The sequence below is a fragment of the Brevundimonas sp. genome, assembly GCF_035998205.1.
Classification (GTDB): domain Bacteria; phylum Pseudomonadota; class Alphaproteobacteria; order Caulobacterales; family Caulobacteraceae; genus Brevundimonas.
In genome coordinates, this window is the sequence record NZ_DASYHT010000005.1 from 217945 (window position 1) to 328146 (window position 110202).

Genomic DNA, 110202 nt, shown 5'->3' on the forward strand with positions numbered 1-110202 from the left:
TCATCATGAAGGAATCGGACGTGCTGGGGGTGCTGAGCTAACGCTCAGCCGTGGCGAGTGACGAGTGGCGAGTGGCGAGGATGTCCTGCGTGACCCCGCCCGCAGCGCCGAAACTCCGACCACTCGCCACACGCCACTCACCACTCGTCACTCAAACGGAAGGAGCAGCCTGATGGCCGCCAAGATCGTACAGTTCAACACCGACGCCCGGGACAAGATGCTCCGCGGCGTCAACGTCCTCGCCAATGCGGTGAAGGTCACGCTGGGCCCCAAGGGCCGCAACGTCGTCATCCAGAAGTCCTTCGGCGCCCCGCGCTCGACCAAGGACGGCGTCTCGGTCGCGAAGGAGATCGAGCTGGAGGACGCCTTCGAGAACATGGGCGCCCAGATGATCCGCGAGGTGGCGTCCAAGACCAATGACAAGGCCGGCGACGGCACCACCACCGCGACCGTGCTGGCCCAGGCCATCGTCCAGGAAGGCCTGAAGGCCGTGGCCGCCGGCATGAACCCGATGGACCTGAAGCGCGGCATCGACAAGGCCGTCGGCGTGGTCATCGAGGAGGTCAAGTCGAACGCCCGCAAGGTCTCGGCCAACTCGGAAATCGCCCAGGTCGGCACCATCTCGGCCAACGGCGACCTCGAGGTCGGCGAGATGATCGCCAAGGCCATGGAAAAGGTCGGCAACGAGGGCGTGATCACGGTCGAGGAAGCCAAGACCGCCGAGACCGAGCTGGACGTCGTCGAGGGCATGCAGTTCGACCGCGGCTACCTGTCGCCCTACTTCATCACCAACGCCGACAAGATGGAGGCCGTCCTCGAGGAGCCGCTGATCCTGCTCCACGAGAAGAAGCTGTCCTCGCTGCAGACCATGCTGCCGGTGCTGGAAGCGGTGGTGCAGTCGGGCCGTCCGCTGCTGATCATCGCCGAGGACATCGAGGGCGAGGCCCTGGCCACCCTGGTGGTCAACAAGCTGCGCGGCGGCCTGCGCGTCGCCGCCGTCAAGGCCCCGGGCTTCGGAGACCGCCGCAAGGCCATGCTGGAGGACATCGCCGTCCTGACCGGCGGCCAGGTGATCTCGGAAGACCTCGGCATCAAGCTCGAGAACGTCACCCTCGACATGCTCGGCCGCGCCAAGAAGGTCTCGATCACCAAGGACGACACCACCATCGTGGACGGCGTCGGTGAGAAGGACGCGATCGAGGCCCGCATCGGCCAGATCAAGAAGCAGATCGAGGACACCACCTCGGACTACGACAAGGAGAAGCTGCAGGAGCGTCTGGCCAAGCTGGCCGGCGGCGTCGCGGTGATCCGCGTCGGCGGCTCGACCGAGGTCGAGGTCAAGGAGAAGAAGGACCGCGTCGACGACGCCCTCAACGCCACCCGCGCGGCGGTCGAGGAAGGCATCGTCCCGGGCGGCGGCATCGCCCTGCTGAAGGCCTCCAGGGCCCTTGAAGGCGTCACCGGCGCCAACGCCGACCAGAACGCCGGCGTGGCCATCATCCGCCGCGCCCTGCAGGCCCCGATCCGTCAGATCTCGGAGAACGCCGGGGTCGAGGGTTCGATCGTGGTCGGCAAGGTGCTGGAGAACAAGGACGCCAACTTCGGCTTCAACGCCCAGACCGAAGAGTATGGCGACCTGGTGAAGATGGGCGTGATCGACCCGGCCAAGGTCGTGCGCACCGCCCTGCAGGACGCCGCCTCCGTGGCCGGCATCCTGATCACCACCGAAGCGGCCGTGGCCGACGCCCCGAAGAAGGCTTCGGCCGGCGGCGCCGGCGGCATGCCGGGCGGCGGCATGGGCGGCATGGGCGATATGGACTTCTGAGGAAGTCCGTAGGGCTTAGGCCTTAGGGCTTGGGGTTAGGGAAGGGCGGGTCCGGCGACGGGCCCGCCCTTTTCGTTTGCGCTTTCCTCCCCATGCCAATGGGGAGGTGGCTCGACGCGGCGCGTCGAGACGGAGGGGCGGTCCAGCGGGGCGCGGCGTCGGGCCCCTCCACCGCCCCCCGGTCGCTTCGCGACCGGACCCCTCCACCGCCTTCGGCGGTCCCCCTCCCCACGGCGTGGGGAGGAAAGGCGGTCTCCTCCCCATGCCAATGGGGAGGTGGCTCGCCGCGCAGCGGCGAGACGGAGGGGCCGTCCCCTTAACCCTCCTCGCCCGCCCCCCGGCATGGACCGCGGGGCGGGGGGCGGGTAAGGCTCGGGCCTGATGTTCGAGGCGACGGCCGGATGATCTTCAAGCGCGGCGACGAGCGGCGGCGCGAGCCGCGGCGGCCGGTCAATCTGGACGGCGTGGTGCACGGGCCCGGCTATGAGGTGGCGTGCCGCATCCTCGACCTGTCCGAGCACGGCATGCGCGTGCGGCTGGACCGGCAGGCCCCGCCGCCGCCGCAGGTGGTGGTGATCGAGGTCGCCGGCGGGGTCGCCCACGAGGTGGAGACGCGCTGGCGCGAGGGCATGGAGGCGGGCTTCCGCATCCTGTCGAGCACCTCGCTGCGCGGCCTGACCCCGGCCCGGCTGACCGCCGCGCGCGAGGCCTGGCGGCGCGCCGGCGGGCGCTGAGACGCCCCGGAGACGGGTCAGCCGCCCTCGGGCATGACCCCGGCGTTGACGGCGATGCGGCCGATCAGGCCCTTGACGATCAGGTCCAGCGGCGAGCCTTCGCGATAGTCGGCGGCGGCGACGAAATTGACCCGGTCCTCGGAGATCAGGGAGTAGATCTTGTCCTGGTCGCGCTGGCTGTTGCGCGGGTCATAGACGGCGATCGAGAAGCCGCCCTTGGTATGCATCATCTTCATGGTCGGCACGTCGGTGTCGCCGTCGCCGAGGAAGATCATCCGCTCGAACGGGATCGGCCGCGCCTCGTCGGCGATGAAGCGGTTGATCTTCTCGTGCTCCCAGTGGTTCAGCACCCCCTTGTTGATGCGGAACAGATACTGGGTCTTGGTGGTGTAGTTGACGCCCACGGCGGGCCAGACGGCGACGCCGTGGTCGTCATAGGCGTAGTGGCTGGCGAAGACGTGGCGGAAGGCCTCGCGGATCGGGCAGCCGTCGATCATCTCCTCCAGCCCGGCGGAGACGATGTAGTGCTCGATGTCGAGGCCGTAGCGGGCGCCGAAGGCGTCGATGCGCTCGAACCAGCCCGGGCCGGTCAGGTCGCTCTTCAGCCCGTCGAACAGCTTCACGTCCTGGCCGTGCTCGCGCAGCTCCTGACGGGTGATGGGGCGGCCGTTCTCGCGCGCCCGGCGCAGCATCAGCTGCATGTACATCAGGATGTTGTCGCCGTCGGCCGCGCGGGTCAGGCGGTCAGCCTCGGCCCAGAAGTCGGCGATGTCCATGCCCACGGAGGGGATGAAGGTCACCTCCTGCATGTTGCCCCGGGCCAGGGTGCCGTCGAAGTCGTAGATCAGGGCGGTCTTGAGCGGGGGCTGCTGGGCCAAGGCGCGGCGTCTCCGGTGGCGTGACGCGGCGCTTATGTCCCCGCGGCGCGCCGGAGTCGATCCGTGGCGAAATCCCCCGCTTCGTCTCCGGCCTCGTCCTCGTCCGCGAGACGGACCTGGGGCGCGGAAGCGTCGGGGGCCGGCGCCCCGCGGGCGGCCGGAGGTTCCGGCGGCAGGGTCAGGGTAAAGGCCGCGCCGCGGCCCGGCTCGGAACGGACCTCGGCGACGCCGCCGTGCAGTTCGGCGATGGCCTTGACCAGGGCGAGGCCGACGCCGGGGCCGCCGCGGTCGCGGCGGGCGAACCGGTCAAAGACGTTGGGCTGCAGATGATAGGGGATGCCGCGGCCGGTGTCGGACACGGTCAGGGCCACGCCCTCGCCGCGCTTCTCGAGGGTGACGGTGATGGCCCCGCCCTCGCTGACCGCGCCGATGGCGTTCTCCAGCAGGTGGTCGATGGCCTGGGACAGGCGGTGCGGGTCGGCGACCAGTTCGCCGAGGCCGCGCTCGGCCCGCACCTTGAGCGAGGCGCCGCGGCCCTCGGTGCGCGGCCGGGCCCATTCCACCGCCGCCTTGACCAGGGCCGGCAGGGACACGGGCTCGAGGTTCAGCTCCATTTCGCCGGCGTCGATCTGGGCCATGTCGAGCACGTCGTCGATCGAGCGGGCCAGCTGGGCGGCGGCGATGCGGATGGCCCCGGCGTGCTGGCGGCTGCGCTCGGGCAGGTCGGGGCTGTGCTCCAGCAGCTCGGAATAGCCGACGATGGTCGTCAGGGGGGTGCGCAGCTCGTAGGAGACGCTGCCGACGAACTCGCGCTTGAGGGCCTGGGTCTCGGCCAGGGCGGTTTCGCGCTGGACCAGGGCGCGCTCCAGCTCGTGGCGGGCGGTGACGTCGGAGAAGGCGACCAGGGTGGCGCCGTCGGGCAGGGGCCGGGTCAGCCAGGCGGCGAGGCGGCCGTCGCGGGTGCGGCTCTCGCCGGCGATCGGCACCCGGCTCTCCGGATCCGGATCGGCGACGCGCGCCTTCAGGCCCAGCCACAGCGCCGGGTCCGGCAGGGCTTCGGTGCACAGGGCGGCCACGGCATCGAAGTCGGCGGCGTCCTGCAGGGCCTCGCCGGTCAGGCCCCAGAAGCGTTCGAAGGCCTCGTTATGCAGGCGCAGGCGGCCGTCCGAGCCGAACACGGCGACCGCGTCGTTGAGCTTGTCGAGCGTGGCGCGCTGCACCTGGATCTGGGCGTTGTAGCGGCTGCGCAGGTTCAGCTCGTCGGTCATGTCGCTGAAGATCAGCAGCAGGCCGCCCAGCGGGTGGGGCTGGCGCACCACGCGCAGGGTGCGGCCGTCGGGCAGGGACCAGCTGTCGTCGGGCGAGGCCTCGGCGGCGCCGTAGAACTCCAGCTCGGCCCCCTTGAAGGCGGCGTAGTCGGAGGTCTCCGGCAGCAGGCGGCGCTGGCGCAGCCGGTCCAGCAGCTCGGCGTGGGTCGGGCGCTCGTCCAGCCAGGCCGGGTCGAGTTTGAACAGCTGCTGGAAGGCGGTGTTGTGGAAGGCGAGCCGCTTGGACGGGCCGAAGATGGCGACGGCGTCGGCGAGGTGGTTGAGGGTCTCGTCGTGGGCCTCGACGTGGCGACGCAGGGTGTCGCGGGTCTCCTCCGCCTCGGTCGCCTCCAGCGCCCAGGCCAGGGCGCCGCCGCCGGCCTCCAGCGGCAGGGGCTCGGCGACGATGCGCCAGGCGCGACGGCGGCCGTCGCCGGCGGTCCAGCGGAAGCCGTCCTGGCGCACCCCGGTGCGGGCGGCCTCGGCGGCGAGGGCGTCGACGCCGCGGTCCAGCCCCTCGCCGCGGGCGCGGGCCTCGGCCAGGGAGGTCTGGCGCGTCTCGGCCAGCCAGGCGGCGTTGGCCCAGACCAGGCCGCCGGCGGAATCCACCGCCCACACGGGCAGGGGCGCGGCTTCGGCGGCGCGGCCGGCCACCGTGGGGGCGCCGGCGGCCGCGACGTCGGCGGGGGCCTCGGCGGCGGGTGCAGGGGCCAGCCGCAGCCAGGCGGCCCCGCCCTCGACCCGGCCCTCGACCAGAACCGCGCCGCCGGGGCCGGCGAGCCGGGCCTCGAACGGGGTTCCGGTGTCCGCCAGCTGGTCCAGACGCGGCCGGACGGCGCCGAGCCGGGCCAGCACCTCGGGCAGGTCAGCGTCGTCCGGGGCGCCCATGCGGCGGGCGATCAGGGCCAGGCCGAGGTCGCGCGCGGCGTTGGCCGGCAGGGCCTCGCCACGCTCCAGCGCCTCCAGTTCGGACAGGCGGACGCGCACCTCGGGGAAGGCGACGAGGGCGCCGCGGGTCTCGGCCAGGGCCAGTTCGGCGGCGTCGGCGCGGGCCTTCAGCCGGGCGAGGGACGCCGCCCCGCCGCGTTCCAGCCGCCAGGCCCAGGCGGCCACGGCCACGGCGAGGCCGCTCGCGCCCGCCGCCGCCACCCAGGCCAGCTCCGCTTCCGCCATCATGCTTCGTTCCGCCGAATCGCTTCTTTACCATACCGCAAACGCGGGTGATTGCGGCGAGGGGCCCCGCCGCCGATATGCCACCCCATGACCGACCGTCTCGCCGACAACGCCCCCGCCCCCTCGCTGGAGGATTTCGCGCGCCTGGCCCGCGCCGCCTTCGAGGCCCTGCCGGCCCCGTTCCGGGCGGCGGCCGGGGAGGTGGTGATCCGCATCGACGACTTCCCTGACGCGGAGACCCTGGCCGAGATGGGCATGGAGGATCCGTTCGAGCTGACCGGCCTCTACAGCGGCGTCGATCTGGCGCGGCGCGAGGGACTGGGGCCGGCGCCGGAGCCCTCCCGGGTGTTCCTGTACCGGCGGCCGATCCTCGACGAATGGGCCGAGCGCGGCGACGTCGGCCTGTCCGACCTGATCGCCCATGTGCTGATCCACGAGATCGGCCACCACCTCGGCCTGTCCGACGACGACATCGACCGCATCGAGGCCGACGACGACTGACCGGCGCGGCCGCTGGCGCTTCGTGAACGGTCGGGGGGCGCCGTTCACGAAGGGGCGGCGGCGGCCGGCGAAAGCGCGCTGGCGAGGGCCGGGCGGGGCGGCGAGGGTCGGGACATCGGAGCCCGGCGGTCGGGCTGCCGCCCTGTCCCGGAGCCCACGCCATGCGCCCCTTCCCCCGTTCCTCCGCCGCCGCCCTCGCCGCCGTTGCGGCCGGCCTGATGCTGACGGCCCCCGCCCTGTCGGCCTGCGCCGCCGTCGTCGAGACGGCGACCGCGGCGGCCGCCTCGGGGCGGCTGACCCTGACCCTCGATCTCGGCGCCGACACCGGCCGGGTGATGATCGCCCTGTTCGATTCCGAAGCGGCCTATGGCGGCGGCGACCCGGTGCGCCAGCTGATGGTCGAGGCCTCGGGGCCGCGCGTGGCGGTGTTCGACGACCTGCCGCCCGGCCGCTACGCCGCGCGCCTGTTTCATGACGTCAACGGCGACGGCCGGATGAACACCAACCCCTTCGGCCTGCCGGTCGAGCCCTACGCCTTCAGCAACAACGCCGTCGGCAACATGGGCCCGGCCAGCTGGGACCGCGCGGTCGTCGAGGTCGACGGCGAGGTCGAGCAGACCATCCGGCTGCGTTGATCTCTTTTTTGTTGGCCCTACCGCTCGCGACGCGGTCGCTCGCTGTTTGAGGGCCTGTCGCCACCTTTCTTGATGGAGTGTTCCTGATGACCCCGTCCCGTCGCGCCTTCCTGTCCGGCTGCGCCGCCCTGTCGGCGGCGGTGGCCACGCCCGAGATCGCCCGCGCCGCCCTGGCCCGGGAACTGGCAGGGCGTCAGCCCTGGGCCCTCGCCGTCGCCGACCTGCCGGGCGATGTGGGGGAGCACGCCCTGACCCGCCTTCACGGCCGCGCCCCGGCCGGGCTGGAGGGCGCCCTCTACCGCAACGGGCCGGGCCAGTTCCGGCGACCGGGCGGCTCGGCCACCCACTGGTTCGACGGCGACGGGCTGATGCGCCGCTTCCGCCTGGCGGACGGGCAGGCGACCCTGGCGGCGCGCTTCGCCGACACGCCCAAGCGCCGCCACGAGGCGGCGCTGGACGCGGTGGTGACGCCCGGGTTCGGCACCCGCGGCGACGCCCGGGCGCAGGTCGGCTCGCCCGACGACGCCAACAGCGCCAACACCGCCGTCATGGCCGCGGGCGGGGCGATCTGGGCCCTGTGGGAAGGCGGCTCGCCGCTGGCCATGGACCCGGAGACCCTGGCCACGCGCGACTTTGTCACCCTCCGCCCGGACCTGAAGGGCATGCCCTTCCAGGCCCATCCGCGGATCGATCCGAACGGCGATATCTGGAACATCGGCCTGGCCGGCGGGCGGGCCCTGGTCTGGCGGCTGGGGCCGGACGGGACGCTGGTCTCGGCCGAGGTCCTCGACCTGCCGCGGGCCAGCTACATGCACGACTTCACCGCCACCCGGCGGCATCTGGTTTTCGTGCTGCAGCCGTGGATCTTCGTCGGCGGCGGCCTGCCCTATGTGACGGCGCTGGACTGGCGGCCGGCGCTGGGGACGCAGGTGCTGGTGGTCGACAAGGACGACCTCAGCCGCCGGCGCATCTTCGAGCTGCCCGCCTTCGCCCATTTCCACCTCGGCGACGCGTGGGAGGAGGCGGACGGCACGATCCGCTTCGACACCGCGGCGATGGACGATGTGCGCTTCGCCACCGAGGGGGCGGTCGATCTGCTGCGCGGGGTGGCGCGGCCGGACATCGCCCCGGGACGGCTGGCGCACATCACCCTGCGGCCCGACGGTCGGGCGGAGCTGCTGGACACCGGCGTCGCCGCCGAGTTTCCGGAGGGCGATCCGCGCCGGGCCGGATCGCGCCGCGACCTGACCGCCCACGTCGCCGGGGAGCGGGGCGACCGGCCCCTGCCGACCGGGGTGGCGGTGCGCGACTGGTCGAGCGGCCGCGAGGACGTCTTCACCTTCGGCGACGACCAGGTGGTCGAGGAGATGGTGGTCGTGCCGAAGCCGGGAGCGACCGCCGAGCGCGACGCCTGGCTGGTAGGGCCGTCGATCAACCTGCGCGAGGGGAAGACCGAGCTGCATGTGTTCGACATCGCCCGGGTGGCCGACGGGCCGGTGGTCAGCTGGCGCGCCGATGTGGCCCTGCCGGCCGGCTTCCACGGGGCGTGGGCGGGCTGAGCGGGCTCAGTACCAGCCGGCCTCCCGCAGCACCCGCCCGTGGCGGCGGCTGACCGGGGCCTGCAGGTCGCCGTCGAGGGTCAGGGTGGCGCGGCCGTCGCCGCGCGCCACGTCGCGGACCGCGTCGCGGGCGACCCACCAGCTGCGGTGGGTCTGGGCCCCCTCCAGCCCCTCCAGCTCGCGCAGGGCGTCGGACAGGCGCATCAGGATCAGGTCCGAGCCGCGGTCGGTGTGCAGGCGCAGATAGTGGTCCTCGGCCTCGACGGCGATCAGCCGCGCCCCGCGCAGCCGCGGCGGCAGGCGGGCGAGGAAGGCGGCCGGGGCCGGGGTCGCGCCCGGGCCGGCGGGGGCGACATGGGTCTGCACCACCCGGCCGAGGAAGACGTTGATGGCGGACAGGGCCAGGGTGATGACGACGACGGGCCCGAGCAGCACCTCCAGGGCCCGCAGCGGATAGAGCTGGCCGGTGAAGACCAGGCCGGTGACGGCCCAGACGATCCCGGTCAGGGGGCCGGAGATGGCGGCGGTCAGCGCCGCCACCGCCAGCCACGGCCGGTCGTCCGGGTCGATGTGTCGCGCCAGCGCCAGCGAACAGACATGGGCCCACGCTGCGCCGGCCAGCATCAGGCCGACCCAGTAGCCGAGCCTCAGGCCGAAAGGGGCCTCGCCGGTCTCGAAGGCCCCGGTGTAGGCGAGGAACACCCCGGCGGCGGCGGCGACGGCGAGGCCGCGCACCGGCGCGTCCCCGAGCCTGAAGGACGGGCGGGGGCGGGCGGCTGGACCGACGGGCGGGGGCGTGGCACGGCTGGACATGCGGACAGGTATCGCCGGAACGGAGACGCAGATGAAGAGCCCGGGACATCGGATGGCGCTGGCCGTCGCGGTCATGGGTCTGGCGGCGGGCGTGGCCGGGGCGGCGTCCCCGCCGGCGTCGGCCGCGTCGGGCCCGGAGCTGACGGTGGAGCTGCGCTGCGCCGAGGCGCCGCGCTGCGCCAGCGGGCGCTTCGCCGTGGCCGTGTTCCGCGAGGGCGGCGGCTTTCCCCGTCAGGACGAGGCCATCGCCAGCCGCCTGGTAAGGTCGCAGGGGGCGGTGACGCAGACGGTGTTCGCCGACCTGCCGCCCGGCCGCTACGCCATCGCCGCCTATCATGACGCCGACGACGACGGTCGCCTGACGACCTGGGCGATGGGTCTGCCGCGCGAGGCCTACGGCTTTTCCAACAACGCCCGGGGGCGGTTCGGGCCGCCGTCGTTCGAGAGCGCCGCCTTCACCCTCGGGGCCGGGGGCGCGCGGCAGACGCTGACGTTGCGGTAGATGACCTCTTGGACCCGTCACCCCCGGGCTTGTCCCGGGGGCCCATGGCGGGGTCATGCGCAGCCGCGGGCGGCTTTTACGTTCCGCCAGCGACCTCCAGCGATCGCGCCCGGCGGATCGATGGGCCCCCGGGACAAGCCCGGGGGTGACGATTTGAAATCAGACGCGATTTCCCGGCGCGGTCAGGGGGTCGCGCCCTGACGGACGCGCTCGCCGCCGCAGACGGCGCGGAAGCCGGCGGCGGCGAAGCGCACCATGTAGTCGCCCGCCGCCTCCAGATCGCCGGAGCGGCACAGGCCGCCGGACAGGCGGTCGAGGCGGCCCGTCTCGCCCAGCGTCAGGGTCAGGGCCCCCGACAGGTTGTGCCAGGCCCAGTACAGGTCCTGGTCGCGGGCGTCGGGCAGGACCTGCCTGAGCAGCTCGATCAGCCGGCGGATGGCCGGGTCGAAGTAGCGGGCCATGGTCTCGCCGCCGAACACCGGCTGGGCGTTGGTCTGGGCCACCAGGGCGGCGTAGTGCTTCCAGCCCGGACCGCCCTTGAGCGACCATTCGAACGGCGGGCGCAGGAAGGCTTCCAGCAGGCCCTCGACAGTCATGGCCGGGCCGGCCTCGCGGGCGTAGCGCTCGATGGCGGCGACGCGCTCGCTGTTCCAGATCTCGGCGCGGCGCAGGAAGACCGCGTCGAACAGGCCGCGCTTGGCCCCGAAATAATAGTGCACCAGGGCGGTATCGACCCCGGCCTCGCGGGCCACCTCGCGGATCGTCACCCCATAGAAGCCGTGCTTGGAGAACAGGTCCTCGGCGGCGTCGAGGATGCTCTCGCGCGTCTCCACCGGGGCCGGGCCGCTGCCGGCGCGCGCCTTCGGGGGGCGGCCGCGGCGGGGCGGCGCCGGGACAGCCGGCGCGACAGGGGGGCGGGACGCAGGACTCATGGCCCCACTGCTAGACCCGGGGCCGTCCCCTTGCAAAGGCGCCACATCGGCGGCGGGAATGGGGTGACGCGGCGTCATCCGTTTGACAGGCCCCGAAAAGCGCGTAGCTTCCGGCAAAATCATTGAACGCTGAATAAATCGGCGTCCACCCCGAGGAATCGCTGGAGGAGAGGCTTGAACCCCATGCTGAAGACCGTCGTGAAGTCCGCGCTGCTGGCCGGCGCCGCCTGGGGCGCGTTCGCCGCCCCGACCAGTGCCCATGCGGCCGCCCAGGATCCGGCGGTGACCACGGTGGACGAGATCGTCGTCACCGCCCGTCGCCGCGAGGAAAACCTGCAGGACGTGCCGGTGGCCGTCTCGGCCTTTTCTTCCGAGCGCCTCGAGAACACCGGGGCCCAGGACATCACCGAGCTGACCCGCTACACCCCCAGCCTGACGCTGCAGGCGGCCCGCGGCTCCAACTCGACCCTGATCTCCTTCATCCGCGGCGTCGGCCAGCAGGACCCGCTGTGGGGCTTCGAGCCGGGCGTCGGCCTGTATGTCGATGACGTCTACATCGCCCGCCCGCAGGCGGCGGTGCTGGACATCTTCGACATCGAGCGCATCGAGGTGCTGCGCGGGCCGCAGGGCACGCTCTACGGCCGCAACACCATCGGCGGCGCGATCAAGTACGTCACCCGCCGCATCGGCGACGAGCCGGCGGGCCGCGTGCGCGCGTCGGTCGGCACCGACAACCAGCGTGACCTGGTGGTCTCGGGCGAGGTCCCGATGGGCGACCAGTGGGGCTTCTCGGTGGCCTACGCCCGCTATCTGCGCGACGGCTACGGCACCAACCTGAACACCGGCAACGACCACTACAACAAGGACGTCACCGCGGCCCGGGCCAGCCTCGAGTTCGCCCCGTCGGACAATGTCTTCTTCCGCCTGGCCGGCGATCTGGTGATCGACGACTCCAACGCCCGCCACGGCTACCGTGAGCTGGCTCCGCAGCCGGGCTCGATCTACGACACCAACGCCGGCGCCGGCGACGCCAACCGGGTCGAGACCGGCGGCCTGTCGCTGACCGGCGAGTGGAACGTCAACGACAGCCTGACGCTGAAGTCGATCACCGCCTACCGCAGCGGCCAGACCCGCGGGAACATCGACTTCGACAACCTGCCGCAGCCGATCCTCGACATCCCGGCGGCCTATGACGACAACCAGTTCAGCCAGGAATTCCAGGCCCTGATCGAGGGCGCGCGCTGGTCGGGCGTGTTCGGCGTCTACTACCTCGACGCCACCGCCTCGGGGGCGTTCGACACCGTCGTCGGCGCGGTCAACCTGACCACCCTGACGTCCGGTTCGGTGGACACCGAGAGCTTCGCCGTGTTCGGCGACGTCAGCTTCGACGTCACCGACGCCCTGTCGGTGTCGGTCGGCGGCCGCTGGACCCAGGACGAGAAGACCGGGAGCGTGTTCCGGCAGCAGTACCTCGGCATCCGCAGCCCGCGCTTCCTGAACAACGCCGCCATCCCGCTGGGCGCGCCGCGCACCAACTACACGGCGACGGAGGAGTTCGAGCAGTTCACCCCGCGCGTCAGCGTCGCCTATGAGTTCAGCCCGACGCTGAACGCCTATGCCTCGTGGAGCGAGGGCTTCAAGTCGGGCGGCTTCGACATGCGCGGCGACGCCGTGCTGTTCCCCGGCACGGTGGACGGCTACGACCCGGAGACGGTCGAGACCTTCGAGATCGGCCTGAAGGGTTCGCTGTTCGACCGTCGCCTGAACTTCGCCACGGCGATCTTCGACTCCTCCTACCAGGACCAGCAGATCACCACCCAGTACCCGGCCGGCGCGACGGTCGCCTCGGTGGTCGACAACGTCGGCTCCTCCTCGATCCGCGGCTGGGAGTTCGAGGGCACCCTGCGCGTCTCGGACTCGCTCGTGTTCAACACGGCGCTGAGCTACATCGACGCCAGCTTCGACGAGTTCCTCGCCTACATCCCGACCGGCCCGCTGAACCAGACCTGCACCACCCAGCCGGGCTGCTTCGTCGACGTCTCCTCGGCCCGCGCCTTCCAGAACACGCCGGAGTGGCAGGGCACCTTCGGGGCCAGCTACACCCACCTGTTCGGCGACGGCTCCAGCCTGGTGGTGACCCCCAGCGCCAGCTACCGCGGCGACTACCAGCTGTTCGAGACCCCCTCGCCGCTGCTCGACCAGGAGGCCTACTGGCTGGTCGACCTGAGCCTGGTGTGGACCTCGGCCAGCGACCGCTGGACCGTCGGGGTCTACGGCAAGAACCTGACCGACGAGGAATACCGCGTCGGCGGCTACTCCTTCCCGGGGGCGCTGCTGGGCGACTCGATCATCGGCTTCTACGGCCCGCCGCAGACGGTCACGGCCACGGTCGGCGTCAAGTTCTGACGTCAGCAGACACTTCGAAGGGCGGCGGCTTCCGGGTCGCCGCCCTTTTGTCTTGCCACGCTTCCCGGCCGGGATAGGGTCGGGAAAACACAATACGAGGAAATGCCATGAGCCAAGGCGAGGCCGCCCGGATCGAGCGCCCCGGATACCGCTACTATGTGCTGGCGGTCCTGATCCTCGTCTACATGCTGAACTTCCTGGACCGGCAGATCATCGGCATCCTCGCCGCGCCGCTGAAGGAAGAGTTCGGCATGTCCGACAGCCAGTTCGGGCTGCTGGGCGGCATCGCCTTCGCCTCGGTCTATTCGACCCTGGCCATTCCCCTGGCCTGGCTGGCCGACCGCATGAGCCGGGTGTGGATCATCACCGGGGCGCTGGCGGTCTGGTCCGGCTTCACCGCCCTGTGCGGCGTGGCCCAGTCCTATACCCAGCTGTTCCTGTTCCGGATGGGCGTCGGTGTCGGCGAGGCGGGCGGCGTCGCCCCGGCCTATTCGCTGATCGCCGACTATTTCCCGCCCGAGCAGCGGGCCCGGGCGCTGGCGGCCTTCGCCTTCGGCATTCCGTTGGGCACCGCCGCCGGCACCCTGGTCGGCGGGCTTCTGGCCGCCACCTACGGCTGGCGCACCGCCTTCATCGTCGTCGGCCTGATCGGCGTGCTGATCGCCCCGCTGCTGCGGCTGACGGTGCGCGACCCGAAGCGCGGCGGCACCGATGCGCCCAAGTCGGCCGAGGTGCTGGCGGCCCAGGCCGCGGCCGCCCCGGTCAGCGACCGGCTGGGCAAGACCATCGCCCTGGGCCTGATCGGCCTCGGCGCCGGCCTGTTCGTGCTGGCCGCGCTGGGCCAGTTCGCCGGCCTCGCCATCGGCCAGCCGCTGGTGCTGGTGTTCGCCGGCCTGCTGGCGCTGGTGGTCGGGGTCTCGGTGCTGATCGCCAAGGCGACCGCGTCGGTCGTCGCCCGCAAGAAGAGCTTCTGGCTGCTGGCCCTCGGCGCCGCCTCCTCGTCGGTCTGCGGCTATGGCGTGGCCGGCTGGCTGCCGCTGTTCTTCATGCGCAGCTTCGACCTGACCCTGACCCAGGTCAGCTGGTACTACGCCGGCATCGCCCTGATCGGCGGGGTGCTGGGCATCTGGCTGGGCGGCGTGATCGCCGACAAGACGGCCAAGCGCGGCAAGGGCGCCTATCCGCTGGTGCCGGCGGTGGCCTTCCTGATCTCGGCGCCCCTGTTCATTGCGGCGATGAACGCCCCGTGGCTGATCGGCCTGGTCCTGCCGGGCGGCGGCAGCCACATGCAGCAGCTGGTGCTGGCCTTCCTCATCTTCCTGATCCCGACCGGGCTGAACCTGGCCTGGCTGGGGCCGATCACCGCCTCGATCCAGCATCTGGTGCCGGCGCCGATGCGCTCGACCGCCTCGGCCCTGTTCCTGCTGATCAACAACCTGCTCGGGATCGCCGTCGGCTTCTACTACTTCGGCTGGATGAGCGACGTGCTGGCGCCGCAGTTCGGCGCGGAGAGCCTGCGCTGGGCCATCTACACCGGCATGGGCTTCTATGTGCTGGCGGCGCTGCTGCTGATCGGGGCCTCGCGCACCCTGAAGCGCGACTGGATCGACTGATGAGCAGGAGCGCTCCGTCTCCACGAACACTCTGACGTGAGGCCTAGATGAGACGCTGGGGGCTCGTCTTGCTGGTTCTGGGGGGCATGATGTTGGCCTTGCCTCTCATCCTGCTGATATGGGTCTCGTCGATGTACACGGTCGGGATCAGCGTCCATTCGGTCGCGTGGCTGGCGGCGTGGCTCATTTTCAGCCTCGCCACCATCACCTCGGGCATTTTGATCCTGGGCCGCGCTCGCAAGCCCGCTCGCGTCCCCTCGCTCCGATCCGAGGCGTGACCAGAGCCGCGCCCGGTTGCGCCGTTCGGCGACGCCCGCCTATAAGCGCGGCGATCCTTTCCTCCCCACGACCGGGCGACATCCATGAACATCCATGAATACCAGGCCAAGCAGGTCCTGAAGGGCTTCGGCGCGCCGGTGGCCGCGGGCGTGGCCATCACCGCCGTCGACCAGGCCGAGGCGGCCGCGCGGCAGCTGCCGGGCCCGCTCTATGTGGTGAAGTCGCAGATCCACGCCGGCGGCCGGGGCAAGGGCCACTTCAAGGAGCTGACCCCCGAGGCCAAGGGCGGCGTGCGCCTGGCCCGCTCGATCGAGGAGGTCGTGCACCACGCCCGCGAGATGCTGGGCAACACCCTGGTGACGGCCCAGACCGGCGAGGCCGGCAAGCAGGTCAACCGCCTGTACATCGAGGACGGCGCCGACATCGCCCGGGAACTGTACTGCTCGCTGCTGGTGGACCGCTCGGTCGGCCGCGTCGCCTTCGTCATCTCGACCGAGGGCGGCATGGACATCGAGGCCGTGGCCCACGACACGCCGGAGAAGATCATCACCCTGGCGATCGACCCGGAGACCGGCGTCACCGCCGCCGATGTGGCGAAGATCGTCGCCACCTACGGCCTGACCGGCCCGGCCGCCGAGGACGCCAACACCCTGTTCCCGGCGCTCTACCAGGCCTTCGTCGAGAAGGACATGAGCCTGCTCGAGGTCAATCCGCTGATCGTCATGACCGACGGCCACCTGCGGGTGCTGGACGCCAAGGTCAGCTTCGACGGCAACGCCCTGTTCCGCCACGACGACATGCGCGCCCTGCGTGACGAGACCGAAGAGGACGCCAAGGAGATCGAGGCCTCCAAGTGGGACCTCGCCTATGTGGCGCTGGACGGCAACATCGGCTGCATGGTCAACGGCGCCGGCCTGGCCATGGCGACGATGGACATCATCAAGCTGTACGGCAAGGAGCCGGCCAACTTCTGCGACGTCGGCGGCGGCGCCAGCAAGGAGAAGGTCGCCGCGGCCTTCAAGATCATCACCGCCGACCCGCGCGTCGAGGGCATCCTGGTCAACATCTTCGGCGGCATCATGCGCTGCGACGTGATCGCCGAGGGCGTGGTCGCCGCGGTCAAGGAAGTGGGCCTGAAGGTGCCGCTGGTGGTCCGCCTCGAGGGCACCAACGCCGAGCTGGGCAAGAAGATTCTCAACGAATCCGGCCTGCGCATCACCGCCGCCGACGACCTCGACGACGCCGCCCAGAAGATCGTCAAGGCGGTGGCCTGAGACTTATGGCCCAGAGCCTCAAAGCGATAGTTGTGGAGGTGACGGGCGGGAACGTCCGGAACTCGCACATCTATCTCAAGGAGGCGCTCGGCTTTTTCCCGGCAGACTCAGTGGGCGGTTCGAACGCCGCCGAATCCGGAAAGCCCATAGTCTTCAGAATGGGCGGAGAAGAAGTCGAAACGGACCTTGATGGGGCGAAGGCCATCATTCGCGACCGCGGTGCAATGAAACGCTTCTTCGAAAGAGAGCACGTCGCTGCTGGCGACCTGATCCTGATCGAGCGCCTCGGGAAGCGGCTCTACGAAATCTCCAAGGCGTCGAAGCGCGCCTTCAAATACCATCTTTAAGCGAGCGACCGCATGTCCATTCTCGTCGACAAGAACACCAAGGTCCTGGTCCAGGGCCTGACCGGCAAGACCGGCACCTTCCACACCGAACAGGCGCTGGCCTACTACGGCACCCAGATGGTCGGGGGCATCCACCCGGCCAAGGGCGGCGAGAGCTGGAGCTCGGGCGTCGACGGCACGGCGCTGCCGATCTTCGCCTCGGTGGCCGAGGGCCGCGAGAAGACCGGCGCCGACGCGACGGTCATCTATGTGCCGCCGGCGGGCGCCGCGGCGGCCATCATCGAGGCCATCGACGCCGAGATCCCCTTCATCGTCTGCATCACCGAGGGCATCCCGGTGCTGGACATGGTGCGGGTCAAGGCCCGGCTGGACCGCTCGAAGTCGCGCCTGCTCGGCCCGAACTGCCCGGGCATCCTGACCCCGGAAGAGTGCAAGATCGGCATCATGCCGGGCAGCATCTTCCGCAAGGGTTCGGTCGGCATCGTCTCGCGTTCGGGCACCCTGACCTATGAGGCCGTGTTCCAGACCTCGAACGAGGGCCTGGGCCAGACCACCGCGGTCGGCATCGGCGGCGACCCGGTCAAGGGCACCGAGTTCATCGACGTGCTGGAGATGTTCCTCGCCGACGAGGCCACCCAGTCGATCATCATGATCGGCGAGATCGGCGGCTCGGCCGAGGAAGAGGCCGCCCAGTTCCTGATCGACGAGGCCAAGAAGGGCCGCAGCAAGCCGATGGCCGGCTTCATCGCCGGGCGCACCGCGCCGAAGGGCCGCACCATGGGTCACGCCGGGGCGGTGGTCTCTGGCGGCAAGGGCGACGCGGAGTCCAAGATCGCGGCGATGGAGTCGGCCGGCATCAAGGTCTCGCCCTCGCCGGCGCGCCTGGGCAAGACCCTGGTCGAGGTCCTGAAGGGCTGATCCGCCGCCCGGGCGGGCTGGCCAGACAGGGTCATCACGGAGACCACGGAGGGATCACAGAGGGCACGGAGGGGGTGGCGGCGCGGCGGCGCGCAGCGCCTTTCGATCCGGGGGAAAAGAACCGCGGCCTGCGGCCGTGGACCCTCGCCCTCCGTGCCCTCCGTGGAATCTTCGTGCCCGCCGTGACGAAACGGGCGCCGGACGCGGCGATTTTCCGCGTTTTTCGCCCTTGTTCGGTCATGACCCATAAGGAAACAGCCCTTATATGAGCCGGTCGCCTCCGCGCGGACGGGCGCGCGCGACCCCAAGGGACTGACGAACGAGATGGCTGACGACGCCGGCCGGCTGAACCAGGTCTTCGCCGAGACCTCCTTCCTCTATGGCGCGAACGCCGCCTTCATCGAGGAGCTGCACGCCAAATGGGCCGATAACCCGGCCTCCGTGTCCGCGGAGTGGCGCGCCTTCTTCGACCAGCTGCGCGACCAGGCCGATGTGGTGCGCCAGAACGCCCGCGCCGGGGCCTGGGGCCGCTCCACCGCCACCGAGCCGACCGAGGCCACCGCCGTGTTCGACGGCCGCTGGCCGGAGCCGGCGCCGGCCCCCGCCTCTGGCAAGGGGGCCAGGGCCCCGGCCGGCAAGCCCGCCGCCGCGCCGGCTGCGGCCGCGCCGGCCGCCAGCGCGGTCGATGTCCGCGCCGCCGCCCACGACTCCATTCGCGCCCTGATGCTGATCCGGGCCTACCGCATCCGCGGCCACCTGCAGGCCAACCTCGACCCGCTGGGCATCGAGCCGCCGGTGCAGAACGCCGAGCTGACCCCGGAGCACTGGGGCTTCACCGCCGCCGACATGGACCGTCCGATCTATCTGGACGGCGTGCTGGGTCTGGAAACCGGCACCCTGCGCGAGGTGCTGGAGATCCTGCGCCGCACCTACTGCGGCAACCTCGGCATCCAGTACATGCATATCGCCGAGCCCGAGGAGAAGTCGTGGCTGCAGCAGCGGGTCGAGGGCCCGGACAAGCTGCAGGAGAACGCCTTCACCCGCGAGGGCAAGCTGGCGATCCTGAACAAGCTGATCGAGGCCGAGACCTTCGAGCGCTTCCTGCACAAGCGCTTCCCCGGCACCAAGCGCTTCGGCCTGGACGGCGGCGAGGCCATGGTCCCGGCGCTGGAGCAGGTGATCAAGCGCGGCGGCGCCCTGGGCGTCGACGAGGTGGTGCTGGGCATGGCCCACCGCGGCCGCCTGAACGTGCTGGCGGCGGTGATGGGCAAGCCCTACCGCGCCATCTTCCACGAGTTCCAGGGCGGCTCGACCGTGCCGAGCGACATCGAGGGCTCGGGCGACGTCAAGTATCACATGGGCGCCAGCTCGGACCGCACCTTCGACGACAACAAGGTGCACCTGTCGCTGACCGCCAACCCGTCCCACCTGGAGATCGTCAACCCGGTGGTGCTGGGCAAGGCGCGCGCCAAGCAGGCCTTCGACATCCGCGAGGCCAACGCCGGCAAGCCGGAGGCCGAGTGGGCGCTGGACCGTTCGCACGTGCTGCCGCTGCTGATCCACGGCGACGCGGCGTTCGCCGGCCAGGGCGTGGTGGCGGAGTGCTTCGCCCTGATGGGGCTGAAGGGCTACCGTACCGGCGGCACCCTGCACTTCGTCATCAACAACCAGATCGGCTTCACCACCAGCCCGCGCAACTCGCGCTCGTCGCCCTATCCGTCGGACGTGGCCCTGATGGTCCAGGCGCCGATCTTCCACGTCAACGGCGATGACCCGGAGGCCGTGGTGTTCGCCGCCAAGGTGGCCACCGAGTACCGCCAGAAGTTCAACAAGGACGCGGTGGTGGACATGTTCTGCTACCGCCGCTTCGGCCACAACGAGGGCGACGACCCCACGTTCACCCAGCCGATCATGTACGCCAGGATCAAGGCGCAGCCGTCGACGCGCGAGATCTACGCCCAACGTCTGATCGCCGAGGGGGTGATCACGGCCGAGGAGGTCGAGGCCGAGGTGGCGCGCTTCGAGGCTTTCCTCGACGCCGAGTTCGACGGCGGCAAGAGCTTCAAGGCCGACAAGGCCGACTGGCTGGACGGCAAGTGGCAGGGCCTCGGCCTGCCGGACAGCGACGAGCGCCGGGGCGAGACCGCCGTGCCGCTGGCGAAGCTCAAGGACTACGGCCAGCGCCTGACCACGGTCCCCAACGACATCGACATCCACAAGACCCTGAAGCGCGTGCTCGAGGGCCGTCGCGAGGCGATCGAGACCGGCGAGGGGCTGGACTGGGCCACGGCAGAGAGCCTGGCCTTCGCCAGCCTCGTCGACGAGGGCTTCCCGGTGCGCCTGTCGGGCCAGGACTCGGTGCGCGGCACCTTCAGCCAGCGCCACTCGGCCATCGTCGACCAGACGACCGAGGCCCGCTACATGCCCCTCAACAACCTGCGCGAGGGGCAGGCCCAGTTCGAGGTGATCGACTCGGCCCTGTCGGAAGAGGCGGTGCTCGGCTTCGAGTACGGCTACGCCCTGGCCGACCCCAACAGCCTGGTGCTGTGGGAGGCCCAGTTCGGCGACTTCGTGAACGGCGCCCAGGTGGTGATCGACCAGTTCATCAGCTCGGGCGAGCGCAAGTGGCTGCGCATGTGCGGCCTGACCATGCTGCTGCCGCACGGCTACGAGGGGCAGGGGCCGGAGCACTCCTCGGCCCGCCTCGAGCGGTTCCTGCAGGCCTGCGCCGAGGACAACATGCAGGTCGCCAACTGCACCACCCCGGCCAACTACTTCCACATCCTGCGCCGCCAGGTGCACCGGCCGTTCCGCAAGCCGCTGATCCTGATGACGCCCAAGTCGCTGCTGCGGCACAAGAAGGCGGTGTCCAGCCTGGCCGACCTGGCCGAGGGCAGCTCGTTCCACCGCGTGCTGCACGACGACGCCCAGACGCGGCCGGCGCTGGCGGGGATCAAGATCCGCGCCGACAAGGACATCCGCCGGGTCATCCTGTGCTCGGGCAAGGTCTATTACGACCTGCTGGAAGCGCGCGAGAAGGCGGGCGTGGACGACATCTACATCCTGCGCCTCGAGCAGTTCTATCCGTGGCCGATGAAGTCGCTGATGACCGAGCTGGCCCGCTTCCCCAAGGCCGAGCTGGTGTGGTGCCAGGAAGAGCCGAAGAACATGGGCGGCTGGACCTTCGTCGACCCTTGGCTGGAGCTGACGCTGGAGAAGCTCGACGTGAAGGCCAAGCGCGCCCGCTACGTCGGCCGCCCGGCCTCGGCCTCGACCGCCGCCGGCCTGATGAGCCGCCACCTCAAGGAACTCGAGACCTTCCTCGGCGAGGCCCTGGCTCCCGCGTGAGCCAGGCCCGCCTCCCGGGCTTGACGTAACCGACACACCCGCCGACTAGACCTGCCGAACACCAGAGCTGAACCGGACCGCGACATGGCCGACATCCTGACCCCCACCCTGGGCGAATCCGTCACCGAGGCGACCATCGCCAAGTGGACCAAGAAGGTGGGCGATCCGGTCCGCAAGGACGAGATCCTGGTCGAGCTGGAGACCGACAAGGTGTCGCTGGAGGTGGCCGCGCCCGCCGACGGCGTCCTGTCCGCCATCCACGCCGAGGCCGGCGCCACGGTGACCCCGGGCACGGTGCTGGGCGCTGTGGCCGAGGGCGCCGCCGCCGCCCCGGCCGCCGCTGCGCCAGCCCCGAAGGCTGCGGCTCCGGCCCCCGCCGCCGGCGGCGGCAGCGTCACCCTGACCGTGCCGACCATGGGCGAGAGCGTCGCCGAGGGCACGATCGGCAAGTGGCTCAAGACGGCCGGCGAGGCGGTGAAGAAGGACGAACTGCTGGTCGAGATCGAGACCGACAAGGTGGCCGTCGAGGTCGCCTCGCCCGCCGACGGCGTGCTGAGCGAGATCCTCGCCGACGCCGGCGCCACCGTGACCCCGGGCCAGGAGATCGGCCGCGTCAGCGCCTCGGGCGCCGCCGCTGCGGCTCCGGCTGCGGCCCCGGCCCCCGCCCCCGCCGCCGCGCCGGCCAACACCGGCTCGGCCCAAGTTTCTGGCCAGATTCCGCTGTCGCCGTCGGTGCAGCGCATCGTCGCCGAGAACAACCTCGACCCGGCCGCCATCCAGGGCTCGGGCAAGGACGGCCGCATCCTCAAGGGCGACGCCCTGGCCGCCGCCGCCGCTCCGCCGGCCCCGCGCGCCGCTGCGGCTCCGGCCCCCGCCGCGGCCTCGGCTGCGCCGCGTGAGGTCGGTCCGCGCGAGGAACGGGTGAAGATGACCCGCCTGCGCCAGACCATCGCGCGCCGGCTGAAGGAGTCGCAGAACACCGCGGCCCAGCTGACCACCTTCAACGAGGCCGACATGACGGCCGTGATGGCGGTGCGGGCCCAGTACAAGGACCTGTTCGAGAAGCGCCACGGGGTGAAGCTGGGCTTCATGTCCTTCTTCGTGAAGGCCGTGGTCTCGGCCCTGAAGGAGATCCCGGCGGTCAATGCCGAGATCGACGGCACCGACATCATCTACAAGAACCACTACGACATCGGCGTGGCCGTCGGCACCGACAAGGGGCTGGTCGTGCCGGTGCTGCGCGACGCCGACACCCTGTCGCTGGCCCAGATCGAGAAGGGCATCGCCGACCTCGGCAAGGCCGCGCGCGACGGGGCCCTGACGCTGGAGCAGCTGCAGGGCGGCACCTTCACCATCACCAATGGCGGCATCTACGGTTCGCTGATGTCGACGCCGATCCTGAACATGCCGCAGTCCGGCATCCTGGGCATGCACAACATCGTGCAGCGCCCGGTGGCGGTGAACGGCCAGGTGGTGATCCGGCCGATGATGTATCTGGCGCTGAGCTACGATCACCGCATCGTCGACGGCAAGGAAGCGGTGACCTTCCTCGTCCGCATCAAGGAATTCCTCGAGGACCCGCAACGGGCCCTGCTGGACCTGTAAGCGGCCGGGACGGTGCGCGGCGAGCTGGAGGTCGCGCGCTTCTCCACCCTGCCCGAGGGCGAGCTGGCGGTGGCGCTGTTGCGCCGGCACGGGATCGCCGCCCGCCTGCCTGACCGGGACATGGCGACCATGTATCCGGGCCTGATCATCGCCCTAGGCGGCGTGCGCGTGGTCGCGCCGGCCGACCAGATCGCGGCGGCGCGCGCGCTGGTGGCGCAGGCGCGGGCCGGCGACTTCATCGACGACAGCGACGACTGGGCCATCGACGCGGTCCCCGGCAAGGTCGGGGAGCTGGACGAGGCCCAGGTCAGCGGCGTCATGGCCGGGGCCAAGCGCGCCGGCGTGGTCGTGATCGTGCTGGCCTGCGTGGTCTTTCCGGTGGCCAGTTGCGTGTTCGACCTGGCGCGGTACTGAGGGTGCCGGCGCGCGCGATTGCCGCCCGCCGGGCCCGGGTGTAGGCTTGCAACCGTCAGGCATGTTGCGGAGGCCCGAGATGGCCGATCCCCGCCCCGGCGTTTCCGACACCGCGAGGGTGTTCACCCACGGCGACGGCCAGGCCGTGCGCCTGCCGGACGGCTACCGCTTCGACACCGACGAGGTGTTGATCTGGCGAGATGGCGAACGCGTTGTGCTCGAACCACTCCCCCAGCGGGTGCGGTCCCGCGAGGACCTTGAAGCCATGTGGGCCCGGATCGATGCACTTGGCGACCCTGACGATCCGTTTCCCGAGCCGCCGCCGCAGACCATCTCGCCCATCAAGACATGGGACGACTGACCAGGTGTCCAGTCAACGCGATGCCCGGCCCACGCGCGTTGCCGGTGCCCAATCAGTCGGCGCCTGAGCCGCCCAGCACCTCGTCCGTATCCGCCCCCAGCGCCGGCGGGGGGCGGTGGTAGGCGACGGGGGTGCGGGACAGGCGGATGGGGCTGGCGACGGTGCGGACCGGGGCGGCGAGGTCGGGGCGGGTCTGTTCCACCTCCAGCCCGCGGGCCCGGGCCTGGGGCTCGGCGAACACCTGATCGACCGTATTGACCGGGCCGCAGGGCACGCCGGCGGCCTCCAGCAGGGCCATCAGCCCGGCCATGTCGTGGCCGGCGGTCAGCGCCGACAGTTCGGCGGTGAGGACCGCGCGATGGGCGATGCGGTCGGCGTTGCGGGCGAAGCGCGGGTCGGTCCCCATGTCGGCCGCGCCCAGCGCCGCGCACAGCTGGCGGAACTGGCCGTCGTTGCCCACGGCGATGACCACGGCGCCATCCGTGCACGGGAAGGGCTGGTAGGGGGCGAGGTTGGGGTGGGCGTTGCCCATGCGCGTGGGGGCGACGCCGGAGACGAAGAAGTTGGTCGCCTGGTTGGCCAGCATGGCGGCCTGGACGTCGAACAGGGCGATGTCGATGTGCTGGCCTTCCCCCGTGGCCCGGGCGTGCAGCAGGGCGGCGAGGATGGCGTTCGCGGCGTACAGGCCGGTGAACAGGTCGACCACGGCGACCCCGACCTTCATCGGCTCGGCCCCGGGGGCGCCGTCCGGCTGGCCGGTGATCGACATCAGCCCGCCCATGGCCTGGATCATGTAGTCATAGCCGGCCTGGGGCGCGCGCGGGCCGTCCTGGCCGAAGCCGGTGATCGAGCAGTAGACCAGCCGCGGATTGACGGCCGACAGGCTGGCATGGTCGAGGCCGTACTTCTTCAGCCCGCCGACCTTGAAGTTCTCGACCACGACGTCGCAGTCGGCCGCCAGCCGGCGCACGGCGGCGGCGCCCTCGGGGCTGGCGATGTCGAGTTCGACCGACTTCTTGCCGCGGTTGGCGCAGAGGAAATAGGCGGCGTCGCCCGGTCCGCCGTCGGCGCGGACGGTGAAGGGCGGGCCCCACTGGCGGGTGTCGTCGCCGACGCCGGGCCGCTCGATCTTGATCACCTCGGCGCCCAGGTCGGCGAGGGTCTGGGTCGCCCACGGCCCGGCGAGGACGCGGGACAGGTCGAGCACGCGTACGCCGGCGAGAGGGCCCTGGGTCATGCGCCTCGCCTAGCGCGGCCGGACGAGCTCGGGAAGGGGCGCGCGCCGACGCCGCTTTGACATCGCCTGTCCGGCGAGTCAGCGTGCGACCGGGAGGTGGTGATGAACTCGGACGTCGAGCACGATCTCACCGGTGCGCGGCTGCTGGAGTCCATCCTCGGCAGCCCGATCGCCTCGGTGATCAGCGACCCGCGCCTGCCCGACAACCCCCTGGTGGCGGTGAACGACGCCTTCTGCGCCCTGACCGGCTATGACCGGGACGAGATCATCGGCCGCAACTGCCGCTTCCTGGCGGGGCCGGCGACCGAGCCGTGGCTGACCGACCGCATCCGCGAGGGCACCCGGGCGCACCGGCCGGTGCTGGTGGAGATCCTCAACTACAAGAAGGACGGCACACCGTTCCGCAACGCCGTGCTGGTGGCCCCGCTGTTCGATGCGGAGGGCGATCTGGAGTTCTTCGTCGGCACCCAGGTGGAGCTGATGGACGGCGATCCGGCCCCGGACTCGAACCGCCGCCACGAGGCGGTGGAGCTGGTCAAGCAGTTGTCACCGCGGCAGCGCGAGGTGCTGCAACAGATCGCCGCAGGTCTTCGCAGCAAGCAGATCTCGTATCGCCTGAATCTGAGCGAGAAGACGGTCAAGATGCACCGCTCGCTGATCCTCAGCAAACTGGGCACATCCAACGTCGCCGACGCCATCCGCGTGGCGGTGCAGGCCGGACTCTGAGCCGATACGTGCGGCGTCCGACCACGGCCTAAAGGCCGTATGGTGAACACTCGGTGACGGGTCCTTAATCCGCGCCCCGGCGACGACCGCCGCCGGGCCAAAGCTTGAGGAGCCCAGGACATGACCATTGCCAGCGAGGCCGTCTCGGGGGCGGCCGCCGCCGTCGTCGAGTCAGGCCAGGAAGCGACGCTCAGCGTCTTCCAGTACCTGCTCGTCTACAACGCCTTCTCGTTCACCTTCGCCACCATGGCGGCTGCGACCCTGTTCCTGTGGTTCGGCCGCTCGCAGGTGGCCCCGGCCTACAGGACGGCCCTGACCATCTCGGGTCTGGTGACCTTCATCGCCGCCTACCACTACTGGCGCATCTTCGAGAGCTGGGAGAACGCCTACTCCCTGCAGGACGGGGTGCTGACCGTCACCGGCTACGCCTTCAACAACGCCTATCGCTACGTCGACTGGCTGCTGACCGTGCCCCTGCTGCTGATCGAGCTGGTGCTGGTGATGCGGCTGTCGCAGAAGGAGACCACGTCCAAGGCCCTGACGCTGGGCTTCGCCGCGGCCCTGATGATCGTGCTCGGCTATCCGGGCGAGATCGCCGAGGACAACGCCACCCGCGCCCTGTGGGGCACCCTGTCGACGATCCCGTTCCTGTACATCGTCTGGCAGCTGTTCGTCGGTCTGGGCAAGTCGATCGAGAGCCAGCCGGAGAATGTGCGCGGTCTGATCAAGCAGGCGCGCCTGCTGACCTTCGCCTCCTGGGGCTTCTACCCGATCGTCTACATGATCCCGTACACCAACCTGAGCGGCGGCGCCGTCCAGACCGGGATCGAGGTCGGCTACACCATCGCCGACATCGTGGCCAAGGCGGGCCTCGGCATCCTGATCTACCTGATCGCGGTGCGGAAGTCGCAGGCCGAGTACGGCGAGCCGGCGCGGGCCTGACCCTCCCGTGCGCGCGCGGATGACGCCACCCCCCGCTTCGTCCGCCCCGGCGGCCGCCCTGGTCCTCGCGACCGGGGCGGCCTTCGCCGCGTCCGCCGCCGGCCTGCCGCTGGACGGCGGGGCGGCGACCCTGGCGGCCTGCGCCGCCATCCTGCTGTTCGGCCTGCCGCACGGGGCGCTGGACCTGCGCCTGCTGATGGCGAAGGCCCCGGTGGCGCGACTGGCCCTCTACCTCGGCCTCGCCGCCGCCATGCTGGCCCTGTGGCGGGCGGCGCCGGTGGCGGCCCTCGTCGCCTTCCTCGTCATGGCCGTGATCCATTTCGCCGAGGACTGGGCAACGCTGGACGAGCCCTTCCTCGCCCATGGCGCGGCCGCCGGGCTGCTGGCGGCCCCGGGCCTGCTGCACATGGAGACCCTGCACGGCCTGTTCACCGCCCTGACCGGCGAGGCCGGGGCGGCGGTGCTGGGCGATGTGCTGCGGCTGGGCGCGCCGGTGGGGGTGATGCTGGCGCTCGTGACCATCCTCGCCCTGATCCGCAAGGGCCAGACCGCGCTGGGCGTGGCCACGGCGGCGGCGCTGGCGGGGCTGGTGCTGCTGCCCCCGGCGGTCGGCTTCGCCCTCTATTTCGCCCTGCTGCACTCGCCGCAGCATCTGGCGGCCGAGCTGCCCGACGACGCGGCGGCGCGGCGGCGGCTGTGGTCGCGGGTGATCCTGCCGATGACCGGGCTGTCGCTGGCGATCGCGGCCGGGCTGGCGCTGCTGGAGAGCCGGCCGACGCCCGCCGCGACGGCGGTGGCGGCGACCTTCATGGTGCTGTCGATCCTGACCACGCCGCACATGCTGGCCCCGCGCCTGATCGGCTGGCTGGAGACGCCGCGCGGCCTGAAGTCGCCGGCCTGACCCCCTCGCCTGACCGACCGGCCATGAAAAACCCCCGGAGCGTCGCCGCCCCGGGGGTCTCTCAACTCAGCCGATGATCCGCGGATCAGTCGCGGCGACGACGGCCGCGGTCGCGGCCCCCGCCGTCGCCGTCCCGCTTCGGACGGCCGCCGGTGTCGTCCGACAGGGGCGGCTCGCCCCGCTCGGCGCGCTCGGCGTTGATCTTGTCGGTCAGGTCCTCGCCGGTGGCCTGGTCCACGACCTTCATCGACAGCTTGGTCTTGCCGCGGTCGTCGAGGCCGAGGAACTTGACCTTCACTTCCTGGCCTTCGGAGACGACGTCGGCCGGGTTGGCGACGCGCTCGAGGGCCATCTGCGACACGTGCACGAGGCCGTCACGCGCGCCGAAGAAGTTCACGAAGGCGCCGAAGTCGACCACCTTCACCACCTTGCCGGTGTAGATCGTGCCCACTTCCGGCTCGGCGGCGATGGAGTTGATCCAGTTCTTCGCGGCGTCGATCTTCTCCTGGTCGTTGGCGGCGATCTTGATCGTGCCGTCGTCCTGGATGTCGATCTTGGCGCCGGTCTTCTCGACGATCTCGCGGATCACCTTGCCGCCCGAGCCGATCACTTCGCGGATCTTGTCGACCGGGATCTTGATGGCCTCGATCTTCGGCGCGAACTCGCCCAGCTCGGTGCGCGGGGCGTCCATGGCCTTCGACATTTCGCCGAGGATGTGCAGGCGACCGGCGCTGGCCTGGGTCAGGGCCTTGCGCATGATCTCCTCGGTGATGCCGGGGACCTTGATGTCCATCTGCAGCGAGGTGATGCCCAGCTCGGTGCCGGCCACCTTGAAGTCCATGTCGCCGAGGTGGTCCTCGTCGCCGAGGATGTCCGACAGGATGGCGAACTCGCCCGAGGGCTCGAGGATCAGGCCCATGGCGATGCCCGAGACCGGACGGGCCAGCGGCACGCCGGCGTCCATCAGGGCCAGCGACGAACCGCACACGGTGGCCATCGACGACGAGCCGTTGGACTCGGTGATCTCCGACACCAGACGGATGGTGTAGGGGAACTCTTCCTTCGACGGCAGCATCGGACGGATGGCGCGCCAGGCCAGCTTGCCGTGGCCGATCTCGCGACGGCCCGGGCTGCCCATGCGGCCGGCTTCACCCACCGAATAGGGGGGGAAGTTGTAGTGCAGCAGGAAGCTTTCCTTGTACGTCCCTTGCAGGGCGTCGACGTACTGCTCGTCCTCGCCGGTGCCCAGCGTGGCCACGACCAGGGCCTGGGTCTCGCCGCGGGTGAACAGGGCCGAGCCGTGGGTGCGCGGCAGGACGCCGACTTCCGAGACGATCTGGCGGACCTTGTCGAGGGCGCGGCCGTCGACGCGGTGGCTGTTCTCGATGATGTCGCGACGCAGGACGTCGGCCTCGCACTCCTTGAAGGCGGTGCCGAACTTGGTGGCGTCGAAGCCGGTCGGGTTGGCCTCGGAAGCGACCAGCTTCTCGGCGGCCTTCTTCTTGGCGGCCGAGACGGCGTCACGACGGTCGTGCTTGCCGGTCAGGGCGTAGGCGGCCTTGATGTCCTCGCCGACGAGGGCCTTGATGGCGGCCACGGCGTCCGAGACGTCTTCCGGCTGGAAGTCGAACGGCTCCTTGGCGGCGTGCTCGGCCAGCTCGACGATGGCGTCGATGACCGGCTGCATGCCCTTGTGGGCGAACATCAGGGCGCCGAGCATCTTCTCTTCCGAGAGCTCCTTCGCCTCGGACTCGACCATCATCAGGGCGTCCTGGGTGCCGGCGACCACGAGGTCGAGCTCGGACTCCTCCATCTGCGCCACGGTCGGGTTCAGGACGTACTCGCCGTCGATCAGGGCGACGCGGGCGCCGCCGATCGGACCCATGAAGGGCACGCCCGACAGGGTCAGGGCGGCCGAGGCGCCGACCATGGCGACCACGTCCGGGTCGTTCTCCATGTCGTGCTGCAGCACGGTGCAGACGACCTGGACCTCGTTCTTGAAGCCCTTGACGAACAGCGGGCGGATCGGACGGTCGATCAGGCGGCTGACCAGCGTCTCCTTCTCGGAGGGGCGGCCTTCACGCTTGAAGTAGCCGCCCGGGATCTTGCCGGCGGCGAAGGTCTTTTCCTGGTAGTTGACCGTCAGCGGGAAGAAGTCCTGACCCGGCTTCGGCTGACGGGCGTAGACGACGGTGGCCAGCACCACGGTCTCGCCGTAGGTGGCGACGACGGAGCCGTCGGCCTGGCGGGCCATGCGGCCGGTCTCGAGCGTCAGCGGCCGTCCGGCCCACTCGATCGTCTTTCTCTTGATGTCGAACATGATGTCTCTCTCTCGTCCCGCGGCCGGATTGCCTGCGGGGGTGGGCGGTCAGGGGGTCTTACGTCCTTCGGTCCCGGATAGGCGGCGCGTCCGGATGACGGCCGCCGGCGTGTGAGGACCGGTTTCGGCCCCCGTGTGGTCGCGTCGTGAAAGGCCCGGACGCGGACGGGTCGATAGAGGAAAGGGCCCCCTCTCGGAGGCCCCTTCCGGAAGCTTGCGGCGCTTAGCGGCGCAGGCCCAGCTTTTCGATGAGCGCGGCGTAGCGCGGCTCGTCGGACTTCTTCAGGTGATCCAGAAGGCTCCGGCGCTGCGACACCAGCTTGAGCAGGCCGCGGCGGGAGTGGTTGTCCTTCTTGTGGGTCTTGAAGTGCTCGGTGAGGTTGGAGATGCGTTCCGACAGGATCGCGACCTGGACCTCGGCCGAACCGGTGTCGCCCTCGGAACGGGCGTTGTCGGCGATGACCTGAGCCTTGCGCTCGGCAGTGATCGACATCGTAAGTCCTTTCTTGCCCTATCGCTCGCCTCGCGGAGGCTCGCTGTTTGAGGGCGCCAGGTACTCCCTTGACGGCCCTTGGACCGGGTCAGGAGAGGTTGAAAACGCGGTCGGGTTCGAGTCGACCGGCCCGCAACTGACAGAGGGCGACCAGCGTCCCGTCCTGAAAGACCGAAACGGTTCGCGAGCCCTCCCGAAGGCGGGCCTTGAGCGTTTCGACCTGTCGGGGAAGCAGAACGATCGGCCGTCCCTGCCGAAGCGAGAGGGCGTCCTGGTCCGTCACGGCCTGGTCCGGGATGTCGTCCAGAGCGGTCGCGACGGGCAGCAAGCCCTCCGAGGCGCGGTCGCTATGCACCAGATCGGCCAGAAAATCCAGTGTCACCGCCGTATCGAGGCTGAACGGGCCCACCCGCTCGCGGCGCAAGGCCGAAACATGCCCCTCGGCCCCGAGGTCGGCGGCGAGGTCGCGGGCCAGCGAGCGGATATAGACGCCCTTGCCGGTGCGCACGGTGATCTCGACGTGATCGGGGTCGGGCGCGGCGGTCACCGCCGCCTCGTGGATCATCACCGGCCGGGCCTTGAGCTCCACGGCCTCGCCGTCGCGGGCCAGGTCATAGGCGCGGCGGCCGTCGACGCGGATGGCCGAGAAGATCGGCGGGACCTGCGCGATCCGGCCGGTGAAGGCGGTCAGGGCCCGGGCCACGGCCTCGGGCGACGGGCGCACGTCGGAGCGGGCGACAACCTCGCCCTCGGCGTCCTGGGTGGTGGTCGACACGCCCCAGCGGATGGAGAAGCGGTAGACCTTTTCCGCATCCATCATGAAGGGGACCGTCTTGGTGGCCTCGCCCAGGGCGATGGGCAGGATGCCGGTGGCGAGCGGGTCGAGCGTGCCGGCGTGGCCGGCCTTGGCGGCGTCGAACAGCCGGCGGACCTTGCTGACCGCTTCGGTCGAGCCGACCTCATAGCCCTTGTCGAGACAGACCCAGCCGTGAACCGGCTGGCCGCGACGGCGGCGGGTCATGCGAAACGCCTCCCTTCCCCTTCGAGGGGGGAAGGGTCGGGGATGGGGGTGCTCGCGCGGCGCTCGACGGCCGAGACGCGGGCGGCGGACCGCCTCTCGCGCGTCTCCGGATGGGGCGGCGGGTTCACCCCCACCCAACCCTCCCCTCTCGAGGGGGAGGGCTTCGCGTCAGTTCTCCTCATCATCCCGCTCCAGGTCGGCGCGGACGCGGGGGTCGTTGAACAGCCGGTCCATGCGGGTGGCGGCGTCGAAGCTCTCGTCGTGGCGGAAGCGCAGGTCCGGGGTGAACTTCATGTCGATGTGCCGGCCCAGCTGGCCGCGCAGGAAGCGGGCGTGCTCGTTCAGGGCGCGGACGATCTCGCCCTCGTGGCCGGCGGTAGGGGCCGCGGCGACGCCGGCGCCGAGCGGTTCGACGAAGCAGGTGGCGTGCTTGAGATCGGGGCTGAGGCGGACCTCGGTGATCGTCACCGAGACGCCCTGCAGCGCGGGATCGTGGATCTCCTCCTCGCGCAGGATCTCCACCAGGGCGTGGCGGATCAGCTCGCCCGCGCGCAGCTGGCGCTGGGACGGGCCCTGACCGGAGGGACGGGACGGTTTGCGGGAGCTCATGGCGGCGGCCTCTGTCTGGCGGACCGGCGGGCGGCGGCGGGGCCCCGACAGCGCCTCGGTCCGGCGCGCCGGGATCGGACCGGCGTTACGGCGAAGGGCGGGCGGTCTAGTCCCTGCGGGCCCGGCTGTCCAGTGCGGCGGCGGCCATGACCTGGCCGGAGAAGGCCGAGGCGGCGGGGCGGGTGGTCACCCCGGCGGCGTTCAGCACCGCCGCGGTCCAGTGGTTGCACAGGCGCAGGATGGAGAAGGTCTCGCGCCCGGCGAGGAAGCGGGCGTCGTCTCCGGCGCGGACCAGGACGGTGCGGGCGGCCCCCGCCTCCAGCGCCAGGGCGGCCTCGATGCGGGCGGCGAGGGCGGCGGCGGCCGGGGCCCCGAGGTCCAGCACCACGGTACGGCCGCCGCGCGGCGGGGCCGGCTCCGGGTCGAGCATGACGACCGAGGCGTTGCCGGGGGCGAAGAAGGCGCGGGCCCCGTCCGGCAGGCGCTGCTGGATGGGGCGCAGGTCGGGGAAGAAGCGGGCGTCGCCCCAGCCGACGCGGACCCAGTCGCCGGGGGGCAGGGCGGCGACCGCGTCGGCCAGCGGCCCGGGCCGGGCGCTCAGGGCGGCGCGGGGCACGATCAGGTCGGTGTGGAAGCCGTTGTCGACGAGGTGGACGGGGACGCTGGCAGGGCCGTCGGCCATCGGAGCCTCAGCGATCGGGGCGCCGGGCCTGGTCCAGCTCCACAGGCCGGCGACGAGGCCGAGCGCGGCGGCGGCCAGCAGGACGATCAGCCCCCGCATGGCGCTCAGGGGCCTGTCGGGCCGGGGGCCGGCAGGGCCGACCACTCGCCGCGGAAGGTCCAGCTCAGCTGCGCGCACTCGCGGAACACGCCGTCGCTCCAGCGGCCGACGGCGCGGGCGCGGGCCGGACGCGCGGCGCGCACCGGAGCGAAGGCCAGCCAGGCCTCGTCGGCGCCCGGGCACAGGGCGCGGGTCAGCGGTCGCCCCTGGCCGGTGGGGGCGATGCCATAGACCGTGCCCTCGACGGCGTCGCGGCCCAGCAGCTGGCGCACCCCGGCCGGGCCGCCGACGGTCAGGTCGGCCTGGCCGGTGCGGGCGTTGGAGTAGAGGCGGCGCAGGGTGGTGCGGCCGAACAGGCCCAGCTCGACCTCGAAGGTCAGGGGGCCGGTCAGGGCCCGGGTCAGGCGATCGGCCGGATCATAGGCGAAGAAGCGCGTCTCGGCCCGCGCCGGGGCGGCGAGGGCCAGGCAGAGGCTCAGCAGGGCGAGAGCGAGGCGCATGGGCTCCTTCGTCGCCGCGCAAGCGGGCGAAAACGGGGCGGGGGCTTCAAGGGAGCACAACGGACACCGCGCGGCCACAGCGAACACGACGGGAGCGGCGGGGCAGGCGCGACGTCGCCCCTCCACCGCTTCGCGGTCCCCCTCCCCACTGCGTGGGGAGGAAAGGCGTTCTCCTCCCCATGAAATGGGGAGGTGGATCGACGCGGAGCGTCGAGACGGAGGGGCGATCCAGCGGGCTCGACGCCGCCTCTGTCACCGCCGTCATCCTCGGGCTTGACCCGAGGATCGGGGGAGGCGGCAGGCGCTTCGGGCGGCCGGCGGTGTGCGACGGGGGGCGCGATCCTCGGGTCAAGCCCGAGGATGACGGCTCGGGTCAAGCCCGAGGATGACGGGGAGAGTGAGGTTCGGGGTGAAGTCCGCAAGGTGTCGGGAAGGGCGCAGGGGGCGGAACCGCCTCAGGCGCCCCGGCCTTCAAGCGCAGCGCGCCCACCCCCATCCCCGACCCTTCCCCCCTCGAGGGGGAAGGGAGAGGGACGTGAAGGGGGAGCCTGCGCCGCGGCGCTCAAGCAGCGAGCGACCGCGTCGCGAGCGGTAGCGCCACGCTTAAAGCGTGCGCTTGACCTCTTCGACGGTGAAGCACTCGATGTAGTCGCCTTCCTTGATGTCCTGGAAGCCCTGGAACTGCATGCCGCATTCCTGGCCCGAGGGCACCTCGTTGACCTCGTCCTTGAAGCGCTTGAGCGTGTTGAGCACGCCCAGTTCCAGCACCACCACATCGTCGCGGACGATGCGGACCCGGGCGCCCTTGCGCACCACGCCTTCGGAGACGCGGCAGCCGGCGACCTTGCCCACCTTGGTGATGTCGAACACCTGCAGGACCTTGGCGTTGCCGAGGAAGGTCTCGCGCTGGATCGGGGCGAGCATGCCCGAGAGCACGCCCTTCATGTCGTCCAGCAGATCGTAGATGATCGAGTAGTAGCGGATCTCCACGCCCTCGCGCTCGGCGAGATCGCGGGCCTGCTTCGAGGCGCGGACGTTGAAGCCGAGGATCGGCGCCCCGGCCGACTTGGCCAGGTTGACGTCGCTCTCGGTGATGCCGCCGGCGCCCTGCATGACGACGCGGGCGCGCACTTCCTCGTTGCCCATCTTCTCGAGCGAGGTGGCGATGGCTTCGCCGGACCCCTGCACGTCGGCCTTGATGACCACGGGCAGTTCGCTGACCTTCTTGCTCTGCAGCTTGGCCATCATGTCGGCCAGCGACACGGCGCCGCCCGAGGCCTGGGCCTTCTCGCGCTTCACGCGCTGGCGGTACTCGGTCAGCTCGCGGGCGCGGGCCTCGCTGTCGACCACGGCGAAGACGTCGCCGGGCGAGGGCGTCTCGTCGAGGCCGAGGATCTCCACCGGGGCGGAGGGGCCGGCCTCGGCCAGCTGGGCGTTGCGCTCGTCGAGCAGGGCGCGGACGCGGCCCCAGGCGGAGCCGGCCACGACGATGTCGCCGCGCTTCAGGGTGCCGCGCTTGACCAGCACGGTGCCGACCGGGCCGCGGCCCTTGTCGAGCTTGGCCTCGATCACCACGCCCTCGGCGGTGCGGTCGGGGTTGGCGCGCAGGTCCATGACCTCGGCCTGCAGCAGGATGGCGTCGAGCAGGCCGTCGAGGTTGGTCTTCGCCTTGGCGGAGACCTCGATGATCTGGGTGTCGCCGCCGAGGCTCTCGGCGATGACCTCGTGCTGCAGCAGCTCGTTGACGACCTTCTGCGGATTGGCGTCGGGCTTGTCGATCTTGTTGACGGCCACGATCAGCGGCGCACCGGCGGCCCGGGCGTGCTGGATGGCCTCGATCGTCTGCGGCATGACCCCGTCATCCGCCGCCACCACGAGGATGACGATGTCGGTGACATTGGCGCCGCGGGCGCGCATGGCGCTGAAGGCCGCGTGACCCGGGGTGTCGAGGAAGGTGACGCGCTGGCCGTCCTTCATCCGCACCTGGTAGGCGCCGATGTGCTGGGTGATGCCGCCGGCCTCGCCCGAGGCGGTGTCGGTGGTGCGCAGGGCGTCCAGCAGGCTGGTCTTGCCGTGGTCGACGTGGCCCATGACGGCCACGACCGGCGGACGGCTCGTGGAGGCGTCGGCGTCGTCGGCCTCGGCGAGGAAGCCCTCCTCGATGTCCGACTCCGAAACGCGCTTGACGGTCATGCCGTATTCGTCGGCGACCAGCTCGGCAGTGTCGGAATCGATCACGTCGTTGATCTTCATCATCAGGCCCTGACGCATCAGGAACTTGATGATGTCGACGCCGCGCACGGCCATCCGGTTGGCCAGTTCGCCGACCGTGATGACGTCGGGGATGACCACTTCACGCGGACGGTTGGGGGTCTCGGTCGAGCCGCCCTTGCGCTTTTCCTTCTCGCGTTCGCGGGCCCGGCGCACCGAGGCCAGGGAGCGCATCCGCTCGGCGGCGTCCTCATCCCCGCCGGCGACGGCCTGGATGGTCAGGCGGCCTTCGCGCCGCTTGGGCTCGCCGCGGGTGCGGCTGACGGCCTTGCCCGGACCGGCGTCCGAGAAGCGACGATCGCGATCGTCCTCCGGCTTGCCGACGGGACGGCCGAAGCCGGCGCGGGCGGGACGGGCCACCTCGGGCTGGGCCGGGGGCTGGTTCGGCGCCGGACGGGCGCCCGGGCCGGTGCGCGGGCCGCCGGGGCGGGCGGCGCCGGGAGCCGGACGCGGGGCCAGGGCGGAATAGCGCACGGTCTCGCCCGGACGGGTCGGACGCGGACGGTCGCCCATAGGACGGTCACCCTGCGGACGGTCACCCTGGGGGCGCTCGCTGCGCGCCGGCCCCTCAAGAGCCTGTTCGCGGGCGGAGCGGCCGCCGAAGGCCGGGCGCTCGATCGGGGCGCGGCCGGACGGCTGGCGCGGGGCGCGCTGGCCGAAGTTGACCTGGGGCCGGGCCGGGGCGGCCGGGCGGGGCGGCGCGGCCGGAGCGGGCGTCGGCGTCGGGGCAGGCGTCGGGGCAGGCGCCTCGACGGGGGCGGCGGCCTTGACGGGCTCAGCCTTCGCCGGCGCATCCTTGGCCGGTTCGGCCGCAGCGGGCTTCGCCGGAGCGGCGCCCATCTGGGCGGCCTGCTCGCGCGCGGCGGCGGCGGCGGCGCGGGCGGCGGCGGCTTCGGCCTCGGCGGCCCTGGCGGCCTCCGCGGCGCGGGCGGCCTGTTCGCGCTGGGCGGCCTCGCGGCGGGCGCGCTCCTCGGCGGCCTGGGCCTCGCGTTCAGCCTGCTGGCGCGTGGCCAGTTCGATGGCGCGACGACGGGCTTCCTGCTCCTCGGCCGACAGACCGCCGGCGGGGCGCGGGCCGGACGGACGGGCCGGGGCGGCGGGCGCGGCCTCGGGGCGCGGCCGGGCGACGTCGAAGCCCTGCGGCCGCTGGTGGCCGGCGGCCGGGGCGCCGAGACGGCGCTTGGTCTCCACCACGACCGTCTTGGACCGACCGTGGCTGAAGCTCTGGCGCACGGTGCCGGTCGGGACCGATCCGGTCTGGCGCGGCTTCAGGCTCAGCGGTGCGCGCGGACCCGTCGTCGAGGGGGTCGCGCCGCCGGCGTTCTGGCCGTCCTTGGTCTTGTCGTTCTCGTCGGTCATCCGGTCGCTTTACTGCTCCGGCGGGCCCATCCCGCCGGGTCGTCGTCAAACACAAAAAGCCGCGCGCGGCCCCGTTTCCCTTCAGGAAACAGGCCCCCGCCCGTCGGCCTCTGCCGTAGGTTCCCGGTCTTCCCGGGCGGTCGGGGCCAGGGCCCAGTCCGCAGGGACGATCGGTCGAAATCCCGCCAGCCGATGGAGCTCCACGCCCCAGCGCCCGGCACGCCCGCCCTTGAGCAGGACGGCGTGTATCGCATTTTCCAGCCCCAGGGCCAAACCCAAATCTCGCGCGTCGAAGGCGCCGCAGACCTCGGGGGGCGGGGTTTGATGCCGGGCCAGCCGCAGCAGCTTGTCGCGTCCGTCGCGGGCCCCGTCGCTGGCCTCGATCATCCAGGCCACGCGACCGCCGCGCAGCGCCTGGGCGCAACTGTCGAAGCCGGAGATAAGCACGCCCTCGCGCCGGGCAAGCCCCAACTGCTCCAGCACGCGCCGGATCAGCAGGGCCTCGACCTGGTCGGCGAGGTCGGGGGCGGGCTTCAGCGGGGCCTTCGCCGCCCGGGCGAACAGGTTCTTCGCCGCCGCTTCGGCCACGGCGGCCCGCTCGGCCGCGACCCACAGGCCACGGCCCGGCAGGCGCCGCGCCAGGTCGGGAACGACCGAACCGTCCGGGCCCGCGACGAAGCGGATCAGGCGCGCCTCTTCCATGACCTGGCGGCTGACCAGGTCCCGGCGCTCCCTATCCGCGGCCGCGAAGGCTCCCATGGACGGTCCGGTCCTCCATCACCGTTCGGACGAGGCGTCGTCGGCCCCGTCAGTGTCAGCGTCGGCTTCACCGTCGGCGGCCTCGTCCGTCGTCTCGCCGCCGCCGTCGAACAGCTGCTCGGCCTCGGACATGTAGTCCTCGCCGAAGCCTTCCTCGAACTCGGGCTCCGGCTCGGGCTGGGGCAGTTCCGAGGCGTCGATCCAGCCGGCTGCGACCCGGGCCTGAAGGATCAGCATCTCGGCGTCCTCCTGGCTCAGGTTGAAGCTTTCGAGGGCGCCCGGCACGCGCACGCGCTCGCCGTTCTTCACCTCGAAGCCGCCGCGCACCTCGTCGGTGGCCAGGTCGGCCAGGTCCTCGACGGTGCGGATCTCGCGCTCGCCCAGGGCCACGGCCATCGGCAGGGTCACGCCCGGCACCTGCAGCACGGCGTCATCGACGCCCAGTTCCTTGCGGCGCGCGTCCTGCTCGGCGGCCTGACGGTCGAGGAAGTCGCGGGCGCGGGCCTGCAGCTCCTCGGCGGTCTCCTCGTCGAAGCCCTCGATCTCGGAGATCTCGTAGGGCTCGACGAAGGCCAGGTCCTCGACCGTGGCGAAGCCTTCGGTGACCAGCAGCTGGGCGATGACCTCGTCCACGTCCAGGGCTTCCTGGAACAGGGCGGTGCGCTCGGCGAACTCGCGCTGGCGACGCTCGGAATCCTGGCTCTCGGTGATGATGTCGATCTGCCAGCCGGTCAGCTGCGAGGCGAGGCGGACGTTCTGGCCGCGGCGGCCGATGGCCAGCGACAGCTGCTCGTCCGGCACCACCACCTCGACGCGGTCGGCCTCTTCATCGAGCACCACCTTGGACACTTCCGCCGGGGCCAGGGCGTTGACGATGAAGGTGGGCTCGTCCGGGCTCCACTGGATGATGTCGATCTTCTCGCCCTGCAGCTCGGCCACGACCGCCTGCACGCGCGAGCCGCGCATGCCGACGCAGGCGCCGACCGGATCGATCGAGGAGTCGTTGGACAGCACGGCCATCTTGGCGCGCGAGCCGGCGTCGCGGGCGGCGGCGCGGATCTCGATCACGCCGTCGTAGACCTCGGGCACTTCCTGGGCGAACAGCTTGGCCATGAAGCCCGGGTGGGCGCGCGACAGCATGACCTGCGGGCCCTTGGCCTCGGGGCGCACGTCATAGATGTAGGTGCGGATGCGGTCGCCGATGTTGAAGATCTCGCGCGGGATCGACTGGTCGCGGCGCATGATGCCCTCGCCGCGGCCGAGATCGACGATGACGTTGCCGTACTCGACGCGCTTGACCGTGCCGTTGACGATCTCGCCGACGCGGTCCTTGAACTCCTCGAACTGACGCTCGCGCTCGGCCTCGCGCACCTTCCCCATGACCACCTGGCGGGCCATCTGGGTCTGCACCCGGCCGAACTCGAACGGCGGCAGATGCTCGATGTACTCCTTGCCGACGAAGGCTTCCGGGTCGCGCTTGGAGGCGTCGCGCAGACGCACCAGGGCGCTGTCGTTGAACTCCTCCAGCTCGTCTTCCGGGGTCCAGTCGTCCTCGACCACGGTGACGTGGCGGGTCAGGGCCAGCTCGCCGGTCTTCGGGTCGATGCGGGCGCGGATGTCGTGATGGGCGCCATAGCGCGACTTGGCGCCCTTCTGGATCGCCTCCTCGATCGCCTCGATGACGATTTCCTTCTCGATGTTCTTCTCGCGCGCGACGGCGTCGGCGATCTGGAGCAGCTCGAGGCGGTTGGCGGAAACGCCGGTCACGGCCATGGCGGGGTCCTCAGTCGTTGGGATCTTGTTCGGCCGGAAGGCCGTCGTCGGAAGGTTCGCCGCGTTGCGCACGCAGCTCCGCGCCCCGCTTCAGCAGGGCGTCGGTCAGGACCAGCTTGGCGTCCACCAGCCAGTCGAAGGGGATCAGGGCGGTGTCCTCCTCGCCCTCGAGGTCGATGCAGACATGGCCCTCGTCGAGCCCGGCCAGCACGCCGCGGAAACGCTTGCGGCCCTCGACCAGCCGGTCGGTCTCCAGCCGGGCCTCGAAGCCCTCGAACAGGGCGAAGTCCTCAAGCCGGGTCAGGGGCCGGTCGATGCCGGGGGAGGAGACCTCCAGCAGATATTCGCCGGCGATCGGGTCGGCGGCGTCGAACACCTCGGACACGGCGCGCGACAGCCGGGCGCACTCCTCGACCGAGATGTCGTGGTCGGCGATCCGCTCGGCCATGATCTGCAGCCGGCGGCGCTGGGTCCCGCCCATCAGGCGCAGGCGCACGACCGCGAGGCCCAGGCTTTCGGCCACGGGGTCCACGAGCTCGAGCAGCTGACGATCCTCGGCGGTTCTGGCCCGCAACGGGAAACTCCGGAAAAGACAAAGGCGGCGGGCCTGCCGGCCGCCGCCTCTCCGAGGCGCCGTCCGACGCCCCGTCGATAACGATGTGGGAGGCTCTATAGGCCAGCCGGAGCCGCCTGTCAGCCCCCCGCAGACATGGGGCGTCAGAACTCCTCCCAGCCGTCCTCGCTGACCGCCGTCTGGGGCTTGAGGGCGGCGCCGCCGTGGCCGGTGGCGCGCATCTGCGGGATGGCGGCCGGGCGGGGCGCGGGGCGCGGGGCGGCGGGGGCCGCCGCCGTCCGCGCTGCGGGGGCGGCGGTCTGACCGCTGACGTTGAAGCGGCCGACCGACTGGGCCAGGGCGTCGGCCTCGCGCGCCAGGCTGTGGCTGGCGGCGGTGGTCTGCTCGACCATGGCCGCGTTCTGCTGGGTCACCTGGTCCATCTGGTTGACCGCCGTATTGACCTCGGCGAGGCCGATGGCCTGTTCCTGGGCCGAGGCGGCGATCTCGGACACGAGGGTGTCGATCTCGGCGACGCGGTCGACGATGCGCTGCAGGGCCTCGCCGGTCTGGCCGACCAGGGTCACGCCGTTGCCGACCTGGGCGGTGGAGGTGGTGATGAGGGCCTTGATCTCCTTGGCCGCCTCGGCCGAGCGCTGGGCCAGGCCGCGCACCTCGGTGGCGACCACGGCGAAGCCGCGACCGGCCTCGCCGGCCCGGGCCGCCTCGACCCCGGCGTTGAGGGCGAGAAGGTTGGTCTGGAAGGCGATCTCGTCGATGACGCCGATGATCTGGCTGATCTCGTTGGCCGACTTCTCGATGGCGCCCATGGCGGTGACCGCGTCGCGCACGACCACGCCGGAGGACTCCGCGTCGCCGCGGGCGGCCTGGACCACGTCCGAGGCCTGACGGGCGCCGGAGGCGGTGCGGTTCACGGTGGCGGTGATCTCGTCCAGCGCCGCGGCGGTCTGCTCGAGGCTGGCCGCCTGCTGCTCGGTGCGGCGGGACAGGTCGTCCGCCGCCTGGCTGATCTCGCCGGCGCCGTTGCGGATGGTCGAGGCGTTGCTGACGACCACCGACAGGGCCTCCTCGAGCTGGCCGATGGCGGCGTTGAAGTCGGTCTTCAGCTGGGCCGCCTTGGCCGGGAAGTCGCGCTCGATACGATAGCCGAGGTTGCCGTGGGCCATGGCGCTGAGACCCTCGCCGAGGGCGGCCATGGTGGCGCGGTCGGCCTCGGCCTCGGCGGCCTTCTCCGCCTCGCGCGCGGCGCGTTCGCGTTCGGTCTCGGCGCGCTGGGCCTGGGTTTCGCCGGCCAGCCGGGCCTTTTCCACCACGGCCTCGCGGAACACCTCGACCGCCGCGGCCATGCCGCCGATCTCGTCGCGACGGCCAAGGCCGGGGATGGGCGCGGCGTGGTCGCCGTCGGCGAGGGCGCGCATGCGGCCGGCGAGGGCCGTGACCGGGCGCGCCACCGAGCGGCCGACCCACCAGCCGGCGCCGCCGACCAGCAGCGCCACCAGCAGGGCCATGCCGCCCAGGGCCAGGGCCGCCCGGCCCACAGCCGCGGCGATCTGGTCGGTATAGACGCCCGAGCCGATGACCCAGCCCCACGGCTGGAAGCCCATAACGTAGGAAATCTTCGGCGACGGCTCCTCGGCGTTCGGCTTGGGCCAGTCATAGGCGACGAAGCCGGCCCCGTCGGCGCGCACCACATCGACCATCTCCTGGAACATGAGCACGCCGTTGGCGTCCTTGCTCTGGCTGATGTCGGTGCCGTTCAGTTCGGGCTTGAACGGATGCATCAGCATGTTCGGATGCATGTCGTTGACCCAGAAATAGTCGTCGGCCCCGTAGCGCAGGGCGGCGAGGTTCTGCAGGGCGCGGGCCTTGGCTTCCTCCTCGGTCAGCCGGCCGGCCTGGGCCTCGGCGTGATAGTGCTCCACCAGACTGTGGGCGATCTCGACCGTTTCCTTGGTCGCCCGGGCGATGTCGGCGCGCATCACGGCGTCGAGACGCAGCAGCGCCAGGCCGGTGATCAGCAGCAGGCCGGCCAGGGTGATCACCGCCAGCAGGTTGATCCGGAAGCCGATCGACAGTCGGGACATGGAGGGGCCTCGCGTTCGGGAGGCCATCAGACTTAAGGAAACCGGTTAACCGCGGGTCAAGCGCCACCGTTTGTGGGGGTGGTGCGACGCCCTGTCACACCTTGCGCGTGAACTCGAGGAAGACCGGGGCGGTGTCGCCCAGGCGCTTGCTCTCGTAGCGGGTGGTGACGTGGTCAGCGGGGGCGACCTGCCAGTCGTCGGCGGCCTCGGCCTGCCAGACCAGCTCCGGCGTCGCCAGGAAGCGCTCCAGCGCCCAGTCGGCGTAGTCCTTCCAGTCCGTGACGAAGCGCAGGGTCCCGCCGGGCTTGAGCAGGCGGGCGAATTCCGCCGCCGTATCGGCCTGGACGAGGCGGCGCTTGGCGTGGCGGGCCTTGGGCCAGGGGTCGGGGAACAGGATCATGATCCGGTCGAGACAGGCGCCCGGCAGGGCGGCCATGACCTCGCGGGCGTCGCCGGCGTGCAGGCGGACGTTCTTCAGGCCGCGCTCCTCGATGTGGCGCAGGGCCGAGCCGACGCCGTTGAGGAACGGCTCGCAGCCGAGCATCAGCGCCTGTGGTCGGCGCGCCGCCTGTTCGGCCAGGTGCTCGCCGCCGCCGAAGCCGATCTCCAGCCACACCTCGGTCGCGCCGGGCATCAGGGCGGCCGGGTCGATCGGACCGGCCGCCGGATCCGGCACGGCGATGGCCGGCAGCAGGGTGTCGAACAGGGCGGCCTGGCGCGGCTTGAGGGTGCGCGAGCGGATGCGCCCGAAGCTGCGCATCGGGCCCCAGGTCGGGGGCGGGGGGGCGTCGGTCATGGCGCCCTCTAGCCCGTCACGCGGCCGGCGTCAGCCCGCCAGATGGCGGAAGGCGGCGATCACCTCGGCATAGGCGGCGCGCTTGAACGGCACCACGACCTCCAGCGCCTCGTCGAGCGTGGCCCAGCGCCAGGCGCTGAACTCGACCTCGCCGTGGGCCTCCAGGTCGATCTCGGCCTCGTCGCCGGTGAAGCGGAAGGCGAACCAGGTCTGGCGCTGGCCAAGCCAGCCGGCGCGGCCGCGCGCGGCGTCGGCGGCCAGCACCTCGGGCGGGAAGTCGTAGACGACGGGGTCGGTCGTCCGGCCCAGCGGCACGATCGAGACCACCCCGGTCTCCTCGTACAGCTCGCGCCGGGCGGCGGCCTCGAGGTCCTCGCCCGGATCGACGCCGCCCTGGGGGAACTGCCAGACGAAGGGTTCGGCGGCGTTCGCGCGCCGGCCCAGCCAGACGCGGCCGTCCGGGTGGAACAGCACCACGCCGACGTTGGGACGGTACAGGCTCAGGTCACGCTCGCTCATGGGCGCGGGGTAGCATGGGGCGGGGGCGGTGTGCAGCGGGGGCGGAGCCCCTCTCCTCCCCCGCCTGCGGGGGAGGGGGACCGCGAAGCGGTGGAGGGGGCGAGAGACGAAGCGCGACTTTCGTGAGGCCGGCGCCAGCGGTCGCCCCCTCCACCACGCTGCGCGTGGTCCCCCTCCCCCATACGCTGCGCTATGGGGGAGGAGATGTAGGTCGCGCTACCGGCCCGGGCGGCGGGTCATGGCGGAGGCCGGGGCCAGCTGGACGCCGCGGGCGTTGAGGCCGGCGGTCCAGCGGGCGGCGATCTCGACGGTGACCGGGTAGGAGAAGCCGGCGCCGAGCGCCTGGCCGCGGGTCTTGGCGGCGGCCTCCAGGGCGTTGAGCCGGCCCATGATGGCCGCCGGGGTCTGGGTCTCGTCGATCACCGTGGTGGCGGTGGCGCGGGCGAAGGCGCCCGGACGCCGGGCCAGGACACCGTCGTCGATGAAGGCCAGGCCACGCTCGCGCAGGGCCGCCATCAGGTCGGCGGCGGCCACGTCGGAGGCGGCGAAGCGGTCGCCGAGATAGTTGGTCAGGCCGAAATAGCCCTGGGCGCGGGACAGGATCCAGTTGAGCTTGGCTTCCTGCGCCTCGGGGCCCTCATGGGCCAGCAGGGTGTACGGGCCGGGGTCGTTGTCGGGATAGCCGGTCGGCTCCAGCGGAACCTCGATCAGCACCTCGTGGCCCTGGGCCCGGGCGAGGTCGATCCAGCCCTGCAGGCCCTCGGCGTGGGGTACGAAGCTGAGGGTGACCTCGGCCGGCAGGCGCTCGATGGCGGCGCGGGTGGTGGCGGCGTTGAGGCCCAGCCCGCCGACGATCAGGGCCACGCGCGGGCGGCCGTCAGGCTGGAACGGCCGGGCGTAGGCGGTGGCCGGGGTGCGGCCGTCGGCGGCGATGATCGGCAGGGGACCGTCCGGACCGGGACGGCTGAGGCCGGCGATCGGGGCCGGCGGCAGGGGGCGGGCGGGCAGCACCGGCGCGGTGACCCCGCCCCCGGCGGCGGCCTGGGTCCCGTCCGGCAGGGTGATGATGGCGGCGTCGGCGGCCATGCCCTCGGGCAGGGCCGAGGGGTCCTGGTAGAGGCCGAAGACGTCGGCGGCGAACACCTCATAGGCGGGCGGGGGCGCGGCGGGGGGCGGGGCCTCCCGGGTCAGGGCCACCCGGGCCGAGGGCGTGCCGGCGCGCGGGTCGCCCAGCACCACCAGAAACAGGGCGGCGGCCCCGAGGGCGAACAGGCCGGCGGCGCCGACGGCGACCACCGGGCGCTTGAGGAAACGCAGGACGGCGCCGGCGCCGTCCCGGGACCCTCCGGTCCTCGGGGCCTGGCCGGCGGCGGCGGCGAGCGCGGACTGGCGTTTGGCGAACATGCGGACGAACGGACGCTGCGGAGCCCCGGACGGACTCCCTCAGGCCCAGCTTCGCGCACCCCGGTTAAGAAAGCCTAACGGGGCGTTAGCCATGGCGGATACTCTGCCCCCGAACCCGACGAGACATCGCGCATGTCTCAAGAGGATCGTCACCCCCGGGCTTGTCCCGGGGGCCCATCGATCCGCCTGGCGCGATCCGTGGAGGTTGCTGGCGGAACGCGAAAGTCGTGCGGGTCTTCGCCTGAACTCACCATGGGCCCCCGGGACAAGCCCGGGGGTGACGGGTTCAGGGGGTCACGACCTCTTCCGCCGCCGCCACCTCGGTCTCGCGCGGGGTGATGACGATGCCCTCGGGGGCCGCGGCCAGCCGGGTCAGGTCGCCGCCGGCGCGCAGCACGTCGAAGGCCCGCTGCAGCTGGTAGTCGGCGCTGCTGTCGTAGCTCTCGCCCGGGGCTTCCAGCGGCGGATGGGCGCCGCGCCGTTCGGCCCCGATCGAGGCGTCCAGCGCCGTGGCGTAGGCGGCCTCGGAATAGATGAAGCTGGAGCGCGAGACGATGCGGGCCTCGGCGGCCGAACGGGCCACCTCAAGGTCCGGCTCGACGCCGATCTTCTGGATCGAGCGGCCGGACGGCGTGTAGTAGCGCGCCGTGGTGATCGACAGGGCCCCGTCCTCGCCGCCGCGCAGGGGGATGACGGTCTGCACCGAGCCCTTGCCGAAGGTGGTCAGGCCCAGCAGCGTGGCGCGCTCGTGATCCTTCAGCGCCCCGGCGACGATCTCCGAGGCCGAGGCCGAGCCGTAGTTGATCAGCACCACCAGCGGCAGGCCGCCGGTCAGGTCGCCCGGCCGGGCGGCGTAGCGCTCGATCTGGTCGGGCCGCCGGCCGCGCTGGCTGACGATCTCGCCGCGCTCGAGGAAGGCGTCGGAAACCTCGATGGCTGCGGTCAGCAGCCCGCCGCCATTGTTGCGCAGGTCGATGACGAAGCCCCGCAGGTCGGGCTTCTCCGTCTTCAGCCGCTCGATGGTCTGGCGCAGCTCGCGGCCGGTGTTCTCGTTGAAGGTGGAGATGCGCAGATAGCCGAAGTCGCCCTCCAGCCGGCCGGTCACGGCCTCGATGCGGATGACCTCGCGGGTCAGCACCACCTCGCGGGGCTCCTCGCCGTCGCGCAGGAAGGTCACCGTCACCGAGGTGCCGACGGCGCCGCGCAGGCGCTCGGACACGTCCGAGACGGTCATGCCGGCGGTGCTCAGCCCCTCGATGGCCGAGATGACGTCGCCGGCCTGGACGTCGGCGCGGGCGGCCGGGCCGCCGTCCATGGGCGAGATCACCTTGATTAGCCCGCCCTCGGCGGTGATGGTCAGGCCGACGCCGGAATACTGGCCTTCGGTGCGCTCCTGCAGCTCGCCGAAGTCGTCCGGGGCCAGATAGTTGGAGTGCGGGTCCAGCGCCGTCATCATGCCGTCCAGCGCGGCCTCGATGAGCTTCTGGTTGTCGGTCGGCACCACATAGGCCTGCTCGACGATCGACAGGACGTCGCCGAACAGCTCCAGCATGCGGAAGGTTTCGTCGCGCGGGGTCTGGCCCGCCACTACCGTGGCGCCGCCGGCGCCGATCACCAGGGCCGCGATCCCCACCGCAGCCAGCTTGCGAATGCCCGTCACCGAAAGTCCTCTTCAGGGCGCCTGACGCGCCCGCTCCGCCAATGGGCCACGGCCCGGCGCCGAAACCAAGGCCGTTCCCGCCCCCGGCGACGATATGCGCCCGCCCGGGCGGTTCAGTCCAGCCACGGGGCCGGATCGATCGGCCGCTCCTCGCGGCGCAGCTCGAAATAGACCTCCTCGCCGGCGCGGCCGAGGGTCTGGCCGCCCTCGACCCGCTGGCCCTCGCGCACCGCCGGGGCGTCGACGCCGCCGATCACGGCGCGCCAGCCGGGGCCGAGGTCGAGGATCATGACCGGGCCGAAACCGTCGATGCGGCCGATATGGGCCACGGTGGCGTTGGCGGGCGCGCGCACCTCGCCGCCCCGGCTCCAGCGCCAGCCGCCCGAGCCGTCGCCGAAGCGGGCTCCCGGCGCGCCCTCGACCGGCGGCTCCAGCCGGGTGCGGCCGGCCGGCAGGCGCTGCACCGTCGTGGCGCTCTCGCCCTCGGGCGGCGGCAGGGGGCTGGCCCCCAGCGCCCGCAGCCGCGCCTGCAGCGCCCGGGCGACGCGCTCGGCCTCAACCGCCTCGGCCTCCAGCACCGCCGCCAGCTGCAGGCGGCGGGCGCTCATGGCGTCGACCTCGGCGCGGCGGTCCAGCCGGCGGCTCTCGAGGGTGAACAGCTCGGCGCTGGACAGGGCCGCCAGCCGCCGCACCCGGGCCAGATCGGCCTGGCGGGCGCGGATCAGGGCCACGCGCCGCTCCAGCTCGGGCGCCACGGCCTTCATCAGGATGGCGGCGCGGGTGGCGTCGACCGCCTGCTCCGCCGGAATTAGCAGGGCCGGCGGCGGGTCGCGGCTCAGCCGGGCCAGGCTGGACAGGACCCGCGCCTGCCCGCCGCGCGCGGCCACCAGCTGGGCCGCCAGCCGCGCCTCGCGGGCGTTCAGCTCGGCCAGCCGGGCGCGCTGGGCGACGATGCGGGCGTCTTCCTCCTCGGCCTCGGCGCGCAGGGTCGCCATGCGGGCGCGCAGCTGCTCCAGCTCGGCCCGGGCCTGGGCCGCGTCGGCGCGCAGCCGCCGGGCGCGCACCTGGGCGTCGCGCTCCTCGCCCTGCAGCCGGGCCACTTCCGGGCGCGGCGGGTCCTGCCGGCCCGCGGCGGGGCCGGCGGCGAGCAGCAGGGCCACAGGCAGGGCTGCGAGGACGGAAGACCGGGACATCAGTCGCGATGGTAGGGTGATCCGGCCAGGATCGTCACGGCCCGATAGAGCTGTTCGGCCAGCATGGCGCGGGCCAGGGCGTGCGGCCAGGTCTGGGGCCCGAAGGCGAGGGTGGCGCGGGCGGCGGCGCGCACCTGCGGGGCATGGCCGTCGGCCCCGCCGATGGCGAACACCAGCCGGCGCTCGCCCTGGTCGCGCAGGGTCCCGATCCAGTCGGCGAAGTCGCGCGAGCGCCAGGCCTTGCCGCGCTCGTCGCAGGCGATCAGGTACGCCCCCTCCGCCGCCTCGAGCAGCAGCGCCCCCTCGGCCGCGGCCCCCGGCTTGCGCGGCTCCAGATCCAGCAGCTCCAGCGGCCCCAGCCCCAGCGGCCGGCCGGCCAGGGTGGCGCGGCGGGCGTAGTCCTCGGCCAGCTGGGCCTCGGGCCCGCGCCCGGGCTTGCCGATGGCCGCGAGAGTCAGACGCATGAGATCAGACCGATGGGATCAGGCGCATGGGGTCCGCGCCCGCCCGGATCAGTGGGTCGCGGCGCGGTGGCCGCCGGACTCGACCGACCAGATCTTCTCGATGTTGTAGAAGGCGCGCACCTCGGGCCGGAACAGGTGGACGATCACGTCCCCGGCGTCGATCAGCACCCAGTCGCAGTGCGGCAGGCCCTCGACCCGCGCCTTGCCCAGACCCAGGTCCTTGAGGGTGCGCAGCAGGTGGTCGGCGATGGCGCCCACATGGCGGTGCGAGCGGCCCGAGGCGATGATCATGGCGTCGGCCATGGCGCTCTTGCCGCGCAGGTCGATCAGGACGATGTCCTGGGCCTTGTCGTCGTCCAGCTTCGCCAGCAGGGCGTCCTCGACCGGGGTGGCGCCGGTCGGCAGCGGGGCGGGGTCGGCGGCAGGCGAGCGGTCGAAGTCGTCGTCGAAGGTCGCGTCGGACGCGGGCGGGGGGGTCAGCGGAACACTCCAGGAAACCGTCTATGGCCTGTCCCTGTAGCAGATCAGGGCCCCGCCGTCACGCGGGCCGCGCCGGCGGCAGTGGTCCCTTTTGATTTTGAGGATTGACGATAAGGGCGAGTTGGCCCCTCTGACCGTAGGTCAGAGGCGACCCCGCCAGAAGTTCCGCTCGTGGAAGCAGTCGCGGCACAGGGTGAAATTGCCGGGGGTGGCCTGCTCGCCATAGACCCTCGCCTCATCGAGCGTCTTGAACGGCAACCAGATTCCACTGGTGCCCATGTAGCCCTTCACCCCCGCCCCTTGGTTGCACCAGCGACAGTCGGGGTGGTGCGCCTTGGACGCCTTCTGCTGGAGTGAATGATAGAGCCAGATCAGGTTGGGATCATCGATCTCGATCTCGGGGATGTCGAAGTTCAGAAGGACGGGGTCAATCTCGTCGAGAGCGTCAGAGAACTCTTCACGATAGATTTCCGCCGCCCGTATCAAGTCGGGCGCCTGCCAAAGCCGCTGATCGACACCGGCCGCCATCGCGGGAGTCTGTTTCCTGCGTTCCTGGACGTATGCGTAATTGTAGCCCCACGCCCACAGTGAAAATTGGTCGCAGTGCTGAGCGAAGCGCTTCGATCCTGCCTTGGACTCCTTATGGACCCGCATGTTCCTGGCCCGCGCAGAACTGTTAACGGCCTCGTTCATCTGGGTGTTGAAACCGTCAGGGTCGCGAAGCGTGCCCTGGACGATTTCTCTACGGATACCCCCGAACATGCGCTTCTTCAGTGTGCGTCCGTCTTTCGTCTCGTAGGTCGATTCCTTGATGAACTTTCCGTAGTTGTAGGGGTAGCCGTCATCCTTGATCACCGAGCCGTAGCTGCCGTGACCATCCGTGATCAGTTCCGGCACATGCACGTATGATCCGTCGGGGTTGCGGGCTAGGCGTGCATCGAAATCTTGGATGAATCGTCGTGTGTCTTCGACCCCATTGGACGGCGCGACCATGTGCGAAACGATGAAACCGGTATCGCTTTCGACCGCCAGGAAGTGCAGAAACCGACCGGCAAGGACGACGGGACTTTTGATGTCGGCGGCGTTGTGCGCCTTGGCGAGGACGTAGCTGTAGAACTCGTCCATCTGGAAATATCGCAAGGTGAGTGCGGTCTGCTGCATCAGCAGGTGGCGAGCGGTTCGACCGAGCCAACGGGCATGTCTAGCCACCGTCTTTCGGTCGATGTCTTCGTCTTCGGCAATCGTTCGTTGAGGTCGCCCGCGCATCAACGCGCGGGCGAGACGCTCTTGCCGATCCTTCGTAAGAAAGTTCGCCACTTCGGCGCTCCCTGGCACGGGGAGCCTCAGTAGCAACCAATCACAGATATTGCAACATAATATCGGAACAAGCCGATATGTCATGAATGTTGACATAGACGGCATTCGATGTCAGGAATCTTGACATAATGGCGTTTGACTTCTCTCGATAATTCGATAGAGTCCGCTTATCATTATATCGGCGGAGTCCGACATATGGATCAAGATGCAGCCATTACGGCGTTCGGTGCGTTGGCCACTCCTTCCCGCGTGGACATTCTTCGCCTCCTAGCCACTCAAGCCCCGCCCGAGGGTCTCAAGTCGGGCGAGATCGCACGTCGGCTAAATGTTCAGCAGAACACGCTTTCAACCCAACTGATGATGCTCTCCCATGCGCGGCTGGTGCTCCATCGTCGAGAAGGCCGCTCGATCTTCTACCGGCTGGATAGAGAAAACCTGCGCGCGCTGGCGGACTTCATCCTGGTGGATTGTGGTGGCGGAAGCGTCGAGGCCAAGCGGAAACGAGCCGCTTAACACGCGCGGAAACCATAGGCATGACGCCGAGCGGGCCACCCGGAAACTGCTTGCTGGTCCGAGTCGTAATGAATCCACCGGGTCGACAGCGTAGTTCTCCAGTTGTGGGCGTCGCTCGTGCGAAAGTCATTGGACGTCCCCTTCCTCAGTCAGGTTGGACTTGCGGGCATCTCGCAGAATCTCGACGCCGCCCTTCACGGCGATCACGGCGACCAGAACGCCGACGACCAGATCAGGCCACGCCTGGTCCAGCCACATGACCAGGGCGCCCGCGACCAAGATGCCGCCGTTGGCGGCGAAGTCGTTCAAGCTAAAGGTTTCGGCGGCCTTCATGTTCACATCCTGGCTGCGCTGACGGCGAATGAGTTCCAGGCAGATGAGGTTGATGACGGCGGCCACCAAAGCGAGGCTCATCATTGTCCAACCGATGGGCTCAGTGCCAAACCACCAGCGCCGACCCGCGTCGATCAGAACCCCGGCGGCGAAGACGAGCAGCATGACGCCGGAGAAACGGGCGGCCCCCTGCTTCCAAACCAAAGCGCGGCCGATGGCGACGAAGCTGATGAGGTAGACGGCGGCATCCGACGCATTGTCCAAAGCATTGGCGATCAAGGCGCTGGAATCGGCGGTCACGCCGCCGATTCCGAGCACCACGAACAGCAGGGCGTTCAGGGCGAAGACGATCAGAAGCGTGCGCTTCTGGATTTTCTGAGACCCGTGCGATCCGCTCATGCCTGTTCCTCCCGGACACGCGGTCGCATGACCCGTGCAGCGAAAGTGGGCACCACCAGCAGGGTCAGGACCGTAGCGGTCATCAGACCGCCGATGACCACGGTGGCGAGCGGCTTCTGCACCTCCGCGCCGGCCCCGTGCGCCAGCGCCATGGGGATGAAGCCGACGATGGCGACCAGGGCCGTGGTCAGCACCGCACGCAGGCGGCTCGCGGCTCCCTGGATCGCAGCCTCGTAAGGCGGCAGACCCGAATCCAGCCGTTCTCGGATCGCCTGCATAAGCACCAGACCATTGAGGGTGGCGACCCCCGACACGGCGATAAAGCCGACGGCCGCCGAGACCGAGAAAGGCATCCCCCTCAGGAATAGAGAGAGCGCGCCGCCGACCAGGGCGAGAGGAACACAGGCGAACACCAGTCCGGCCTCCTTGAAGGAGCCGAGGGCCATGAACAACAACGCCCCGATCATCAGGAAAACCAAGGGAACCACCAGCCCAAGGCGCTGCTCGGCCCGTTGCAGGTTCTCGAACTGACCCCCCCAATCGAGTCTGACGCCGGTCGGCAAGGCGATGGTTTCGACCTGCCGCTGGGCGTCGGCGACGAAGCCGCCCAGGTCGCGCCCCCGCACGTTGGCCTGCACCACCACGCGACGACTGCCGTCGTTGCGGCTGATCTGGTTCGGTCCTTCGGAGACTTGAATGCTGGCTACCGAAGAGAGGGGCACGGTGACGCCTGTCGACGAGACGATGGGGAGAGCCGCCAGTGTGGCCGGGTCGTCTCGCATCGCCTGGGGAAGGCGGACCACCACATCGAAGCGGCGGTCTCCTTCGAACACCTGACCGGCCTCGGCGCCGCCGATAGCGGCCGAGACCGCTTCGGACACGTCCGCAGCGGCCAGGCCGTAATTGGCGGCAGCGAAGCGGTCGACGCTGACTGTAAGCGTCGGCAGGCCCGTGGTCTGCTCCACCCGAACGTCAGCGGAGCCTTCGGTCTGGCGTAAGGCGTTCGCCACCTGGTCGGCGACTTGGTTCAACTGCGCGAAGTCCTCGCCATACACCATGACCGCCAGGTCCGTGCGGACGCCCGAGATCAGTTCGTTGAAACGCAACTCGATCGGCTGACTGAACTCGAAGGCGTTGCCGATCTGGAGAGAGGCGATCTCCTCAATGCGTTCGATCAAGGCCTCCTTGGTCAGGTTCGGGTCAGGCCAAGCGCTCCGGTCCTTCAGGATGATCACGGCGTCGGAGATGTTCGGCGGCATCGGATCGACCGCTGCCTCGGCGGTCCCGGTGCGCGAGAACATGGTCTCGACTTCCGGCTGGGCGGTGATCGCCCGTTCCAGCGCCATCTGCATGGCCAAGGACTGCTCCAGAGAAGCAGAAGGCACGCGCAACGCCTGCATGGCGATGTCGCCTTCGTCGAGCGTCGGCACGAACTCGCGCCCAAGGGTGGAGAAGGCCAGCAGACCTACCAACAGGGCCGCAACCGCTGAGACCATCACCGTGCGAGGTCGAGCCACCGCGCGGCGGATAATCGGCTCCACGCGCTGCCTCACCCAGCGGATGATGCGGGTCTCATGCTCCAGGGCCTGACCCCCGGCGTCCAGATGAATGGTTTTGGGTTCGCGCACCAAAAGCGCCGCCATGGCGGGCACGAAGGTGAAGGAGAAGATGAAGGCCCCAGCGAGTGCCAGCATGACCGTGGCGGCCATGGGGATGAAGGTCTTGCCTTCGACGCCCTCCAGTAGCAGCAGCGGTGTGAACACCAAAAGGATGATGAGTTGCCCGAAGGCGGCGGGACGAACCATTTTCCTCGCCGCCGCAGCGGCGACTTGTAGCCGCTCGATACGCGACAGCGCCCGTCCCAATTCCACCCGCTTCTGGGACAGCATCAGAAGGGTGCTCTCGATGACGATGACCGCGCCATCGACCAGCAGGCCGAAGTCGAGCGCGCCCAGGCTCATCAGATTGCCGCTGATGCCGAACCGGTTCATGCCGATGACCGCGAACAGGAAGCTGATGGGGATCATCAGGGCCGTGATCGCCGCCGCACGGATGTTGCCGAGCAGCAGGAACAGCACCGCGATCACCAGCAGGGCGCCTTCGGTGAGGTTGGTTGCCACCGTCTTGATGGTGGCGTTCACCAGGGCGCTGCGGTCCAGCACCGTCACCGCCTCGATCCCCGGCGGCAGGGTCGGCCTGATCTGCTCCAGCCGTTCGCCGGCCGCCTGCGCCACCGTGCGGCTGTTGCCACCGGCGATCATCAGGGCCGTGCCCAACACCGCCTCATGACCGTCGCGGGTGGCGCCGCCCATGCGCGGGGCTTGGCCGATTTCCACCGTGGCCACGTCTGCGACGCGCACCACCAGACCGCCGCGATTGACCACGGGCGCCTGGGCCAGGTCCTCGATGGTCGAGGCCAGGGCGTCGGTGCGAACCGTCAACGCCTCTCCCGAACGCTGAACATACCCCGCGCCGGCCTGGGTGTTGGCTCGGTCGAGCGCCTGGATCAGATCACCCAGACTCAATCCATAGGCCGACAGTCGCGACGGGTCGGGACGGACGGCGTATTCCTTCACATAGCCGCCCACCGTATCCACGCCCGCAAGCCCCAACGCAGTGCGCATCTGGGGCGCGATAATCCAGTCCTGGACGGTGCGCAGATAGGTGGCCCGCGCTTCCGGGGTGGTCAGCAGTTCGCCTTCGGGCGTCAGATAGGCGCCGCCTGCCTGCCAGCCCGGCTGACCCTGTCGGGAGAGGTTGTCACTGTTGAACGGCACATAATCGACCGTCCACATCAGCACTTCGCCGAGACCCGTGGTGATCGGGGCCATTGCGGGCTCTACGCCTTCGGGCATGGTTTCGCGCGCGGCAGCCAGCCGTTCGGCCACCTGCTGGCGGGCGAAGTAGATGTCGGTGCGGTCGGTGAAGATGACCGTCACCTGGCTGAAGCCGTTGCGGCTCAAAGACCGGGTCGAGGTCAGGCCGGGGATGCCGGCCATGGCGGTCTCGATCGGATAGGTCACCTGCCGTTCGATCTGCTCTGGCGCGAGCGCCGGAGCGACCGTGGTGACCTGCACCTGCCGGTTGGTGATGTCCGGCACGGCGTCGATGGGCAGTTGCGTCAGGTTATAGAGACCGACAGCGGCGACCAGGGCGGTGACGAGGACGACGGTCCAGCGGAAGCGGACGGACGCCTCGATGATGAGTTTGAACATGGTCCCGGATTCCCTCAGTGCCCGTGCTCGGCTTCGCCCTTGGCCAGTTCGGCCTTGAGCAGGAAGGCTCCGGTTCCGGCGACGCGCTCGCCGCCATTCAGACCGCGCAGGATTTCGGTGCGCCCGCCCGCCTGCCGCCCGACAAGGACGGGCGTGGCCTGGAAGCCCCCCGTGACCTGGACGAAGACCACGGTGGCGCCTTCGACCGTCTGGATGGCTTCCGTCGGCACGGTGAGGCCGCCTGGCATCTCGCCGGTGACGATGGCGCCGGAGACAGCGGAACCCGCCGGAGGCAGGCCGCCGCCTGAGGGCCGAGCACGGATAACGGTGGCTCCGCTCTCGCCGCCGGCTCCGGCGGCCACGCCCGTGACCACGGCGTCGAACTCGCCTGACGGGCCGACGACCCGCAGTGACGCGCCCACGCGGACGCTGGCGGCCAGGGTCGGAGGCGCGTTGAACACCAGTTCCACTCGCGCAGGGTTGGTGACCTCGGCGACCACGCCGCCCTGAGGCACGAAGCCGCCCGGGCCGACCTGGACCGAAGTGACCACACCGGAGATCGGGCTCGTGACGCTGAGCCGACCCGAAGCGCTGGGCGCCCCGGCGGCGGCGGCCCGAGCGCGCGCGGCGCCAGCGGCCGCCTGTGCGCTCAGAGCCTCCGCGTGCGACACCTCGGCCTCGCGCCGGGCTACCACGCCCAGGTCGGCCAATTCCTCATCGCGGCCGTGGGCCTGTTCCGCCGCGATGTAGGCGGCCTGCGCCGCGTCGGCTTCGGCCCTTAGGGTGGCGGCGTCGCCGCTGACCAGGCTGACCAGCGGCTGGCCGGCGCGAACGGACTGGCCCGGCGCCACCAGGACCCGCTCGACCCGGCCGCCGACGACGGCGGCCACCGTCGCGCGGGAATCGACCATGGGCTCGACCCGTCCGGACAACCGGGTTTCGCCACCGCCGCCACCCCCTATGGCCACTATTTGAATGCCTGCGGCTTCGATCTGCTGGGCGGTCAGGGCCACAAAGCCTTCACGCTCGACGCCCTCGGCCTCATCGCCGTGGTCATCGTGACCGTCGGCCTCCTGTCCCGGCTGGCTCTGCGTCTCCCGAGGTGGAGAAGGATTCAGGGCGAGGAAGACGCCCGCGCTGCCGATCAGCACGACAGCGGCGGCTCCCGCGATCAACACGGACTTGTTCACTGTGGGCTTGCGCATCATTGGGCTCCTTGGAAGGGCAGGCGGCCCTCTAGACGTGCGAGGTCGATCTCGGCGCGAACACGCGCCAGGCGCGCGTCGATGGCGGTGGATCGGGCGCTGATGAGGGCGGTTCGAGTCGCCCGGAGCTCCAGTTGGGAAATCCGACCTGCGTCGAAGCCAAGACGGGCCAATCGGTAGGCTTCTTCAGCGGCGGATACGCCGGCATCAGCGGCCCGGACGCGACTTGCCGACGACGCAAGGCGCGCCTCGGCGGCGGCACGGTCCGCCTGCGCATCCTGGCGCGCGCTGACCAAGCGCGCATCGGCTGCCCGGACCTCAGCCTGCGCCGCATCGACGTTTCCTCGGTTCCGATCGAAGAAGGGCAGCGGCATGCTTATGCCGAAGGTCAGCGCGGTGGCGTCCTCAACTTCGTAGCGGCGGAAGCCGACGCTCACACTGACGTCGGGACGCGTTCTGGCGCGCTCAACGCCGACACGACGCTCTGCCGCCTGCCGCTCAGCCTCGGCTACGCGCACGGTCGGCGCGACATCCCCAGATGGGATTGAACGCGGTTCCAGGTCCAGCAGGCTGATGGTGATCTCGGTGACCGGCGCCGCCAGCATCGCCACGGCGGTCAGTCGAGCGAATGCGGCGTCTCGTTCGGCGATCGCTTCATCATATGTCGCGCGCGCGGCGGCCACTTCGGCTTCGCCCTGTATGCCACGGAACAAGGGCTCACGCCCCGCCTCCACGAGCGTCAGCGCCGCGCGGGCGTCCGCGAGTGCGAGGTCGAGCCCTTCTTCCGCCAGTTCGGCACGGCGTTGCGCCGCTTCCGCTTCGGCGTAGGCGAGCGCCAGGCGCCCGGCGGCGTCGATCACGGCAAGGTCGCGCTGGAGCACGGCTGTGCCGGCTTCCGCGCGGGCGACATCGACTCGGGCTTGACGGCGCCCCCAGAGTTCAAGGTCTTGCGTGACGGCAAAGGTGCTCTCGGCGTTGCTGAACCCTGAAAAGGGTCCCGAACCGAAGGCGTTCTCGACATCCAGAGAGACCGTGGGATTGGGGCGCACACCTGCTTGGCGGACACGCGCATCGGCTGCCTCGACCAGCGCGCCGGCCTCCACGGCCGCCGGGGATTGGTCAAGTCGGGCGAGCAGTTCGAAGTAGGAAGGAGCGGGGTCAGCCCAGGCAGGGCTGGAAAAGGCCGCCAGCAAGGCGGCGCAACTGGCCGTCAAAGACGGCCGCCGGCGATGGGAAGCAGGCATGAGTCATCATCCAAGGGTCTGAACAAGCAAGTGCGCCCGCGACGGCGCGATCTCGCAGTCAGCCCCTTGGAGGGCGCTTCAAACCTTCGGAAGCGTAGGAGACCAGGCTGTCATCGACCAGGGGCGCTCTCGCCCCTGTCACAACTATGGTGACAGGCTCGGGATTGGAATCGATGCGCCCGAAGCCGCCGTGGTGACAATGGCCGTGCGAGCAAAGCCCATGACTGCCGCCACGCTCGCCCGCGTCATCGTCGCCGTTTTCATCCTGGGTCGCATGATCGTCCGCCATATGGGCCGCAGCGACGGGGGCCTCGATAGCGCAGACGGCAGCGTCGACCGACGGGGCCACGAACACCGCGATCAACAGGGCGATCACGGCGTAAAGCGGCAGCCAGGACGATCTTTTCGCGGCCATGGCGGTCAAATAGTCTCGTCCCGCCCCTCACGCAATGTGTTATAAGTTACGGTTCACTAAAGCCGTAAATACTGTCGGGCGATCACGAACGACTTGTGACAGTCCTCACCATGAGGCGATCCGTATCAACATTGCGCACGCGCCATGCGGAACATGCCCCACCAAGCGACCGGGGCGAGCAGCACGACCGAGGCCATGCCGGGAAAATAGCCGAGGCGACCGTCAACCACGAACGGGAAGACGAAATGGGCCAACTCCGTGACGCCCATGGCTGCGAAGAAGGTCCACGCGAGATAGGCGCCAAAGGCCGAGCCGCGCTTCAGTAGCGGCAACACCAGGAGCCAGGCCCCGACCGAGGCCAGGACGAGAAGGATGACCGGCCAGGACAAGATCGGCGGGGTGGGCGCCCCTGTCAGATTGCTCAGGGCCGCGAAGAACCCGCTGAACCGCTCCTCGACTCGGTGGACGAGGAAGAGCGCGAGCGTGATCCAATAAGGTGTGCGCACCTCAGCCAAGGCCGGCGGGCCTGGAAATAGCCACCAGAGGAGTAGGCCTCCGAGGAAGCCGGAGGAGAAGATCAGGGAGGTCCAGGCGCCGAAGGCGACATAGCCGAGCCACAGGATCAAGGCGCTGAAACCAGTGGCTATCGCCAATGTTCCCGCACCGCCCAGGGCTTCCAGTCTGGCATGTATGCGCATTATTCAATGCTCAAAAGAACTGTCGCCTCGCGCGTCCGTGCCGACCCGCACGAATTTCTGAAGTGCGACGACCGCGCAGAGTTTTTCCTCGTTGGACGCGAACGACTAGGCGCCCGAAATGCGCTTCTTGCCCTTAACGGCCTCCTTGATCTCCTCGTCTGACGGGCGTGGAAACTGCGCCAGGATTTCAGGATCAGTGACGAAGTCATCTGCTCCGCTCGCTCGGCCGTCTATCAGTTCTCCGAACTCGTCGTTCAGTTCGAAAAACCGCTCAGTCAGCAGGTCCCGCTTGGGCGTAGCGCGGGGGCGGGGTGTGCGCTGCTTCCGGCTTGCTGCTTTCGGCACATCGTTGCTCCCTAGGCTTGGGAAGGAAGTGGCCATAGCTGTTCCTCTGTCAACACTCTCAATCATCAAGTTTGCACCCGACCGCTGTTGAGGACTGCTGCGGGCTACAGCCCGCGCCGGATGATCCTGGACACGACCTCGTTCAGCTTGGGTCCCTCACCGACACATTGGCCATCACGGTAGACCACATAGGTGATATGAGGATCGACGCCGCCGCCCCTCGTCGGAGCGGAACCGCTCCAAGGAGCGCGAATGGTGCGGGTCGTTTCGCGCACCACCCGGTAGGAATGTCGACCTCGCGTGAATCGGATCACCTCCTTTGCCAGTCGGCGCTGGCGCATTCCGCGCGGGCTCAATGGATGGTCTCCAAGGCCAACCGGCGGAGCAGAGTTTGCATGGCGGCTTCGCGGGTGGGCGCCACGGCGACGGCGCGGCCATCGACTTCAGCGATGAAGGTCAGCTTTCCATGACGGATGTCGTGGCGAATGAAGAGCGCCCGTTCCGGCAGGCGGCTGATGATGTCGGTGCGGTGGCGCATGGCCTACCCTCCTGTCCAAAAGAACAAGAGGGGTGCCGAGGTAGCGCCCGCTACTCAATGGCCGTAAACGTCCGCTTCTCAAAAGGGACCACTACCGCGCCGGCCCCGCCTCGCGGGCCCGGGCGCGCAGGGCGGTGGAGCTCTGCGGGTGCAGCGGGCCGCCCAGCCAGGTCCAGGCCGGGGTCGGGGCGCCGGGCAGGCGGCGCGCGGCCGCGTCCGGCAGGCGGAAGCCGGCGAAACGGGCCGCCGCCGGCGCGGTGCGGCTCTCCAGCAAAGCCCCCGGCCGGGCCACCACGGCGATGGGCATGAGCCGGAAGATGTCGGTCCAGCCGCGCCAGCGGTGAAAGCCGGCCAGATTGTCCGAGCCCATCAGCCAGACGAACTCGACCCCCGGGTGGCGCGCGGTCAGGGCCCTCAGGGTGTCGATGGTCCAGCGCGTGCCGATGCGCGTCTCGAGGTCCGAGACGATCATCGACGGCCCGCGGGCGAGGCTCCGGGCGCTGGCCATGCGCGCCGCCAGCGGCGCGGTCTCGTCGGCGCGCTTCAGCGGGTTCTGCGGCGACACCAGCCACACCACCCGGTCCAGATCGAGCCGCCGCAGGGCGGTCTCGGCCACATGGCGATGGCCCTCGTGGGCCGGATTGAACGAGCCGCCGAACAGGCCGACGCGCATCCCCGGAGCCAGCGGCAGGCCGGTCAGGCCGCCGCGGCGGGGCCCCGTCAGGCGGGGCGCGGGGCCGGCGTGGAACAGGGGCAAGCGGGCTCTCCGGACCGGCCGCGGACTTATGCTCAGCCCGGCCCTAACACGCGGGGGTCAGGGCGCCCAGCCGCCGGGGGTGGTCTCGATCGGGCCGAGGTCGTCGTCGTCCGAAGGGGGCGCCTCGCCGCGGCGCTTCAGCACCTCGGCCCAGGCGGCGCGCAGCACGGCGGTGACGCCCTCGCCGGACACGCCGGAGACGAGGAAGGGGGCGCGGCCGGCCACGGCCTCCAGCTCGGCGGCCTTTTCGGCGCGCAGCTCGGGGGTCAGGGCGTCGACCTTGTTGAGGGCCAGGATCTCCGGCTTGTCGCCGAGGCCCTGGCCGTAGGCCTCCAGCTCGCCGCGGATGATGCGCCAGGCCTCGACCACATCGTCCTGGGTGGCGTCGATGAGGTGGATCAGGCAGCCGGTGCGCTCGACGTGGCCGAGGAAGCGGGTGCCGAGCCCGGCGCCCTCGTGCGCCCCCTCGATCAGGCCGGGGATGTCGGCGATGACGAAGCGCTCGGTGGCGCTCAGATCGACCACGCCCAGGTTGGGGGTCAGGGTGGTGAAGGGATAGTCCGCCACCTTCGGCCGCGCGGCGGAGACGGCGGCGAGGAAGGTCGACTTGCCGGCGTTGGGCAGGCCGGCCAGGCCGACGTCGGCGATCAGCTTGAGGCGCAGCCAGATCCAGCGCTCCTCGCCCTCCTGGCCGGGGTTGGCGTGGGTCGGGGCGCGGTTGACCGGGCCCTTGAAGCGGGTGTTGCCCCAGCCGCCGTTGCCGCCGGCCAGCAGCCGCACGCGCTTGCCGGCGTGGTCCATGTCGACCAGCACCGTCTCCTTGTCCTCGTCGAGCACCTGGGTGCCGACCGGCACCTTGAGCACCACGTCGTCGCCCTTGGCTCCGTGCATCTGCCGGCCCTGGCCGTGGTGGCCGGTCTGGGCCCGGAAGTGCTGCTGGTAGCGGTAGTCGATCAGGGTGTTGAGCCCCTCGACCGCCTCGATCCAGACGTCGCCGCCGCGACCGCCGTCGCCGCCGTCGGGCCCGCCCTCGGGAATGAACTTCTCGCGCCGGAACGAGACGGAGCCGCCGCCGCCGTTGCCGGAGCGGATGTAGATCTTGGCCTGGTCGAGAAACTTCATCGCGCGCTTATACGCCGGGCGGGCGTCAGGGACAGGGGGGTGGCGCCGTCAGAAGCCCTCCCCCTCGATGGGGGAGGGTTTGGGTGGGGGTGGGTCCGCCCCGGTCCCGGAAGAGCGGATGAGGCGGGACCGCCTCCCGCGCCAGCCTGTCGTGCGTCGGGTTCCCACCCCCATCCCCGACCCTTCCCCCATCGAGGGGGAAGGGAGATGAGACGTCGGGGCGCCCCGCCCTCACTCCACCGTGACGGACTTGGCGAGGTTGCGGGGCTGGTCGACGTCGGTGCCCTTCTGGACGGCGGTGTAATAGGCCAGCAGCTGCATCGGCACGGCGTAGACCAGCGGCGCCACCAGCGGGTCGCAGTCGGGGGCGGCGACGCGGGTCATCTCGGCGCCGTGCGGGGTCTCGGCGGCCTCGGGGGCGATCATGATGACCGGCCCGCCGCGGGCGGCGACCTCCTGCAGGTTGGAGGCGGTCTTCTCGAACACCTCGTCGAGCGGGGCCAGGGCGACCACCGGGGTGGCCTCGTCGATCAGGGCGATCGGCCCGTGCTTGAGCTCGCCGGCGGCATAGCCCTCGGCGTGGATGTAGCTGATCTCCTTCAGCTTCAGCGCGCCCTCGAGGGCCAGGGGGAACATCGCCCCGCGGCCGAGGAACAGCACGTCGCGGGCCTTCGACAGCTCCTGGGCCACCGCCTGGATGGCCTGGCCCAGGGTCAGGGCCTCGGCGATCAGGCGCGGGGCCTCGAACAGGGCCTTGACCAGCCGCGCCTCCTCGGCCGCGTCGATGCGGCCGCGCTGCACTCCGGCGGTGACCGCCAGCGCCAGCAGGGCGGCGACCTGGGCGGTGAAGGCCTTGGTCGAGGCGACGCCGATCTCCGGGCCCGCGTGGGTCGGCCACAGGTGGTCGGCCTCGCGCGCCATGGAGGAGGAGTGGACATTGACCAGGGCGGCGGTGCGGAAGCCCCGGGCCTTGCACCACTTGAGGCTGGCGAGGGTGTCGGCGGTCTCGCCCGACTGGCTGACGGCCACGGCCAGGGTCCCGTCCATCAGGGCCGGATGGCGGTAGCGGAACTCCGAGGCGATCTCGACGTCGCACGGCAGGCCGGCCAGCCGCTCGAAGGCGTAGCGGCCGATCATGCCGGCGTAGAAGGCGGTGCCGCAGGCGACGATCTGCAGCCGCGAGACGGCGGCGAAGTCCAGCCCCTCGGGCGGGCGCACCTTCGCGTTCACCAGATCGAGGTAGGCCGACAGGGTGTGCTGCACGCTGTCCGGCTGCTCGTGGATCTCCTTCTCCATGAAGTGGCGGTGCTCGCCCTTCTCGACCAGGGCGGTGGAGGCGGAGACCTGCACCACCGACCGGTTGGCGCGGGCGCCGGAGGCATCGAAGACCGTGGCCCCGGTGCGGTCGAGGCGGACGTAGTCGCCGTCCTCGAGGTAGGTGATCTTCTGGGTGAAGGGGCCGACGGCGAGGGCGTCCGAGCCGAGATACATCTCGCCGTCGCCCCAGCCGACCACCAGCGGGCTGCCGTGGCGGGCGCCGAGGATGACGCCGTCCTCGCCCTCGATCAGCACGGCCAGGGCGTAGGCCCCGCGCAACCGGTCCAGCACCGCCTTGAAGGCGTCCAGCGGGTCGCGGCCGGCCTGAAGCCCCTGGTCGATCAGATGGGCCACCACCTCGGTGTCGGTCTGGCTCTCGAACACATGGCCGGCGGCCTTCAGCTCGGCCTTCAGCTCGGCGAAGTTCTCGATGATGCCGTTGTGCACCAGGGTGACGCGGCCGGCCTGGTGCGGGTGGGCGTTCTCGGTGTTGGGCGCGCCGTGGGTGGCCCAGCGGGTGTGGCCGATGCCGACGGTCGGGACGCCGGCGACGCCGGTCAGGGGGTCGGCGGCCAGCACCGCCTCCAGCCCGGTGATCTTGCCCTTGGCGCGACGGCGCTCGGTGCGGCCGTCGACCACCGCGGCGACCCCGGCGGAGTCATAGCCGCGGTACTCCAGCCGCTTGAGGCTGTCGATCAGGCGGGGAACCGCCGGGCCCTGGCCGGTGATGCCGATGATCCCGCACATGATGGAAAGCTCCCGCTTTTGCGCGCGCCCGCGTTCGGGGCTAAGCCGAGCGGGCGCTGTAGGGGATGTTTTCACCCGCAGCAGCTAAAAAGGCGTTTCGCCGCGTTTCAGGGCGATCGTCCCTATACGGAGGAATGACGGGCATGGCGGGCAAGGGCGACGCCGCACGACGCTATTTCGGCACCGACGGCATCCGCGGCCGGGCCAATACGAAGCCGATGACGGCGGAGGTCGCCCTGCGCGTCGGGCTGGCGGCCGGGCGCTTCTTCATGTCGGCCGACGACCGCCGCCATCTGGTGGTGATCGGCAAGGACACCCGGCTGTCGGGCTACATGATCGAGCCGGCGCTGGTGGCGGGCTTCGCCTCGGTGGGCATGGACGTGCGCACCTTCGGCCCGATCCCGACGCCGGGCGTGGCCATGATGACCCGCTCGATGCGCGCCGACCTCGGGGTGATGATCTCCGCCTCGCACAACGACTTCGCCGACAACGGCATCAAGCTGTTCGGCCCGGACGGCTACAAGCTGTCGGACGAGATCGAGCTCAAGATCGAGGCGCTGATGGACCAGGACCTGTCCGAGGGGCTGGCGGCGCCGGACCGGCTGGGCCGGGTCAAGCGCATCGACGACGCCCAGGCCCGCTACGTCGAGATCGCCAAGAAGGCCTTCCCCAAGCGGCTGAGCCTGAAGGGGCTGCGCATCGCCGTCGATTGCGCCAACGGCGCCGCCTACAAGGTGGCCCCGACGACCCTGTACGAGCTGGGGGCCGAGGTCTTCTCCGTCGGCGTCGCCCCCAACGGCATGAACATCAACCAGGCCTGCGGCTCGACCCATCCGCAGACCCTGATCGAGGCGGTGAAGACCTATCGCGCCGATATCGGCATCGCCCTGGACGGCGACGCCGACCGGCTGATCGTGGTCGACGAGACCGGCCAGATCGTCGACGGCGACCAGATCATGGCCCTGATCGCCCTGGACTGGGCGGCGCACGGCCTGCTGGCGGGCGGCGGGGTGGTGGCCACGGTCATGTCCAACCTCGGGCTGGAGCGGCGGCTGGCGGCCGAGGGGCTGAGCCTCGAACGGACGAAGGTCGGCGACCGCTATGTCATGGAGCGGATGCGCGAGGGCGGCTTCAACCTCGGCGGCGAGCAGTCCGGCCACCTGATCCTGCACGACCACGCCACCACCGGCGACGGGCTGATGGCGGCGCTGCAGGTGCTGGCGGTGCTGGTCGATTCCGGCAAGCCGATGAGCGAGCTGGCGCGCCAGTTCGAGCCCGTGCCGCAGCGGCTGGAGAACGTCCGCTACAGCGCCGGCAAGCCGCTGGAGAGCGACCGGGTCAAGGCCGCCATCGCCGCCGGCGAGGCGGCCCTGAACGGCTCGGGCCGGGTGCTGGTGCGGCCTTCGGGGACGGAAAAGCTGATCCGCGTCATGGCCGAGGGCGACGACGCCGGGCTGGTCCGGCAGGTGGTGTCGGACATCGCCGAGGCGGTCAGGACGGCGGGTTAGTACGTCGGCCTTGGGCCGTGCGCTCCGCTATCTCGGACGTCGCCACACAAATGGGAATGTTGCCTGGCTCCGTACAGGCTTGTCCGCAATCGTCCGGGGCGTCAGACGCAGATCCCGGCTGAGGACGAGCGCTGCGTCGCCGAAACCGTAGCCCGGTGGAGACTCCCGCGTCACCTCGCAGTCTGTCAGCAGACCGGTGATCTCGATGACGCAAAGCAGGACCGCCTCGCCGCCGATGTTGGCGTCACGCGCCGCTGCCGGAAAGACCTCATTCAGCCGCTGCTGGTTGGGCCGAACGCGCCAGTCAGCGTTCACGACCCACTCGGGCCGTCCCTCAGGGTTCGGGATCGGGACATCACAGTCTCGCATGACCGCCGCAAGTGGCCCCGGATCCACTGGCAGATCCAGCTCGAAACGCACTCTTGGCGGCGACCCGTCATCGAGGACAAACTGCATCGTCCTGCGCCGAACAAGTTCCCGGGCCGTCGTCTCGGGCAGCAGGTCAAAAATGGCCGATCGGTCCACGGTCGCCGTCCAGCGCCGGGTCGTCAGCTCATCTCCGTCAAAGCCGAGGCTGGCCGAGATACGCGCCCCCTCCAGCTGGGCCGGCAATCCCGCCACGAGGTCGAAGCGGCCCTCGCGACATCGCGCGATCAGAGTCGCCCCTGCGCCCCAGTCCGCGGTCACTGCGGAGCCGCCGGGGAAGGGGGCAGCCCGCCATTCCACCGCGTCCTGCGCACGAGCCGACAGCCCTCCCGAAGCTGCCAGCATGGCCAGGGACAGGAGCCAGAATCTTTGCATGGCGCTTTTTCCGCAGGGCCGAACCGTTCGTCACAATGATCTCACGGCGGCGCCGCAATCAACCTCCGCGTTAGTGCGGCGCAAGCGTCCCCGCCAGCGCCGCGATGCGGTCGCGGATGTCGGGGACGGCGATGGTCTCCCAGAAGGCGGCGCGGGCCGGGGGCCCGAGCACGAACAGGCCCGGCTGCGGCCGGCCGTCGGCGGCGAGGATGCGGCCGTCCGGGGCGAGGTCGAGGCCGAGGCCGTTGGGGTGCAGGCGCGCCGCGCCCGCGGCCAGCAGCGGGCCGGTCAGGGGGTCGTCCTGCGGCGCGTGGCCGGGACCGGAACAGTCGATCAGCCGGTCGCCGACGAGGCGGCCCTCGCCGGTCTGGCCGCGCGGGCGCCAGCTCAGCTCCAGCCGGCCGGCGGCCGGACGGGGGCGGCCGATGCGGCCCGCGAGGATCTGCAGCCGGTCGGCGGCGACGAGGGCGTCGATGCGGGCGGCGACCTCGGGCGCCAGGCGGTGCCGGTGCACGTCCCACCACGGCCGCAGGTGCCGCAGCAGCCGCCGCTGGCCTTCCGGATCCAGCGTCGCCCAGAGATCGGCCGTGACCGGACGATAGAGCTCCATCAGCGACCGCCAGCCGCCGTCGCCCGCGGCGGCGCGGGCGGCGGCGAGGCGCTGCGACAGGCGCGGGTGATCCGGCAGGGGGGCGTCAAGCTTCGGGTCCGGGCGCGGGCCGTGGGCGCGCGGGCGCAGGCCGCGGCGCGAGACGGCGACGGCCCGGCCGATCCAGCCGCGCCGCTCCAGCGTCATCAGCACATCGACCATGGTCAGGCCCGTGCCGACCAGCAGGATGTCGTCCTGCGGCCGGATGCCGTCGAGGGCCCCGGGGGCCCAGGCGTCGGGGATGACGCCGGCGGCGCTCCCCGTGTCTCCGGGGGCGGCGGTGCGCGGCGGCGGGTTGCCGGTGGCCAGCACCACGGCCCGGCCGGACAGGCGCCGCCCGTCGGCGAGGGTGACGGCGCCGGCCGGATCGAGGCCGACGACCTCGCCGGTCAGGGTCTCCAGCCGGTCGGCGGCGGCGGCGCGGGCGGCGGCGAGGCGGTCCTGAACATAGCGGCCATAGACGGCGCGCGGGGCGAAGCCTTCGGGGTCGGCGTGCCCGGGGGCGTGGGCCTCAAGCCAGCGGACGAAGTCGTCGGGCCGGTCGGCGACGGCGCTCATCCGCGCCGAGCGCACATTCAGCAGATGCCAGGGCTCGGCCGCGCCATAGGCGACGCCGAGGCCGAAGCGGTCATCGCGGTTGATCAGGCTGACGGCTGTCCCGGCTTCGGCCAGCCGGGCAGCCAGCATGGCCCCGGAAAAGCCTCCGCCGACGATCAGGATCCGGTCCGACACATACGCCCCCGCGGCGACGGCCGCGGCGTCTTATTCGCCGGTCGCGGGATTTCGTCAAACTGTGCGGAACCGGACTCAGATCTCCTGGTTGTAGCCGCCGACCTCGGGGTGGGCGGCGAGGCGGGGCTTCACCTCCTCGCGGAACAGGGCGCGCATGTCGGCCTCGGACACCTGGCTCTCGACCACCACCACCAGCTCGGGCTTGTTGGACGAGGCGCGCACCAGCACCCAGGAGCCGTCCTCCAGATGCACCCGGGCGCCGTTGACGGTGATCACCTCGACGATCTTCCGCCCGAGGATCGATCCTCCCGAGGCGGCCAGGTCCTCATACTCCTTCACCACCTTCGCCAGCACGTCGTACTTGAGCTCGTCGTCGCAGTGCGGGCTCATGGTCAGGCTGGTGAAGGCCTGGGGCAGGGCCGCCTTGAGCTGTGACAGGGACTTGCCGGGGTTGCGGTCCAGCATGGCCAGCACCGCGCCGGCGGCGACGAGGCCGTCGTCGTAGCCGCGGCCGATCGGGGCGTTGAAGAAGAAGTGGCCCGACTTCTCGAAGCCGGCCAGCGCGCCCAGTTCGGCGGTCTTGCGCTTGATGTAGCTGTGGCCGGTCTTCCAGTAGACCACCGAGGCGCCGTTGGCCTTCAGCACCTCGTCGGTCTTGTAGAGACCCGTGGACTTCACATCGACGACGAAGGTGGCGTCGGGGTGCAGGACCGACAGGTCGCGGGCCAGCATCAGGCCGATCTTGTCGGCGAAGATCTCCTCGCCGGTCTCGTCGACCACGCCGCAGCGGTCGCCGTCGCCGTCGAAACCGAGCGCCAGGTCGGCCCCGGTCTCCTTCACCCGCGCCGCCATCTGGCTGAGCATGGCGTGGTCTTCCGGGTTCGGATTGTACTTCGGGAAGGTGAAGTCGAGCTCGGCGTCCATCTCGATCACCTCGGCCCCCATGCGGCGCAGGGCCTCCGGCGCAAAGGCCCCGGCGGTGCCGTTGCCGGTGGCGCAGACCACCTTCAGCGGGCGGCTCAGCTTCACCCCGGCGGTGACCTCTTCCAGATAGCGCTCGCGGAAGCCGTCGACGCGCTCCAGCCGGCCGCCCGGGCGGGCCACGCCGAGGCCGCCGAGGACGATCTCCTTGAGCCGGCCCATCTCGTCCGGGCCGAAGGTGAGGGGGGCCTGGGCCCCCATCTTGACCCCGGTCCAGCCATTCTCGTTGTGGCTGGCGGTGACCATGGCCACGCACGGGGCGTCCAGCGCGAACTGGCCGAAATAGGCCATGGGCGACAGGGCCAGACCGATGTCCAGCACCTCCATGCCGCCCTCGAGCAGGCCGAGGATCAGGGCCTGTTTGACGCTGAGGGAGTAGGACCGGAAGTCGTGGCCGGTGACGATCCGGGGACGGACGCCGGTCTCGTGGACATAGGTGGCCAGGGCCAGACCGAGGGCCTGGATGCCGAGCAGGTTGATCTCCTTCTCCAGCACCCAGCGGGCGTCGTACTCGCGGAAGCCGGTCGGCTTCACCAGCGGCACGGTCTCGTATTCGGGCGTGTTCGGACGAAGGTCCTGGCGGGGCTTCAGCATTCAGACCTCTCCTGCAGGGGCGCGCCGGCTATAATCGCAGCACAAGGGGCGGGCAACAACGCGCGAGCCGTGCTAGGGGTGCAACATCGCGCGGGGAAGTTGAACATGCGGATCGGGGTCGGCTGGATTGCGGCGCTGGCGATGGCGGTGGCCGCGCCCGCAATGGCCGATCCGGTGAGGGAGGTCGCGGAGGTCGCGGGCTTCTCGGGCCTGATCGGCGTGCAGGCGGATGGCCAGCTGCAGACGGTGCGGGCCTTCAGACCGGCGGAACAGCCTGGCCCCGGGCCGGCAGACGTGGTCCGTTGGGCCTCGGTGACCAAGATGGTCACCGCCATCCTCGTGCTGCAGGAGGTGGACGCAGGTCGGCTCGCGCTCGACGCGCCGCTGTCGCGCTACCTGCCTGACTGGCCGGTCAATGGCGAGACGAGCCTGGCGCAGCTGTTGCGGCACCGGTCGGGGCTGGCGAATCCGGACGACCTGCCGGACGGCGACGGGGACGGCATGCCGGACGTGTACCAGGACGGCGCCGTGGACTGGCGGACCGTCTGCGCCGCCGCCCCGAAGGCGGCCGCCGACGCGGCCTTCAGCTACAACAATTGCGACTATCTGGTGCTGGCCGGGCTTCTTGAGGCCATCACGGGCCAGGCCTACGGCGAGCTTGTCCGGACACGGATCAGCGAACCGCTGGGACTGGCGTCGCTGAGGCTGCCGGCCGGGCCGCGTCAGGAAGGGCGCGATGGCGAGGCGCCCGAGCCCCGGGTGGATCCGGCCGCCTACGGTCCTGCGGGCGGTCTCTACGGGACCGTTGCGGACATGCTGAAGCTCGACCAGGCGCTGATGGACGGCCGGCTGGTGTCGCCGGCGTCGCGCGCGGCCATGTTCGCGGCTGACCCGGCCAGCAACTTTTCCGGCCTGTCGGTCTGGGTCTATCCCGTCGCGCTGCCGCGCTGCGCGGGGGAGACGGTGACCCTCGTGGAGCGGCGCGGCGCGATCTCGGGGGTGCAGGTGCGTAACCTCATGCTGGTGGAGCGCAACACGGCGCTTGTGGCCTGGACCGATCAGGCCCGCACGGACTTCGGCGAGCCCTGGAGCGGCGCGGGCCTGACCGTCGACCTGCTGTCGGCCCTGGTCTGCGGCGCCGCCCCGGCCGCTTGACCCCCGCCCATACGGGTCCTAGGCGGAAGGCCTGTCATCGGAGCTTCGTATGCCGCGCCTGATCCTGCTGCGCCACGGCCAGAGCCAGTGGAACCTCGAGAACCGCTTCACCGGCTGGGTCGATGTCGACCTGACCGACCGGGGCGAGGCCGAGGCGACCAAGGCGGGGACGCTGCTGGCCGCGGCCGGTTTCCGCCCGGCGGTGATGTTCACCTCGGTGCTGAAGCGGGCGCAGAAGACCGGGTCGGCGGCGCTGGCCGCGGCGGGGCTGGGCGACACGCCGGTGATCGCCGACTGGCGGCTGAACGAGCGCCACTACGGCGGCCTGACCGGGCTCAACAAGGCCGAGACGGCGGCCAAGCACGGCGAGGACCAGGTGCACATCTGGCGCCGCAGCTATGATGTGCCGCCGCCGCCGCTGGCCCCGGGCGGGGAGTACGACTTCACCGCCGATCCGCGCTACGCCGGCCAGCCGATCCCGGACACCGAGAGCCTGAAGACCACGCTGGACCGGGTCGCGCCCTACTGGGACGCCGAGATCGCGCCGCGGCTGAAGGCCGGCGAGGACGTGCTGATCGCCGCGCATGGCAATTCGCTGCGGGCGATCGTCAAGCTGCTGTTCGCCGTGCCGGACGACCGGATCGTCGGGGTCGAGATCCCGACCGGCAATCCGCTGGAGATCACCCTCGACGCCGGCCTGAAGCCGACGGCGGCGCGCTATCTGGACGCCGACCGCGCCGAAGCCCTGCCGGTCCTGCCGTGACGGACGACGCCCGCCATATGGGCCGCGCCATCGCTCTGGCGCTGGCGGCCATGGGGCGGACCTGGCCCAATCCGGCGGTGGCCTGCGTCATCGCCCGCGGCGACGAGGTGCTGGCCGAGGCGGCCACGGCCTCCGGCGGCCGGCCCCATGCGGAGGAGCAGGCCGTGCCCGCCGCCGGCGAGGCGGCGCGGGGCGCCACGGCCTATGTCACCCTCGAGCCCTGCGGCGCGCGCTCGTCGGGGCGCAAGTCGTGCTCGCATTTCCTCGTCGAGGCGGGGATCCAGCGGGTGGTGATCGCCGCCCTGGACCCCTCGCCCTTCGCCTCGGGCCGCGGCGTCGAGCGGCTGCGCAAGGCCGGGCTGGAGGTCGAGACCGGCCTGCTCGCGGAGGATGCGCGGGTGCTCTACGAGGGCTATCTGCACCGGCTGGAGACCGGCCGGCCGATGGTGCGGACGGCGCGGGACGGGGCGGGTTTCGACGCCCAGTTCGCGGCCGCGCCGCGCGCTGATCTGAAGGCCGAGCTGACCCGGCTGGGCGAGGCGGGCTACACCCGGCTGTGGGTGCCCGAGGGCGACCTGGCGGAGGCCCTGCGCGCCCAGGGGCTTCTCACCGGCTAAAGCCGCGTGATTGCAGAACTTCGTTAAGGCTCGAGCGGGCAGGATCAGGCGTCATGACCGCCGTTCCGGCCCCTGCTCCGTCATCCCCGTCGCCTGTCGCCGGCGAAGCGCTGACGTCTGCGCCCGTCGGCGGGGTCACGGCGCGCGACGGCACCGCGACCCGGCGCCGCCTGACCCAGGCCGAGGTCGACCTGATCTGCGCCCGCCACGACCGGCTGTTCCGCTGCAAGAGCGGCGGGGCCCGGGCGGTGTTCGCCTGGTGCGACCTGAGCGGCCTGTCGCTGCGCGGGCGGCATCTGGCCGACGCCGACTTCGCCGGGGCCTGGCTGACCGACTGCGACCTGTCCGGCGCGAAGCTGGACAACGCCACCCTGTTCGGGGCCGACCTGGCTAACGCCACCCTCGAGGAGGCCAGTCTGCGGCGCGCCGACCTGCGCGGGGCCTGCCTGAAGGGCGCCAATCTGATCGGGGCGGACCTGTTCGAGGCCGACCTGCGCGAAGGCACCCTGGCCGCGGCGGACGCCAAGGCCGGCTTCCGCATCCTCGAGCCGCGCGCCAGCTACGATACGCGCGCCAACGGCGTGAACCTGTCCGGGGCCAATCTGCAGCGGTCGCGCCTGTCCGGCGTGATCGCCATCTCGGCCGACTTCTCCGACGCCGTGATGAAGGACTGCAAGCTGGTCCGGGCCAATCTGAAGCAGGCCAATTTCCGCGGCGCGGACCTGGCCGGCGCCGACCTGTCGGGGGCCGACCTGACCGGGGCCGATCTGCGCGATGCGGTGCTGGTGGGGGCGCGCACGACGATGTGGCGCGCCGACAAGGCGGACATGGAAGGGGCCCTGACCGACGACCACTCGCCCGGGGCGGCGCTGGACGCCCTGCCGGCGGCGGAGATGCTGCGCGAGCATGCCCGCTGGTGCGAGACCGGCGGGGCCGAGGGCAGTCCGTCGGTGTTCGACGGCGTGGATCTGCGGCCGCTGAAGTCGATCGTCGGCCTGAACCTGACCGCCCTGTCGGCGCGCAACGCCGTCTTCTACGGGCTGGACATGGAAGGGGTGCAGCTGCAGGGCGCGCGGCTGGAGGGCGCCGACCTGCGGTCGTGCCGGCTGCGCCGGGCCGACCTGCGCGGGGCGCGGCTGGTCGGGGCGCGGCTGGGCGGCTCGGACCTGCGCGAGGCCCAGCTGGGCCCGCTGCTGATCGGGCCGGACCGGCTGCTGCCGGCGGACCTGTCGGGGGCGAAGCTGCGCGGCGCGGACCTGTCGGGCGCCGACCTGAGCCGGGCGGTGCTGACCGGGGCGGACCTGAGCCGGGCGCGGCTGCACGGGGCCCAGGTGCGCAACGCCGACCTGGGCGGCGCCATCCTCACGGCCGCCATCGGGCTGGAGCGGCGCGAGCCCTGAGGCGGCGGCCATGAAAAAGGGGCGACGCCGCCGCGCCGCCCCTTCGGAAGTCTGTCGATACAGGGGCCTTACGATACAGGGGCCTTAAGCCGCCCGGCCCTCGATCAGGGCCGGGGTGGCGATCTCGATGCGCCGGGGCTTGAGCGCCTCGGGCAGCTCGCGCTTCAGGTCGATCGACAGCAGGCCGTTCTCCAGCTTCGCCGAGGTCACCACGACATAGTCGGCCAGCTGGAAGCGGCGCTCGAAGTCGCGCTCGGCGAGGCCGCGATGCAGGAAGGTGCGCTGGCCGTCGTCATTGGCGGTCTTGCGGCCGGTGACGGTCAGGAGATTTTCCTTGACCTCGACGGTCAGCTCGTCGGGGCCGAAGCCGGCCACGGCCACCTCGACGCGGTAGGCGTTCTCGCCGGTGGTCTCGATGTTGTAGGGGGGCCAGCCGCTGCCGTCGCCGGTGCGCGCGGCGCTCTCGAGCAGGGTGGCGAGGCGATCGAAGCCCACGGCCGAACGGTACAGGGGCGAGAAGTCGATGGTACGCATGTGTCAATCCTCCTGACATCAGCAAGGTCAACCCGCCCCGAAGAAGCCCGGGACGGATGGCGGAGAACGTCCGGTCCGCAAGGGCCCCGGTCGTCCGTGAGACGCCCTGTCGGCGCGTCCCGGGAAACAGATTGGAAGCCGGCCCCGAAGCGTCAAGGGGCGGCCGGGGCGGCGTCGGGGGCGGGCCGGCTGCGCCCATCGGTCGCCCTGCCGGCGCGGTGATCGCGGGCCGCGGCGCCTTGCCTCGGGGCGGCGGCATGGGCCAGATGCCGCGCGCCCGCTCCAGACGGGCGACTCCAGGGAGACCCCGACCATGCGCCCGACGCTTCTCGCCGCCGCCCTTCTCGCCCTCGCCGTTCCCGCCGGGACCGCTGCCCTGCTGGCGCCGACCGCCGCGGTCGCCGAGGACGCCGCCCTGCGCGCCGCCGTGGCCTCCGAGGCCCGCCCGGCCGCTGACCGGGCCCGCGACGCCTTCCGCCGCCCCTATGAGAGCCTGACCTTCTGGGGCCTGACCCCGGGCATGACGGTGGTCGAGATCCAGCCGGGCGCCGCCGGCTGGTGGAGCAACATCCTGCAGCCCTATCTGGCCGCCACCGGCGGGACCTGGGTCGGCGCCAACAACGCCCAGCAGCTGGCCGCCGTGGCCGACGGCTCGGCCGACATGGTGCTGGTGGCCCGCTCGATCCATGGCTGGCACCGCGCCGGGGCCACCGACGCCCGCATGGCCGAGTTCGCCCGCATCCTGAAGCCCGGCGGCATCCTCGCGGTCGAACAGCATCGCGCCGCCGAGGGGACCGATCCGGACGCCACCGCCCCGACCGGCTATGTCTCCGAGGCCTATGTCATCGCCGCGGCCGGCCGCGCCGGCCTGGTGCTGGACGAGCGCTCCGAGCTCAACGCCAACACCGCCGATGACCGCGACCATCCGTTCGGGGTCTGGACGCTGCCGCCGGTGCGCACCTCGCAGCAGGGCGAACGCACCCTGACGGCCGAGGAGCGGGCCGCGTTCGACGCCATCGGCGAGAGCGACCGCATGACCCTGCGGCTGCGCAAGCCGGCCGGCTGAGCGGTCGCGCCGATCCGGGGCCGGTCAGGCTTTGACGCCCGGCGGGAACGCCGTTAATCCCGGACGCGCCGAGGCGGCCGCGCAGGCGGACGCGGGACGGGGAGTGTCGATGTCAGACCGGTCGCCGGAGCCTAGCGTGTTCGTCGCCCGCCGGCGGCTGCTGGCGGGTGCGGCGGCCCTGGCGCTGCTGCCGCTGGCCGCCTGCGGACGGGCCGAGCCGGCCGCCGAGGCGCCGGCCGAGACCGCCGAGACGGTCGGTCCGCCGGAGGGGTCTCTGGAGTGGGCCGTCGAGGGGGCGTGGCGGGAGCGCGACCGGGCCCGGGACGAGTGGCGCCACCCGGTGGAGACGCTGCGCTTCTTCGGCCTGCGCCCGAACATGCGGGTCATCGAGGTGTGGCCCGGCAGCGGCTGGTACACCGAGATCCTTGCGCCCTATCTGGCCAAGGGCGGCGGCAAGCTCTACGCCGCCGGCTTCCCTGTCGGCCCCGGGGCGGACCCGACCCAGGCGGCGCTGAACGCCGCCTTCCAGGCGCGCTTCAGCGAGGACCGCAGCCTCTACGGCGAGATCGAGTTCACCACCTTCGGCCCCACCAGCGAGGCGCTGGCGCCGGCCGGGACGGTCGACATGGTGCTGTTCATGCGCACCCTGCACGTCTGGATGGCCTCGGGCCTGGCCGAGAAGGCCTTCGCCGACGCCTTCGCCGCCCTGCGGCCCGGCGGGGTGCTGGGCATCGAGCAGCACCGGCTCGCCCCCGACGCCGACCAGGACCCGGCCGCGGCCAACGGCTACGTCCAGGAAGCCTTCGTGCGCCAGCTGGCGGCCGAGGCCGGCTTCGCCTTCGTCGCCGCCTCGGACGTCAACGCCAATCCGCGCGACACCAAGAACCATCCGTTCGGCGTCGACACCCTGCCGCCGATCCGGCTGACCGCCCCGCCGGGCGATCCGCCGGACCCGACCTTTGACCGCTCCCGTTTCGAGGAAATCGGCGAGAGCGACCGCATGACCCTCAAGTTCAGGAAGCCCGAGTGAACCGCGCCGCCGCCTTCGCCGCCCAGGCCCCGCTGATGGGGGTGCCCGGCGCCGCCGCCCCGCCCGGAGGCGTCGGCGAGTGGTTCCGCGGCGCCGGAGGCCTGCGCCTGCGCAGCGCCTTCTGGACCCCGTCGAGCCTGGTCGCCGCCGCGCCGCGCGGCACGGTGATCGTCAGCCCGGGCCGGACCGAGCCGATCGAGAAGTATTTCGAGGTGATCGGCAACTTCCTGGCGCGCGGCTTCTGCGTGCTGGCCCACGACTGGCGCGGCCAGGGCCTGTCGGCGCGGCTGCTGCCGGACCGGCTGAAGGGCCACGCCCGGGCGGCCGAGGAGTTCCTCGACGACTACAGCCGCCTGCTCGACGCCTATGAGGGCCGGGCCCCGCGGCCGTGGATCGCCGTCGGCCACTCCATGGGCGGGGCGCTGAACCTGATGAGTCTGCAGGCCGGCGAGGCCCGGCTGTCCGGGGCCCTGCTGTCCAGCCCCATGCTGCGCATCCGCACCGGCAAGCGCTCCATGTGGTCGGTCAAGCTGGCGGTGCGCTGGAACCTGCGCCACGGCCGGGCCGCCGACTATGTGCTGGGCGACATGGACGATCCGTTCGAGCACACCTTCGAGGAGGACGCCCTGACCTCCGACGAGACCCGCTACGAGCTGTGGCGGCAGCAGCTGTTCGCCTGTCCGCACCTGGCCATCGGCGGGCCCACCTGGGGCTGGCTGGGCGTGGCGCTGGAGATCGGCGAGCGCTGCCTGAAGCCCAAGGCGCTGAAGGCGGTGACCGTGCCGGTGTCGATCGTCCAGTCCGGCGACGACGACCGGGTGTGGAAGCAGACCGCCCGCTGGGCCGCCAAGCGGCTGGGCCGCGGCCGCTATGTCGAGGTGGCCGGGGCGCGCCACGAGATCATCATGGAGACGGACGAGCGCCGCGCCGCCTTCCTCGAGGAGTTCGACGCCCTCGCCGACTATCTGGCCCCGGCGGGCGCGGCGGCGGTGATCCCCGAACCGGCGGCGGCGGCGGAGCCTGCGCCGTAGGGGCCAGGAGTCAGGCGCGGCGGCGCGCGGCTTTCACGTCCCGCCAGAGACGTCCGCGGATCGCACCCGGCGGACCGATGGGCCCCCGGGACAAGCCCGGGGGTGACGACACTCTGGATTTCAGAGCTACCCCTACAGAGCCGAGCGGCGCAGGGTGACGAGGGCCTGGTCGATGAGGGCGGCGTCGCCCACGGCCAGCACCTGGCCGCCGGCGTCGGGGGCCTGGCCGCGCCAGTTGACGAGGGCGCCGCCGGCGGCGCGCACCACCGGGGCCAGGGCGGTCCAGTCCCACGGCTTGAGGCCGGACTCGACGACGATGTCGATGCGGCCGGCGGCGACCATGGCGTAGGCGTAGGCGTCGCAGCCCAGCCGGGTCAGGCGCGCCGTCGCCCGCACCTGGGTGAAGGCGCCCAGTTCGGCGCCGGTGAAGATGTCCGGATCGGTGGTGGCCAGCACCGCCTCGGTCAGTTTCGGGCAGGGCCGGGCGCGCAGGGGGGTCTCGCCGTCGCGGTTGACCAGCCGCGCGCCCGAGGGCCCGCCGGCGAAGACCTCGCCCAGATAGGGCTGGCCGATGGCTCCGACGACCGGGGCGCCCGCCTCGGTCAGGCCGACCAGACAGGTCCACAGGGGCAGGCCGGCGACGAAGGCGCGGGTGCCGTCAATCGGGTCGAGCACCCAGACATGCTCCGCGTCCGGACGGTCCTCGCCATACTCCTCGCCGATCACCCCGTGATGCGGGTAGCGGGCGGCGATGGCCTGGCGCATGGCGGCCTCGGCGGCGCGGTCGGCCTCGGTGACCGGGTCATAGCCGCCGCCGGCCGCCTTGTTCTCGATCCCCACCTCGCCCCGGAACCACGGCAGGGCGGCGGCGCCGCCGATGCGGGCGAGGTCGACGGCGAAGGCTTCAAGGTCGGTCATGGAGGCCAGGGCTTGGTGAGTAGGGCTTAGGGCTTGGGGGCCGGATCGTTACGGCCCCTATAGCCGACACTGAGTATTGCCCTAAGCCCTAAGCCCTACTCACCAAGCCCTACGCGCTCACTTCAGACCGGATCGCCCTCGGCGTGCAGCGACTTGGCCAGGTCGAGCAGGCGGCGGCGGGGCCGCTCGCCGAGCTGGTAGTAGGCCTGGATCAGGTCCATCGTCTCCTTGCGGGAGAAGACCTCGCCCGAGCCCGAGCCGGAGTCGCGGCGGTCCAGCGCCTCGGTCAGGCCGTCGTAGAAATAGCTCACCGGCGTCTCCAGCGCCTCGGCCAGCTGCCACAGGCGGGCGGCGGAGATGCGGTTGGCGCCGCACTCGTACTTCTGGATCTGCTGGAAGCGGATGCCGACCTGCACGGCCAGCTGCTGTTGCGTCAGGCCCAGCAGCCGGCGGCGGCGGCGCAGGCGGCGACCCAGGTGAAGATCGATGTCGGAGGCCATGGCCTTCTCGTCCCCTTAGCTCAGGACCGTCCCGAAACGGCACGGTTCGCCTCGATCGTCGCAAGCTCCATGCCTGTCTCCCGTGACGAGCGAACGACGGCGACAAAGCGGCGGGTCGCGCCCTTGCCCCGGGCGGCCCCGGTGGTAGCGTCCCGGCCGAACCGTTTCGGGGATGTCCACATGTCGTTTCGCAAGCTGCTTCTCGCCGGCGCCGCCGGCCTCGCCCTCGCCGCCGGGACCGGCGGGATCGCTGTCGGCCAGACGGCGGATCCTGCCGCGGCGACGGCGATCGCCCCGCCGGTCGAGGTGCGGCGCACCGAAGGGCTGATCCCGACGCAGGAGTACCGGCTGGCCAACGGGCTGCGGGTGATCCTGCACATCGACCGCTCCGACCCGGTGGCGGCGGTGGTGCTGGCGGCGCGGGTGGGCTCGGCGCGCGAGGAGCCGGGCCGGACCGGCTTCGCCCACCTGTTCGAGCATCTGTTCTTCCTCGATTCCGAGAACCTCGGGCCGGGCGGGCTGGACCGGATGAGCGCGCGGATCGGCGGCTCCGGGGCCAATGGCTCCACCAGCTTCGACATCACCGACTATCTGCAGACGGTCCCGAACGACGCGCTGGAGAAGATGATCTGGGCCGAGGCGGACAAGCTCGGCTACTTCATCAACACCGTGACCGACGCCGTGCTCGCCAAGGAGAAGCAGGTCGTCAAGAACGAGAAGCGCCAGTCGGTCGACAACCGGCCCTATGGCCACACCTATGGCGTCATCCTCGAGAACCTGTTCCCCGAGGGTCACCCCTACAGCTGGCCGGTGATCGGCTCGCTGGCCGACCTCGACGCGGCCACGCTGGAGGATGTGCAGACCTTCTACCGGCGCTGGTACACCCCCAACAACTCGACGCTGGTGATCGCCGGCGACATCGATCCGGACCAGACGATCGCCTGGGTGCAGCGCTATTTCGGCGAGATCCCGCAAGGGGCCGAGGCCGGCGGGCCGGCGGCGCAGCCGGCGCGGCTGACGGCGACCCGGCGGCTGATGCACGAGGACAACTACGCCACCCTGCCGCAGCTGACCCTGGCCTTCCCGACGGTCGAGCGCGGGCACCCGGACGAGGCGGCGCTGGACGTGCTGTTCACCCTGCTGACCGACGGCCGCGACGCTCCCCTGACCCAGGTGCTGGTCGACGAGCTGCAGCTGACCGACGAGGTGTCGGGCTTCCACCAGGCGCAGCAGATCGCCGGCTTCGCCCTGCTGCAGACCACGGCCTTCGACGGCGTCGATCTGGACCGGGTCGAGGCGGGCATCCGCGAGGCCCTGGCGCGGTTCGAGGCCGAGGGCGTCGATCCGGCGGCGCTGGCGCGGGCGCAGACCCAGGCCGAGGCCGGCTTCTACACCAGTCTCGGCAGCGTGCTGGGCAAGGGCGCGGCCCTGGCCCGCTATGACCTGTACGGGACCACGGCGGACGCCGATCTGGCGGCGCTGCGGGCCCTGACGGCGGACGACATCCTCAGGGTCTACCGCACCTATGTGAAGGACCGGCCGCATGTGGCCACCAGCTTCACCCCGCGCGGCCAGACGGCGCTCGCGCTGGAGGGCTCGACGGTGGCCGAGGTGGTGATCGAGCCGATCGTCCAGGGCGCCGAGGCGCCGGTCGACGCCGGGGCGGAGCAGGCCAGTTACGAGCGCACCCCGTCGTCCTTCGACCGCACGGTGGAGCCGCCCTACGGCGCGGCGCCGGTGATCACCCCGCCGGAGATCTGGACCGCCGAGCTGGGCAATGGGCTGGACGTCTCGGGCATCGAGAACCACGAACTGCCGGTGGTCAGCTTCGAGCTGTCGGTCGACGGCGGCCGCCTGTTCGACGACCCGGAGCGCCCGGGTGCGGCCAATCTGCTGGCGCGGATGATGAGCCGCGGCACCCGCAACCGCACCGCCGCCGAGCTGGAGAACGCCTTCAAGGCGCTGGGCGCCCAGGTGACGGTGCAGGCCGGCGACGAGCGCTTCCTCGTGCGCGGCACGACCCTGTCGCGCAACCTGACCCCGACGCTGGATCTGGTCGAGGAGATGCTGTTCGAGCCGCGCTGGGACGCGGCCGAACTGGCCCTGGCCAAGGCGGCGGTGACGGCGCAGATCCAGGCCCAGCGGGCCCAGCCGACCGCCGTGGCGGCGCGGCTTTACGACGTGCTGGCCTATGGCGAGGACCACATCCTGTCGCGCTCGCCGCTGGGCGATGCGGCGGCGGTGGAGGCCCTGACCATGGCCGACCTGCAGGCCATGCTGGGCAACTGGACCCCGTCCAACGCCCGCTTCCGCGTGGTCGGCGACGTCGACCGGGTGGCGGCGGTGGCGGCGCTGGATGGCCTCGCCACCCGCTGGCCCGACCGCGAGGTGGAGGTACCGGCCTGGCCGCAGCCGCAGCGGCCGGATCAGGCGCGGGTCTATCTGTTCGACGTGCCCGGCGCGGCCCAGTCGGTGCTCAACTTCGGTTCCCCGTCCCTGACGCGGAATGACCCGGACTTCTACGCCGCCACGGTGATGAACTACCGGCTGGGCGGCGGCGGCTTCGCCTCGCGCCTGACCCAGCAGCTGCGCGAGGGCCAGGGCTACACCTATGGCGTCGGCACCAGCTTCTCGGCCGGCCGCACCTTCGGCGACTTCAACCTGCAGACCTCGGTGCGTTCCAACGTGACGCTGGAGGCGGCGACCCTGGCCCGCGACATCCTGCGCGACTACGCCGCCACCTTCACCGAGGAGGATCTGGAGGTGACCCGCAGCGCCCTGTCCAAGAGCCGGGCGCGGGCGTTCGAGACCGCCGGGGCCAAGCTGGGCGTGCTGCAGGCGATCGGCGACTTCGGCCTGCCGGTCGACTATCTGGCGCGCGAGTCGGCCATCATCGACGGGCTGACGGTCGAGCAGGTGCGGCGCATGGCCGAGGCGCGGCTGGACACCGACGCCCTGATCTATGTGGTGGTCGGCGACGCGGCGACCCAGGGGCCGCGGCTCGAGGCCCTGGGCTACGGCGCCCCGGTCCCGGCCAATGATCTGCTGGAGTAGCGTCGACTTTTCGGGGGTTTTCGGCTAAAGTGAACCCACTCCCGCGATCCGAACCCACTACCCCGGTAGTGGGCCCGTCCCAGACGGCGGCTTCGGCCTAGGATCGCGGGACGCCTCTCATCTGAGCTGTCGATACCAGATGGTGAACTTTCCCGACATGGCCGTGTCGCGCATCGCGTCTCTCACCCCAGCGCGCGCAAGGATATGGCTGGACAGCTCCCGCTTGGCGGGTGACGCGGCCTCCGCCAGGTCGTGGCCGTTGAGGCGGTAGGCGAGGCCGCCCAGCAGGACATCGAGTAGCTGCATGATCTGGCAGTCTGCGCTGCTCCTGAAGTGGAGCCTTCGGAACGGCCAGGGACGTCTGTCGCCGCTTCGGGCGCGGTCGCGGTTCAGGATCAGCCGGAGCTCCTCCGTGCTGCTCTTCGTGTTCCGGCTGTCGAGGTAGACGTGCAGGAGGCGACGCGGATGCAGGCGCGCGGCCTTTTTGCAGATCTGGAAGACTTCCTTGTTGAACCCGATCTCCCGGGAGCCGCTGTTGTAGAGGGCGTCCTTGAACTGCCGGGTGTCGAGAACGAGGGCGTGAAACTCCAGGGGAGCGTAGCCTGACGGGTTGTCGAAAAAGGCATCGACGACCCGCCGATAGGCTTCCAGCTTGGTCCGGGACACCTTGGTCCAGCCCAACTCGCCGCTGGGAAGCTGCGGTAGCCGCGCCGTCAGCAACTCTGCGGCCAGCGCGCCCTCATGCTCGGTATTCAGGATCAGGCTGCCGAGGACGAGATAGCGGTGTTTCGTCTGGCTCGACTCGTCGACATAGACGGTCTGGAACGCCGAAGGATCGAACCGGGCTCGCACCATCTCTACAGGGAAGCCGATGTGCCGGGCTGTCACAAGACGGGGGCGTCCGGGCCAAAGCAAAAGGGCCCGGCGTTTCCGCCGGGCCCTTCGAAACTGGTGGAGCTAAGCGGAGTCGAACCGCTGACCTCTTGAATGCCATTCAAGCGCTCTACCAACTGAGCTATAGCCCCGAGCCTTTCGGCCGGTCCGCGCCCGGCCCGTAGGCCTGTCGCGAGGCGGCGGAACCTATGTCAGGCCCGACCGCCGATCAAGCGGGCGCCGAAGATTTTTTCGGCCGCCCGCCAAACCCTTGATCCGGATCAGTCTTCGTCCTTTTCCGGGGTCAGGATTTCGTCCTCGAAGTCGTCCTCGTCCTCATCCTCGATGAAGGGCACGGAGTCGTCATCGTCGTCGGCGAGAGCTTCGTCGTCGTCGCCCGCGGCGCCGATGCCGGCGTCGTCGGCGGTGGTGTCATCGTCCTCGTCGTCCGGCGTCAGGATCGGCTCATGGCCTTCTTCGTCGATCTCCGGGGCGGTGACCTCCTCTTCCTCGTCCTCGTCGCCGGCCGCCTTGGCCTTGACCTGGTCTTCGGCCTCCTCGTCCTCTTCCGGCGCATAGCCGGCGCCGACGCGACCGCGCACGCGGCGGTTCTTCAGCGCGTCCTCGGGGTCGAAGTCGGTCCCGCACTTGGGGCAGTGGGCGGGGCGGCGGTTCAGGTCGTAGAATTTGGCCTGACAGTTCGGGCAGATCTGCTTGGCGCCCAGTTCGGGATTGGCCACGGTCGTCTCGCCTTGCGCGTGGGAGGGGGAAATCGGGCGGCTCCCTTGCCACCGCGGAAGGCCGCTGTCAAAAACCATCGGTGCGGACCTCCCGGTCGCGCCCTCTCCCCGAGCAGATCCCCGAGCGCAAGGAGGCCCCGCGGGTGACCACGTCCGCCGCCCGTCCCGCGCCCGACGCGGTGTTCACCGCGCGCCCCTCCGGGCCGCTGCAAGGGCGTGTGCGCGCCCCCGGCGACAAGTCGATGTCGCACCGGGCCATGATCCTGGGCGCCATGGCGACGGGCGAGACCCGGGTCGAGGGCCTGCTGGAGGGCGACGACGTTCTGGCCACGGCCCGCGCCGCCGCCGCCTTCGGGGCGACGGTCGAGCGGCTGGGCGAGGGCCGCTGGCGGGTCGAGGGCGGCGGCGGCTTGACGTCGCCGGAGACGGTGATCGACTGCGGCAACGCCGGCACCGGGGTGCGGCTGCTGATGGGCGCGGCCGCCGGCTATCCCCTGAGCGCCACCTTCGACGGCGACGCCTCCCTGCGGAAGCGGCCGATGAAGCGCGTCACCGGGCCGCTGGCCGGGATGGGCGCGCGCTTCGCCTGGGCGGCGGCCGAGGACCGGCTGCCGGTGACCCTGAGCGGCGGGGCGCTGCGCGGCATCGACTATCGCCAGACGGTGGCCTCGGCCCAGGTCAAGTCGGCCATCCTGCTGGCCGGGCTCAACGCCGCCGGCGAGACGGTGGTGCGCGAACCGGAAAAGAGCCGCGACCACACCGAGCGCATGCTGCGCGCCTTCGGGGCCGAGGTGGGGGTCGAGGATGACGGCGAGGGCTGGATCATCCGGCTGCGCGGCGGCCAGCCGCTGACCGGCGCCGACGTGTCGGTGCCGGGCGACCCGTCGTCGGCGGCCTTCCCGCTGGCGGCGGGGCTGATCACGCCCGGCTCGGCGGTGACGGTGGAGGGCGTCATGCTCAATCCGCTGCGCACCGGCCTGTTCGACACCTGGCGCGAGATGGGCGCGGATCTGGAGATCACCAACCGGCGCGAGAGCGGCGGGGAGGCGATCGGCGACATCACGGCCCGCCATTCGCGGCTCAGGGGCGTGGTCGTGCCCGAGGCGCGCGCCGCCGCCATGATCGACGAATATCCGGTGCTGGCCGCCACCGCCGCCTTTGCCGATGGCGTCACGGTGATGCGCGGCGTCGGCGAGATGCGGGTCAAGGAGAGCGATCGCATCCGGCTGATGGTCGACGGCCTGCGCGCCTGCGGCGTGGCGGTGGAGGAGGAGCCCGAGGGCTTCCTCGTCACCGGCGGGCCCGTGCCCGGCGGAGCCACGGTGCACACCGCCCATGACCACCGCATCGCCATGAGCCATCTGGTGCTGGGACTGGCGGCGCAGGCCCCCGTGGCCGTGCGCGACCCGGAGATGATCGCCACCAGCTTCCCCGGCTTCGTCGGCCTGATGACCGGGCTGGGCGCGGAGATCGCCGCGTGACCCCGCTGGTCATCGCCGTCGACGGGCCCGCGGCCTCGGGCAAGGGCACCATCGCCGCCCGCCTCGCCGCCCACTTCGGCCTGCCCTATCTCGACACCGGCCTGCTGTACCGGGCGGTCGGCCGCGGCGTCATCGCCGCGCGCGGCTCGCTGGAGGACGCCGGCCTGGCGGAGGAGGTGGCGCGCGACCTGAACGTCGAGGCGGTGGCGGCGACCGACGAGCTGACCGGGCGCGGGGCCGGCGAGGCGGCCAGCCGGGTGGCGGGCCACCCCGGCGTGCGCGCGGCCCTGCTGGAGCTGCAGCGCGCCTTCGCGGCCCAGCCGGGCGGGGCGGTGCTGGACGGGCGCGACATCGGCACGGTGATCGCCCCGGACGCGCCGGCCAAGCTGTTCGTCACCGCCACGCCGGAGGTGCGGGCGCGTCGCCGCTGGCTGCAGCTGACCGGTCGCGGCGAGGCCATCGCCTTCGAGGAGATGCTGGAGGACATCCAGCGCCGCGACGCCCGCGACGCCGGACGCGGGGCCGCGCCGATGGTGCAGGCGCCCGACGCCGTCTTGCTGGACACCACCGATCTGGATATAGAGGCGGCCTTCGATGCGGCCCGCCGCATCGTCGAGGCGGCGTGCGTCCGGACCGGAGCCTAGCTCCCCAGGGACAAATCCCACGCGCCGCGCTCGGCCGCCGCGGGCTTTCAGGATCACCGGTCCCGCGTCGTCACGACTCCATCCCCTGACAACCTGACGGCGCGCCGCGCCGGGTTCGCCCGGTCGCGCGCCCTCCCAAGCAAAGACTGTTCATGACCGATACCCAGACCCTCAACCCCACGCGCGACGACTTCGCCGCGCTGCTCGACGAGAAGCTGTCGGGCCGCGATCTCGGCGAAGGCCAGGTCGTCCACGGCCGCGTCGTCGGCATCGAGAAGGACATCGTCATCGTCGACGTGGGCCTGAAGACCGAAGGGCGCATCGCCATGCGCGAATTCGGCCAGGGCGAGGGCGCGGTGCTGCCGAAGCTCGGCGACACCGTCGAGGTCTATCTGGAGCGCGTCGAGAACGCCCTGGGCGAGGCCGTCATCAGCCGTGACAAGGCCCGCCGCGAGGAAGCCTGGACCCGTCTGGAAGGCGTGTTCGCCGAAGGTCACCCGGTCAACGGCGTCATCGTCGGCCGCGTCAAGGGCGGCTTCACCGTCGATCTGGGCGGCGCCTCGGCCTTCCTGCCGGGCTCGCAGGTCGACATCCGTCCGGTCCGCGACGTCGGCCCGCTGATGGGCAAGGAGCAGCCGTTCGCCATCCTCAAGATGGACCGTCCGCGCGGCAACATCGTCGTCTCGCGCCGCGCCATCCTGGAAGAGGCCCGCGCCGAGCAGCGCACCGAACTGGTCGGCCAGCTGCAGGAAGGCGAAGTCCGCGAGGGCGTCGTCAAGAACATCACCGACTACGGCGCGTTCGTGGACCTGGGCGGCATCGACGGCCTGCTGCACGTCACCGACATGAGCTGGAAGCGCGTCTCGCACCCGTCGCAGGTGCTGGCCGTCGGCGACACGGTCAAGGTGCAGATCGTCAAGATCAACCCGGACACCCAGCGCATCAGCCTCGGCATGAAGCAGCTGCAGGCCGACCCGTGGGACGGCGTCGAGGCCAAGTATCCGGTCGGCGCCAAGTACACCGGCCGCATCACCAACATCACCGACTACGGCGCCTTCGTGGAGCTGGAAGCCGGGGTCGAGGGCCTGGTGCACGTCTCGGAAATGTCCTGGACCAAGAAGAACGTCCACCCGGGCAAGATCGTCTCGACCTCGCAGGAAGTCGACGTGGTCGTGCTGGACGTGGATTCGGCCAAGCGCCGCATCTCGCTGGGCCTGAAGCAGGCCCAGGCCAATCCGTGGGACGCCTTCCTAGAGGCCCACCCGATCGGCTCGACCGTCGAGGGCGAGGTCAAGAACGCCACCGAGTTCGGCCTGTTCATCGGCCTGGACAGCGACATCGACGGCATGGTGCACCTGTCGGACCTCGACTGGAGCGTCTCGGGCGAGGAAGCCATCCAGCGCTACCGCAAGGGCGACATGGTCAAGGCCAAGGTGCTGGACGTCGACGTCGAGAAGGAGCGCATCTCGCTGGGCATCAAGCAGCTCGGCGGCGACCCGATCGGCGAGGGCGACACCTACCGCAAGGGCCAGCAGATCACGGTCACCGTCTCGGCGGTGGAATCCGGCGGCATCGAGGTCAAGTTCGGTGAGGACGACGCGCCGGTCAGCAGCTTCATCCGCAAGTCGGACCTGAGCCGCGACCGCAACGAGCAGCGTCCGGAACGCTTCGCCGTCGGCGACCGTATCGACGCCATGGTCACCAACGTCGACAAGGCCAGCCGCCGCATCTCGGTGTCGGTCAAGGCGCTGGAGATGAAGGACGAGCAGGAGGCCATCGAGCAGTTCGGCTCGTCGGACTCCGGCGCCTCGCTGGGCGACATCCTCGGCGCGGCCCTGCGCGAGCGCTCGGGCAAGGAGTGATCGCGGCGGCCCCCGCTCGCGGGGGCCCCGTCATCGCCGTTAAGAACGAAAAGCCCCGGTCGGCGACGACCGGGGCTTTTTCCCGTGCCGCGCGAGGTCTAGGGTGGCGGCGGATCAACGCTCAGGGAGGGGCCGGTGATCAAGTCCGAGCTGATCGACAGGCTGGCGACCGAGAATCCGCACCTGACCCACGGTGAGGTCGAGCGGGTGGTCAACATCGTGCTGGGCCGCATGACCGACGCCCTGTCCGGGGGCGGCCGGGTCGAGCTGCGCGGCTTCGGCGCCTTTTCGGTGCGGTCGCGACCGGCGCGTTCGGGGCGTAACCCGCGCACCGGCGAGACCGTCGAGGTGCCGGCCAAGTCGGTGCCCTTCTTCAAGAGCGGCAAGGAGCTGCGCGAGCGGCTGAACGCCTCGGGCGACGCCTGAGGCCGTGGCGGCGGAGGCCGTGACGCCGGGCGGCGGGGCGCGGATCGTCGCCGCGGATTTCGACGACGCCCGGGTGCGCGACCTGCTGGCGCTGCATTTCGCCGCCATGCGCGGCCAATCGCCGGCCGACGCCTGTCATGTGCTGGACCTCGGCGGGCTGCAGCGCCCCGACATCGCCCTCTACGCCCTGTGGGAGGACGACCGGCTGCTTGGCCTCGGCGCGCTGAAGGCGCTGGACGCGACGACCGGCGAGATCAAGTCGATGCGCACGGCGCCTGAGGCCCTGGGGCAGGGCGTCGGGGCGCGGCTGCTGGAGCATCTGATCGGCGAGGCGGCGGCGCGCGGCTATCGCCGCCTGAGCCTCGAGACCGGGTCCGGGCCGGACTTCGCCGCGGCCCTGGCCCTCTACCGCCGGCGCGGCTTCGTCGAGGGCCCGCCGTTCGGCGGCTATGCCCCGACCCCCTTCACCACCTTCCTTCATCTGGACCTGCCCGCCTGACCCGGCCGGCGCAACACGGGAGCCCGCCATGGGACTGTTTCAGGAGTTCAAGGAGTTCGCCGCCCGCGGCAACGTCATCGACCTGGCGGTCGGGGTCATCATCGGCGCCGCCTTCGGCAAGATCGTCACCAGCCTCGTGGAGCAGGTGGTGATGCCGCCGATCGGCCTGCTGCTCGGCCGGGTCGACTTCTCGAACCTGGAGTGGGTGCTGGCCCCCGAGGATCCGGCCACCGAGGCGGTGGAGAAGGTGGCGATCCAGTACGGCGCCTTCGTCAACACGGTGATCCAGTTCCTGATCGTGGCCTTCGTGGTGTTCCTGATGGTCAAGGGCATCAACCGGCTGCGGCGACAGCAGGCGCAGGACCCGGCCCCGCCGGCGGCCCCGACCCCGACCGAGGCCCTGCTGGCCGAGATCCGCGACGAGCTCCGCGCTCGCCCGAAGGGCTGAGGCTGGCGGGGTCAGGGGTTCGTCACGGAGTTCACGGAGAGAGGCACGGAGAGCACGAAGGCCGCGGTGTTGGCCTCAGCGCGAAGCGCCTTCCGTCCGCCTCCCGCAAGGCGCCTGCGGCGCAGTGGGCGCGACCCCTCCGTGCCCTCTGTGCGCCCTTCGTGCTCTCTGTGATGAACTTGCGACCGCGCCTCACGTCAGGCGGTCGGCCTTGCGCAGGCCGGGGAAGGCGCGGGCCCAGAGGCCGGTGGCGGCGAGGGCGCCGAGGCCGCCGAACACCGCCGCCCCGACCGGGCCGAGCAGGCGCACCATGACGCCGGAACAGGCCTCGCCGAGCTCGTTCGAGGCGCCGATGAACAGCATCGACACCGAGCTGACCCGGCCGCGCATCTCGTCCGGGGTGGCGATCTGGATCAGGGTCTGACGGATGTTGACGCTGACCATGTCGGCGGCGCCGCCGATGAACAGGGCCAGGGCCGAGATCCACACCACCTGCGACAGGCCGAAGATCAGGGTGCAGACGCCGAAGACCGCCACCGCCGAGAACATCCACAGGCCGCCGCGGCGCAGGATCGGGAAGCGGGCCAGATACAGGGCCATGACCAGGGCCCCGACCCCGAAGGCGGCGCGCAGCAGGCCGAAGCCCTGGGGGCCGACGTCCAGCACGCTGGAGGCGAACACCGGCACCAGCAGGGCCACCCCGGCCAGCAGCACCACCACCAGATCCAGCGAGATGGCGCCAATCACCACCCTGGTGCGCCAGACATAGGCCAGACCCTCCTTCACCGCGGCCCAGCGGCCGTGGACGGGCGGGGTGCGCGGCCGGCCGTCGGTGCGGATCAGCAGGAAGCAGCCCAGCCCGACGAGGAACATGAGGGTGGCGGCGGCGTAGGCGAAGGGCGTCGAGACCGCCAGCAGGAGGCCGCCGAGGGTCGGGCCGGCGATGGCGCCGGTCTGGAAGGCGAGGCTCTGGGCGACGATGGCGCGCGGCAGAGCCTTCATGCCGACCACCATGGGCAGCAGGGCCTGGCTGGCCGGGGCGAGGAAGGCGCGGCAGGCCCCGAACAGGGCGGCGACGCCCAGCAGCCCCCACAGGGGCGGCTCGCCCGACAGCGCGAGGCCGAGGAAGGCGAGGGCGCAGACCAGCTCGCCGCCGATGCAGGCCGAGACGGTCAGCTTGCGGTCGCGGCGGTCGGCCATCTCCCCGGCGGGCAGGGTCAGCAGCAGCAGGGGGATGAACTGCACCAGCCCGACCATGCCGGCGTAGAGGCTGGCCTGTTCGATCGGGTGGTCGCGCCGGGCGATCTCCAGCACCTGCCAGATCACCGCGGTGGACTGGATCTGGATGGCCAGCACCGCCGTCAGCCGGCCCAGCCAGAGCAGGCGGAAGTCGCGGATCTTCCACGGGTTCTCGCCATGATCCGCGAGCGCGGCCGTAGCGGCCGGCGGGGTCACGGGCGGCGGCGCCTCGGGGGAGTCCGTCACTTCACCCGTCCCGGGCCGGGGTAGGGGGTTCCGTCGCGGTGGCGGTAGCCGGGCTCGCCGCCGACGTAGAGCAGGTCGATGTCCGGATAGGTGACGGTGTCGTGGTCCGGGTCGCGGCCGCCGACCTCAAGCACCACGGCGAGCCGGTCCGAGCGGTTGACCAGGTGGTGGCCGTTGGCGACGCCCTTCGGGAAGCCGGCGCAGTCGCCGGCGCGCAGGACCGTCTCGCCCGCGTCCTCGACCAGCACCACCTCGCCTTCCAGCACCCAGAGGAACTCGTCCTCGGCGGTGTGCCAGTGGCGCTGGGACGACCAGGTTCCGGGCTCCAGCTCCAGCCGGTTGACGCCGAACTGGGTCAGGCCGACGGCGTTGCCGAGGCGCTGGCGGCGGCGGGCGCGGCAGGGGGCGTCATGGGGCGCCGGATAGGCCGTGCCGTCGCGACGGGGGGCCGCGGCGATATCGATCGGGGGCATGGGCTTCTCCGCGACTGCGCCTGCCCCTAAAGCACGAGTCCATGAGCCCCGTGAATGACGCCGTGATCGATCCTGTCGAGCTGACCCGCGCCCTGGTGGCCCGGCCGTCGGTGACGCCCGCCGACGAGGGGGCGATGGACCTGCTGGAGCGGCGGCTGACCGCCCTGGGCTTCACCTGCCGGCGCATGGCCTTCGAGGGGCCGGGCGGGACCGGGGTGCACGCCCGCATCGAGAACCTCTACGCCCGGCGCGGGACGGCGGGTCCGAACCTGTGCTTCGCCGGCCATACGGATGTGGTGCCGGTGGGGCAGGCCGAGGCCTGGTCGGCCGGGCCGTTCGACGGCGAGGTGCGCGACGGGGTGCTGTACGGCCGCGGCACGGTCGACATGAAGGGCGGCATCGGGGCCTGGGTCGCCGCCGTGTCGCGGGTGCTGGCCGAGGGGGAGCCGAACGGCTCGCTCAGCTTCCTGATCACCGGCGACGAGGAAGGCCCGGCCCTGCACGGGACGAAGCGGGTGGTCGAGGCGCTGCAGGCCGAGGGCGAGGTGATCGACGCCTGCGTCGTCGGCGAACCCTCCTCGGCCACGGTGCTGGGCGACACGATCAAGGTCGGGCGGCGCGGCTCGCTGAACACCTGGATCACCGTGCACGGCAAGCAGGGGCATGTGGCCTATCCGGAGCGGGCGGCCAATCCGGCCCCGGTGCTGGCGCGGCTGCTGGCGCGGCTGGACGCCGAGGTGCTGGACGAGGGCTATCCGGCCTTCCCGCCCTCGAACCTCGAGATCACCACCATCGACATCGGCAATCCGGCGGCCAACGTCATTCCGGCCGAGGCGAAGGCGCGGCTGAACATCCGGTTCAACCCGGCCCATACCGGCGACGGGCTGATGGCCTGGCTGAACCGGCTGGCGGGCGAGGCCCAGGCGGAGAGCGGGCTGCAGATCACCCTGGAGCACCTGTGCTCGGGCGAGGCCTTCCTGACCGAGCCGGGGCCGTTCGTGGCGGCGGTGCAGGACGCGGTCGAGGCGGTGACCGGGCGGCGGCCCGAGCCCTCGACCACCGGCGGCACCTCCGACGCCCGCTTCATCCGCGCCCTGTGCCCGGTGCTGGAGCTGGGGCTGGTGGGCCAGACCATGCACCAGGTCGACGAGCGGGTGCCGGTGGCCGAGCTGGAGGCCCTGACCGACGTTTACGCCGAGGTGATCCGGCGGGTGCTGGGCTAGAACAGCATCCCCGCGGCCCACCAGGCGAGGGTGAACAGGCCGGCGACGAGGCAGATCAGGCCGAACAGACTGCCCCCGCGCTCATGGCGGGGCCCTTCCGGCGGCAGCTCGACGGGCAGACGGCGCATCGGAACACCTGCGGGGCTCGCAAAACGCCTCAGCCTCCGCCTGTCAGGCTTTCGGCCCCGTTCACGAACGTGGTTGCTCGAGAAAGCGCAGGGCCGTCAGCACATGGGCGCGGACGCCGACCGGCAGCACCGCCTCGTTGACGTCAAACTCCGGCGAGTGGTTCGGCGGCGAGGTGGCCGGGTCGACCCCGTCGGCCGAGGCCCCGAGGTGCCAGAAGACCCCGGGAATCCGCTGCTGGAAGTAGCTGAAGTCCTCCGCCACCGTGGTCGGGGGCGTGGCCGGGTTGACGTTGTCCGCCCCCGCCGCCTCGCCCAGCACCGGGGCAAGCCAGGCCGACAGGCCGGGGTCGTTGAAGACCAGGGCCGCGTTCTGGCGGACCGAGAATTCGGCCCCGGCCCCGTGAGCCGCGGCGACGTGGTCGATGGCGGTTTCGGCCCGGGCCACCAGGGCGTCGCGCTGGGCCACGTCGAAGGTGCGCAGGGTGCCTGACAACGTCGCCTCGGCCGGGATGATGTTGTAGCGCACCCCGGCGTCGAGGGTGGCGATGGTGAAGACGGTCGGCGTGGTGGTCGGGTCGATGGTCCGCGCCGTCAGGGTGTTGACCGTCTGCACCACGGCGGCGGCGGCGGCGATGACATCGACGCCCCGCCATGGCCAGGCGCCGTGAGTCTGGCGGCCGGTCAGGCGGATGTCGACCCGGTCCGAGGCGGCCATGAAGCCCTGCGGCCGGTAGAAGATCGTGCCCGGACGGCCGGGCACCACATGCAGGCCGAAGATGGCCTCGGGCGCCGGGTCGTCGAGCGCGCCTTCGGCCAGCATCAGCGCGGCTCCGCCCAGCGGCTCGCCCGGAGGCGCGCCCTCCTCGGCCGGCTGGAAGACGAAGACGATCGTGCCGCTGATCTGGTCGCGCATGCCCGCCAGCACCTCGGCGGCGCCCATCAGCATGGCCACATGGGCGTCGTGGCCGCAGGCGTGGGCCACCGGCACGGTCTGGTCCATGTAGGTTCCGGTGGCGGTCGAGGCGAAGGGCAGACCTGTGGCCTCCAGCACCGGCAGGGCGTCCATGTCGGCGCGCAGGGCCACGACCCGGCCCGGCCGGGCGCCGCGCAGCACGCCGATCACCCCGGTCTTCGCCACCCCCTCGCGCACCTCCAGCCCCAGCCCGCGCAGATGGGCGGCGACGACGCCGGCGGTGCGGGTCTCGGCGAAACCCAGCTCGGGGTGGCGGTGCAGGTCGCGGCGCCAGTCGACCACCTTCGGGGTGATCGCCTCGACCGCCTCGGCCACCGTTGCGGCCGGGACCTGGGCGGCCGCGGGGCTGGCCGCGAGGCCCGACAGGACGGCGACGGCGGCGGCGAGGGGGATGAGGGATCGGCGCATGGCGGGGGCTCCTGAACAGCGACGCCAGCATGGGCGCAGGGGGCGGACCGACGCAACCGCTTGCGGCTGTCACAGACCGTCCGCATCTGAAGGCCATGCCGAAGACCCCGCCCGCGCCCGACAGGACCGCCCGCACCCGCTGGCGCGAGGTCATCCTCGTCTGCCGCAAGTGCCAGAAGAAGCTGGACAAAAAGACCGACGGCGGGTTCGGCCCGGACGGCGACCAGACCCTGAGGAAGGCGCTGAAACGCTACCTCAAGCCGGAGTTCCGGGTCGGCAAGGGGCGCAAGGCCGAGATCGCAGTGATCGAGACCGGCTGTCTCGACATCTGCCCGAAGGGCGCGGTGGCGGCGGTCAATGCGGCCCGGCCCGAGGCGGTGCAGATCCTCGCGCCGGGGGTCGACCTGCTGACCCTGCGCCGGCGGCTGGGTCTGCCCGAGCGGCGGCCGCCGGCGGAGGGCGTCGACCTGACGGAGCGGCCGGTGGACGAGGCCGCCCCGAAGGCCTAACCGGGACAGGTGACGCTGCGCTCGCCCGCCTTTCTGCTGCTGTTCTCGGTCAGCCTGATCGCCGCCGCCGGCAATATGGCGCTGCAGGCGGTGCTGCCGCTGATCGGGCGCGCCTTCGCCCTGTCGGACACCCTGGTGTCGGCGGCCTTCGCCATCTCGGCCCTGCTGTGGACCCTGAGTTCGCCGACCTGGGCGCGGCTGTCGGACCGGCTGGGGCGCAAGCGGGTGATCCTGATCGGGCTCGGCGGCTTCGTCGCCTCCATGGCCGCCTTCGGTCTGGCGGCGACCAGCGGGCTGGAGGGCTGGCTGGCGGCGGGCGTGGCCTTCGTGCTGATGGCGGTGGCGCGGGCCATCTACGGCCTGTTCGGCTCGGCTGCGCCGATCGCCTCCCAGGCCTATGTCGCCGATCGCACCAGCCGGGCGGCGCGCACCCGGGCCCTGTCGGCCCTCGCCTCGGCCCAGGGGCTGGGCACGGTGCTGGGCCCGGCGCTGGCCCCGGTGTTCATCCTGCCCTTCGTCGGCCTGGCCGGGCCGCTCTACGCCTTCGCCGCCCTCGGCGCGATCGTGCTGGTGCTGGTGTGGCGCTTCCTCCCCTCGGGCGGGGTCGAGCGCCAGCCTTCGACCGGCGCGACGCACAAGGGCTTGTGGAAGGACCCGCGGCTGCGCGACTTCCTGCTGTACGGCCTGCTGCTGACCGGGGCCCAGGCGGTCAACATCGGCGTCATCGGCTTCCATGTCATCGACGAGCTGGCCGCCGAGGGGCTGGGGCTGGACGCGGCCCAGCCCTTCATCGGCCTGGCCCTGTTCGCCGGGGCGGCCATGACCCTGATGGTGCAGTGGGGGCTGATCCCCCTGCTGCGGCTGGAGCCGCGGGCCATGATGCGCTGGGGCGCCGGGCTGGCGCTGGTCGGCAACGGCGTCAGCGCCGTGGCGACCGACTACCACGGGGTCGTGGTCGGCTACGCCCTGCTGTCGATGGGCATGGGGTTCGCCCGGCCGGGCTTCACCGCCGGCGCCTCGCTGGCCACCCGGCCGGACGAGCAGGGCACGGTGGCGGGCCTGATCATGGCCCTGGCCGGGCTCAGCTTCCTGGCCCCGCCGGTGATCGGGGTGGCGCTGTACGAATGGACCGCCCCGGCCCCGTTCGGCCTCAACCTCGTGCTGATCGGGGCGGCCCTCGCCCTGTGTTTCCTCAGCGCGGCCCTGAAGGGCGGCGGCGGCGACCCGGGGCGGGCCACGCCCCAGCCGGCCTCGACGCCGGGGCCCGAAGGCGCGACCGTCCGCCCGCCTTCCCCGGGCCGGAAAGCCGTGTGAAAAGCGCGCCATGAGCACCCTCCTCAAAGTCGAGCACCGGGTCGGGGTGAAGGCCCCGGCCGAGCAGTTGTGGGAACGGCTGGCGGACTTCGCCGCCTGGTCGCACTGGAACGCCTATGAGGCCGAGGTCGAGGGCGCCCTGGGCTTCGGCGCCCCCCTGAGCCTGACCGAGCGTCTGCCCGGCCACCCGGAGCGGCGCGCCACCGTGCGGCTGGGCGACTGGACGCCCCATGCCCAGCTGATCTGGCACGAGCGGCGCGGCTGGCAGTTCCGCGCCACGCGCTATTTCGAGATCGAGGAGCTGGTCCCGGGCAGCTGCATCCTCGCCAACGGTCTGATCGTCGGCGGCCTGCGCGGCGAGTTCTGGTTCGACCGCCATCGCCGCGGCCTGCGCGAGGCCTATGCCGAGATCGGCGAGGGCCTGCGGCGGCTGGTCGAGGGGTGAGCCCCGCCGCGCCCGCATGGCGCCGTGCCGACCGCGCGCCTGGATGCCGGCCATGATCGACGACCTGTACAGCGCGCGCATCCTGGCTCTGGCCGCCAACATGCCGCGCAGCGGGCGGCTGGCCGCGCCGCACGGCACCGGCGAGGCGACCGCCCGCCTGTGCGGCTCGCGCGCCGTGGTCGACGTCGTGCTCGACGCCGACGGCCGCATCGCCGACTTCGCCCAGAGCGTGAAGGCCTGCGCCCTCGGCCAGGCCGCCGCCGGGGTGCTGGGCGAGGCGGTGGTCGGGGCCTCGGCGGCCGAGGTGGTCGCCGCCCGCGACGCCCTGTCGGCCATGCTCAAGGCCGGGGGCGAGGGGCCGGAGGGCCGCTTCGAGGGCCTGCGCGCCCTGCGCCAGGTGGCCGACTACCCCGCCCGCCACGCCTCGACCCTGGTCGCGCTGGAGGCCACGGTGAAGGCGCTGGCGGCGGCGGGGGTCTCTCCTCCCCTATAGCGCAGCGTATGGGGGAGGGGGCGAGGTCAGGCGCGGCGCTCTTTCCCTCGCCCCTCCACCGCGAAGCCTGTCCTCGGGCTCGCCTTCGGCGAGACCCGGGGGCGGTCCCCCTCCCCACTGCGTGGGGAGGAAAGCGCTTCTCCTCCCCATGGAATGGGGAGGTGGCTCGACGGCGAAGCCGGCGAGACGGAGGGGCCCCGCCGCGGTTGCTCCCGGAACCCGGGCGGGGGATAAGCCCGGCATGCCTTCCGGCGAGACCCTGTATGAACGCGGCGTGCGGCTGGCCCATCGCGGCTACAAGCTGACGCTCAGCCCGCTGATCGGGCAGTCGTGCCGCTTCCTGCCGACCTGTTCGGACTATGCGCGCGACGCGCTGATCGAACACGGACCGGTGGCGGGGGGATGGCTCGCCGTGCGTCGCCTGTGTAAGTGCCATCCCTTCGGGGGCTGGGGCTACGACCCCGTCCCGCCCCGCGCCGCCCTCCCGGCGGACCCCGCGCCAGACCGATCGAAGACCGACCATGATTGAACTGAAATTCCCCGACGGCGCCGTGCGCGAGTATCCGGCCGGCACCACCGCCCATCAGGTCGCGGCCTCGATCTCCCCGTCGCTGGCCAAGAAGGCCGTGCTGGCCGAGCTGAACGGCGAGCAGCGCGACCTGCACCGGACGCTGGAAAGCGGCGGGGCCTTCCGGCTGATCCTGCGTGACGATCCCGAAGCGCTCTACACCATCCGCCACGACACGGCGCACGTGCTTGCCGAGGCGGTGCAGACCCTGTTCCCGGGCACCCAGGTGACCATCGGCCCGGCCATCGAGGACGGCTTCTATTACGACTTCTACCGGGACGAGCCGTTCTCGACCGACGACTTCGCCGCCATTGAGAAGGAGATGGCGAAGATCATCGACCGCGACGCGAAGTTCGAGCGCGAGGTCTGGGACCGAGACGAGGCGATCGTCTTCTTCGAGGCGCGCGGCGAGAAGTTCAAGGCGGAGCTGATCCGCGACCTGCCGGCCGACGAGACCATCACCGTCTATCGCCAGGGCGACTGGCTGGACCTGTGCCGCGGGCCGCACTTCCCCTCGACGCGCCATGTCGGCAAGGCCTTCAAGCTGACCAAGCTGGCCGGCGCCTACTGGCGCGGGGATTCAAAGCGCGAGCAGCTGCAGCGCATCTACGGCACGGCCTGGGCCTCGAAGGAGGACCTCGACGCCTATCTGCAGCGGCTGGAGGAGGCGGAGAAGCGCGACCACCGCCGCCTTGGCCGGCAGATGGAGCTCTTCCACATGCAGGAAGAGGGCCGCGGCATGGTGTTCTGGCACCCCAAGGGCTGGGTGCTGTGGCAGGTCATCGAGGCCTATATGCGCCGCCGCCTGACCGCGGCCGGCTATGTCGAGGTCAAGACGCCCCAGGTGCTGGACCGCAAGTTCTGGGAGGCCTCGGGCCACTGGGACAAGTACCGGCCGAACATGTTCGTGTGCGAGACGGTCGAGGGCGAGACCCTCAGCCTCAAGCCGATGAACTGCCCGGGGCATGTGCAGATCTTCGACCAGGGCCAGCGCTCGTACCGCGAACTGCCGCTGCGCATGGCCGAGTTCGGCGCCTGCCACCGTTACGAGCCGTCGGGCTCGCTGCACGGGCTGATGCGGGTGCGCGGCTTCGTCCAGGACGACGCCCACATCTTCTGCCGCGAGGACCAGATCGTCGAGGAGACGGCGGCCTTCATCGAGCTGGCGCGCAGCGTCCACGCCGACCTCGGCATGCAGACCGCCTACATCAGCCTCGGCACCCGGCCGGAGCAGCGCGCCGGCACGGACGAATTCTGGGACAAGGCCGAGGCGCAGATGCTGGAGGCCGCCCGCGCCGCCGGCTCGGAGCCGGTGGTGACGCCGGGCGACGGGGCCTTCTACGCGCCGAAGCTGGACTTCATCGTCAAGGACGCCATCGGCCGCGAGTGGACCTGCGGCACCATCCAGCTCGACTATGTGCTGCCGGAGCGGCTGGGCGCGACCTACATCGGCGAGGACGGCCAGAAGCATCGCCCCGTCATGCTGCACCGGGCCATCCTCGGCAGCTTCGAGCGCTTCATCGGCATCATGATCGAGAACTACGCCGGGGCCTTTCCGCTGTGGCTCGCGCCGGTGCAGGCGGTGGTGGCGACCATCACCTCGGACGCCGACCCCTATGCCGAACAGGTGGCGGCGAAGCTGCGCGCCGCCGGCCTGCGGGTCGAGACCGACCTGCGCAACGAGAAGGTCGGCTACAAGGTGCGCGAGCACTCGGTCGGCAAGGTGCCGGTGATCGCCGTGGTCGGCCGCAAGGAGGCCGAGGAAGGCAAGGTCGCCCTGCGCCGTCTCGGCAGCCAGGAGCAGACAGTGGTGACGCTGGAGGAGGCCATCGCCCTGCTCACCGCGGAGGCGACGCCGCCGGATCTGAGATGAGGCTCACGGTCCCGGATATCGGCTATACTGCGTCCGGCGCTGCGCGGATCTGATCGTCATCCTTCCGGGTGGCGACAAGGACCATCAGCCGCGTGACATCAGGCGAGCCAAGGCGCTCGCGGAGCAGTTGGACTGACGATGCCCGTGGAAACGACGCCGTTCGATGCCGTCGACTTCCTCCGCGACGATGAGGACATCGCCGGCTACCTGGCCGAGATGCTGGAGGCGGATGATCTGTCCGTGACGGCCCTCGCGGTTGAGACGATCGAACGTGCGAAGTCCCTCCCAGCCGACCCCGCGCTCGATCTGGCCGCGCGGCTGTACCGCGCCGCCCATGCTGTCGGGCTGCGGCTGACCACGGCGCCCCGGGCGGCCTGAGGGCCTCGGGAGGACGATCGGGAACAGGCGGCCGGGGTGGCCGGTTGTGGGGGCTCAATCCCGCAAGGAGACCTCCCATGGCCGACAAGACGCTCGAGACCCTGTTCCACGACACCCTGAAGGACATCTACTACGCCGAGCGCAAGATCCTGAAGTCGCTGCCGAAGATGCAGCGGGCGGCGCAGGCGCCGGAGCTCAAGGCGGCGTTCGAGAAACACCGCGAGGAGACCGAGGGGCAGATCGAGCGCCTGCAGCAGGTGTTCGAGCTGATCGGCAAGCCGGCCCGCGGCAAGACCTGCGACGCGATCGAGGGCATCCTCGCCGAGGGCGAGGAGATCATGGACGAGTACAAGGGCAAGGCGGCGCTCGACGCCGGCCTGCTGGCCGCCGCCCAGGCGGTGGAGCACTACGAGATCACCCGCTACGGCACCCTGAAGCGCTGGGCCCAGGTGCTGGGGATGGACGAGGCGGTGCGCCTGCTGGACGAGACCCTGCAGCAGGAATCGCAGACCGACGAGGACCTGACCGCCCTCGCCGACGCGGCGGTCAATGAGGAGGCGCTGCGGCCGGCGGCCGAGTAAGCCCTCAGGGCCGGAACGGTCCCGCGCGGCCCAGCGCCGACGGGACCGGCTTGCCCAGCTTGTCGCCGATCCAGCGGCCGGCGGCGATCAGGGCGTCGAGGTCATGGCCGGTCTCGAAGCCGGCGCGGTGCAGCATGTGCACGAGGTCTTCGGTGGCGATGTTGCCGGTGGCGCCCGGCGCGAACGGACAGCCGCCGATGCCGCCGACCGAGGCGTCCAGCACGTCCACCCCGGCCTCGATCCCGGCGTAGGCGTTGGCCAAGCCGGTGTTGCGCGTGTCGTGGAAGTGCAGGCGCAGGACCGCCCGCGGGGCGGCGGCGCGCACGGCCTCCACGACCCGGGTCACGGCCCAGGGATCGCCGGCGCCGATGGTGTCGGCGAGGCCGATCTCGGTGACGCCCTGCGCGGCCAGCCGGCCGGCGATGTCGGCCACCTGCGCCGCGCTGACCTCGCCGTCGAAAGGGCAGCCCCAGCAGCACGACAGGGTGACCGAAAGGTCGGGTCCGCCCCCGGCGGCGCGGCGGGCCTCGAGCACCGCCTCGACCATGGTCCCCTGCGCGGCGCGGTCCATGCCCTGGTTCTTCAGGCCGAAGCCGTCAGTGGCGGCGATCGAGAGGTTGACCTCGTCGACCCCGGCGGCGACGGCGCGCTCATAGCCCTTGAGATTGAGCGCCAGGCCGATGCGCCGGCGGTCGGGCGCGGGCGGCAGGGCGGCCATGACCTCTTCCGCGCCGGCCATCTGCGGCACCAGACGGGGGTGGACGAAGCTGACCGCCTCGATGCGCCGGGCCCCGGCGGCCTCCAGCTTCTGCACGAACACCGCCCGGGTGGAGGGATCGAGCACCGCGGCCTCGTTCTGCAGGCCGTCGCGCGGACCGACCTCGACGATCGTGATGCGGCGGCTCATCGCGCGCCTCCCGCGGCCGGCCCCGGGATCGGGCGGGCGGCTTCGGGCGCGTAGAGCGTCAGCACCAGGTCGTCGCCCTTGGAGTAGTTGTGGCCGGTGACCACGGCCACGGCGCGGGGCGGCGGGGCGCGGCGGGCGGCGAGGGCGGCGGCGAAGGCGTCGGCGTCGGCGGCCTCGACAATGGCGGGGCGGCCGGCGATGAGGGCCTCGGCGGCGCCCTCGGCGTCGGTCAGGCGCGTCGGCGTGCCGGTCAGGAACACGAAGCTGGGCTCGTGGAAGGTGGTGATGGCCACCGGCGCGCCGACCCGGCCCTGACGCGGGTGCAGGCCGGCCTCCATCAGCGCCGCGTCGAGCCGGGGGGCGATGGCCAGCGGGCGCAGCTGGCGGATCTCGCCGGCCAGGGCGGCGTGGGCGAGGATGCCGAAGGCCATGGCCGCCAGCAGGCCGCTGGTCGAGGCGCCGTTGAGCAGCAGGAAGCCGCCGACCGCCGCCGCGGCGAGGGCGAAGGCCAGGGTCATGGTGGCCCAGGTCTGGGCCGTGGAGGTGCCGAACTCGGTCAGGCCGTAGACGGCCGCGGCCGAGATGACGAGGGCGGCGAACAGCATCAGCCCGGCCCCGAGCCGGCGCGACAGGGTCCCGATCGGCCGGGTCATGGCGGCGGCGGCCAGCAGGGCGATCGCGCCGAAGGTGGGCAGGGTGTAGTGCGGCAGCTTGGTCGGGGTCAGCTCGAAGATGATCCAGGTCGGGATCAGCCAGCACAGGGCGAAGCGCACGCCCGGCTCGGCGCGGCGGGCCCAGCCGGTGGACAGGGCCGCCGGCAGCAGCAGGGTAGCCGGGAACAGCAGCACCGGGGCCAGCAGCAGATAGTAGCCGGGGAAGCCGCCGTGGCTCTCGTCGACGCCGACGACCTTCTGGCCGAGGTCGCCGCCGACCGCGTCGCGCCAGAAGGCGCCGTCGCTGGCGATGGTGATGGCGATGGCCCAGGGGCCGACCATCAGGGCCAGCAGCGGCAGGCCCCAGCCCCAGCCGAGCCGCGTCAGCCAGCGGGCGTTGCGGTCCCACACGGTCAGCATGACGAGGGCCGAGATCACCACCATCGGGCCGATCGGGCCCTTGATCAGGATCGACAGGCCCAGCCCGAGCCAGAACAGCAGCTTGTGCAGGCGCGCCGGGGCCCGCCCCTCGCGGGCCGCCAGATAGAGCCGGGCCAGGGCGGCCATGGCCAGGGTCACCGAGCCGGCCAGCATGGCGTCGGTCTTGGCGATGCCGGCTTCGGTCGAGAGCAGGAAGGTGGCGCCGAGCATGGCCCCGGCGAGGAAGCCGGCGCGCTGGCCGAACAGGGCCCCGCCGGCCCAGGCGCAGGCGGCGGCGGCCAGCATGGCCCCGAGCAGCGACGGGATGCGATAGGCGCGGATGTCGCGCGCCTCGGCGTCGGACACGAGGGACACCGCGGCGGCCTGCAGCCAGTAGATGCCGACCGGCTTCTTGTAGCGCGGGTCGTCCTGGAAGCGGATGTCGACGAGGTCGCCGGTCTCCAGCATCTGGGCCGTGGCCTGGGCGTAGCGGCTCTCGTCGCGGTCCAGCGGCGGCAGCAGCATCAGACTGGGCAGGGCGGCGATGAGGGCGACGAGCGCCGCCAGCACGGGGCCGCGCCAGTCGGCGATCATGCGGTCGAAATCCGGTCGGATCATGCGGCTTCCTATCACGCGCCCGGCGCAGGCGTCATCGGTCTCGCGCGGACCGGGACCGGCGGCCCTCCCCCCGGGGCGGGAAAGCGGCTATGGGGCGCCATGAGCCAAGCCATGCCGCAGATCTCGGTGGTCGTCCCGGTGCACGACGAGGAAGGGGCCGCCGGGGACCTCGCGCGCGAGATCGCCGGGGCGCTGCAGGGGCGGGCGTTCGAGATGATTTTCGTCGACGACGCCAGCCGTGACGGCACCCGGGCCGAGCTGGCGGCGGCGCGGGCGGCCCTGCCGCAGCTGCGGGTGCTGGCCCACGGGGCCAACGCCGGCCAGAGCCGGGCGGTGCGCACCGGGGTGCTGGCGGCGCGCGGCGAAATCATCCTGACGCTGGACGGCGACGGGCAAAATCCGCCGGGTGACGGGCCGGCCCTGATCGATCTGCTGCTGGCCTCGCCGCCCGAGGTGGCGCTGGTCGGCGGCCGCCGGGCGAAGCGGCAGGACTCGCAGGCCAAGCTGTGGGCCTCGCGCTGGGCCAACCGCATCCGCAAGCGGCTGCTGGGCGACGACGCCGACGACACGGGCTGCGGGCTCAAGGCCTTCCGGCGCGAGGCCTATCTGCGCCTGCCCTACTTCGATCACATGCACCGCTACCTGCCGGCGCTGATGATCCGCGAGGGCTATCGCAACCTCTATCTCGACGTCAGCCACCGCCCGCGCGGCGTGGGGCGGTCGAAATACACCAACTGGAGCCGGCTGAAGGCTTCGGTCTCGGACCTGCTGGGCGTCATCTGGCTCAAGTCGCGGGCGCGCCGGCCGGGTCAGGTCGTCGAGCTCTGAGCGGTCCCGCCCCGCGATGGCGGGCCGCGGCGATCCGCGTTATGCAATAGTCGCCGGCGGGCCTGCGGGCCCCGTCCGCGCCGAGGAGAGAGCCCCATGCTGGTCGCCGTTCCCCTGCTGCTGATCCCCGTCGTCCTCTACAATGTCGTGGTCCTGTTCAGCCTCGGCGACGGGGCGCGGGTCGGCGCCGCCGACGCCATGCTGCGCGACCCGGTGTTCTCCATTCCCATGACGTCCGGCGCCAGCTGGGACGTCGGAACCGGCGACCTGATCCTGTTCGTGTCGCTGATCTGCCTGTTCTTCGAGCTGCTCAAGTCGACCTCGAGCCAGAAGGTGGCGATCGTCAATCACGCCCTGTCAATGGTGCTGTTCGTGGTCTGCCTGGTGCAGTTCCTGCTGCTGCGCGGCTTCGCCACCTCCACCTTCTTCCTGGTGACGGTGATGGTCATGCTGGACGTGCTGGCGGGCTTCATCGTCACCATCATCGCGGCGCGCCGCGATCTGGACCTCAGCCAGCCGCAGTAGGCCCTGCCTCCCAATAACCGTCACGCCCGGGCTTGTCCCGGGGGCCCACGCCTGGGTCATGCGCAGTCGTATCCGGCCTTCACGTGCCGCCAGAGACATCCACAGTTCGCGCCTCGCGGACCGATGGGCCCCCGGGACAAGCCCGGGGGTGACGACACTCGGGATGACGGCGTGCGGTCAGGTTGAGCGTCACACACCGCGACAGGAAGCCCCCCGGCGACGCGCGCCTTCAGGCCAGCAGGGCGAAGATCAGCGCCACCACGGTGACGTCGAAGGCGCGGGCGGCGAAGCTGGCGAAGGCGGCCATGGGACTCTCCGGAACAGGTTCCGGAATGCCTGCAAGGATGGCGCCAGCCGCGCCCCCGATCCTGCCGCGTCAGACCTCGGTCTTGCCGCGGGTCCCGGCCGGGGGGCGGCGGTCGGCGGGGCCGGCGTACTGGGCGTTGAGATAGGTCGAGCGGGCGGCGCCGAGCACCGGCGGGCCGCCGCGCAGCCCCTTGCGGGCGCCGGTCTGGCCCAGCAGCTGGGCGGCGACGGCCGGATCGGGACCCGGCGCCGGCCTCGGTGCGGGATGAGGCGGCGGGGGCGCGGCGACATCCGGCGCCGGGCCGGCCTCGGCCGCGACGGCCGGATCGACCGGCACGAGGGCGCGGCGGGCGGCGCGGCGGTCGCGCGCGCGGCGGTCAGCCTCACGCCGGTCGTCGACCGGCGGCGTCGGTCCGACGGGAGGCGTGGGACCGACGGGTCGGGTCACTGGCCGGTGTCCCGGCTCAGCCGGTCCAGACGATCGCGCATCTCGTCCATCTGGCGGCGCATCTCGGCGAGGGTCTCGTCGTCGCGCGGGGCGGCGGGCGCGGCCGCTTCGGCCGGACCGGCTTCACCGGCGGCGCGGGCGTAGCCGAAGGGGGTGAACATGCGCATCGCCTCCTGGAACATGGCGGCGTTGCGCTTGGCCGCCTCCTCCAGCAGGGCCCCGCCGGGGGCGGCGGCGAAGGCGCGGGTCATCTGCGACTGGAACTGCTCCTGCTGACGAGAGAAGGCGTCCAGCGACATCTCCAGGTAGCTGGGCAGCACGCCCTGCATCTTGCCGCCGTAGAAGCCGATCAGCTGGCGCAGGAACTGCACCGGCAGCAGGGCCTCGCCGCGCGTCTCCTCCTCGAAGATGATCTGCGTCAGCACCTGGCGGGTCAGCTCCTCGTTCGACTTGGCGTCGAACACCTGGAACTCGATCCCCTCGCGCACCATGCGGGCCAGATCATCGAGGGTGACATAGGCCGAGGTGGCCGTGTTGTAGAGCCGCCGGTTGGCGTACTTCTTGATGATCACCGTGTCGCCGCCGCGGCTGCGGGGGGTGTCGGAAGAGCTGTCGGCCACGCGGGAACCTCGATCCATGGGGGCGTCTGCGTTCTTATCCCGCACTGCGAGAGGTTTCACCAGTCTGTCATGCGCGCCGCGCGCCACGGTCGCGGGACCTCAGCCGGCGAGGCCGGGCGCCAGCACCACCCCGATCAGCACGGCGGCCCAGTGGGTCGAGGCCCCGGCGACGACGAAGCCGTGCCAGATGGCCCGGCGGAACGGCGCCTTCTCGCTGATGAAGATGAACACCCCGGCGGTGTAGATCAGGCCGCCGGCGACCAGCAGGCCCAGCGCCACCGGGTGGACCGTCTCCAGCATCGGCTGCAGGGCCAGCACGGCGATCCAGCCGAACAGGACGTAGACGGCGCTCCAGAAGCGGTCGTTGAGGCGCGGGGCGAACAGCTTGGCCAGCACCCCGGCGAGGGCCATGGCCCAGACCAGCAGGGTGAAGCCGGTCGACCAGGCGCCCTCGAAGCGCTGGGTGGTGAAGGGGGTGTAGCTGCCGGCGATCATCAGGAAAATGGCGGCCTCGTCGAGGCGGCGCAGCACCGGCCGGGCGGCGCAGGGGTGGGTCAGGTTGTAGACGGTGGAGGCGGTCAGCATGGCCACCAGACACAGGGCGTAGACGGCCGTGGCCAGGGCCATGCCGGCCCCGCCGTAGAGGGCCGACAGCACCGCCAGGACGATGCCGCCGATCCCCGCCAGGACGAGGCCGGCGACGTGGACCCAAAGGTCCGCCAGCCGCTCGGCCCGGGTGCGGTAGTGCTCCGCCATGTCGAGGGCGTCGGGCGTCACCACCCGGCGGAACAGCTTCATCACCATCATGCGCATGACCCTTCCAATGAGGGGGCGTCCCGATCGTTCCCGCCATCCTGCCGCGACGGGATGACCATGGGCTGAATCTTCGGGCTGCGGGTGACGAAAGGCGGTCGTTGCGGCTAAAGGGCAACAGTCCATCTCGCAGGAGCGAAAGCCATGGCCCATCCCGACGTCGTCATCGTTTCGGCCGCGCGCACCCCGGTCGGGTCCTTCCTCGGCGCCCTGTCGAGCCTCAGCGGGGCCCAGCTGGGGACCGTGGCCATCCGCGCCGCGCTGGAGCGCGCCGGGGTGGCGGGCGAGGAGGTCGACGAGGTCATCCTCGGCCAGGTGCTGCAGGCGGCGGCCGGTCAGGGGCCGGCGCGTCAGGCCGCGATGGGCGCGGGCGTGCCGAAGGAAACCCCGGCCTGGAGCCTGAACCAGATCTGCGGCTCGGGCCTGCGCGCCGTGGCGCTGGGCTACCAGCAGGTGGCGCTGGGCGACGCCCGCATCGTCGTCGCCGGCGGCCAGGAGAGCATGAGCCAGGCGCCCCACGCCCAGACCCTGCGCACCGGCCAGAAGATGGGCGCTGTGGAGCTGGTCGACACCATGATCCGCGACGGCCTGTGGGACGCCTTCCACGGCTATCACATGGGGCAGACGGCCGAGAACATCGCCGCCCGCTGGGAGATCGACCGGGCCGCCCAGGACCGCTTCGCCGTGACCAGCCAGAACCGCGCCGAGGCGGCGCAGAAGGCCGGGCGCTTCGCCGCCGAGATCACGCCGGTGACGATCGCCTCGAAGAAGGGCGACGTGATCGTCGACCAGGACGAGTACATCCGCCACGGGGCCACGATCGAGGCCATGGAGAAGCTGCGCCCGGCCTTCATCAAGGACGGCACGGTGACCGCCGCCAACGCCTCGGGGCTGAACGACGGGGCCGCGGCCCTGGTGCTGATGACCGCCGAGGAGGCGGCGCGGCGCGGGCTGGAGCCGCTGGCGCGGATCGCCTCCTGGGCCACCGCGGGCGTCGATCCGGCGGTGATGGGCACCGGCCCGATCCCGGCCTCGCAGAAGGCGCTGGCGAAGGCCGGCTGGTCGGTCGGCGACCTGGATCGGGTGGAGTCCAACGAGGCCTTCGCCGCCCAGGCCCTGTGCGTGGTGAAGGAACTCGGCCTCGACCCCGACAAGGTCAACGTCAACGGCGGCGCCATCGCCATCGGTCACCCGATCGGGGCCTCCGGCGCGCGCATCCTGACGACGCTGCTGCACGAGCTGAAGCGCTCCGGCGGCCGCAAGGGGCTGGCCACCCTGTGCATCGGCGGCGGCATGGGCGTGGCGCTGTGCGTGGAGCGCGGCTGAGGCCGGCCACGGACTGTTACCGCTTGTAAACCCTGCGGGCCGGTGCTGGTATCCGCGCTCGCCAGGGGTGGCGGGGTGCGTTCGTGTGCAGAGGGGTCAGAGCCCCCGCCGGTCGCGCGCAGGACAGTCTAAAGGGCAGGCATGAATATCGTCATTATACTGGGGTTGATTATCACCCTCGTCACGGGCTTGCCCGTGCTTCTGCAGATCCTCAAGAACCATCCGAGAGGTCTGATCATCCTGTTCTTCGCCGAGATGTGGGAGCGCTTCTCCTACTACGGCATGAGGGGCATCCTGATCTTCTACCTGACGCAGCACTTCCTGTTCGATGACGCGATGGCGTCCTCGACCTATGGCTCCTACACTTCGCTCGTCTACCTGTTGCCGCTGGTGGGCGGCATCCTCGCCGACCGCTACATCGGCACGCGCAAGGCCATCGCCTTCGGCGCGCTGCTGCTCGTCGCGGGGCATGGCCTCATGGCCTATGAGGGCCGACCGGCGACCGAAACCCTGACCTACGCCGGGGCGACCTATGAGGTCGTCAGCGAAGGCCGCGGGGCCGACCGCGAGGTCGGGCTGATGGTCGACGGGCAGCGCTACGCCTTCGGCCCGGCCGAGGGCGGCGGTCTGGCGCTCGAGGGGCTGCCGGCCACGGCGTCCCTCCCCGCCGTGCTGCCAACCGGCGAGTACACGATGACCGCCACCCGCGACATGAGCGGCGTCAACGTCTTCTATCTGGCGCTGTCGCTGATCATCATGGGGGTCGGCTTCCTGAAGCCGAACATCTCGACCATCGTCGGCCAGCTTTACCCGCAGGGCGATCCGCGCCGGGATTCCGGCTTCACCCTCTACTATTACGGCATCAACCTCGGCGCCTTCTGGGCGGCGGTGCTCTGCGGCTACCTGGGCCAGACCGTGGGCTGGTGGGCCGGCTTCGGCCTCGCCGGCGTGGGCATGGCGCTGGGCTTCGTGGTGTTCGTGCTCGGCAAGCCGCTGCTGCAGGGCAATGGCGAGCCGCCCAATCCCGAGCTGCTCAAGCGGCCGCTGGTCGGTCCGGTCAACCGCGAGGGGCTGATCTATGTCCTCGCCGTGCTCGGCGTCGCCATCGTGTGGTTCATGGTCCAGCGCAACGCCCTCGTGGGGACGGTTCTGGGCATCTCGACCCTGCTGTCGCTCGCCGCGATCGCCTGGATCATCGCCTTCGTCTGCAAGACCTGGGTGCAGCGCCAGCGGATGATGCTGGCCGTCGTGCTGATCTTCGGGGCCGTGGTCTTCTTCACCCTGTTCGAGCAGGCCGGCACCTCGCTGAACCTGTTCGCCGACCGCAACGTGGACCTGACCCTGACGCCGGTGGCCACCCAGTTCCTCGGCATCACCATCGGCACCCCGGCCCAGCTCGAGGCGGCCGGGATCACCCCGACCGGCTTCTGGATCGACGCCACCATCACCGCCGCCCAGGTGCAGTCGTTCAACGCCGGCTTCATCCTGATCTTCGCGCCGATCTTCGCCGCGATGTGGGCCTGGCTGGCGTCGCGCAACCTCGACCCGAACCCGACCATGAAGTTCGGTCTGGGGCTGGTGCAGGTCGGCCTCGGCTTCCTCGTGATCGTCTGGGCTGCCGGCTCGGGCATGGTCGACAGCGCCTTCCAGATGCCGCTGATCTTCCTCGCCCTGCTCTACATGCTGCACACCACAGGTGAGCTGTTCCTGTCGCCGGTCGGGCTGTCCGAGATCACCAAGCTGTCGCTGGCCTCGGTGGTCAGCTTCATGATGGCCGTGTGGTTCCTCGCCAGCTCGATCGCCCAGTATGTCGGCGGCTACATCGCCGGCCTGATGGGCACGGAGACCGTCGGCGGCCAGGTGCTGGACCCCGCCGGTGCGCTGCAGACCTCGCTGGCGGGCTTCGACTCGCTCGGCAAGTGGGGCGTCGGCATCGGCGTGGCCTTCATCCTGATCAGCTTCCTGATCAAGGGCTGGTCGCACACCGGCGACAATGGCGAGGCGGCGCCGTCGAAGACCTGACCCCGCGCCAGCGGGCCTGAGGCCTGACGAGGGCGGCGTCTCCGAAAGGGGGCGCCGCCCTTTTCGTATCCGGGCCGGCTCAGTTCGGGCGGGCGCGGGCGGCCGGGGTGTCGAGGCTGAAGGCCGGGATGGCGGCCTCGAAGGGGGCGCCGTCGCCATCGACGAAGGTATAGCTCCCGACCATCATGCCCGTCGGCGTCGGCAGGGGGCAGCCGGAGGCGTAGCTGTGGCGCGCGCCGGGCTCCAGCACCGGCTGCTCGCCGATCACGCCGGGGCCGCGCACCTCCTCGACCCGGCCGTGGCCGTCGGTGATGATCCAGTGGCGGGCCATCAGCTGCACCGTGTCGGGGCGGCGGTTCTCGATCTCCACCTGGTAGGCCCAGACCCAGCGCCCCGCGGCCGGGTCCGACTGGCCGGCGAGGAAGGCCGGGCGCACGCGCACGACGACGCCAAGGGTCTCGGCCTCATAGGGCGGGTCGTCGTGCATGCGAATCTCCTTGCCCGCCCGCTTTGACGAGGCGCTTGCCGCGTGGCAAGCGGGACCGCCGTCCTGCTTGTGATCGGATCCCATGACGACACTCCCCGGCATCCTCCCCCGCCAGGCCATCCAGGCCCTGCTCGACGCGGGCGCCATCCGGTCCGAGACGCCGTTCGACATCGACCAGGTGCAGCCGGCCAGCCTCGACCTGCGGCTGTCGGACACGGCCTGGCGGGTGCGCGCCTCCTTCCTGCCCGGGGCCCGGACGGTGGAGACGCGGATCGCCGACGTGGCGATGCACAAACTCGACCTGACCGGCGGGGCGGTGCTGGAGAAGGGCTGCGTCTACATCGTCAGGCTGCAGGAGCGGCTGACCCTGCCGAAGGGCCTGCTGGCGCGGGCCAATCCGAAGAGCTCGACCGGTCGGGTCGACGTCTTCGTGCGCCTGCTGACCGACGCCGGGGCGGCCTTCGACGACGTGGCCGAGGGCTATGACGGGCCGCTGTATCTGGAGGTGGCGCCGCAGACCTTCTCGATCCTGGTGCGGCCGGGCACGCGGCTGAACCAGCTGCGGCTCAAGACCGGCGAGCCGCAGAAGCTGGAGACCCGCAGCGTCGGCGTCGACCTGGCCGGCGGGCCGGGGGCCATCGTCGGCTATCGCGGCCGCCGCCACGCCGGGGTGGTCGACATGGACCATATCGAGGGCCACGACCCGCGCCTGTTCTGGGAGCCGCTGTACGCCCCGGAGGGCGAGCTGCTGCTGGACCCCGGCGAGTTCTACATCCTGGCCTCGCGCGAGGCGGTGGAGATCCCCGTCGACCAGGCGGCGGAAATGACGCCGATCGATCCGTCGGTGGGCGAGTTCCGGGTTCACTACGCCGGCTTCTTCGACCCCGGCTTCGGCGTCGACGAGGCGCACGGGGCCGGCTCGAAGGGGGTGCTGGAGGTGCGCACCCACGACACGCCCTTCCTGCTGGAGCACGGCCAGACGGTGGCCCGGCTGGTCTATGAGCCGCTGACGGCGCGGCCGGACCGGCTCTATGGCGAGGGCGGCAGCCACTACCAGCGCCAGGGCCTGAAGCTGTCCAAGCACTTCCGCGACTGGAACGGCTGAGGACGGTTCCCGCCGCGCCCGGGGAAGGCTAACGTGCCGTCCGAGCCCCGCAGCAGCCGGGGCCGGACAGGGACGGAGACGGGCATGACCAGAGTGGCGTTGGTGACCGGCGGGACGCGCGGCATCGGCAAGGCGATCGTGCAGCGCCTCAAGGAGGACGGCATGGCCGTGGCGGCCGGCTACTCCGGCAACGCCGAGGCGGCCGAGGCCACGGCGCGCGAGCTGGGCGTCATGGTGGTCAGGGGCAATGTCGGCAGCTTCGAGGACTGCGCCCGGGCGGTGCAGGAGGTCGAGGCGGCGCTGGGGCCCGTCGACGTTCTGATCAACAACGCCGGCATCACCCGCGACGGCTTCTTCCACAAGATGAGCCACGACCAGTGGTCCGACGTGATCCGGGTCAACATGGACTCGGTGTTCAACATGACCCGCCAGGTGATCGTCGGCATGCGCGACCGCGGCTGGGGCCGGATCATCAACATCTCCTCGATCAACGGCCAGAAGGGCCAGGTCGGCCAGACCAACTATTCCGCCGCCAAGGCCGGGATGATCGGCTTCACCAAGGCGCTGGCGCTGGAGAATGCGCGCAAGGGCATCACCGTGAACTGCATCGCGCCGGGCTATATCGACACCGAGATGGTCGGAGCCATGGACCCCAAGGTGCTGGAAGGCATCATCGCCCAGGTGCCGGTGGGCCGCCTCGGCAAGGGCGAGGAGATCGCCGACATGGTGTCATGGCTGGCGGGCGAGCGTGCCGGATATGTCACAGGGTGCACGCTTTCCCTGAACGGCGGTCAATATCTGGTCGGCTAGGGTCCGGTCCGCCCAAAATCCGCCGCCGCCGCCCCTGAAGAGCAACCCATGGGTGCTGAAGCACAGAGCCGGACGGTCCGGTTGCGGGGCCGGATGAGACGCGCCTGCGCGCGTCCGACGGCCCTTGTCCCCATGGCCATCATGGCGCTCGCGCTCGGTCTTGCCGCGCCGGTCGCCGTTGCGGCACAGGACGGCGGCGGCAACCAGCTGCGCGACCGGGTGTTCGGTCGCAACCTGCCGCCGATCGGTCGCTATGTCTCCGAGCAGGGCGTCAGCTTCGTGCTGGACCGCAGCGCCGGCCGCCGGCCGCTGCTGCGCTTCGACGGCCGCACCGAGACCTGGGCCCTGCGTCCGTCGCCCGCGCCGCGCGGCGACATCATCTATCGCACCGACGCCGGCGACGAGGTGCTGCGCATCACCCCGGACGGGGGCATCACCCTCTATACGGTGCAGAATCCGCGCGGCACGCCGGTCTCCGCCGTGGGGCCGGCCGAGGCCCTGCAGCCCGATCCGATCACCCCGGTCGAGCTGAGCCGCGCCCTGATCCGCCAGAGCGGCCTGGCCACCCGGGCGCTGGGCCGCACCGTCCTGCTCGAGGCCCCCGACGTCATCCCCGGCAGCGAGGCGCTGGTGGCCGACACCGCCGCGGTCGCCGTCGACGCCGTGGCCCGCGTGTCCCGGGCCGAGAGCCTGCGCGGCCGC

The 110202-nt window shown here is 71.3% G+C and carries 105 protein-coding genes and 1 tRNA gene (2 of these 106 cut by a window edge); 52 read left to right on the forward strand and 54 right to left on the reverse strand.

The features are described from left to right. The 3 genes from groES to VGN74_RS08375 form a co-directional block, all read left to right on the forward strand. Positions 1 to 41, forward strand: the 3' portion of a protein-coding gene (groES, locus tag VGN74_RS08365) for a co-chaperone GroES (protein WP_054764370.1). 247 nt of this gene lie to the left of the window's left edge; 41 of the gene's 288 nt are visible here — the last part of the coding sequence; the start codon falls outside the window, past its left edge; it ends in the stop codon at positions 39 to 41. A 131-nt stretch (positions 42 to 172) separates the two neighbouring features. After that, the gene (gene groL, locus VGN74_RS08370; protein ID WP_327447057.1) at positions 173 to 1825 is read left to right on the forward strand and encodes a chaperonin GroEL; all 1653 of its coding nucleotides are present in this window, start codon (positions 173 to 175) and stop codon (positions 1823 to 1825) included. 401 nt (positions 1826 to 2226) lie between these two features. After that, a complete protein-coding gene (locus VGN74_RS08375; protein WP_327447059.1) occupies positions 2227 to 2559 on the forward strand; it encodes a PilZ domain-containing protein in 333 nt (110 codons plus the stop codon). Positions 2560 to 2576: 17 nt separating this feature from the next. Here VGN74_RS08375 and VGN74_RS08380 read toward each other — a convergent pair whose 3' ends face one another. After that, complete coding sequence (locus VGN74_RS08380; protein ID WP_327447061.1) at positions 2577 to 3437, reverse strand: HAD family hydrolase; 861 nt, start codon at positions 3435 to 3437, stop codon at positions 2577 to 2579. Positions 3438 to 3469: 32 nt separating this feature from the next. Further along, a complete protein-coding gene (locus VGN74_RS08385) occupies positions 3470 to 5920 on the reverse strand; it encodes a PAS domain-containing sensor histidine kinase (RefSeq protein WP_327447063.1) in 2451 nt (816 codons plus the stop codon). Positions 5921 to 6004: 84 nt separating this feature from the next. Between VGN74_RS08385 and VGN74_RS08390 the strand changes: the two genes are divergently transcribed. The 3 genes from VGN74_RS08390 (at position 6005) to VGN74_RS08400 (ending at position 8612) form a co-directional block, all read left to right on the forward strand. Then, positions 6005 to 6418, forward strand: coding sequence for a metallopeptidase family protein (locus tag VGN74_RS08390; protein ID WP_327447065.1), 414 nt, complete (start codon positions 6005 to 6007; stop codon positions 6416 to 6418). 161 nt (positions 6419 to 6579) lie between these two features. Beyond that, complete coding sequence (locus tag VGN74_RS08395) at positions 6580 to 7053, forward strand: DUF2141 domain-containing protein (RefSeq protein WP_327447067.1); 474 nt, start codon at positions 6580 to 6582, stop codon at positions 7051 to 7053. 86 nt (positions 7054 to 7139) lie between these two features. Continuing rightward, positions 7140 to 8612, forward strand: coding sequence for a carotenoid oxygenase family protein (locus tag VGN74_RS08400; RefSeq protein WP_327447069.1), 1473 nt, complete (start codon positions 7140 to 7142; stop codon positions 8610 to 8612). Positions 8613 to 8618: 6 nt separating this feature from the next. Here the strand turns inward: VGN74_RS08400 and VGN74_RS08405 are convergent, their stop codons facing one another. Continuing rightward, positions 8619 to 9347, reverse strand: coding sequence for a LytTR family DNA-binding domain-containing protein (locus VGN74_RS08405; RefSeq protein ID WP_327447071.1), 729 nt, complete (start codon positions 9345 to 9347; stop codon positions 8619 to 8621). 109 nt (positions 9348 to 9456) lie between these two features. Here VGN74_RS08405 and VGN74_RS08410 point away from each other — a divergent pair, with 109 nt between their 5' ends. Beyond that, on the forward strand, positions 9457 to 9927 hold the full coding sequence (locus VGN74_RS08410) for a DUF2141 domain-containing protein (RefSeq protein ID WP_327447073.1): 471 nt from the start codon (positions 9457 to 9459) through the stop codon (positions 9925 to 9927). 182 nt (positions 9928 to 10109) lie between these two features. Here the strand turns inward: VGN74_RS08410 and VGN74_RS08415 are convergent, their stop codons facing one another. Beyond that, a complete protein-coding gene (locus VGN74_RS08415; RefSeq protein ID WP_327447075.1) occupies positions 10110 to 10859 on the reverse strand; it encodes a TetR/AcrR family transcriptional regulator in 750 nt (249 codons plus the stop codon). 183 nt (positions 10860 to 11042) lie between these two features. Here VGN74_RS08415 and VGN74_RS08420 point away from each other — a divergent pair, with 183 nt between their 5' ends. From VGN74_RS08420 to VGN74_RS08465, 10 genes are all read left to right on the forward strand, one after another. After that, positions 11043 to 13265, forward strand: a complete 2223-nt coding sequence (locus tag VGN74_RS08420; protein ID WP_327447077.1) for a TonB-dependent receptor — start codon at positions 11043 to 11045, stop codon at positions 13263 to 13265. 107 nt (positions 13266 to 13372) lie between these two features. Next, positions 13373 to 14878, forward strand: coding sequence for an MFS transporter (locus VGN74_RS08425; RefSeq protein WP_327447079.1), 1506 nt, complete (start codon positions 13373 to 13375; stop codon positions 14876 to 14878). A 68-nt stretch (positions 14879 to 14946) separates the two neighbouring features. Next, entirely contained in the window at positions 14947 to 15156 is a 210-nt protein-coding gene (locus VGN74_RS08430; protein ID WP_327447081.1) for a hypothetical protein, read from the forward strand. Positions 15157 to 15240: 84 nt separating this feature from the next. Continuing rightward, positions 15241 to 16431, forward strand: coding sequence for an ADP-forming succinate--CoA ligase subunit beta (gene sucC, locus VGN74_RS08435; protein ID WP_327447083.1), 1191 nt, complete (start codon positions 15241 to 15243; stop codon positions 16429 to 16431). Between the two features lie 5 nt (positions 16432 to 16436). Further along, a complete protein-coding gene (locus tag VGN74_RS08440) occupies positions 16437 to 16778 on the forward strand; it encodes a hypothetical protein (RefSeq protein ID WP_327447085.1) in 342 nt (113 codons plus the stop codon). Positions 16779 to 16790: 12 nt separating this feature from the next. Next, positions 16791 to 17696 (forward strand): succinate--CoA ligase subunit alpha, encoded by a 906-nt coding sequence (sucD, locus tag VGN74_RS08445; protein WP_327447087.1) that lies wholly within the window; start codon positions 16791 to 16793, stop codon positions 17694 to 17696. A 324-nt stretch (positions 17697 to 18020) separates the two neighbouring features. Continuing rightward, the gene (locus VGN74_RS08450) at positions 18021 to 21044 is read left to right on the forward strand and encodes a 2-oxoglutarate dehydrogenase E1 component (protein ID WP_327447089.1); all 3024 of its coding nucleotides are present in this window, start codon (positions 18021 to 18023) and stop codon (positions 21042 to 21044) included. 84 nt (positions 21045 to 21128) lie between these two features. Further along, the gene (odhB, locus tag VGN74_RS08455) at positions 21129 to 22649 is read left to right on the forward strand and encodes a 2-oxoglutarate dehydrogenase complex dihydrolipoyllysine-residue succinyltransferase (RefSeq protein ID WP_327447091.1); all 1521 of its coding nucleotides are present in this window, start codon (positions 21129 to 21131) and stop codon (positions 22647 to 22649) included. A 12-nt stretch (positions 22650 to 22661) separates the two neighbouring features. Further along, complete coding sequence (locus tag VGN74_RS08460) at positions 22662 to 23063, forward strand: hypothetical protein (protein WP_327447093.1); 402 nt, start codon at positions 22662 to 22664, stop codon at positions 23061 to 23063. Between the two features lie 79 nt (positions 23064 to 23142). Further along, on the forward strand, positions 23143 to 23424 hold the full coding sequence (locus VGN74_RS08465) for an AbrB family transcriptional regulator (protein ID WP_327447095.1): 282 nt from the start codon (positions 23143 to 23145) through the stop codon (positions 23422 to 23424). 52 nt (positions 23425 to 23476) lie between these two features. Here VGN74_RS08465 and VGN74_RS08470 read toward each other — a convergent pair whose 3' ends face one another. Then, positions 23477 to 24661 carry a CaiB/BaiF CoA-transferase family protein gene (locus tag VGN74_RS08470; protein WP_327447097.1) on the reverse strand — a complete coding sequence of 395 codons (1185 nt, stop codon included), beginning with the start codon at positions 24659 to 24661 and terminating at the stop codon, positions 23477 to 23479. A 102-nt stretch (positions 24662 to 24763) separates the two neighbouring features. On the opposite strand from VGN74_RS08470, the gene VGN74_RS08475 reads away from it, so the two are divergent. From VGN74_RS08475 to VGN74_RS08485, 3 genes are all read left to right on the forward strand, one after another. Then, complete coding sequence (locus tag VGN74_RS08475; protein ID WP_327447099.1) at positions 24764 to 25387, forward strand: LuxR C-terminal-related transcriptional regulator; 624 nt, start codon at positions 24764 to 24766, stop codon at positions 25385 to 25387. 120 nt (positions 25388 to 25507) lie between these two features. Beyond that, complete coding sequence (locus VGN74_RS08480; protein WP_327447101.1) at positions 25508 to 26329, forward strand: bacteriorhodopsin-like; 822 nt, start codon at positions 25508 to 25510, stop codon at positions 26327 to 26329. A 19-nt stretch (positions 26330 to 26348) separates the two neighbouring features. Further along, positions 26349 to 27230 carry a beta-carotene 15,15'-dioxygenase, Brp/Blh family gene (locus tag VGN74_RS08485; protein WP_327447103.1) on the forward strand — a complete coding sequence of 294 codons (882 nt, stop codon included), beginning with the start codon at positions 26349 to 26351 and terminating at the stop codon, positions 27228 to 27230. 85 nt (positions 27231 to 27315) lie between these two features. Here the strand turns inward: VGN74_RS08485 and pnp are convergent, their stop codons facing one another. From pnp to VGN74_RS08580, 19 genes are all read right to left on the reverse strand, one after another. After that, positions 27316 to 29550 carry a polyribonucleotide nucleotidyltransferase gene (gene pnp / locus VGN74_RS08490; protein ID WP_327447105.1) on the reverse strand — a complete coding sequence of 745 codons (2235 nt, stop codon included), beginning with the start codon at positions 29548 to 29550 and terminating at the stop codon, positions 27316 to 27318. A 223-nt stretch (positions 29551 to 29773) separates the two neighbouring features. Further along, positions 29774 to 30043, reverse strand: a complete 270-nt coding sequence (gene rpsO / locus VGN74_RS08495; RefSeq protein WP_327447107.1) for a 30S ribosomal protein S15 — start codon at positions 30041 to 30043, stop codon at positions 29774 to 29776. 88 nt (positions 30044 to 30131) lie between these two features. Then, positions 30132 to 31064, reverse strand: a complete 933-nt coding sequence (gene truB / locus VGN74_RS08500) for a tRNA pseudouridine(55) synthase TruB (protein ID WP_327447109.1) — start codon at positions 31062 to 31064, stop codon at positions 30132 to 30134. 168 nt (positions 31065 to 31232) lie between these two features. After that, on the reverse strand, positions 31233 to 31673 hold the full coding sequence (gene rbfA, locus VGN74_RS08505) for a 30S ribosome-binding factor RbfA (protein ID WP_327447111.1): 441 nt from the start codon (positions 31671 to 31673) through the stop codon (positions 31233 to 31235). Positions 31674 to 31779: 106 nt separating this feature from the next. Next, the gene (locus tag VGN74_RS08510) at positions 31780 to 32454 is read right to left on the reverse strand and encodes a DUF2459 domain-containing protein (RefSeq protein WP_327447113.1); all 675 of its coding nucleotides are present in this window, start codon (positions 32452 to 32454) and stop codon (positions 31780 to 31782) included. A 5-nt stretch (positions 32455 to 32459) separates the two neighbouring features. Further along, positions 32460 to 32954 (reverse strand): hypothetical protein, encoded by a 495-nt coding sequence (locus tag VGN74_RS08515; protein WP_327447115.1) that lies wholly within the window; start codon positions 32952 to 32954, stop codon positions 32460 to 32462. Between the two features lie 603 nt (positions 32955 to 33557). Next, entirely contained in the window at positions 33558 to 36584 is a 3027-nt protein-coding gene (infB, locus tag VGN74_RS08520) for a translation initiation factor IF-2 (RefSeq protein ID WP_327447117.1), read from the reverse strand. Positions 36585 to 36665: 81 nt separating this feature from the next. Then, complete coding sequence (locus VGN74_RS08525) at positions 36666 to 37343, reverse strand: RNA-binding protein (RefSeq protein ID WP_327447119.1); 678 nt, start codon at positions 37341 to 37343, stop codon at positions 36666 to 36668. An 18-nt stretch (positions 37344 to 37361) separates the two neighbouring features. Then, on the reverse strand, positions 37362 to 39116 hold the full coding sequence (nusA, locus tag VGN74_RS08530) for a transcription termination factor NusA (RefSeq protein WP_327447121.1): 1755 nt from the start codon (positions 39114 to 39116) through the stop codon (positions 37362 to 37364). 10 nt (positions 39117 to 39126) lie between these two features. Then, complete coding sequence (gene rimP / locus VGN74_RS08535) at positions 39127 to 39690, reverse strand: ribosome maturation factor RimP (RefSeq protein WP_327447123.1); 564 nt, start codon at positions 39688 to 39690, stop codon at positions 39127 to 39129. A 143-nt stretch (positions 39691 to 39833) separates the two neighbouring features. Then, positions 39834 to 41774 (reverse strand): methyl-accepting chemotaxis protein, encoded by a 1941-nt coding sequence (locus VGN74_RS08540; protein ID WP_327447125.1) that lies wholly within the window; start codon positions 41772 to 41774, stop codon positions 39834 to 39836. 94 nt (positions 41775 to 41868) lie between these two features. Beyond that, complete coding sequence (gene trmB / locus VGN74_RS08545; RefSeq protein WP_327447127.1) at positions 41869 to 42570, reverse strand: tRNA (guanosine(46)-N7)-methyltransferase TrmB; 702 nt, start codon at positions 42568 to 42570, stop codon at positions 41869 to 41871. 30 nt (positions 42571 to 42600) lie between these two features. After that, the gene (locus VGN74_RS08550; protein ID WP_327447130.1) at positions 42601 to 43089 is read right to left on the reverse strand and encodes an RNA pyrophosphohydrolase; all 489 of its coding nucleotides are present in this window, start codon (positions 43087 to 43089) and stop codon (positions 42601 to 42603) included. A 216-nt stretch (positions 43090 to 43305) separates the two neighbouring features. Further along, positions 43306 to 44493: a divergent polysaccharide deacetylase family protein gene (locus tag VGN74_RS08555; protein ID WP_327447132.1), complete on the reverse strand. Its 1188-nt coding sequence runs from the start codon at positions 44491 to 44493 to the stop codon at positions 43306 to 43308. A gap of 286 nt (positions 44494 to 44779) precedes the next feature. Continuing rightward, positions 44780 to 46153: a S41 family peptidase gene (locus VGN74_RS08560; protein ID WP_327447134.1), complete on the reverse strand. Its 1374-nt coding sequence runs from the start codon at positions 46151 to 46153 to the stop codon at positions 44780 to 44782. 113 nt (positions 46154 to 46266) lie between these two features. After that, positions 46267 to 47346, reverse strand: a complete 1080-nt coding sequence (locus tag VGN74_RS08565) for a murein hydrolase activator EnvC family protein (RefSeq protein WP_327447136.1) — start codon at positions 47344 to 47346, stop codon at positions 46267 to 46269. Then, complete coding sequence (gene rlmH, locus VGN74_RS08570) at positions 47346 to 47810, reverse strand: 23S rRNA (pseudouridine(1915)-N(3))-methyltransferase RlmH (protein WP_327447138.1); 465 nt, start codon at positions 47808 to 47810, stop codon at positions 47346 to 47348. Before rlmH ends, VGN74_RS08565 begins: the two co-directional genes overlap by 1 nt. 48 nt (positions 47811 to 47858) lie before the next feature. Then, entirely contained in the window at positions 47859 to 48290 is a 432-nt protein-coding gene (gene rsfS, locus VGN74_RS08575; protein WP_414643538.1) for a ribosome silencing factor, read from the reverse strand. Between the two features lie 141 nt (positions 48291 to 48431). Continuing rightward, on the reverse strand, positions 48432 to 49607 hold the full coding sequence (locus VGN74_RS08580) for a hypothetical protein (RefSeq protein WP_327447140.1): 1176 nt from the start codon (positions 49605 to 49607) through the stop codon (positions 48432 to 48434). 195 nt (positions 49608 to 49802) lie between these two features. Here VGN74_RS08580 and VGN74_RS08585 point away from each other — a divergent pair, with 195 nt between their 5' ends. After that, positions 49803 to 50120 carry a metalloregulator ArsR/SmtB family transcription factor gene (locus tag VGN74_RS08585; protein ID WP_327447142.1) on the forward strand — a complete coding sequence of 106 codons (318 nt, stop codon included), beginning with the start codon at positions 49803 to 49805 and terminating at the stop codon, positions 50118 to 50120. Positions 50121 to 50246: 126 nt separating this feature from the next. Here the strand turns inward: VGN74_RS08585 and VGN74_RS08590 are convergent, their stop codons facing one another. The 11 genes from VGN74_RS08590 to glmS all read right to left on the reverse strand — a co-directional run bounded on the left by VGN74_RS08590 (position 50247) and on the right by glmS (position 62455). Next, positions 50247 to 50852, reverse strand: a complete 606-nt coding sequence (locus VGN74_RS08590) for a cation transporter (RefSeq protein ID WP_327447144.1) — start codon at positions 50850 to 50852, stop codon at positions 50247 to 50249. Further along, positions 50849 to 54067: a CusA/CzcA family heavy metal efflux RND transporter gene (locus VGN74_RS08595; RefSeq protein WP_327447146.1), complete on the reverse strand. Its 3219-nt coding sequence runs from the start codon at positions 54065 to 54067 to the stop codon at positions 50849 to 50851. Before VGN74_RS08595 ends, VGN74_RS08590 begins: the two co-directional genes overlap by 4 nt. A gap of 14 nt (positions 54068 to 54081) precedes the next feature. Next, positions 54082 to 55272 (reverse strand): efflux RND transporter periplasmic adaptor subunit, encoded by a 1191-nt coding sequence (locus VGN74_RS08600; protein WP_327447148.1) that lies wholly within the window; start codon positions 55270 to 55272, stop codon positions 54082 to 54084. Then, positions 55272 to 56516, reverse strand: a complete 1245-nt coding sequence (locus VGN74_RS08605) for a TolC family protein (protein ID WP_327447150.1) — start codon at positions 56514 to 56516, stop codon at positions 55272 to 55274. The genes VGN74_RS08600 and VGN74_RS08605 overlap by 1 nt, the downstream gene beginning before the upstream one ends. A gap of 58 nt (positions 56517 to 56574) precedes the next feature. Then, on the reverse strand, positions 56575 to 56940 hold the full coding sequence (locus VGN74_RS08610; protein ID WP_414643534.1) for a hypothetical protein: 366 nt from the start codon (positions 56938 to 56940) through the stop codon (positions 56575 to 56577). A gap of 116 nt (positions 56941 to 57056) precedes the next feature. Further along, a complete protein-coding gene (locus VGN74_RS08615) occupies positions 57057 to 57557 on the reverse strand; it encodes an HXXEE domain-containing protein (protein ID WP_327447152.1) in 501 nt (166 codons plus the stop codon). Between the two features lie 177 nt (positions 57558 to 57734). Continuing rightward, on the reverse strand, positions 57735 to 58010 hold the full coding sequence (locus VGN74_RS08620) for a hypothetical protein (protein WP_327447154.1): 276 nt from the start codon (positions 58008 to 58010) through the stop codon (positions 57735 to 57737). A gap of 316 nt (positions 58011 to 58326) precedes the next feature. Further along, positions 58327 to 58512, reverse strand: a complete 186-nt coding sequence (locus VGN74_RS08625) for a hypothetical protein (RefSeq protein ID WP_327447157.1) — start codon at positions 58510 to 58512, stop codon at positions 58327 to 58329. Between the two features lie 91 nt (positions 58513 to 58603). After that, positions 58604 to 59269 (reverse strand): nicotinate-nucleotide adenylyltransferase, encoded by a 666-nt coding sequence (locus VGN74_RS08630; RefSeq protein WP_327447159.1) that lies wholly within the window; start codon positions 59267 to 59269, stop codon positions 58604 to 58606. A gap of 57 nt (positions 59270 to 59326) precedes the next feature. Beyond that, positions 59327 to 60391 carry a GTPase ObgE gene (obgE, locus tag VGN74_RS08635; RefSeq protein ID WP_327447161.1) on the reverse strand — a complete coding sequence of 355 codons (1065 nt, stop codon included), beginning with the start codon at positions 60389 to 60391 and terminating at the stop codon, positions 59327 to 59329. Positions 60392 to 60622: 231 nt separating this feature from the next. Beyond that, positions 60623 to 62455 carry a glutamine--fructose-6-phosphate transaminase (isomerizing) gene (gene glmS / locus VGN74_RS08640; protein ID WP_327447163.1) on the reverse strand — a complete coding sequence of 611 codons (1833 nt, stop codon included), beginning with the start codon at positions 62453 to 62455 and terminating at the stop codon, positions 60623 to 60625. 143 nt (positions 62456 to 62598) lie between these two features. On the opposite strand from glmS, the gene glmM reads away from it, so the two are divergent. Next, a complete protein-coding gene (gene glmM, locus VGN74_RS08645) occupies positions 62599 to 63963 on the forward strand; it encodes a phosphoglucosamine mutase (protein ID WP_327447709.1) in 1365 nt (454 codons plus the stop codon). A gap of 27 nt (positions 63964 to 63990) precedes the next feature. On the opposite strand, the gene VGN74_RS08650 is transcribed toward glmM, so the two are convergent. From VGN74_RS08650 to VGN74_RS08660, 3 genes are all read right to left on the reverse strand, one after another. Next, on the reverse strand, positions 63991 to 64764 hold the full coding sequence (locus VGN74_RS08650) for an energy transducer TonB (RefSeq protein WP_327447165.1): 774 nt from the start codon (positions 64762 to 64764) through the stop codon (positions 63991 to 63993). A 70-nt stretch (positions 64765 to 64834) separates the two neighbouring features. Further along, positions 64835 to 66145, reverse strand: a complete 1311-nt coding sequence (locus VGN74_RS08655; RefSeq protein WP_327447167.1) for an FAD/NAD(P)-binding protein — start codon at positions 66143 to 66145, stop codon at positions 64835 to 64837. A 75-nt stretch (positions 66146 to 66220) separates the two neighbouring features. Then, positions 66221 to 67720, reverse strand: coding sequence for a phosphomannomutase/phosphoglucomutase (locus VGN74_RS08660; protein ID WP_327447169.1), 1500 nt, complete (start codon positions 67718 to 67720; stop codon positions 66221 to 66223). A gap of 105 nt (positions 67721 to 67825) precedes the next feature. Here VGN74_RS08660 and VGN74_RS08665 point away from each other — a divergent pair, with 105 nt between their 5' ends. Genes VGN74_RS08665 through VGN74_RS08680 form a run of 4 tightly spaced genes read left to right on the forward strand, consistent with a single transcriptional unit; the run spans position 67826 to position 71655 of the window. Then, a complete protein-coding gene (locus tag VGN74_RS08665) occupies positions 67826 to 68875 on the forward strand; it encodes a serine hydrolase domain-containing protein (protein WP_327447171.1) in 1050 nt (349 codons plus the stop codon). A 49-nt stretch (positions 68876 to 68924) separates the two neighbouring features. Beyond that, complete coding sequence (locus VGN74_RS08670; protein WP_327447173.1) at positions 68925 to 69638, forward strand: 2,3-bisphosphoglycerate-dependent phosphoglycerate mutase; 714 nt, start codon at positions 68925 to 68927, stop codon at positions 69636 to 69638. Then, a complete protein-coding gene (locus VGN74_RS08675; RefSeq protein WP_327447175.1) occupies positions 69635 to 70255 on the forward strand; it encodes a bifunctional diaminohydroxyphosphoribosylaminopyrimidine deaminase/5-amino-6-(5-phosphoribosylamino)uracil reductase RibD in 621 nt (206 codons plus the stop codon). Before VGN74_RS08670 ends, VGN74_RS08675 begins: the two co-directional genes overlap by 4 nt. Positions 70256 to 70308: 53 nt before the next feature. Beyond that, positions 70309 to 71655: a pentapeptide repeat-containing protein gene (locus tag VGN74_RS08680; protein ID WP_327447177.1), complete on the forward strand. Its 1347-nt coding sequence runs from the start codon at positions 70309 to 70311 to the stop codon at positions 71653 to 71655. Positions 71656 to 71739: 84 nt separating this feature from the next. Here VGN74_RS08680 and VGN74_RS08685 read toward each other — a convergent pair whose 3' ends face one another. After that, a complete protein-coding gene (locus VGN74_RS08685; RefSeq protein ID WP_327447179.1) occupies positions 71740 to 72189 on the reverse strand; it encodes an Hsp20 family protein in 450 nt (149 codons plus the stop codon). A 313-nt stretch (positions 72190 to 72502) separates the two neighbouring features. Between VGN74_RS08685 and VGN74_RS08690 the strand changes: the two genes are divergently transcribed. The 3 genes from VGN74_RS08690 (at position 72503) to VGN74_RS08700 (ending at position 75316) form a co-directional block, all read left to right on the forward strand. After that, positions 72503 to 73255: a class I SAM-dependent methyltransferase gene (locus VGN74_RS08690; RefSeq protein ID WP_327447181.1), complete on the forward strand. Its 753-nt coding sequence runs from the start codon at positions 72503 to 72505 to the stop codon at positions 73253 to 73255. A 109-nt stretch (positions 73256 to 73364) separates the two neighbouring features. Next, complete coding sequence (locus VGN74_RS08695; protein WP_327447183.1) at positions 73365 to 74285, forward strand: methyltransferase; 921 nt, start codon at positions 73365 to 73367, stop codon at positions 74283 to 74285. Next, positions 74282 to 75316 carry an alpha/beta hydrolase gene (locus VGN74_RS08700; RefSeq protein WP_327447185.1) on the forward strand — a complete coding sequence of 345 codons (1035 nt, stop codon included), beginning with the start codon at positions 74282 to 74284 and terminating at the stop codon, positions 75314 to 75316. The genes VGN74_RS08695 and VGN74_RS08700 overlap by 4 nt, the downstream gene beginning before the upstream one ends. A 132-nt stretch (positions 75317 to 75448) precedes the next feature. Here the strand turns inward: VGN74_RS08700 and hisN are convergent, their stop codons facing one another. Both hisN and VGN74_RS08710 read right to left on the reverse strand, forming a co-directional pair. Further along, positions 75449 to 76234 (reverse strand): histidinol-phosphatase, encoded by a 786-nt coding sequence (hisN, locus tag VGN74_RS08705; RefSeq protein WP_327447187.1) that lies wholly within the window; start codon positions 76232 to 76234, stop codon positions 75449 to 75451. Between the two features lie 122 nt (positions 76235 to 76356). Next, positions 76357 to 76734, reverse strand: coding sequence for a helix-turn-helix transcriptional regulator (locus VGN74_RS08710; protein ID WP_327447189.1), 378 nt, complete (start codon positions 76732 to 76734; stop codon positions 76357 to 76359). A gap of 180 nt (positions 76735 to 76914) precedes the next feature. Here VGN74_RS08710 and VGN74_RS08715 point away from each other — a divergent pair, with 180 nt between their 5' ends. After that, complete coding sequence (locus VGN74_RS08715; RefSeq protein WP_327447191.1) at positions 76915 to 79788, forward strand: pitrilysin family protein; 2874 nt, start codon at positions 76915 to 76917, stop codon at positions 79786 to 79788. A gap of 117 nt (positions 79789 to 79905) precedes the next feature. On the opposite strand, the gene VGN74_RS08720 is transcribed toward VGN74_RS08715, so the two are convergent. The 3 genes from VGN74_RS08720 to VGN74_RS08730 form a co-directional block, all read right to left on the reverse strand. Beyond that, entirely contained in the window at positions 79906 to 80643 is a 738-nt protein-coding gene (locus VGN74_RS08720) for a DUF3800 domain-containing protein (RefSeq protein ID WP_327447193.1), read from the reverse strand. A 94-nt stretch (positions 80644 to 80737) separates the two neighbouring features. Next, positions 80738 to 80813 (reverse strand) — tRNA-Ala (locus VGN74_RS08725). 129 nt (positions 80814 to 80942) lie between these two features. Continuing rightward, on the reverse strand, positions 80943 to 81401 hold the full coding sequence (locus VGN74_RS08730) for a TIGR02300 family protein (RefSeq protein WP_327447195.1): 459 nt from the start codon (positions 81399 to 81401) through the stop codon (positions 80943 to 80945). Between the two features lie 179 nt (positions 81402 to 81580). Between VGN74_RS08730 and aroA the strand changes: the two genes are divergently transcribed. The 6 genes from aroA to mscL all read left to right on the forward strand — a co-directional run bounded on the left by aroA (position 81581) and on the right by mscL (position 86761). After that, entirely contained in the window at positions 81581 to 82882 is a 1302-nt protein-coding gene (gene aroA, locus VGN74_RS08735) for a 3-phosphoshikimate 1-carboxyvinyltransferase (RefSeq protein WP_327447711.1), read from the forward strand. 5 nt (positions 82883 to 82887) lie between these two features. Further along, on the forward strand, positions 82888 to 83526 hold the full coding sequence (gene cmk / locus VGN74_RS08740; protein ID WP_327447713.1) for a (d)CMP kinase: 639 nt from the start codon (positions 82888 to 82890) through the stop codon (positions 83524 to 83526). Between the two features lie 152 nt (positions 83527 to 83678). Further along, positions 83679 to 85388: a 30S ribosomal protein S1 gene (gene rpsA, locus VGN74_RS08745; protein ID WP_327447197.1), complete on the forward strand. Its 1710-nt coding sequence runs from the start codon at positions 83679 to 83681 to the stop codon at positions 85386 to 85388. Positions 85389 to 85523: 135 nt separating this feature from the next. Next, on the forward strand, positions 85524 to 85814 hold the full coding sequence (locus VGN74_RS08750) for an integration host factor subunit beta (protein WP_327447199.1): 291 nt from the start codon (positions 85524 to 85526) through the stop codon (positions 85812 to 85814). Positions 85815 to 85818: 4 nt separating this feature from the next. Next, positions 85819 to 86313: a GNAT family N-acetyltransferase gene (locus VGN74_RS08755; RefSeq protein ID WP_327447201.1), complete on the forward strand. Its 495-nt coding sequence runs from the start codon at positions 85819 to 85821 to the stop codon at positions 86311 to 86313. Positions 86314 to 86341: 28 nt separating this feature from the next. Continuing rightward, the gene (mscL, locus tag VGN74_RS08760; RefSeq protein WP_327447203.1) at positions 86342 to 86761 is read left to right on the forward strand and encodes a large-conductance mechanosensitive channel protein MscL; all 420 of its coding nucleotides are present in this window, start codon (positions 86342 to 86344) and stop codon (positions 86759 to 86761) included. Positions 86762 to 86953: 192 nt separating this feature from the next. Here the strand turns inward: mscL and VGN74_RS08765 are convergent, their stop codons facing one another. After that, on the reverse strand, positions 86954 to 88216 hold the full coding sequence (locus VGN74_RS08765) for an MFS transporter (RefSeq protein WP_414643539.1): 1263 nt from the start codon (positions 88214 to 88216) through the stop codon (positions 86954 to 86956). Between the two features lie 26 nt (positions 88217 to 88242). Further along, positions 88243 to 88719, reverse strand: coding sequence for a cupin domain-containing protein (locus VGN74_RS08770; RefSeq protein WP_327447207.1), 477 nt, complete (start codon positions 88717 to 88719; stop codon positions 88243 to 88245). Between the two features lie 41 nt (positions 88720 to 88760). Between VGN74_RS08770 and dapE the strand changes: the two genes are divergently transcribed. Then, a complete protein-coding gene (dapE, locus tag VGN74_RS08775) occupies positions 88761 to 89942 on the forward strand; it encodes a succinyl-diaminopimelate desuccinylase (RefSeq protein WP_327447209.1) in 1182 nt (393 codons plus the stop codon). Here the strand turns inward: dapE and VGN74_RS08780 are convergent. Then, positions 89939 to 90070: a hypothetical protein gene (locus tag VGN74_RS08780; RefSeq protein WP_327447211.1), complete on the reverse strand. Its 132-nt coding sequence runs from the start codon at positions 90068 to 90070 to the stop codon at positions 89939 to 89941. The two genes, dapE and VGN74_RS08780, sit on opposite strands and share 4 nt — an antisense overlap. A gap of 61 nt (positions 90071 to 90131) precedes the next feature. After that, positions 90132 to 91451, reverse strand: coding sequence for an amidohydrolase (locus VGN74_RS08785; RefSeq protein ID WP_327447213.1), 1320 nt, complete (start codon positions 91449 to 91451; stop codon positions 90132 to 90134). A 95-nt stretch (positions 91452 to 91546) separates the two neighbouring features. Here VGN74_RS08785 and VGN74_RS08790 point away from each other — a divergent pair, with 95 nt between their 5' ends. The 8 genes from VGN74_RS08790 to VGN74_RS08825 all read left to right on the forward strand — a co-directional run bounded on the left by VGN74_RS08790 (position 91547) and on the right by VGN74_RS08825 (position 97612). Continuing rightward, positions 91547 to 91960, forward strand: coding sequence for a hypothetical protein (locus VGN74_RS08790; protein ID WP_327447215.1), 414 nt, complete (start codon positions 91547 to 91549; stop codon positions 91958 to 91960). A 9-nt stretch (positions 91961 to 91969) separates the two neighbouring features. Then, a complete protein-coding gene (locus VGN74_RS08795) occupies positions 91970 to 93274 on the forward strand; it encodes an MFS transporter (protein WP_327447217.1) in 1305 nt (434 codons plus the stop codon). A gap of 10 nt (positions 93275 to 93284) precedes the next feature. Next, the gene (locus VGN74_RS08800) at positions 93285 to 93719 is read left to right on the forward strand and encodes an SRPBCC domain-containing protein (RefSeq protein WP_327447219.1); all 435 of its coding nucleotides are present in this window, start codon (positions 93285 to 93287) and stop codon (positions 93717 to 93719) included. A gap of 52 nt (positions 93720 to 93771) precedes the next feature. Continuing rightward, positions 93772 to 94212 carry an iron-sulfur cluster assembly scaffold protein gene (locus VGN74_RS08805; protein WP_327447222.1) on the forward strand — a complete coding sequence of 147 codons (441 nt, stop codon included), beginning with the start codon at positions 93772 to 93774 and terminating at the stop codon, positions 94210 to 94212. 241 nt (positions 94213 to 94453) lie between these two features. Beyond that, positions 94454 to 94741 carry a membrane protein insertion efficiency factor YidD gene (gene yidD / locus VGN74_RS08810; protein ID WP_327447224.1) on the forward strand — a complete coding sequence of 96 codons (288 nt, stop codon included), beginning with the start codon at positions 94454 to 94456 and terminating at the stop codon, positions 94739 to 94741. Beyond that, on the forward strand, positions 94734 to 96653 hold the full coding sequence (gene thrS, locus VGN74_RS08815; protein ID WP_327447226.1) for a threonine--tRNA ligase: 1920 nt from the start codon (positions 94734 to 94736) through the stop codon (positions 96651 to 96653). The genes yidD and thrS overlap by 8 nt, the downstream gene beginning before the upstream one ends. A gap of 138 nt (positions 96654 to 96791) precedes the next feature. Beyond that, complete coding sequence (locus VGN74_RS08820; protein WP_327447228.1) at positions 96792 to 97031, forward strand: hypothetical protein; 240 nt, start codon at positions 96792 to 96794, stop codon at positions 97029 to 97031. A gap of 77 nt (positions 97032 to 97108) precedes the next feature. Next, positions 97109 to 97612 (forward strand): ferritin-like domain-containing protein, encoded by a 504-nt coding sequence (locus VGN74_RS08825; protein ID WP_327447230.1) that lies wholly within the window; start codon positions 97109 to 97111, stop codon positions 97610 to 97612. A gap of 4 nt (positions 97613 to 97616) precedes the next feature. On the opposite strand, the gene VGN74_RS08830 is transcribed toward VGN74_RS08825, so the two are convergent. Further along, the gene (locus VGN74_RS08830; RefSeq protein ID WP_327447232.1) at positions 97617 to 98519 is read right to left on the reverse strand and encodes a hydroxymethylglutaryl-CoA lyase; all 903 of its coding nucleotides are present in this window, start codon (positions 98517 to 98519) and stop codon (positions 97617 to 97619) included. Then, on the reverse strand, positions 98516 to 100210 hold the full coding sequence (locus VGN74_RS08835) for a glycosyltransferase family 39 protein (RefSeq protein WP_327447234.1): 1695 nt from the start codon (positions 100208 to 100210) through the stop codon (positions 98516 to 98518). Before VGN74_RS08835 ends, VGN74_RS08830 begins: the two co-directional genes overlap by 4 nt. Positions 100211 to 100309: 99 nt before the next feature. Here VGN74_RS08835 and VGN74_RS08840 point away from each other — a divergent pair, with 99 nt between their 5' ends. Together VGN74_RS08840 and VGN74_RS08845 are read left to right on the forward strand one after the other, a co-directional pair. After that, complete coding sequence (locus tag VGN74_RS08840; RefSeq protein WP_327447236.1) at positions 100310 to 101038, forward strand: glycosyltransferase family 2 protein; 729 nt, start codon at positions 100310 to 100312, stop codon at positions 101036 to 101038. Between the two features lie 96 nt (positions 101039 to 101134). Next, positions 101135 to 101563 (forward strand): hypothetical protein, encoded by a 429-nt coding sequence (locus VGN74_RS08845; RefSeq protein WP_327447238.1) that lies wholly within the window; start codon positions 101135 to 101137, stop codon positions 101561 to 101563. Between the two features lie 376 nt (positions 101564 to 101939). Here the strand turns inward: VGN74_RS08845 and VGN74_RS08850 are convergent, their stop codons facing one another. The 3 genes from VGN74_RS08850 to trhA all read right to left on the reverse strand — a co-directional run bounded on the left by VGN74_RS08850 (position 101940) and on the right by trhA (position 103741). Continuing rightward, positions 101940 to 102317, reverse strand: coding sequence for a hypothetical protein (locus tag VGN74_RS08850; RefSeq protein WP_327447240.1), 378 nt, complete (start codon positions 102315 to 102317; stop codon positions 101940 to 101942). Further along, positions 102314 to 102955 (reverse strand): polyhydroxyalkanoate synthesis repressor PhaR, encoded by a 642-nt coding sequence (gene phaR / locus VGN74_RS08855; protein ID WP_327447242.1) that lies wholly within the window; start codon positions 102953 to 102955, stop codon positions 102314 to 102316. The genes VGN74_RS08850 and phaR overlap by 4 nt, the downstream gene beginning before the upstream one ends. 81 nt (positions 102956 to 103036) lie before the next feature. After that, entirely contained in the window at positions 103037 to 103741 is a 705-nt protein-coding gene (gene trhA / locus VGN74_RS08860; RefSeq protein ID WP_327447716.1) for a PAQR family membrane homeostasis protein TrhA, read from the reverse strand. Between the two features lie 153 nt (positions 103742 to 103894). Between trhA and VGN74_RS08865 the strand changes: the two genes are divergently transcribed. Both VGN74_RS08865 and VGN74_RS08870 read left to right on the forward strand, forming a co-directional pair. Continuing rightward, entirely contained in the window at positions 103895 to 105076 is a 1182-nt protein-coding gene (locus VGN74_RS08865; protein ID WP_327447244.1) for an acetyl-CoA C-acetyltransferase, read from the forward strand. Between the two features lie 141 nt (positions 105077 to 105217). Beyond that, complete coding sequence (locus VGN74_RS08870; protein ID WP_327447246.1) at positions 105218 to 107098, forward strand: oligopeptide:H+ symporter; 1881 nt, start codon at positions 105218 to 105220, stop codon at positions 107096 to 107098. A 79-nt stretch (positions 107099 to 107177) separates the two neighbouring features. Here VGN74_RS08870 and apaG read toward each other — a convergent pair whose 3' ends face one another. Continuing rightward, entirely contained in the window at positions 107178 to 107585 is a 408-nt protein-coding gene (gene apaG / locus VGN74_RS08875) for a Co2+/Mg2+ efflux protein ApaG (protein ID WP_327447248.1), read from the reverse strand. 82 nt (positions 107586 to 107667) lie between these two features. Here apaG and VGN74_RS08880 point away from each other — a divergent pair, with 82 nt between their 5' ends. The 3 genes from VGN74_RS08880 to VGN74_RS08890 all read left to right on the forward strand — a co-directional run. Continuing rightward, positions 107668 to 108690: a 2'-deoxycytidine 5'-triphosphate deaminase gene (locus tag VGN74_RS08880; RefSeq protein WP_327447250.1), complete on the forward strand. Its 1023-nt coding sequence runs from the start codon at positions 107668 to 107670 to the stop codon at positions 108688 to 108690. Positions 108691 to 108774: 84 nt separating this feature from the next. Continuing rightward, on the forward strand, positions 108775 to 109500 hold the full coding sequence (gene phbB / locus VGN74_RS08885) for an acetoacetyl-CoA reductase (protein ID WP_327447252.1): 726 nt from the start codon (positions 108775 to 108777) through the stop codon (positions 109498 to 109500). Positions 109501 to 109632: 132 nt separating this feature from the next. Beyond that, positions 109633 to 110202, forward strand: partial view of a DUF4908 domain-containing protein gene (locus VGN74_RS08890; protein WP_327447255.1) — the 5' portion only. 156 nt of this gene lie beyond the right edge of the window; 570 of the gene's 726 nt are visible here — the first part of the coding sequence; it begins with the start codon at positions 109633 to 109635; the stop codon falls past the right edge of the window.

What these genes read in the sequence shown, in the direction of transcription:
- hisN (WP_327447187.1), bottom strand. Translation starts at nt 76,234, where the DNA reads ATGACCGACCTTGAAGCCTTCGCCGTCGACCTCGCCCGCATCGGCGGC.
- VGN74_RS08375 (WP_327447059.1), top strand. Translation starts at nt 2,227, where the DNA reads ATGATCTTCAAGCGCGGCGACGAGCGGCGGCGCGAGCCGCGGCGGCCG.
- trmB (WP_327447127.1), bottom strand. Translation starts at nt 42,570, where the DNA reads ATGACCGACGCCCCCCCGCCCCCGACCTGGGGCCCGATGCGCAGCTTC.
- VGN74_RS08510 (WP_327447113.1), bottom strand. Translation starts at nt 32,454, where the DNA reads ATGCGGGGGCTGATCGTCCTGCTGGCCGCCGCCGCGCTCGGCCTCGTC.
- odhB (WP_327447091.1), top strand. Translation starts at nt 21,129, where the DNA reads ATGGCCGACATCCTGACCCCCACCCTGGGCGAATCCGTCACCGAGGCG.
- rbfA (WP_327447111.1), bottom strand. Translation starts at nt 31,673, where the DNA reads ATGAGCTCCCGCAAACCGTCCCGTCCCTCCGGTCAGGGCCCGTCCCAG.
- VGN74_RS08690 (WP_327447181.1), top strand. Translation starts at nt 72,503, where the DNA reads ATGCGCCCGACGCTTCTCGCCGCCGCCCTTCTCGCCCTCGCCGTTCCC.
- VGN74_RS08710 (WP_327447189.1), bottom strand. Translation starts at nt 76,734, where the DNA reads ATGGCCTCCGACATCGATCTTCACCTGGGTCGCCGCCTGCGCCGCCGC.
- phaR (WP_327447242.1), bottom strand. Translation starts at nt 102,955, where the DNA reads ATGGATCGAGGTTCCCGCGTGGCCGACAGCTCTTCCGACACCCCCCGC.
- VGN74_RS08395 (WP_327447067.1), top strand. Translation starts at nt 6,580, where the DNA reads ATGCGCCCCTTCCCCCGTTCCTCCGCCGCCGCCCTCGCCGCCGTTGCG.
- VGN74_RS08720 (WP_327447193.1), bottom strand. Translation starts at nt 80,643, where the DNA reads ATGGTGCGAGCCCGGTTCGATCCTTCGGCGTTCCAGACCGTCTATGTC.
- glmS (WP_327447163.1), bottom strand. Translation starts at nt 62,455, where the DNA reads ATGTGCGGGATCATCGGCATCACCGGCCAGGGCCCGGCGGTTCCCCGC.
- VGN74_RS08770 (WP_327447207.1), bottom strand. Translation starts at nt 88,719, where the DNA reads ATGCCCCCGATCGATATCGCCGCGGCCCCCCGTCGCGACGGCACGGCC.
- VGN74_RS08480 (WP_327447101.1), top strand. Translation starts at nt 25,508, where the DNA reads ATGACCATTGCCAGCGAGGCCGTCTCGGGGGCGGCCGCCGCCGTCGTC.
- VGN74_RS08870 (WP_327447246.1), top strand. Translation starts at nt 105,218, where the DNA reads ATGAATATCGTCATTATACTGGGGTTGATTATCACCCTCGTCACGGGC.
- VGN74_RS08465 (WP_327447095.1), top strand. Translation starts at nt 23,143, where the DNA reads ATGGCCGATCCCCGCCCCGGCGTTTCCGACACCGCGAGGGTGTTCACC.
- phbB (WP_327447252.1), top strand. Translation starts at nt 108,775, where the DNA reads ATGACCAGAGTGGCGTTGGTGACCGGCGGGACGCGCGGCATCGGCAAG.
- VGN74_RS08585 (WP_327447142.1), top strand. Translation starts at nt 49,803, where the DNA reads ATGGATCAAGATGCAGCCATTACGGCGTTCGGTGCGTTGGCCACTCCT.
- rpsA (WP_327447197.1), top strand. Translation starts at nt 83,679, where the DNA reads ATGACCGATACCCAGACCCTCAACCCCACGCGCGACGACTTCGCCGCG.
- VGN74_RS08780 (WP_327447211.1), bottom strand. Translation starts at nt 90,070, where the DNA reads ATGCGCCGTCTGCCCGTCGAGCTGCCGCCGGAAGGGCCCCGCCATGAG.
- VGN74_RS08485 (WP_327447103.1), top strand. Translation starts at nt 26,349, where the DNA reads ATGACGCCACCCCCCGCTTCGTCCGCCCCGGCGGCCGCCCTGGTCCTC.
- VGN74_RS08830 (WP_327447232.1), bottom strand. Translation starts at nt 98,519, where the DNA reads ATGAGCCGCCGCATCACGATCGTCGAGGTCGGTCCGCGCGACGGCCTG.
- glmM (WP_327447709.1), top strand. Translation starts at nt 62,599, where the DNA reads ATGGCGGGCAAGGGCGACGCCGCACGACGCTATTTCGGCACCGACGGC.
- VGN74_RS08845 (WP_327447238.1), top strand. Translation starts at nt 101,135, where the DNA reads ATGCTGGTCGCCGTTCCCCTGCTGCTGATCCCCGTCGTCCTCTACAAT.
- VGN74_RS08650 (WP_327447165.1), bottom strand. Translation starts at nt 64,764, where the DNA reads ATGCAAAGATTCTGGCTCCTGTCCCTGGCCATGCTGGCAGCTTCGGGA.
- VGN74_RS08410 (WP_327447073.1), top strand. Translation starts at nt 9,457, where the DNA reads ATGAAGAGCCCGGGACATCGGATGGCGCTGGCCGTCGCGGTCATGGGT.
- dapE (WP_327447209.1), top strand. Translation starts at nt 88,761, where the DNA reads ATGAGCCCCGTGAATGACGCCGTGATCGATCCTGTCGAGCTGACCCGC.
- sucD (WP_327447087.1), top strand. Translation starts at nt 16,791, where the DNA reads ATGTCCATTCTCGTCGACAAGAACACCAAGGTCCTGGTCCAGGGCCTG.
- VGN74_RS08565 (WP_327447136.1), bottom strand. Translation starts at nt 47,346, where the DNA reads ATGTCCCGGTCTTCCGTCCTCGCAGCCCTGCCTGTGGCCCTGCTGCTC.
- VGN74_RS08805 (WP_327447222.1), top strand. Translation starts at nt 93,772, where the DNA reads ATGATCGACGACCTGTACAGCGCGCGCATCCTGGCTCTGGCCGCCAAC.
- VGN74_RS08625 (WP_327447157.1), bottom strand. Translation starts at nt 58,512, where the DNA reads ATGCGCCACCGCACCGACATCATCAGCCGCCTGCCGGAACGGGCGCTC.
- pnp (WP_327447105.1), bottom strand. Translation starts at nt 29,550, where the DNA reads ATGTTCGACATCAAGAGAAAGACGATCGAGTGGGCCGGACGGCCGCTG.
- VGN74_RS08695 (WP_327447183.1), top strand. Translation starts at nt 73,365, where the DNA reads ATGTCAGACCGGTCGCCGGAGCCTAGCGTGTTCGTCGCCCGCCGGCGG.
- VGN74_RS08840 (WP_327447236.1), top strand. Translation starts at nt 100,310, where the DNA reads ATGAGCCAAGCCATGCCGCAGATCTCGGTGGTCGTCCCGGTGCACGAC.
- VGN74_RS08450 (WP_327447089.1), top strand. Translation starts at nt 18,021, where the DNA reads ATGGCTGACGACGCCGGCCGGCTGAACCAGGTCTTCGCCGAGACCTCC.
- VGN74_RS08555 (WP_327447132.1), bottom strand. Translation starts at nt 44,493, where the DNA reads ATGTTCGCCAAACGCCAGTCCGCGCTCGCCGCCGCCGCCGGCCAGGCC.
- yidD (WP_327447224.1), top strand. Translation starts at nt 94,454, where the DNA reads ATGCCTTCCGGCGAGACCCTGTATGAACGCGGCGTGCGGCTGGCCCAT.
- VGN74_RS08665 (WP_327447171.1), top strand. Translation starts at nt 67,826, where the DNA reads ATGCGGATCGGGGTCGGCTGGATTGCGGCGCTGGCGATGGCGGTGGCC.
- VGN74_RS08785 (WP_327447213.1), bottom strand. Translation starts at nt 91,451, where the DNA reads ATGCGCCGATCCCTCATCCCCCTCGCCGCCGCCGTCGCCGTCCTGTCG.
- rpsO (WP_327447107.1), bottom strand. Translation starts at nt 30,043, where the DNA reads ATGTCGATCACTGCCGAGCGCAAGGCTCAGGTCATCGCCGACAACGCC.
- VGN74_RS08590 (WP_327447144.1), bottom strand. Translation starts at nt 50,852, where the DNA reads ATGAGCGGATCGCACGGGTCTCAGAAAATCCAGAAGCGCACGCTTCTG.
- rlmH (WP_327447138.1), bottom strand. Translation starts at nt 47,810, where the DNA reads ATGCGTCTGACTCTCGCGGCCATCGGCAAGCCCGGGCGCGGGCCCGAG.
- groL (WP_327447057.1), top strand. Translation starts at nt 173, where the DNA reads ATGGCCGCCAAGATCGTACAGTTCAACACCGACGCCCGGGACAAGATG.
- VGN74_RS08790 (WP_327447215.1), top strand. Translation starts at nt 91,547, where the DNA reads ATGCCGAAGACCCCGCCCGCGCCCGACAGGACCGCCCGCACCCGCTGG.
- VGN74_RS08670 (WP_327447173.1), top strand. Translation starts at nt 68,925, where the DNA reads ATGCCGCGCCTGATCCTGCTGCGCCACGGCCAGAGCCAGTGGAACCTC.
- VGN74_RS08715 (WP_327447191.1), top strand. Translation starts at nt 76,915, where the DNA reads ATGTCGTTTCGCAAGCTGCTTCTCGCCGGCGCCGCCGGCCTCGCCCTC.
- mscL (WP_327447203.1), top strand. Translation starts at nt 86,342, where the DNA reads ATGGGACTGTTTCAGGAGTTCAAGGAGTTCGCCGCCCGCGGCAACGTC.
- apaG (WP_327447248.1), bottom strand. Translation starts at nt 107,585, where the DNA reads ATGCACGACGACCCGCCCTATGAGGCCGAGACCCTTGGCGTCGTCGTG.
- VGN74_RS08470 (WP_327447097.1), bottom strand. Translation starts at nt 24,661, where the DNA reads ATGACCCAGGGCCCTCTCGCCGGCGTACGCGTGCTCGACCTGTCCCGC.
- VGN74_RS08680 (WP_327447177.1), top strand. Translation starts at nt 70,309, where the DNA reads ATGACCGCCGTTCCGGCCCCTGCTCCGTCATCCCCGTCGCCTGTCGCC.
- VGN74_RS08400 (WP_327447069.1), top strand. Translation starts at nt 7,140, where the DNA reads ATGACCCCGTCCCGTCGCGCCTTCCTGTCCGGCTGCGCCGCCCTGTCG.
- VGN74_RS08600 (WP_327447148.1), bottom strand. Translation starts at nt 55,272, where the DNA reads ATGCGCAAGCCCACAGTGAACAAGTCCGTGTTGATCGCGGGAGCCGCC.
- VGN74_RS08620 (WP_327447154.1), bottom strand. Translation starts at nt 58,010, where the DNA reads ATGGCCACTTCCTTCCCAAGCCTAGGGAGCAACGATGTGCCGAAAGCA.
- VGN74_RS08605 (WP_327447150.1), bottom strand. Translation starts at nt 56,516, where the DNA reads ATGCCTGCTTCCCATCGCCGGCGGCCGTCTTTGACGGCCAGTTGCGCC.
- VGN74_RS08595 (WP_327447146.1), bottom strand. Translation starts at nt 54,067, where the DNA reads ATGTTCAAACTCATCATCGAGGCGTCCGTCCGCTTCCGCTGGACCGTC.
- infB (WP_327447117.1), bottom strand. Translation starts at nt 36,584, where the DNA reads ATGACCGACGAGAACGACAAGACCAAGGACGGCCAGAACGCCGGCGGC.
- VGN74_RS08420 (WP_327447077.1), top strand. Translation starts at nt 11,043, where the DNA reads ATGCTGAAGACCGTCGTGAAGTCCGCGCTGCTGGCCGGCGCCGCCTGG.
- VGN74_RS08515 (WP_327447115.1), bottom strand. Translation starts at nt 32,954, where the DNA reads ATGCGCCTCGCTCTCGCCCTGCTGAGCCTCTGCCTGGCCCTCGCCGCC.
- VGN74_RS08835 (WP_327447234.1), bottom strand. Translation starts at nt 100,210, where the DNA reads ATGATCCGACCGGATTTCGACCGCATGATCGCCGACTGGCGCGGCCCC.
- thrS (WP_327447226.1), top strand. Translation starts at nt 94,734, where the DNA reads ATGATTGAACTGAAATTCCCCGACGGCGCCGTGCGCGAGTATCCGGCC.
- VGN74_RS08385 (WP_327447063.1), bottom strand. Translation starts at nt 5,920, where the DNA reads ATGATGGCGGAAGCGGAGCTGGCCTGGGTGGCGGCGGCGGGCGCGAGC.
- VGN74_RS08550 (WP_327447130.1), bottom strand. Translation starts at nt 43,089, where the DNA reads ATGAGCGAGCGTGACCTGAGCCTGTACCGTCCCAACGTCGGCGTGGTG.
- VGN74_RS08865 (WP_327447244.1), top strand. Translation starts at nt 103,895, where the DNA reads ATGGCCCATCCCGACGTCGTCATCGTTTCGGCCGCGCGCACCCCGGTC.
- VGN74_RS08440 (WP_327447085.1), top strand. Translation starts at nt 16,437, where the DNA reads ATGGCCCAGAGCCTCAAAGCGATAGTTGTGGAGGTGACGGGCGGGAAC.
- nusA (WP_327447121.1), bottom strand. Translation starts at nt 39,116, where the DNA reads ATGGCCGTGACCGGCGTTTCCGCCAACCGCCTCGAGCTGCTCCAGATC.
- trhA (WP_327447716.1), bottom strand. Translation starts at nt 103,741, where the DNA reads ATGGTGATGAAGCTGTTCCGCCGGGTGGTGACGCCCGACGCCCTCGAC.
- VGN74_RS08390 (WP_327447065.1), top strand. Translation starts at nt 6,005, where the DNA reads ATGACCGACCGTCTCGCCGACAACGCCCCCGCCCCCTCGCTGGAGGAT.
- VGN74_RS08880 (WP_327447250.1), top strand. Translation starts at nt 107,668, where the DNA reads ATGACGACACTCCCCGGCATCCTCCCCCGCCAGGCCATCCAGGCCCTG.
- VGN74_RS08800 (WP_327447219.1), top strand. Translation starts at nt 93,285, where the DNA reads ATGAGCACCCTCCTCAAAGTCGAGCACCGGGTCGGGGTGAAGGCCCCG.
- VGN74_RS08475 (WP_327447099.1), top strand. Translation starts at nt 24,764, where the DNA reads ATGAACTCGGACGTCGAGCACGATCTCACCGGTGCGCGGCTGCTGGAG.
- VGN74_RS08820 (WP_327447228.1), top strand. Translation starts at nt 96,792, where the DNA reads ATGCCCGTGGAAACGACGCCGTTCGATGCCGTCGACTTCCTCCGCGAC.
- VGN74_RS08685 (WP_327447179.1), bottom strand. Translation starts at nt 72,189, where the DNA reads ATGCGTACCATCGACTTCTCGCCCCTGTACCGTTCGGCCGTGGGCTTC.
- VGN74_RS08525 (WP_327447119.1), bottom strand. Translation starts at nt 37,343, where the DNA reads ATGGGAGCCTTCGCGGCCGCGGATAGGGAGCGCCGGGACCTGGTCAGC.
- truB (WP_327447109.1), bottom strand. Translation starts at nt 31,064, where the DNA reads ATGACCCGCCGCCGTCGCGGCCAGCCGGTTCACGGCTGGGTCTGTCTC.
- sucC (WP_327447083.1), top strand. Translation starts at nt 15,241, where the DNA reads ATGAACATCCATGAATACCAGGCCAAGCAGGTCCTGAAGGGCTTCGGC.
- VGN74_RS08660 (WP_327447169.1), bottom strand. Translation starts at nt 67,720, where the DNA reads ATGCTGAAGCCCCGCCAGGACCTTCGTCCGAACACGCCCGAATACGAG.
- obgE (WP_327447161.1), bottom strand. Translation starts at nt 60,391, where the DNA reads ATGAAGTTTCTCGACCAGGCCAAGATCTACATCCGCTCCGGCAACGGC.
- VGN74_RS08415 (WP_327447075.1), bottom strand. Translation starts at nt 10,859, where the DNA reads ATGAGTCCTGCGTCCCGCCCCCCTGTCGCGCCGGCTGTCCCGGCGCCG.
- VGN74_RS08540 (WP_327447125.1), bottom strand. Translation starts at nt 41,774, where the DNA reads ATGTCCCGACTGTCGATCGGCTTCCGGATCAACCTGCTGGCGGTGATC.
- VGN74_RS08425 (WP_327447079.1), top strand. Translation starts at nt 13,373, where the DNA reads ATGAGCCAAGGCGAGGCCGCCCGGATCGAGCGCCCCGGATACCGCTAC.
- VGN74_RS08825 (WP_327447230.1), top strand. Translation starts at nt 97,109, where the DNA reads ATGGCCGACAAGACGCTCGAGACCCTGTTCCACGACACCCTGAAGGAC.